The organism is Streptomyces sp. UF-297 (assembly GCF_058245575.1).
The window spans coordinates 1-111,341 of record NZ_JBSIBZ010000016.1 but is presented as its reverse complement, the minus strand read 5'-3'; the positions used below and the strand labels follow the sequence as shown (position 1 = coordinate 111,341).

Annotated in this window: 104 protein-coding genes, 2 tRNA genes, 1 other RNA gene, 2 pseudogenes and 2 riboswitches (1 of these 111 running past the window's edge); of the genes and pseudogenes, 38 read left to right on the top strand and 71 right to left on the bottom strand. The window is 71.9% G+C overall.

Going from position 1 to position 111,341, the window contains the following annotated elements:
* Positions 1-1,874, top strand: partial view of a transglycosylase domain-containing protein gene (locus AC4IJH_RS12605; protein WP_490851714.1) — the 3' portion only. The gene continues 460 nt to the left of window position 1, outside the view; the window shows 1,874 of its 2,334 coding nt (coding positions 461-2,334); the start codon falls outside the window, past its left edge; it ends in the stop codon at positions 1,872-1,874.
* Between the two features lie 15 nt (positions 1,875-1,889).
* Here AC4IJH_RS12605 and AC4IJH_RS12600 read toward each other — a convergent pair whose 3' ends face one another.
* The 3 genes from AC4IJH_RS12600 to AC4IJH_RS12590 form a co-directional block, all read right to left on the bottom strand.
* Positions 1,890-2,210, bottom strand: a complete 321-nt coding sequence (locus tag AC4IJH_RS12600) for a DMT family transporter (RefSeq protein ID WP_490851713.1) — start codon at positions 2,208-2,210, stop codon at positions 1,890-1,892.
* 34 nt (positions 2,211-2,244) lie between these two features.
* A riboswitch (guanidine-III (ykkC-III) riboswitch) is annotated at positions 2,245-2,304 on the bottom strand.
* Between the two features lie 84 nt (positions 2,305-2,388).
* Positions 2,389-2,691, bottom strand: coding sequence for a GroES family chaperonin (locus tag AC4IJH_RS12595; protein ID WP_490851736.1), 303 nt, complete (start codon positions 2,689-2,691; stop codon positions 2,389-2,391).
* A gap of 108 nt (positions 2,692-2,799) precedes the next feature.
* Positions 2,800-3,120: a DUF3618 domain-containing protein gene (locus AC4IJH_RS12590; protein WP_490851712.1), complete on the bottom strand. Its 321-nt coding sequence runs from the start codon at positions 3,118-3,120 to the stop codon at positions 2,800-2,802.
* A 223-nt stretch (positions 3,121-3,343) separates the two neighbouring features.
* On the opposite strand from AC4IJH_RS12590, the gene bcp reads away from it, so the two are divergent.
* The gene (gene bcp, locus AC4IJH_RS12585; protein WP_490851711.1) at positions 3,344-3,811 is read left to right on the top strand and encodes a thioredoxin-dependent thiol peroxidase; all 468 of its coding nucleotides are present in this window, start codon (positions 3,344-3,346) and stop codon (positions 3,809-3,811) included.
* Here the strand turns inward: bcp and AC4IJH_RS12580 are convergent.
* Together AC4IJH_RS12580 and AC4IJH_RS12575 are read right to left on the bottom strand one after the other, a co-directional pair.
* Complete coding sequence (locus tag AC4IJH_RS12580) at positions 3,792-5,087, bottom strand: sensor histidine kinase (protein WP_490851710.1); 1,296 nt, start codon at positions 5,085-5,087, stop codon at positions 3,792-3,794. The two genes, bcp and AC4IJH_RS12580, sit on opposite strands and share 20 nt — an antisense overlap.
* Positions 5,087-5,593 carry a hypothetical protein gene (locus tag AC4IJH_RS12575; protein ID WP_490851709.1) on the bottom strand — a complete coding sequence of 169 codons (507 nt, stop codon included), beginning with the start codon at positions 5,591-5,593 and terminating at the stop codon, positions 5,087-5,089. Before AC4IJH_RS12575 ends, AC4IJH_RS12580 begins: the two co-directional genes overlap by 1 nt.
* Positions 5,594-5,989: 396 nt before the next feature.
* On the opposite strand from AC4IJH_RS12575, the gene proP reads away from it, so the two are divergent.
* From proP to AC4IJH_RS12560, 3 genes and pseudogenes are all read left to right on the top strand, one after another.
* Positions 5,990-7,528 (top strand): glycine betaine/L-proline transporter ProP, encoded by a 1,539-nt coding sequence (gene proP / locus AC4IJH_RS12570; RefSeq protein ID WP_490851708.1) that lies wholly within the window; start codon positions 5,990-5,992, stop codon positions 7,526-7,528.
* 241 nt (positions 7,529-7,769) lie between these two features.
* Positions 7,770-7,901, top strand: a pseudogene (locus AC4IJH_RS12565) (HNH endonuclease); the annotation flags it as partial.
* 45 nt (positions 7,902-7,946) lie between these two features.
* Positions 7,947-8,030, top strand: a tRNA-Leu gene (locus AC4IJH_RS12560).
* A gap of 69 nt (positions 8,031-8,099) precedes the next feature.
* Here the strand turns inward: AC4IJH_RS12560 and rdgB are convergent.
* The 7 genes from rdgB to AC4IJH_RS12525 form a co-directional block, all read right to left on the bottom strand.
* Positions 8,100-8,702: an RdgB/HAM1 family non-canonical purine NTP pyrophosphatase gene (gene rdgB / locus AC4IJH_RS12555; protein ID WP_490851707.1), complete on the bottom strand. Its 603-nt coding sequence runs from the start codon at positions 8,700-8,702 to the stop codon at positions 8,100-8,102.
* 46 nt (positions 8,703-8,748) lie between these two features.
* A complete protein-coding gene (locus AC4IJH_RS12550; protein WP_490851706.1) occupies positions 8,749-9,141 on the bottom strand; it encodes a hypothetical protein in 393 nt (130 codons plus the stop codon).
* A gap of 191 nt (positions 9,142-9,332) precedes the next feature.
* Positions 9,333-9,518 carry an SCO1431 family membrane protein gene (locus AC4IJH_RS12545; RefSeq protein WP_490851705.1) on the bottom strand — a complete coding sequence of 62 codons (186 nt, stop codon included), beginning with the start codon at positions 9,516-9,518 and terminating at the stop codon, positions 9,333-9,335.
* Between the two features lie 74 nt (positions 9,519-9,592).
* The gene (gene rph, locus AC4IJH_RS12540; protein WP_490851704.1) at positions 9,593-10,324 is read right to left on the bottom strand and encodes a ribonuclease PH; all 732 of its coding nucleotides are present in this window, start codon (positions 10,322-10,324) and stop codon (positions 9,593-9,595) included.
* Positions 10,325-10,406: 82 nt separating this feature from the next.
* Positions 10,407-11,588: a glycosyltransferase family 4 protein gene (locus tag AC4IJH_RS12535; protein WP_490851703.1), complete on the bottom strand. Its 1,182-nt coding sequence runs from the start codon at positions 11,586-11,588 to the stop codon at positions 10,407-10,409.
* A 98-nt stretch (positions 11,589-11,686) separates the two neighbouring features.
* On the bottom strand, positions 11,687-11,836 hold the full coding sequence (locus AC4IJH_RS12530; RefSeq protein WP_490851702.1) for a hypothetical protein: 150 nt from the start codon (positions 11,834-11,836) through the stop codon (positions 11,687-11,689).
* Between the two features lie 270 nt (positions 11,837-12,106).
* Positions 12,107-12,340, bottom strand: a complete 234-nt coding sequence (locus AC4IJH_RS12525) for a PTS sugar transporter subunit IIB (protein ID WP_030250235.1) — start codon at positions 12,338-12,340, stop codon at positions 12,107-12,109.
* 224 nt (positions 12,341-12,564) lie between these two features.
* On the opposite strand from AC4IJH_RS12525, the gene AC4IJH_RS12520 reads away from it, so the two are divergent.
* A complete protein-coding gene (locus tag AC4IJH_RS12520; RefSeq protein ID WP_490851701.1) occupies positions 12,565-13,875 on the top strand; it encodes a PTS transporter subunit EIIC in 1,311 nt (436 codons plus the stop codon).
* Positions 13,876-14,087: 212 nt separating this feature from the next.
* Positions 14,088-15,476 carry a PTS transporter subunit EIIC gene (locus AC4IJH_RS12515; protein ID WP_490851700.1) on the top strand — a complete coding sequence of 463 codons (1,389 nt, stop codon included), beginning with the start codon at positions 14,088-14,090 and terminating at the stop codon, positions 15,474-15,476.
* A 166-nt stretch (positions 15,477-15,642) separates the two neighbouring features.
* On the opposite strand, the gene AC4IJH_RS12510 is transcribed toward AC4IJH_RS12515, so the two are convergent.
* Positions 15,643-16,395 carry an MBL fold metallo-hydrolase gene (locus tag AC4IJH_RS12510; protein ID WP_490851699.1) on the bottom strand — a complete coding sequence of 251 codons (753 nt, stop codon included), beginning with the start codon at positions 16,393-16,395 and terminating at the stop codon, positions 15,643-15,645.
* A gap of 404 nt (positions 16,396-16,799) precedes the next feature.
* Here AC4IJH_RS12510 and AC4IJH_RS12505 point away from each other — a divergent pair, with 404 nt between their 5' ends.
* Complete coding sequence (locus tag AC4IJH_RS12505) at positions 16,800-17,291, top strand: type II toxin-antitoxin system PemK/MazF family toxin (RefSeq protein WP_490851698.1); 492 nt, start codon at positions 16,800-16,802, stop codon at positions 17,289-17,291.
* Between the two features lie 49 nt (positions 17,292-17,340).
* Here AC4IJH_RS12505 and AC4IJH_RS12500 read toward each other — a convergent pair whose 3' ends face one another.
* From AC4IJH_RS12500 to clpS, 11 genes are all read right to left on the bottom strand, one after another.
* Complete coding sequence (locus AC4IJH_RS12500; RefSeq protein WP_490851697.1) at positions 17,341-18,291, bottom strand: PLP-dependent cysteine synthase family protein; 951 nt, start codon at positions 18,289-18,291, stop codon at positions 17,341-17,343.
* On the bottom strand, positions 18,291-18,569 hold the full coding sequence (locus AC4IJH_RS12495; RefSeq protein ID WP_490851696.1) for a MoaD/ThiS family protein: 279 nt from the start codon (positions 18,567-18,569) through the stop codon (positions 18,291-18,293). Before AC4IJH_RS12495 ends, AC4IJH_RS12500 begins: the two co-directional genes overlap by 1 nt.
* Before the next feature lie 100 nt (positions 18,570-18,669).
* Positions 18,670-18,789: a putative leader peptide gene (locus tag AC4IJH_RS12490; protein ID WP_490851695.1), complete on the bottom strand. Its 120-nt coding sequence runs from the start codon at positions 18,787-18,789 to the stop codon at positions 18,670-18,672.
* 69 nt (positions 18,790-18,858) lie between these two features.
* Positions 18,859-19,647 carry a (2Fe-2S)-binding protein gene (locus tag AC4IJH_RS12485; RefSeq protein WP_490851694.1) on the bottom strand — a complete coding sequence of 263 codons (789 nt, stop codon included), beginning with the start codon at positions 19,645-19,647 and terminating at the stop codon, positions 18,859-18,861.
* The gene (locus tag AC4IJH_RS12480; RefSeq protein WP_490851693.1) at positions 19,644-20,450 is read right to left on the bottom strand and encodes an ABC transporter ATP-binding protein; all 807 of its coding nucleotides are present in this window, start codon (positions 20,448-20,450) and stop codon (positions 19,644-19,646) included. The genes AC4IJH_RS12485 and AC4IJH_RS12480 overlap by 4 nt, the downstream gene beginning before the upstream one ends.
* Positions 20,447-21,493: a FecCD family ABC transporter permease gene (locus AC4IJH_RS12475; protein WP_490851692.1), complete on the bottom strand. Its 1,047-nt coding sequence runs from the start codon at positions 21,491-21,493 to the stop codon at positions 20,447-20,449. The genes AC4IJH_RS12480 and AC4IJH_RS12475 overlap by 4 nt, the downstream gene beginning before the upstream one ends.
* Positions 21,494-21,496: 3 nt before the next feature.
* Entirely contained in the window at positions 21,497-22,477 is a 981-nt protein-coding gene (locus tag AC4IJH_RS12470) for an ABC transporter substrate-binding protein (protein WP_490851691.1), read from the bottom strand.
* Between the two features lie 53 nt (positions 22,478-22,530).
* Positions 22,531-22,633: riboswitch (cobalamin riboswitch) on the bottom strand.
* A 60-nt stretch (positions 22,634-22,693) separates the two neighbouring features.
* Positions 22,694-23,116: a M67 family metallopeptidase gene (locus AC4IJH_RS12465; protein ID WP_490851690.1), complete on the bottom strand. Its 423-nt coding sequence runs from the start codon at positions 23,114-23,116 to the stop codon at positions 22,694-22,696.
* Between the two features lie 88 nt (positions 23,117-23,204).
* Positions 23,205-24,668, bottom strand: coding sequence for an amino acid permease (locus AC4IJH_RS12460; protein ID WP_490851689.1), 1,464 nt, complete (start codon positions 24,666-24,668; stop codon positions 23,205-23,207).
* Between the two features lie 375 nt (positions 24,669-25,043).
* Positions 25,044-25,634, bottom strand: coding sequence for a DUF2017 domain-containing protein (locus tag AC4IJH_RS12455; protein ID WP_490851688.1), 591 nt, complete (start codon positions 25,632-25,634; stop codon positions 25,044-25,046).
* Positions 25,634-25,933 (bottom strand): ATP-dependent Clp protease adapter ClpS, encoded by a 300-nt coding sequence (gene clpS / locus AC4IJH_RS12450; RefSeq protein WP_490851735.1) that lies wholly within the window; start codon positions 25,931-25,933, stop codon positions 25,634-25,636. The genes AC4IJH_RS12455 and clpS overlap by 1 nt, the downstream gene beginning before the upstream one ends.
* A 152-nt stretch (positions 25,934-26,085) precedes the next feature.
* On the opposite strand from clpS, the gene AC4IJH_RS12445 reads away from it, so the two are divergent.
* Complete coding sequence (locus AC4IJH_RS12445; RefSeq protein WP_490851687.1) at positions 26,086-27,414, top strand: nicotinate phosphoribosyltransferase; 1,329 nt, start codon at positions 26,086-26,088, stop codon at positions 27,412-27,414.
* A 226-nt stretch (positions 27,415-27,640) separates the two neighbouring features.
* Complete coding sequence (locus AC4IJH_RS12440; RefSeq protein WP_490851686.1) at positions 27,641-28,237, top strand: isochorismatase family protein; 597 nt, start codon at positions 27,641-27,643, stop codon at positions 28,235-28,237.
* Between the two features lie 273 nt (positions 28,238-28,510).
* Here AC4IJH_RS12440 and AC4IJH_RS12435 read toward each other — a convergent pair whose 3' ends face one another.
* Positions 28,511-28,825 (bottom strand): hypothetical protein, encoded by a 315-nt coding sequence (locus tag AC4IJH_RS12435; RefSeq protein WP_490851734.1) that lies wholly within the window; start codon positions 28,823-28,825, stop codon positions 28,511-28,513.
* 122 nt (positions 28,826-28,947) lie between these two features.
* Positions 28,948-31,344 carry an immune inhibitor A domain-containing protein gene (locus AC4IJH_RS12430; protein WP_490851685.1) on the bottom strand — a complete coding sequence of 799 codons (2,397 nt, stop codon included), beginning with the start codon at positions 31,342-31,344 and terminating at the stop codon, positions 28,948-28,950.
* 366 nt (positions 31,345-31,710) lie between these two features.
* Between AC4IJH_RS12430 and AC4IJH_RS12425 the strand changes: the two genes are divergently transcribed.
* Positions 31,711-32,058: a hypothetical protein gene (locus AC4IJH_RS12425; RefSeq protein WP_490851684.1), complete on the top strand. Its 348-nt coding sequence runs from the start codon at positions 31,711-31,713 to the stop codon at positions 32,056-32,058.
* A 275-nt stretch (positions 32,059-32,333) separates the two neighbouring features.
* Here the strand turns inward: AC4IJH_RS12425 and AC4IJH_RS12420 are convergent, their stop codons facing one another.
* The 3 genes from AC4IJH_RS12420 to AC4IJH_RS12410 form a co-directional block, all read right to left on the bottom strand.
* Positions 32,334-32,861, bottom strand: coding sequence for an RDD family protein (locus AC4IJH_RS12420; protein WP_490851683.1), 528 nt, complete (start codon positions 32,859-32,861; stop codon positions 32,334-32,336).
* 159 nt (positions 32,862-33,020) lie between these two features.
* Positions 33,021-33,740, bottom strand: coding sequence for an RDD family protein (locus AC4IJH_RS12415; protein ID WP_490851682.1), 720 nt, complete (start codon positions 33,738-33,740; stop codon positions 33,021-33,023).
* A gap of 174 nt (positions 33,741-33,914) precedes the next feature.
* A complete protein-coding gene (locus tag AC4IJH_RS12410) occupies positions 33,915-35,732 on the bottom strand; it encodes an RDD family protein (RefSeq protein WP_490851681.1) in 1,818 nt (605 codons plus the stop codon).
* Positions 35,733-36,018: 286 nt separating this feature from the next.
* Here AC4IJH_RS12410 and AC4IJH_RS12405 point away from each other — a divergent pair, with 286 nt between their 5' ends.
* Positions 36,019-36,498 (top strand): SsgA family sporulation/cell division regulator, encoded by a 480-nt coding sequence (locus AC4IJH_RS12405; RefSeq protein WP_490851680.1) that lies wholly within the window; start codon positions 36,019-36,021, stop codon positions 36,496-36,498.
* Between the two features lie 20 nt (positions 36,499-36,518).
* Here AC4IJH_RS12405 and AC4IJH_RS12400 read toward each other — a convergent pair whose 3' ends face one another.
* Positions 36,519-36,932, bottom strand: coding sequence for a VOC family protein (locus AC4IJH_RS12400; RefSeq protein WP_490851679.1), 414 nt, complete (start codon positions 36,930-36,932; stop codon positions 36,519-36,521).
* A gap of 260 nt (positions 36,933-37,192) precedes the next feature.
* Between AC4IJH_RS12400 and AC4IJH_RS12395 the strand changes: the two genes are divergently transcribed.
* Positions 37,193-37,543 carry a tetratricopeptide repeat protein gene (locus tag AC4IJH_RS12395; protein ID WP_490851678.1) on the top strand — a complete coding sequence of 117 codons (351 nt, stop codon included), beginning with the start codon at positions 37,193-37,195 and terminating at the stop codon, positions 37,541-37,543.
* Between the two features lie 34 nt (positions 37,544-37,577).
* Here AC4IJH_RS12395 and AC4IJH_RS12390 read toward each other — a convergent pair whose 3' ends face one another.
* The 3 genes from AC4IJH_RS12390 to AC4IJH_RS12380 form a co-directional block, all read right to left on the bottom strand.
* Positions 37,578-39,017, bottom strand: a complete 1,440-nt coding sequence (locus AC4IJH_RS12390; protein WP_490851677.1) for a dihydrolipoyl dehydrogenase family protein — start codon at positions 39,015-39,017, stop codon at positions 37,578-37,580.
* 160 nt (positions 39,018-39,177) lie between these two features.
* Positions 39,178-39,477 (bottom strand): ribosomal protein L7/L12, encoded by a 300-nt coding sequence (locus AC4IJH_RS12385; RefSeq protein ID WP_490851676.1) that lies wholly within the window; start codon positions 39,475-39,477, stop codon positions 39,178-39,180.
* A 55-nt stretch (positions 39,478-39,532) separates the two neighbouring features.
* Positions 39,533-40,897 (bottom strand): FAD-binding oxidoreductase, encoded by a 1,365-nt coding sequence (locus AC4IJH_RS12380; protein ID WP_490851675.1) that lies wholly within the window; start codon positions 40,895-40,897, stop codon positions 39,533-39,535.
* Between the two features lie 187 nt (positions 40,898-41,084).
* On the opposite strand from AC4IJH_RS12380, the gene surE reads away from it, so the two are divergent.
* Complete coding sequence (gene surE, locus AC4IJH_RS12375; RefSeq protein ID WP_490851674.1) at positions 41,085-42,053, top strand: 5'/3'-nucleotidase SurE; 969 nt, start codon at positions 41,085-41,087, stop codon at positions 42,051-42,053.
* Positions 42,054-42,074: 21 nt separating this feature from the next.
* Here surE and AC4IJH_RS12370 read toward each other — a convergent pair whose 3' ends face one another.
* The gene (locus tag AC4IJH_RS12370; protein WP_490851673.1) at positions 42,075-42,566 is read right to left on the bottom strand and encodes a hypothetical protein; all 492 of its coding nucleotides are present in this window, start codon (positions 42,564-42,566) and stop codon (positions 42,075-42,077) included.
* Between the two features lie 297 nt (positions 42,567-42,863).
* Complete coding sequence (gene hppD, locus AC4IJH_RS12365) at positions 42,864-44,009, bottom strand: 4-hydroxyphenylpyruvate dioxygenase (RefSeq protein ID WP_490851672.1); 1,146 nt, start codon at positions 44,007-44,009, stop codon at positions 42,864-42,866.
* A 129-nt stretch (positions 44,010-44,138) separates the two neighbouring features.
* Between hppD and AC4IJH_RS12360 the strand changes: the two genes are divergently transcribed.
* The 5 genes from AC4IJH_RS12360 to AC4IJH_RS12340 are packed head-to-tail and all read left to right on the top strand — an operon-like array spanning position 44,139 to position 48,483.
* The gene (locus tag AC4IJH_RS12360; protein ID WP_490851671.1) at positions 44,139-44,606 is read left to right on the top strand and encodes an Lrp/AsnC family transcriptional regulator; all 468 of its coding nucleotides are present in this window, start codon (positions 44,139-44,141) and stop codon (positions 44,604-44,606) included.
* 17 nt (positions 44,607-44,623) lie between these two features.
* The gene (locus tag AC4IJH_RS12355) at positions 44,624-45,271 is read left to right on the top strand and encodes an ABC transporter permease (RefSeq protein ID WP_490851670.1); all 648 of its coding nucleotides are present in this window, start codon (positions 44,624-44,626) and stop codon (positions 45,269-45,271) included.
* Between the two features lie 19 nt (positions 45,272-45,290).
* On the top strand, positions 45,291-46,574 hold the full coding sequence (locus AC4IJH_RS12350) for a betaine/proline/choline family ABC transporter ATP-binding protein (RefSeq protein WP_490851733.1): 1,284 nt from the start codon (positions 45,291-45,293) through the stop codon (positions 46,572-46,574).
* Entirely contained in the window at positions 46,571-47,482 is a 912-nt protein-coding gene (locus AC4IJH_RS12345; RefSeq protein ID WP_490851669.1) for an ABC transporter permease, read from the top strand. Before AC4IJH_RS12350 ends, AC4IJH_RS12345 begins: the two co-directional genes overlap by 4 nt.
* Positions 47,482-48,483 carry a glycine betaine ABC transporter substrate-binding protein gene (locus tag AC4IJH_RS12340; protein ID WP_490851732.1) on the top strand — a complete coding sequence of 334 codons (1,002 nt, stop codon included), beginning with the start codon at positions 47,482-47,484 and terminating at the stop codon, positions 48,481-48,483. Before AC4IJH_RS12345 ends, AC4IJH_RS12340 begins: the two co-directional genes overlap by 1 nt.
* A gap of 43 nt (positions 48,484-48,526) precedes the next feature.
* Here the strand turns inward: AC4IJH_RS12340 and AC4IJH_RS12335 are convergent, their stop codons facing one another.
* The 4 genes from AC4IJH_RS12335 to AC4IJH_RS12320 all read right to left on the bottom strand — a co-directional run bounded on the left by AC4IJH_RS12335 (position 48,527) and on the right by AC4IJH_RS12320 (position 54,679).
* The gene (locus AC4IJH_RS12335; protein WP_490851668.1) at positions 48,527-49,306 is read right to left on the bottom strand and encodes a S16 family serine protease; all 780 of its coding nucleotides are present in this window, start codon (positions 49,304-49,306) and stop codon (positions 48,527-48,529) included.
* 190 nt (positions 49,307-49,496) lie between these two features.
* Positions 49,497-50,138, bottom strand: coding sequence for an IclR family transcriptional regulator (locus AC4IJH_RS12330; RefSeq protein ID WP_490851667.1), 642 nt, complete (start codon positions 50,136-50,138; stop codon positions 49,497-49,499).
* Positions 50,139-50,526: 388 nt separating this feature from the next.
* Positions 50,527-52,323 carry a DEAD/DEAH box helicase gene (locus AC4IJH_RS12325; RefSeq protein WP_490851666.1) on the bottom strand — a complete coding sequence of 599 codons (1,797 nt, stop codon included), beginning with the start codon at positions 52,321-52,323 and terminating at the stop codon, positions 50,527-50,529.
* An 889-nt stretch (positions 52,324-53,212) separates the two neighbouring features.
* Positions 53,213-54,679, bottom strand: coding sequence for an MFS transporter (locus AC4IJH_RS12320; RefSeq protein ID WP_490851665.1), 1,467 nt, complete (start codon positions 54,677-54,679; stop codon positions 53,213-53,215).
* Between the two features lie 116 nt (positions 54,680-54,795).
* On the opposite strand from AC4IJH_RS12320, the gene AC4IJH_RS12315 reads away from it, so the two are divergent.
* From AC4IJH_RS12315 to AC4IJH_RS12305, 3 genes are all read left to right on the top strand, one after another.
* Complete coding sequence (locus tag AC4IJH_RS12315) at positions 54,796-55,662, top strand: alpha/beta fold hydrolase (protein ID WP_490851664.1); 867 nt, start codon at positions 54,796-54,798, stop codon at positions 55,660-55,662.
* A 187-nt stretch (positions 55,663-55,849) separates the two neighbouring features.
* Positions 55,850-57,457 carry a hypothetical protein gene (locus AC4IJH_RS12310; RefSeq protein WP_490851663.1) on the top strand — a complete coding sequence of 536 codons (1,608 nt, stop codon included), beginning with the start codon at positions 55,850-55,852 and terminating at the stop codon, positions 57,455-57,457.
* A gap of 88 nt (positions 57,458-57,545) precedes the next feature.
* A tRNA-Cys gene (locus tag AC4IJH_RS12305) sits at positions 57,546-57,617 on the top strand.
* 150 nt (positions 57,618-57,767) lie between these two features.
* On the opposite strand, the gene AC4IJH_RS12300 is transcribed toward AC4IJH_RS12305, so the two are convergent.
* The 8 genes from AC4IJH_RS12300 to AC4IJH_RS12265 form a co-directional block, all read right to left on the bottom strand.
* Positions 57,768-58,883, bottom strand: a complete 1,116-nt coding sequence (locus tag AC4IJH_RS12300) for an SUKH-4 family immunity protein (RefSeq protein ID WP_490851662.1) — start codon at positions 58,881-58,883, stop codon at positions 57,768-57,770.
* A 126-nt stretch (positions 58,884-59,009) separates the two neighbouring features.
* Positions 59,010-61,331: a xanthine dehydrogenase family protein molybdopterin-binding subunit gene (locus tag AC4IJH_RS12295; protein WP_490851661.1), complete on the bottom strand. Its 2,322-nt coding sequence runs from the start codon at positions 61,329-61,331 to the stop codon at positions 59,010-59,012.
* Positions 61,328-63,682, bottom strand: a complete 2,355-nt coding sequence (locus AC4IJH_RS12290) for a 2Fe-2S iron-sulfur cluster-binding protein (RefSeq protein WP_490851660.1) — start codon at positions 63,680-63,682, stop codon at positions 61,328-61,330. The genes AC4IJH_RS12295 and AC4IJH_RS12290 overlap by 4 nt, the downstream gene beginning before the upstream one ends.
* Positions 63,679-64,575 carry an FAD binding domain-containing protein gene (locus tag AC4IJH_RS12285; RefSeq protein WP_490851659.1) on the bottom strand — a complete coding sequence of 299 codons (897 nt, stop codon included), beginning with the start codon at positions 64,573-64,575 and terminating at the stop codon, positions 63,679-63,681. The genes AC4IJH_RS12290 and AC4IJH_RS12285 overlap by 4 nt, the downstream gene beginning before the upstream one ends.
* Positions 64,576-64,944: 369 nt before the next feature.
* Positions 64,945-66,570 (bottom strand): beta-N-acetylhexosaminidase, encoded by a 1,626-nt coding sequence (locus tag AC4IJH_RS12280; RefSeq protein WP_490851731.1) that lies wholly within the window; start codon positions 66,568-66,570, stop codon positions 64,945-64,947.
* Between the two features lie 18 nt (positions 66,571-66,588).
* Positions 66,589-67,449 carry a carbohydrate ABC transporter permease gene (locus tag AC4IJH_RS12275; protein WP_490851730.1) on the bottom strand — a complete coding sequence of 287 codons (861 nt, stop codon included), beginning with the start codon at positions 67,447-67,449 and terminating at the stop codon, positions 66,589-66,591.
* A gap of 5 nt (positions 67,450-67,454) precedes the next feature.
* On the bottom strand, positions 67,455-68,447 hold the full coding sequence (locus AC4IJH_RS12270; RefSeq protein ID WP_490851658.1) for a carbohydrate ABC transporter permease: 993 nt from the start codon (positions 68,445-68,447) through the stop codon (positions 67,455-67,457).
* Positions 68,444-69,742, bottom strand: coding sequence for an extracellular solute-binding protein (locus AC4IJH_RS12265; protein WP_490851657.1), 1,299 nt, complete (start codon positions 69,740-69,742; stop codon positions 68,444-68,446). Before AC4IJH_RS12265 ends, AC4IJH_RS12270 begins: the two co-directional genes overlap by 4 nt.
* A gap of 375 nt (positions 69,743-70,117) precedes the next feature.
* On the opposite strand from AC4IJH_RS12265, the gene AC4IJH_RS12260 reads away from it, so the two are divergent.
* A complete protein-coding gene (locus AC4IJH_RS12260; protein WP_490851656.1) occupies positions 70,118-70,561 on the top strand; it encodes an SSI family serine proteinase inhibitor in 444 nt (147 codons plus the stop codon).
* 212 nt (positions 70,562-70,773) lie between these two features.
* Here AC4IJH_RS12260 and AC4IJH_RS12255 read toward each other — a convergent pair whose 3' ends face one another.
* The gene (locus tag AC4IJH_RS12255) at positions 70,774-71,067 is read right to left on the bottom strand and encodes a DUF3039 domain-containing protein (protein ID WP_490851655.1); all 294 of its coding nucleotides are present in this window, start codon (positions 71,065-71,067) and stop codon (positions 70,774-70,776) included.
* The gene (locus AC4IJH_RS12250) at positions 71,054-72,235 is read right to left on the bottom strand and encodes an MFS transporter (protein ID WP_490851729.1); all 1,182 of its coding nucleotides are present in this window, start codon (positions 72,233-72,235) and stop codon (positions 71,054-71,056) included. Before AC4IJH_RS12250 ends, AC4IJH_RS12255 begins: the two co-directional genes overlap by 14 nt.
* Before the next feature lie 200 nt (positions 72,236-72,435).
* Here AC4IJH_RS12250 and AC4IJH_RS12245 point away from each other — a divergent pair, with 200 nt between their 5' ends.
* Positions 72,436-73,386: a LysR family transcriptional regulator gene (locus AC4IJH_RS12245; RefSeq protein WP_490851654.1), complete on the top strand. Its 951-nt coding sequence runs from the start codon at positions 72,436-72,438 to the stop codon at positions 73,384-73,386.
* Positions 73,387-73,496: 110 nt separating this feature from the next.
* Entirely contained in the window at positions 73,497-73,859 is a 363-nt protein-coding gene (locus AC4IJH_RS12240) for a tyrosinase family oxidase copper chaperone (RefSeq protein WP_490851653.1), read from the top strand.
* Positions 73,860-74,421: 562 nt separating this feature from the next.
* Here AC4IJH_RS12240 and AC4IJH_RS12235 read toward each other — a convergent pair.
* Entirely contained in the window at positions 74,422-75,030 is a 609-nt protein-coding gene (locus tag AC4IJH_RS12235) for a YqgE/AlgH family protein (RefSeq protein WP_490851652.1), read from the bottom strand.
* A 270-nt stretch (positions 75,031-75,300) separates the two neighbouring features.
* Between AC4IJH_RS12235 and murA the strand changes: the two genes are divergently transcribed.
* Complete coding sequence (gene murA / locus AC4IJH_RS12230; protein WP_490851651.1) at positions 75,301-76,638, top strand: UDP-N-acetylglucosamine 1-carboxyvinyltransferase; 1,338 nt, start codon at positions 75,301-75,303, stop codon at positions 76,636-76,638.
* Positions 76,639-76,784: 146 nt separating this feature from the next.
* On the opposite strand, the gene AC4IJH_RS12225 is transcribed toward murA, so the two are convergent.
* Both AC4IJH_RS12225 and AC4IJH_RS12220 read right to left on the bottom strand, forming a co-directional pair.
* Positions 76,785-77,741: an endonuclease/exonuclease/phosphatase family protein gene (locus AC4IJH_RS12225; protein WP_490851650.1), complete on the bottom strand. Its 957-nt coding sequence runs from the start codon at positions 77,739-77,741 to the stop codon at positions 76,785-76,787.
* A gap of 14 nt (positions 77,742-77,755) precedes the next feature.
* Positions 77,756-79,168, bottom strand: a complete 1,413-nt coding sequence (locus tag AC4IJH_RS12220; protein ID WP_490851728.1) for an extracellular solute-binding protein — start codon at positions 79,166-79,168, stop codon at positions 77,756-77,758.
* 514 nt (positions 79,169-79,682) lie between these two features.
* Between AC4IJH_RS12220 and AC4IJH_RS12215 the strand changes: the two genes are divergently transcribed.
* Together AC4IJH_RS12215 and AC4IJH_RS12210 are read left to right on the top strand one after the other, a co-directional pair.
* The gene (locus AC4IJH_RS12215; protein WP_490851649.1) at positions 79,683-80,447 is read left to right on the top strand and encodes a GntR family transcriptional regulator; all 765 of its coding nucleotides are present in this window, start codon (positions 79,683-79,685) and stop codon (positions 80,445-80,447) included.
* Between the two features lie 45 nt (positions 80,448-80,492).
* Positions 80,493-81,161, top strand: a complete 669-nt coding sequence (locus AC4IJH_RS12210; RefSeq protein ID WP_490851648.1) for an HAD family hydrolase — start codon at positions 80,493-80,495, stop codon at positions 81,159-81,161.
* Between the two features lie 52 nt (positions 81,162-81,213).
* On the opposite strand, the gene AC4IJH_RS12205 is transcribed toward AC4IJH_RS12210, so the two are convergent.
* From AC4IJH_RS12205 to AC4IJH_RS12185, 5 genes are all read right to left on the bottom strand, one after another.
* Positions 81,214-81,495, bottom strand: coding sequence for an HU family DNA-binding protein (locus AC4IJH_RS12205; RefSeq protein WP_016645140.1), 282 nt, complete (start codon positions 81,493-81,495; stop codon positions 81,214-81,216).
* A 323-nt stretch (positions 81,496-81,818) separates the two neighbouring features.
* Entirely contained in the window at positions 81,819-83,252 is a 1,434-nt protein-coding gene (locus AC4IJH_RS12200) for an NAD-dependent malic enzyme (protein ID WP_490851647.1), read from the bottom strand.
* 468 nt (positions 83,253-83,720) lie between these two features.
* Positions 83,721-86,144 carry a HelD family protein gene (locus AC4IJH_RS12195; RefSeq protein WP_490851646.1) on the bottom strand — a complete coding sequence of 808 codons (2,424 nt, stop codon included), beginning with the start codon at positions 86,142-86,144 and terminating at the stop codon, positions 83,721-83,723.
* A gap of 129 nt (positions 86,145-86,273) precedes the next feature.
* The gene (locus tag AC4IJH_RS12190; RefSeq protein WP_490851645.1) at positions 86,274-87,029 is read right to left on the bottom strand and encodes an anti-sigma factor family protein; all 756 of its coding nucleotides are present in this window, start codon (positions 87,027-87,029) and stop codon (positions 86,274-86,276) included.
* The gene (locus AC4IJH_RS12185) at positions 87,026-87,547 is read right to left on the bottom strand and encodes a sigma-70 family RNA polymerase sigma factor (RefSeq protein WP_490851644.1); all 522 of its coding nucleotides are present in this window, start codon (positions 87,545-87,547) and stop codon (positions 87,026-87,028) included. Before AC4IJH_RS12185 ends, AC4IJH_RS12190 begins: the two co-directional genes overlap by 4 nt.
* A gap of 325 nt (positions 87,548-87,872) precedes the next feature.
* Here AC4IJH_RS12185 and AC4IJH_RS12180 point away from each other — a divergent pair, with 325 nt between their 5' ends.
* Complete coding sequence (locus tag AC4IJH_RS12180; RefSeq protein ID WP_490851643.1) at positions 87,873-88,892, top strand: CHRD domain-containing protein; 1,020 nt, start codon at positions 87,873-87,875, stop codon at positions 88,890-88,892.
* A gap of 161 nt (positions 88,893-89,053) precedes the next feature.
* Here the strand turns inward: AC4IJH_RS12180 and AC4IJH_RS12175 are convergent, their stop codons facing one another.
* Positions 89,054-89,665: a CGNR zinc finger domain-containing protein gene (locus AC4IJH_RS12175; protein ID WP_490851642.1), complete on the bottom strand. Its 612-nt coding sequence runs from the start codon at positions 89,663-89,665 to the stop codon at positions 89,054-89,056.
* Between the two features lie 296 nt (positions 89,666-89,961).
* Here AC4IJH_RS12175 and AC4IJH_RS12170 point away from each other — a divergent pair, with 296 nt between their 5' ends.
* The gene (locus AC4IJH_RS12170; protein ID WP_490851641.1) at positions 89,962-90,738 is read left to right on the top strand and encodes a class I SAM-dependent methyltransferase; all 777 of its coding nucleotides are present in this window, start codon (positions 89,962-89,964) and stop codon (positions 90,736-90,738) included.
* A gap of 14 nt (positions 90,739-90,752) precedes the next feature.
* On the opposite strand, the gene AC4IJH_RS12165 is transcribed toward AC4IJH_RS12170, so the two are convergent.
* The 4 genes from AC4IJH_RS12165 to AC4IJH_RS12150 all read right to left on the bottom strand — a co-directional run bounded on the left by AC4IJH_RS12165 (position 90,753) and on the right by AC4IJH_RS12150 (position 95,196).
* Complete coding sequence (locus AC4IJH_RS12165; protein ID WP_490851640.1) at positions 90,753-91,919, bottom strand: uroporphyrinogen-III synthase; 1,167 nt, start codon at positions 91,917-91,919, stop codon at positions 90,753-90,755.
* A 111-nt stretch (positions 91,920-92,030) separates the two neighbouring features.
* Entirely contained in the window at positions 92,031-93,407 is a 1,377-nt protein-coding gene (locus tag AC4IJH_RS12160) for a nitrate/nitrite transporter (RefSeq protein ID WP_490851639.1), read from the bottom strand.
* A 160-nt stretch (positions 93,408-93,567) separates the two neighbouring features.
* On the bottom strand, positions 93,568-94,095 hold the full coding sequence (locus tag AC4IJH_RS12155) for a DUF4232 domain-containing protein (protein ID WP_490851638.1): 528 nt from the start codon (positions 94,093-94,095) through the stop codon (positions 93,568-93,570).
* A 129-nt stretch (positions 94,096-94,224) separates the two neighbouring features.
* On the bottom strand, positions 94,225-95,196 hold the full coding sequence (locus AC4IJH_RS12150; protein ID WP_490851637.1) for a LysR family transcriptional regulator: 972 nt from the start codon (positions 95,194-95,196) through the stop codon (positions 94,225-94,227).
* Between the two features lie 84 nt (positions 95,197-95,280).
* On the opposite strand from AC4IJH_RS12150, the gene AC4IJH_RS12145 reads away from it, so the two are divergent.
* From AC4IJH_RS12145 to AC4IJH_RS12120, 6 genes and pseudogenes are all read left to right on the top strand, one after another.
* A complete protein-coding gene (locus tag AC4IJH_RS12145) occupies positions 95,281-96,564 on the top strand; it encodes an MFS transporter (RefSeq protein ID WP_490851636.1) in 1,284 nt (427 codons plus the stop codon).
* Between the two features lie 122 nt (positions 96,565-96,686).
* Positions 96,687-96,854: pseudogene (locus tag AC4IJH_RS12140) on the top strand (epoxide hydrolase N-terminal domain-containing protein); the annotation flags it as partial.
* The gene (locus AC4IJH_RS12135) at positions 96,805-97,317 is read left to right on the top strand and encodes an epoxide hydrolase N-terminal domain-containing protein (RefSeq protein ID WP_490851635.1); all 513 of its coding nucleotides are present in this window, start codon (positions 96,805-96,807) and stop codon (positions 97,315-97,317) included. The pseudogene AC4IJH_RS12140 and the gene AC4IJH_RS12135, both read left to right, overlap by 50 nt.
* 34 nt (positions 97,318-97,351) lie before the next feature.
* Positions 97,352-97,558, top strand: coding sequence for a hypothetical protein (locus tag AC4IJH_RS12130; protein WP_490851634.1), 207 nt, complete (start codon positions 97,352-97,354; stop codon positions 97,556-97,558).
* A gap of 116 nt (positions 97,559-97,674) precedes the next feature.
* The gene (locus tag AC4IJH_RS12125; RefSeq protein ID WP_490851633.1) at positions 97,675-97,947 is read left to right on the top strand and encodes a hypothetical protein; all 273 of its coding nucleotides are present in this window, start codon (positions 97,675-97,677) and stop codon (positions 97,945-97,947) included.
* Positions 97,944-98,726, top strand: a complete 783-nt coding sequence (locus tag AC4IJH_RS12120) for a collagen-like domain-containing protein (protein WP_490851632.1) — start codon at positions 97,944-97,946, stop codon at positions 98,724-98,726. The genes AC4IJH_RS12125 and AC4IJH_RS12120 overlap by 4 nt, the downstream gene beginning before the upstream one ends.
* A 181-nt stretch (positions 98,727-98,907) precedes the next feature.
* Here the strand turns inward: AC4IJH_RS12120 and ssrA are convergent.
* The 5 genes from ssrA to ftsE form a co-directional block, all read right to left on the bottom strand.
* Positions 98,908-99,278, bottom strand: a transfer-messenger RNA (tmRNA) gene (gene ssrA / locus AC4IJH_RS12115).
* Between the two features lie 108 nt (positions 99,279-99,386).
* The gene (smpB, locus tag AC4IJH_RS12110) at positions 99,387-99,905 is read right to left on the bottom strand and encodes an SsrA-binding protein SmpB (protein ID WP_490851631.1); all 519 of its coding nucleotides are present in this window, start codon (positions 99,903-99,905) and stop codon (positions 99,387-99,389) included.
* Positions 99,906-99,923: 18 nt separating this feature from the next.
* Positions 99,924-101,183: a S41 family peptidase gene (locus AC4IJH_RS12105; protein WP_490851630.1), complete on the bottom strand. Its 1,260-nt coding sequence runs from the start codon at positions 101,181-101,183 to the stop codon at positions 99,924-99,926.
* 67 nt (positions 101,184-101,250) lie between these two features.
* Entirely contained in the window at positions 101,251-102,162 is a 912-nt protein-coding gene (ftsX, locus tag AC4IJH_RS12100; protein ID WP_490851629.1) for a permease-like cell division protein FtsX, read from the bottom strand.
* A gap of 9 nt (positions 102,163-102,171) precedes the next feature.
* A complete protein-coding gene (ftsE, locus tag AC4IJH_RS12095) occupies positions 102,172-102,861 on the bottom strand; it encodes a cell division ATP-binding protein FtsE (RefSeq protein ID WP_490851628.1) in 690 nt (229 codons plus the stop codon).
* A 274-nt stretch (positions 102,862-103,135) separates the two neighbouring features.
* Here ftsE and AC4IJH_RS12090 point away from each other — a divergent pair, with 274 nt between their 5' ends.
* On the top strand, positions 103,136-103,330 hold the full coding sequence (locus tag AC4IJH_RS12090) for a hypothetical protein (protein ID WP_490851627.1): 195 nt from the start codon (positions 103,136-103,138) through the stop codon (positions 103,328-103,330).
* A 173-nt stretch (positions 103,331-103,503) separates the two neighbouring features.
* On the opposite strand, the gene AC4IJH_RS12085 is transcribed toward AC4IJH_RS12090, so the two are convergent.
* The 4 genes from AC4IJH_RS12085 to AC4IJH_RS12070 all read right to left on the bottom strand — a co-directional run bounded on the left by AC4IJH_RS12085 (position 103,504) and on the right by AC4IJH_RS12070 (position 109,369).
* Positions 103,504-104,502, bottom strand: a complete 999-nt coding sequence (locus AC4IJH_RS12085; RefSeq protein WP_490851626.1) for a hypothetical protein — start codon at positions 104,500-104,502, stop codon at positions 103,504-103,506.
* A 346-nt stretch (positions 104,503-104,848) separates the two neighbouring features.
* A complete protein-coding gene (prfB, locus tag AC4IJH_RS12080; RefSeq protein ID WP_490851625.1) occupies positions 104,849-105,955 on the bottom strand; it encodes a peptide chain release factor 2 in 1,107 nt (368 codons plus the stop codon).
* Positions 105,956-106,069: 114 nt separating this feature from the next.
* A complete protein-coding gene (locus AC4IJH_RS12075) occupies positions 106,070-107,353 on the bottom strand; it encodes a serine/threonine-protein kinase (RefSeq protein ID WP_490851624.1) in 1,284 nt (427 codons plus the stop codon).
* 261 nt (positions 107,354-107,614) lie between these two features.
* A complete protein-coding gene (locus AC4IJH_RS12070; RefSeq protein ID WP_490851623.1) occupies positions 107,615-109,369 on the bottom strand; it encodes a serine/threonine-protein kinase in 1,755 nt (584 codons plus the stop codon).
* A 522-nt stretch (positions 109,370-109,891) separates the two neighbouring features.
* On the opposite strand from AC4IJH_RS12070, the gene AC4IJH_RS12065 reads away from it, so the two are divergent.
* Positions 109,892-111,341, top strand: a 1,450-nt coding sequence (locus AC4IJH_RS12065) for an FHA domain-containing protein (protein ID WP_490851727.1), incomplete at its 3' end; no start/stop codon positions are given.

Below are 111,341 nucleotides of genomic sequence, written 5' to 3'. Positions count from 1 at the left end.
CCATGCTGCGGGCCGCCTGGAACACCGTCACCGGCAAGGGCAAGCAGTCCGGCTCCACCATCACCCAGCAGTACGTCAAGAACTACTACCTGGGCCAGGAGCAGACCCTCACCCGCAAGGCGCGGGAGTTCTTCATCGCCATCAAGCTGGACCGGGAGGTGAGCAAGGACGACATCCTGGAGGGCTACCTCAACACCAGCTTCTACGGGCGCAACGCCTACGGCATCCAGGCCGCGGCGCAGGCGTACTACAGCAAGGACGTCGACAAGCTCACCACCGCCGAGGGCGCCTACCTGGCCACCCTCCTGAACTCCCCCAGCGCCTTCGACGTCGTCGCCCACCCCGAGAACCGCGCCCGCGCCGAGGGCCGCTGGGCCTACGTCCTGAACGGCATGGTCAAGCAGAAGTGGCTCAGCCAGGCCGAGCGGGACAAGATGACCTTCCCCGTGCCCGGCAAGGTCAAGCCGCAGACCGGCCTGTCGGGCCAGCGCGGCTACCTCGTCCAGGCCGTCAACGACTACCTGACCGGCAACAAGATCATTGACGAGCAGGACCTGGCGGGCGGCGGCTACCGCATCACCACCACCATCGACAAGGACCGCCAGGACGCCTTCGTCGAGGCCGTCCAGGACAACCTGATGGACCGCCTCAGCGACAGCCGCAAGGTCGACTCCTACGTCCGGGCCGGCGGCGCCTCCATCGACCCGGAGAGCGGCAAGGTCGTGGCGATGTACGGCGGCATCGACTACGTCAAGCAGTACACCAACAACGCCACCCGCCGTGACTACCAGGTCGGTTCGACCTTCAAGCCGTTCGTCTTCACCTCGGCCGTGGAGAACGAATCCACCACCCAGGACGGCCGGAAGATCACCCCGAACACGGTGTACGACGGCACCGACCGGCGCCGCGTCGTCGGCTGGAAGGGCAAGCCCTTCGCCCCGGAGAACGAGGACGGGCGCTCCTACGGCCAGATCAGCGTCACCACCGCCACCGACAGGTCCGTCAACGCCGTCTACGCCCAGATGGCACAGGACGTCGGCCCCTCCAACGTCAGGGACACCGCCGTCGCGCTCGGCATCCCCAAGGACACCCCCGACATGCCCGACGGCCCGGCCATCGCACTGGGCACCGCCACCGCCAGCGTCCTGGACATGACCCACGCGTACGCCACGCTCGCCAACCACGGCAAGCACGGCACGTACTCCATGGTCGAGAAGGTCTCCAAGAGCGGCGAGGACCTCAAGCTGCCCGGCACCGACACCAAGCAGGCCGTCTCCCGCCAGGCCGCCGACACCACCACCTCGATCCTCAAGAGCGTGGTCGACAACGGCACCGGCCGCCAGGCCCAGGCCGCCGGGCGGCCCGCCGCGGGCAAGACCGGTACGGCCGAGAAGGACAAGGCCGCCTGGTTCGCCGGCTACACCCCGCAACTGGCCACCGTCGTCGCGATCATGGGCCAGCACCCCGAGACCGCCAAGCAGGAGCCGCTGTACGGCGCCGCCGGGTACGCCCGTATCGACGGCGGTGTGATCCCCACCCAGATCTGGGCCGACTACACCAGGGCCGCCCTGGAGGGCGAGCCCGTCAAGAGCTTCGACCTGGACATGGAGAGCGGCGCGTCCATGCCGCCGCCCCCGCCGGCCACCTCCGGCGCGCCGCCGTCCTCCGCCCCGCCGACCACTCCGTCGACCCGGCCCACGACACCGCCGACCACGCCCCCGACCACCGCGCCGACGTCCACCCCGCCGACCGTCCCGCCGACCACGCCCCCGACGACCTCGCCCACGACTCCGCCGACCGTCGCGCCCACCGAGGACTTCCCCACGGTGGGCCCGCCGCGCGGCGACGACGGGCCCGACGGGCCGCCCCGCTAGGCAGCGGCCCTCCGGTCAGTGACCGGACGTCGCCTTGAGACCCACCACCGCCACCAGCAGCAGGCAAATGAAGAAGATCCGGGCGGCGGTGGTGGGTTCGCCCAGGACCAGCATGCCGACGATGGCCGCGCCCGCGGCGCCGATGCCCACCCACACGCCGTACGCGGTGCCGATCGGCAGGGTCTTGGCGGCGTAGGACAGCAGCACCATGCTCGCGACGATGCCCGCGCCGGTGAACACGCTGGGCCACAGCCGGGTGAATCCCTCGGTGAACTTCATGCCGATCGACCAGCCGACCTCCAGCAGGCCGGCGATGACGAGCAGAATCCATGCCATGACGGCACCTCCGTGGAAAAGGAACTCCTACAGGGGTGCGTCGTCTTGTCGTGACCCGGTACGGCGCGTCTCGTCGGGATGTCTCCGACCCTAGCAAAAGGCAGGCAAAACGGGCGGTGACCTCGGTCACCGCCCGTCCGCACACCAGCGTCGCGCCCTGCGCGCTACAGATACCGCGCTACAGATAAAGCCCCGTGGAGTCCTCCGCACCCTCCAGCCGCTCAGCGGCCACCGCGTGCAGATCGCGCTCGCGCATCAGGATGTAGGCGACCCCGCGCACCTCCACCTCGGCCCGGTCCTCCGGGTCGTACAGCACCCGGTCCCCCGGCTCCACCGTCCGTACGTTCTGCCCGACGGCGACCACCTCCGCCCAGGCCAGGCGGCGGCCGACCGCCGCGGTCGCCGGGATGACGATGCCGCCGGTCGACCGGCGCTCGCCCTCGGCGGTGTCGGTCCGGACCAGCACACGGTCGTGCAGCATCCGGATGGGCAGCTTGTCGTGGGTGTCCTTGGCGTTATTCGGGCTCACGGCACGACCGTACCTGTCCCGGAGCCCTCATAGCGCCCCAGCCCGAGAACGCCTTGGACGCTAGGAGCGCTTCCTTCGCGAGCCCGACACCAGGAGCCCCACCACGGCGATGCCGATCAGGGCCACCGGAACGATCCGCTCCAGCCGTGGCGCCCCGTCCTCCGTCGTCAGCTGCGCGCGGACGTCGGAGATCGCACGGTTGGCGGCCACATAGGCCCGCCCCGCCGTCCGGTCCACCGTCTCGGCCGCCTTCGCCTTGGCGTCGCCGATGATCGTCTTCGGGTGCAGCCGTACGCCGATCTCGTCGAGCGTCACGGCGAGCTCCTGCCGCCTGCGGGCGATATCCGCCTCGATCTGCGCAGGGGTCCTGGCTTCCGACACCGCGCTGCCTCCGTCGTCAGTACTGCCTGTCCGTAGTTGTCGTGCACAGTCTGTCAGCTCGTCCTCCCCCGCGCCCCACAGCACCCCCGTTTAGCGCTCTGGCTACGCTCGGGGGCAGCACCAAACCACCCATGAGGAGAGACATGAGCGAGCGAAGCGAGCGAATCAAAAAGAGGTGCGCGCATCGCGCATGCGTGCCCGCCGAGCGCAGCGAGGCTGGCGCATGAGCGAGCGTTTGCAGCCCGGCGACACCGCCCCGGCCTTCACCCTGCCCGACGCGGACGGCAACGAGGTCTCGCTCGCCGACCACAAGGGCCGCAAGACGATCGTCTACTTCTACCCGGCCGCGCTGACCCCCGGCTGCACCAAGCAGGCCTGCGACTTCACCGACAACCTCGACTTCCTGGCCGGCCACGGCTACGACGTCATCGGCATCTCCCCCGACAAGCCGGAGAAGCTCGCCAAGTTCCGCGAGAAGGAGGAGCTGAAGGTCACCCTGCTCGGCGACCCCGACAAGAAGGTCCTCGAGGCCTACGGCGCCTTCGGCGAGAAGAAGCTGTACGGCAAGATCGTCACCGGCGTGATCCGCTCCACCGTGATCGTGGACGAGAACGGCAAGGTCGAGCGGGCCCTTTACAACGTGAAGGCCACCGGCCACGTCGCCAAGATCATCAAGGACCTGGGTCTGTAGCCGGCACCGGCTCCCGCACCGCCGCGACCACCCGGTCCGGCAGCTCCAGCACGGCCTCGGCGCCGCCCGACTCGGCGGCGCCGAAGTCCAGGCGGGCCCCCAGCACCGCCGCCTGACCCGCCGCGATCGTCAGCCCCAGACCGTGCCCGGTGCCCCGCTCGGGAGCCGCCGTACGGAACCGCCGCGGCCCCTCCTCGCGCAGCTCCGCCGGATAGCCGGGACCGTGGTCCCGTACCGCGATCCGCGCCCCCGAGACCCGTACCTCGATCGGCGGCTTGCCGTGCTTGGCCGCATTGGCCAGCAGATTGACCAGCACCCGCTCCACCCGGCGCCGGTCGGTCTCCACCACCTGCGGCTCGCCCTCCACCACGATCTCCACACCCGTGATCCCGCGCACCCGCTCGGCGCGCCCCACGATCCCGTGCACCAGCGACGGCAGATCCACCGGGTCCAGCTGCGCGCACTCCACGCCCGCGTCCAGCCGGGACACCTCCAGCAGGTCCTCCACCAGATTGCGCATCGTCTGCGCGCGGTCCTTGACCAGCTCCACCGCCCGCTCGTGCGGCAGCAGCTCGGCCGCCGCCACCAGCCCGGCCACCGGCGTCCGCAGCTCGTGCGCCACATCGGCGGTGAACTCCCGCTCCGCCTGCACCCGGGCGGCCAGCGAGGTCGCCATGTGGTGGACCGAGCGGCCCAGTTCGGCCACCTCGTCCCGCCCGTTGCTGGCCAGCGCGTCCGCGTCCGGCGGGGCGCCCGCCGCGATCCGCCGGGCCGCGGCCGCGCTGAGCCGCAGCCGGCGCGACAGGCGCTGCGAGACGAACCACGACACCACCGCCATCAGCATGACCGTGCCGATCCCCGCGATCACCAGGGCCCGGTCCAGCGCCATCATCGAGGGGTCGTCGGCGGGATAGGCCGCCGAGACCGACAGGGTGCGCACCGGAGCGCTCACGCTCCCGCCCTCCGCGCCCCCGACGCCGGTGGCGGCCCACACCCGCGGGTCCTCACCGCTGTTGATGTAGGTACCGGACTTGTTCTGGTAGACGGCCTCGCGCAGCGGCTGCGGCAGCGCGGCATCGTCGATCTTCGCGCCCAGCGCGAGGGTGCCGTCCCGCTCGTAGATCTGCAGCGCCGAGGAGAGCCGGTCGTCCTGATAGGAGCGCGCCGCCCGCTCGCGCTCCGCGTCGGAGATGTGGTGCACGGCGAAGCCGAGCACGACCACGGCCAGCGCGGTCACACAGGAGATGGCCAGGGCGATACGGCCTCGGATCCCCATCACGCGAGGGGGTACGTCTCCGCCGTACTGCCGAGGGGAGTGGAGCCCTCGTAGTTGACCACCAGCGTGGTGAAGACCCGCGCCCCCTCGACCTGCTTGGCGCTGTCCAGATGGAAGGTGGCGGGGAAGACGGCGTTGGAGCCCGCGCCGGCCGCGGTCTTCTCCACCTGCACCACGCCCTTGCCCTCGGCCTCCTTGGGGCCGTACCGGTCCCACTTGATCTGGGTGGCCACCATGCCCGCGTCCGCGCAGGTCAGCGTGATCACCTTCGGCTCGACGACCGGCTCGCCGATCCCGCAGTCGCGCACCCCCGGCAGGCCGCCCGCGGGCTTGCCCGCCGTCTTGACCTCCTGCGCCGCCGACGTCTTGGGCGCGTCGGCGACCGCGGGCGTGCGCTGGGTGGCCTGGCTGAACCACACGCCGCCGGCGGCGAGCACGGTGACCGCGACGAAGGTCACCAGAGCGGACCGCCCGTTGACCCATCGGGAGCGTGCGCGGTCGGTCATCAACTTCTCCTCCCGGGGCGAGGGCCCCGTACCGGGGTGCCCGGGCGGGCACAGGCATCGGCGGACAGCCCGGTGGGGCTGGAGCGTGCGGATACGGCAGATCAGCGGACAGGGGTGGTTTTGATACCCACACTCTCCCCGGTCCGGCACACAGGCTGATTGCCCGAACACTGCGAAGAGCACGCGGCTGTGTACCAGTCGTGTAACAGCCGCTGGTGGGGCATGCCCCCGGACGGCCGCTGCCGAGTGACGTAGATCGCCTTCTGTGACCAGAGTGGTTTGATCCGCGCGTTTGCGCGCAGACGCCTCTTTCGTACGCCGCATACGCCGCAGCGCCGCCCGCCCAGCACGCGCACCGCGCGCCGTCCGAGCAAGACGAGCAAGAGGAGCCCACCCGTGCCGACCGGCCAGACCGACGCCGACCTCACCGCCGAGCAGGATCCGGCGGCGCTCAGACGCCACCGGACCCTCTTCCGGGCCGTCGCCCGCCGCAAGAACCCCCGACTGCGGCGCACCGACATCACGGTCACGGACGAGCGGGTGGTCAAGCGGGCCGTGAAGGCAGCCGCCCTGGGCAACGCCATGGAGTGGTTCGACTTCGGCATCTACTCCTACCTGGCCGTCACCATCGGCAAGGTCTTCTTCCCCGGCGGCAGCGACACCACCAGTCTGCTGTCCTCGTTCGCGACCTTCGCCGTGGCCTTCCTCGTACGGCCCCTGGGCGGCGCGTTCTTCGGGCCGCTGGGCGACCGCGTGGGCCGCAAGAAGATCCTGGCGCTGACCATGATGATGATGGCCGCCGGCACCCTGTGCATCGGCCTGATCCCCTCGTACGCCTCCATCGGCATCTGGGCGCCGATCCTGCTCATCGTCTTCCGCATGATCCAGGGCTTCTCCACCGGCGGTGAGTACGGCGGCGCCTCCACCTTCATCGCCGAGTACGCGCCCGACAAGAAGCGCGGCTACTTCGGCAGCTTCCTGGAGATGGGCACCCTGGCCGGCTACACCGGCGCGGCCGGACTGGTCCTGATCCTCAACACCACGCTCGGCTCGGCGGCCATGCACGACTGGGGCTGGCGCATCCCGTTCCTGATCGCGGGCCCGCTCGGCCTGGTCGGCCTCTACCTCCGCCTCAAGCTCGACGAGACGCCCGCCTTCCAGAAGCTGGAGGCCGCCAAGACGCACAGCGGCGAGGCGAGTGCCGCCGAGACCGAGGCGGACTTCTCGCACCTGTCCGAGAACGCCCCCAAGCGCAAGCTCGGCGAGATCTTCGCCCAGCAGTGGCCGGCCCTGATCCTGTGCATCGCGCTGGTCGGCGCGTACAACATCTGCCACTACATGCTGCTGTCGTACATGCCGACCTACCTCACCGACACCCTCCACTACGACGAGGCGCACGGCCTGCTGGTCGTGATCGGCACCATGGTCGTCCTGATGTGCGTCATCAGCACCGTCGGCCGCCTGAACGACCGCTTCGGCCGCAAGCCGCTGCTCATGGCGGGCATGCTCGGCTTCTTCCTGCTCTCCGTCCCCGCCTTCCTCCTGGTCAAGCAGGGCAGCCTGGTGGCGATCATCCCCGGCATGCTGATCCTGGGCCTGTCCCTGGTCTGCCTCCTGGGCACCATGTCCGCCGCCCTCCCCGCCCTCTTCCCCACCAGCGTGCGCTACGGCTCGCTGTCCATCGGCTACAACCTCGCCGTCTCCCTCTTCGGCGGCACCACCCCCCTGGTCATCACCGCCCTGATGGACACCTTCAACAAGAACGACATGGTCCCCGCCTACTACGCCATGGGCGCCGCCCTCGTCGGCGTCATCGCCGTCCTGTGCATGAAGGAAACCGCCCAACAGCCCCTCGACGGCTCCCCTCCCTCCGTCTCCACCAAGGAAGAAGCCATCGAACTCTGCACCGCCCAAACCCAGGACCCCCGCTTCTGAGAACGGCAGTTGGCTTGGCCGTTCCCCGTGCGGCGGCCCCCCTTCCCCATTCGTCGAGGAGTTCGAAAGGGGAACGCACGAGGGGGAATCCATGCCGGGCAGTCCGTACACCCGCGAACGCCTCACCGAGGCAGCGACGTCACTTCGAACGCGAGGGGTGCGGTGGACGCGGGAGGTCCTTGAACCGGCCGTCGCCGCATCGACGAGCGTCCACGGCGTACCGCGTCACCTCGGGCTGGAGCTGGAGGCGGACCACATCGACGGCGACTGGAGCGACGACCGCCCGGACGATCTGCGGCTGCTCTGCCCCAACTGTCACGCAGTGACGATCACTTGGCGCCGAGGGGGTGCCCGCTCCTCCCACTGCCGTTAAGTGCGTGGATCATACGGCCATGCCGCCAGTACCATGTCTGTGCAGGCGGCCGTGGCGGAACTGGCCTACGCGCAGCACTTAGGATGCTGTGGGAGAAATCCCTTGAGGGTTCGAGTCCCTCCGGCCGCACACATTCGATTCGAAGGCCCGGCCCCGCGGAAGCGTGGGGCCGGGCCTTCGGTGTTTCTCGGTGCGGCGTCAGCCCAGGAGTTCGCGGACTACAGGCGTCAGGGCGCGGAATGCCTTGCCTCGGTGGCTGATGGCGTTTTTCTCCGCGGGGGTGAGTTCGGCGCAGGTTCGGGTGTCGCCGAGGGGCTGGAGGATGGGGTCGTAGCCGAAGCCGCCCGTGCCGGTGGGGGCGTGGCGGAGGGTGCCCTCCAGGCGGCCTTCGACGACGCGTTCGGTGCCGTCGGGGAGGGCGAGGGCGGCGGCGCAGGCGAAGTGGGCGGCGCGGTGTTCGTCGGAGATGTCGCAGAGCTGGGCGAGGAGGAGGCAGAGGTTGGCCTCGTCGTCGCCGTGCCGGCCCGACCAGCGGGCGGAGAAGATGCCGGGGGCGCCGTTCAGGACGTCCACGCACAGGCCGGAGTCGTCGGCGACGGCCGGGTGGCCGGTGGCCTGCGCCAGGGCGTGGGCCTTGAGGAGGGCGTTCTCGGCGAAGGTGACGCCGGTCTCCTTGACGTCCGGGATGTCCGGGTAGGCATCGGCGCCGACGAGTTCGACGTCGAGGTCGGCGGCGGCCAGGATCGCGCGGAGTTCGGTGATCTTTCCGGCGTTGCGGGTGGCGAGGATCAGGCGCTTCATGGGCGCGATTATCCAGGGGCGCAGTCGGCCAGGAGGCAGCCAGGGGTTATCCAGGGGTGCAGACCTTGGTCAGCTCGGAGGTGGCGTCCTTCAGGCCGGTGAGGTCGGGGGTCTTGCCGTCCCGTACGGCGTCGTCGATCGCGTCGACGGCCTTGGTCAGGTCGCCGATCGCCTTCTCGACGTCGGCGTTGTCGGTCTGCTTCTTGAGCTTGCCGAGGTCCTTGTTGAGCTGGTCCACGGCGTTCTGGGCGTCCTGCGGGCTGTCGGCGTTGCCCAGGGAGCGCTGGAGGGTGTCCACGTTGCCCGCGAAGGTGGCGGCGGTGTTGGCGCAGTCCAGCGTCTTCTGTACCGCGCCGCAGGCGGACAGGAGCGGTACGGCCACGGCTGCCGCCGCGAGGACGGCGACGGTGGTGGCGGTCGAACGGCGGCGTGTGGCCATGATCGGGTCCCTCCCTGAGCTGTGCGCTGGCACAGGAAGAAACGCGGTGCGGCGGGAATTGGTTGCCGGGACAGCGGAGTTGCTCCGTCAGGCCGCGCGGGCCGTACCCGCCGGGCCGCGTGAACGGCGGGCGTCAGGCCGTGCGGGCTGTGTCTGTCAGGCCACGTCGGTGTGCGATCAGGCCGGGCGGGTCACATGAGGCCGGTCTGGGTCAGGAACATGGCCAGGACAACGACGAAGGTCCAGCCCAGGACGTGTTCCAGGATCTTGGGGCCGTCGTCCTTGGGGCCGCCGGTACGGGTGCGGTCGCGGAGGCCGGCGTGCGGGCCCGTAGGGGACGTACGGAAGCGGGGCGCGGTGGCAGCGGAGGTGGGCATGGTTCCCACAGTGCGCGCACCGGCGCCCCGTTCCTAGAGACGGATCTCCCACGAGGGAAACCTCACAGCGGAGGTCACAGTGTGCGGGCGAGGGCCTCGCGCTGGGCGGCGTCCAGCGTGGCGCAGCCCGCGACGGCCAGGTCGAGCAGGGCGTTGAGCTCCTCGCGGGCGAAGGGCTCGGCCTCGGCGGTGCCCTGGACCTCCACGAAGCGGCCGTCGCCGGTGCAGACGACGTTCATGTCGGTCTCGGCGCGGACGTCCTCCTCGTAGCAGAGGTCCAGGAGGGGGACGGAGCCGACGATGCCGACGGAGACGGCGGAGACGGTGCCGGTCAGGGGCTGGCGGCCGTGCTTGATGAGCTTCTTGCCCTGGGCCCAGGTGATGGCGTCGGCGAGGGCCACGTACGCGCCGGTGATGGCGGCGGTGCGGGTGCCTCCGTCGGCCTGGAGGACGTCGCAGTCCAGGACGACGGTGTTCTCGCCGAGGGCCTTGAAGTCGATGACGGCGCGCAGCGAGCGGCCGATGAGGCGGGAGATCTCGTGCGTACGGCCGCCGATCTTGCCGCGTACGGACTCGCGGTCGCCTCGGGTGTTGGTGGAGCGCGGAAGCATGGAGTACTCGGCGGTGACCCAGCCCTCACCGCTGCCCTTGCGCCAGCGCGGGACGCCTTCGGTCACCGAGGCGGTGCAGAAGACCTTGGTGTCACCGAAGGAGATGAGGACGGAGCCCTCGGCGTGCTTGCTCCATCCGCGTTCGATGGTGACGGGGCGGAGCTGATCGGGGGTGCGGCCGTCGATACGAGACATGCGCCCGAGCGTAGCCGTTGGCGCGGGCCTGCCTGTCCCCGGCCGGTGGGCCGGGGCAGGGAGGGGCGCGGGAAAGCGGGGGTCAGACCATGGAGAGCGAGGCGAGGTCGGACAGTTCGCCCCAGGCGCTGAGCAGGTCGGTGCGGAAGGCGTCGTCGGAGACCTGTTCGCCGATGTGGCGGCGCAGTGCTTCGCCGCGGCCTCGCATGCCCTGGTCGTGGCAGCGCTGGAGGAGGGCGGCGAGGTCGCCGGCGTCGGCGCGGAAGCGGTAGTGGGGCGGGAAGAAGTGGGCGGCCTCGACCTGCGGGGAGTCGGTGATGACGGTGGTGACGCCGCTGAGGGCGGCTTCCAGCGGGGTGATGCCGAGGGTTTCGTAGCGGGAGGGGCAGACGAAGATCCCATTGTCGCGGGCGGCGTCGAAGAGGGCGTAGAGCTCGTCCTTGGGCAGCTTCGCGACGACGCGGACGTGGTCGGTGTCTGCGGCGGGGACCCTGGCCAGCAGTTTTTCGCGCCGTGCGAGGTCGAGGGATTCGTCGCCCGCTATGAGGACGTCGACGGGGAGGCCGCGCCGCAGGAGCTGGATTCCGGCGTCGAGGAGCAGTTCGACGTTCTTGAAGTAATCGAGGCGGGCGACCGCGGTGAACAGCAGCAGGCGGTCGGGGCGTATGAATTCCTCAAGGGCTGATCCGATGCGGTTGCCGGGGCGGTGCCGGGGCTGGATCGGCGGGCTGAGCGGGCGGATCCTGGCCGGGTCGACGCCGCGCTGTACGAGGTATTCGCGCTGGAGCCGCGAGTGTTGCAGGACGTAGGCGCGGGGCAGTCGGCGCAGGTGGTGGATTCCGGACTCCTGCTGCCGTTGCAGATGGCGTGCCTTTTCGTGGCTGCCGAAGGCGAGCGCGGCCAATTCGGCGGAGAAGTGCTCGGAGAAGTCTCCGTGGAACGGGCCGTGGTGGGTGACGCAGCACGGCAGCCGCTCGGGGTGGTAGTCGAGCAGGGTGTCGGTCTGGTAGTAGAGCATCGGCTCGTGCGGGGAGCCGGTCTCGGTGGCGAGTTTTTCGGCCGCCGCGGCGATGGCGTCCTGGACGTCGGCGGCGCGCATGCCGAAGTTGAAGGTCAGCGTGGCGCAGGGAACGGAGTTGCGGACCTCCAGGGTGACGGAGGGGGTGCTGATGCCCTCCTGGCGCCTGTAGAGGATCATGCCGGCGAAGGTGCCGGCCTCGCGCAGTGCCTCGACCACGGACAGGGCGAACGAGGTCGCGCCCACTTTCGCCGCGGATACTTCGGAATCGGGAAAATACTTTGCGTTGAGTACGACAACGGCAGGCAGCATCCGGTTACCCGAGAACATTTCACTCCAGGATTTCAGAAATCGACCGGCGCAATACCTGGAGAGTCCCCCTTGACCCCCGCGCCGACCGTTTGAGCGACAGGTTGATCCTGCGCCATCGATATCCGGCCGGTCAAGTCCTTAAAAGTGAAACTGTCAGGTTGTTGATACTCGAAAAAGGGCATGCGAAAATCACCTTCGAGCATTTCGCGCGAAGGCTTGTCACGGCATTAAAGAAACGCCCACCCCACTCTCGCCATCCATGCCCCCACAATGGCGGAGAATTAAATACAGCAGGAAATACCGAGTGAATTGGTGAAGAATTCTCGGAATGTCACCGGGCGGCGTCGGAGCGCGGCCCGGCAGGCAGCGAGCGCCGCGTGGGCGGCCCCGTTACGGGCCCGCTCGCACGGCGCTCCCTGATGTGATGTCTCAGCAGACCTGGTGGCCGGTGCTCACATCATGTCTTCGATGTCGGCGGCGATCGGGTCGGCGTCGGTGCCGATGACGACCTGGATCGCGGTGCCCATCTTCACGACGCCGTGCGCGCCGGCGGCCTTGAGAGCGGCCTCGTCGACCAGGGAGGGGTCCACGACCTCGGTGCGGAGGCGGGTGATGCAGCCCTCGACCTCTTCGATGTTGTCGAGTCCGCCGAGCCCGGCGACGATCTTCTCAGCCTTGCTGGCCATGTCCACTCCTGATTTTCTCGGCCGTCGGCGGTTCCGCCGCTCGATTCCTCACCGTAACGCACGTATGGCCCAGCTATCCGGGCATATGTCCGCTATCTGGCGAAAGATAGCGACCACCCGGCAGCACGTTCCGGGGTCCGAATCGCGCCGCGAATGGTCTACACCACCAGTATGCGGCACGCACTGAGGCGACCGTCGACGGGCCGACGGCCGGGAGGACGCAGATGAGTTCCAGCGCAGCGGCGGCGCCCAAGAAGAAGTGGACCGCCAACCTCTTCCAGAGCCTGCAGAAGATGGGCCGCAGCCTCCAGCTGCCCATCGCCGTCCTGCCCGCGGCCGGCATCCTCAACCGGCTCGGCCAGCCGGACGTCTTCGGCGCGGACGGCCTGGGCTGGAACGACGTGGCCAAGGTCTTCGCGGGCGCGGGCGGCGCGCTGCTCAACCCGGAGCTGGGCCTGCCGCTGCTGTTCTGCATCGGTGTCGCCATCGGCATGGCCAAGAAGGCGGACGGCTCGACCGCGCTGGCCGCGACGGTCGGCTTCCTCGTCTACTACGGCGTGCTGCGCCAGTTCCCGACGGACTGCCCCACCGGCGCCGCGTACACCCAGCTGGGACAGTGGAGCGGCACCTGCGTCGACGGCGACGGCAAGGCCTCGCAGGCCGCCTTCCAGAACCCGGGTGTCTTCGGCGGCATCCTCATGGGCTTCATGGCCGCCTGGTTCTGGCAGCGCTACCACCGCGTGAAGCTGGTGGACTGGCTGGGCTTCTTCAACGGCCGCCGGCTCGTACCGATCATCATGTCCTTCGTCGGGCTGGGCTTCGCGGTGGTCTGCCTGTGGATCTGGCCGCCGATCGGCGATGCGCTGACCAGCTTCAGCAAGTGGATGGTCGACCTCGGCTCGACCGGCTCCGGCATCTTCGGCGTGGCCAACCGCGCCCTGCTGGTGATCGGGATGCACCAGTTCCTCAATGCCTTCATGTGGTTCCAGTTCGGTGACTTCACCAAGGCGGACGGCACGGTCGTGCACGGCGACATCCCCCGCTTCCTGGCGGGCGACCCGACCGCCGGGCAGTTCACCACCGGCTTCTTCCCGATCATGATGTTCGCGCTGCCGGCCGCGGCGCTGGCGATCACGCACTGCGCCCGGCCGGACCGCCGCAAGGTGGTCGGCGGCATGATGCTCTCGGTCGGCCTGACCTCGTTCGTCACCGGCGTCACCGAGCCGATCGAGTACTCCTTCCTGTTCATCGCCCCCGTGCTGTACGCCATCCACGCCCTGCTGACCGGTGTGTCGATGGCGGTGTGCTGGGCGCTGGGCATCAAGGACGGCTTCAGCTTCTCGGCCGGGCTGATCGACTACGTCATCAACTGGGGCCTGGCGACCAAGCCATGGATGATCATTCCGATCGGCCTGGGCTTCGCGGTCGTCTACTACGCGCTCTTCCGCTTCGTGATCACCAAGTTCAACCTCCCGACCCCGGGCCGGGAGCCGGAGGAACTGGCCGAGGAGCTGGAGAAGGAGAACCTCAAGTAGCACGCCCCCGCGGCCCTCCCCCATCGGCCCTCCCCGGCGCCCTCAAGTGCGTCGCCGGGAGGGCCGATTGGCGTGGGGACGGAGGTAACAGGAATGATGGATTCCTTTATGCCGTGGCTACGTGCTAAGAATGGTCTAAACCACTAGTGGTGTAGACCATAAGAGCGGGCCGTCCCCCTTCCCCGAGTGCCCGCCTCACCAGGAGGAATCCGATGAGTACGGCCACCGCCTCGGCGGCCCCCGCAAAGAAGCGGGGACAGGGCGTCATCAAGGGCATGCAGAAGATCGGGCGCAGTCTCCAGCTCCCGGTCGCCGCCCTTCCCGCAGCCGGCATCCTGAACCGCCTCGGCCAGGATGACGTCTTCGGCAAGACCGGCCTCGGCTGGAACAAGGTCGCCGAGATCTTCGCCCACGCCGGTGGCGCGCTCTTCGACAACCTCGCGCTGCTGTTCTGCATCGGTGTCGCCATCGGCTTCGCCAAGAAGGCGGACGGCACCACCGCCTTCGCGGCCGTGGTCGGCTTCCTGGTCTACAAGAACGTACTCAGCGGCTTCGTCAGCGACGTGACCGGCAAGCCGCAGGACCCGGGCGTCCTCGGCGGCATCGTCGTCGGTATCACCGCCGCCGTGCTGTGGGAGAAGTACCACCGCACCCGGCTCCCCGACTGGCTGGGCTTCTTCTCCGGCCGCCGCTTCATCCCGATCCTGATGTCGTTCGCGGGCCTGGTCTACGGTGTCGTCTTCGGCTACCTGTGGGCCCCGGTCGGCGACGGCCTGAACAGCTTCGCCGAGTGGCTCTCGGACAACGGCGCGGTGGGCTCGGGCATCTTCGGCCTCATCAACCGCCTGCTGATCCCCATCGGCATGCACATGCTGCTGAACTCCTTCGGCTGGTTCCAGTTCGGCAGCTTCACCAAGCCGGACGGCACCGAGGTGCACGGCGACATCGCCCGCTACTTCGCCGGTGACGGCTCCGCCGGAATGTTCATGACCGGCTTCTTCCCGATCTTCATGTTCGCGCTGCCGGCCGCCGCCCTGGCCATCGCGCACTGCGCCCGCCCCGAGCGCCGCAAGGCCGTCTCCGGCATGATGCTCTCCCTGGGTCTGACCGCCTTCGTCACCGGCGTCACCGAGCCCATCGAGTTCTCGTTCATGTTCATCGCCCCGGTCCTGTACGGCATCCACGCCGTCCTCACCGGCCTGTCGATGTTCATCACCTGGGCGCTGGACATCCACACCGGCTTCACCTTCTCCGGTGGCCTCTTCGACTACCTGCTGGGCTGGAGCCACGCGAGCAAGCCGTGGCTGATCATCCCGATCGGTCTGGCCTTCGCGGTGATCTACTACGTGGTCTTCCGCTTCGCGATCACCAAGTTCAACCTGCCGACCCCGGGCCGGGAGGCGGACGACACCCTCGACGAGGCCGCCGCCGAGGCCGAGGCCGCGGAGAAGAAGGCCGCGGCGCGCAAGGCGAAGAAGGCCGCCGTACCGGCGCAGGGGGGCGCCGACGGGGACAAGGAGGCCGCGAAGGCCGACACCGAGAAGGCCGCCGCCTCGGGCAAGGCCTCCGGTAAGACCTCGGGCAAGTCGTCGGGCAAGTGATGCCGCGGCATCGCCGCTGACGCCGAAGGGCCCTGGAACCTGGTTGGTTCCAGGGCCCTTCGCGTACGAGGGGACACCCGAGCGGTCCTGGCACCCGCGGGCCGGCGGGGGCTAGTCGCGCGGTTCCCCGCGCCCCTAGCGGTTCCCCGCGCCCCTATCAGGGCGCTCAGATCTCGTAGACCGCGCCCGCCTTGGCGACCTCGACCGGGCCCTGGAAGACCTCCTGGGCGTCGCGGAGGTTGACGCCGGGGTCGGTCCACGGCGGGATGTGGGTCAGTACGAGGCGGCCGGCCCGGGCGCGCTCGGCGTGCTCGCCCGCCTCGCGGCCGTTGAGGTGCAGGTCGGGGATGTCTTCCTTGCCGTGCGTGAAGGACGCCTCGCACAGGAAGAAGTCGGTGTCCCGGGCCAGTTCGTCCAGCGCCCGGCAGACGCCGGTGTCGCCGGAGTACGTCAGGGACTTGCCCCCGTGCTCGATGCGGAAGGCGAAGGCCTCCACCGGGTGGCTGACCAGGTCCGTACGGATGGTGAAGGGGCCGATGGTGAACGTGCCGGGCGTCAGGGTGCGGAAGTCGAAGACCTCGCTCATCGCGCCCTCGGTGGGCAGGTCGGCGTGGGCCGCGGTCAGCCGGCGCTCGGTGCCGGCCGGTCCGTAGACCGGCATCGGGGCGCAGCGACCGCCGTCGGGGCGGTAGTAGCGCACGACGAAGTAGCCGCACAGGTCGATGCAGTGGTCGGCGTGCAGGTGCGAGAGGAGTACGGCGTCCAGGTCGTACAGGCCGCAGTGGCGCTGCAGCTCGCCCAGGGCACCGTTGCCCATGTCCAGCAGCAGCCTGAAGCCGTCGGCCTCCAGGAGGTAGCTCGAACAGGCCGATTCCGTGGAGGGGAACGACCCCGAGCATCCGACGACGGTGAGCTTCATGCGGGCGTGAACCTCCGTGGGCGGGGACGGTGCGGCGGGGTGCGCTGCGGCGGGGAGCAGTGCGGGGTCAGGCGGACCGGGGGAGGTCCTTGCCGTGTCCGTGCCGTGTCTTCGCGGTGCCCATGAGCGTAAGGCGCAAAAGAGCTGGTGGCCCCTCCAGCGGGGCGAGCTGTGGGCGGAATCACCAGTCCGGGTGGCCGGGTCGCGGGCCCTGTTCCCATCCGCCTTCCGTGCCGCTCGCTCACCCATTCCCCCTCCGTTCCCGCGCGGTGTTTCCCGCCGCCGCCCGCCTTCTTCCGCTGCGCTGCTTGCTCTCTTCCCGTCCGGTGGCCCTCCGTCCCATATGCCGGGTGGGGCGGTGGCCGGTACGGTCGCAGTGAGCGGGGATCTTGGAGGGAGCGGCCGTGGATACCTCGTGGTGGCCGGCGCTGGGGGCGGTTCTCGCGCTGGCGCTTCTCGCGGCGATCGCCGACGGGCGGCTGCGCGGACGCCGTGGCGCGCGCGGGCGCGGGCGGCCGCCGGGCCGGGCGGCAGGGCGCGTACGGGCGGAGGGGCCCACCGCCTGGGGGCGCAAGCGGCCCCGGCCCGGCGAGATCTGGTGGGCCCTGGTTCCGTACGAGAGCGGGTCCGGCGCGGGCGGTACGGCCAAGGACCGGCCGTGCCTGGTGCTCGCGGTGCACGGGGACCGCGCCCGGATCGCCAAGATCACCAGCCGCTACCGGGACGAGCGGCCGGGGGTGATCCCGCTCCCGCCCGGCTCGGTCGGCGACAACCAGGGCCGGGGGAGCTTCCTGGAGACCGACGCGCTGCGCGAGGTGCCGCTGGGCGCGTTCCGGCGCCGGTCGGGGGTGGCGGACCCGGCCGTGTGGGACCAGGTCCGGCATCTGGCGTACTGAGGGCCGGTGCCCCGGAGCCCGTGCGGCGCCGGGGTGGGGAGGCGGCCTCTCAGGCCCAGAGCTGGCCGTGCAGGGTCTCGACGGCGGCCTCGGTCGACTCGGCGGTGTAGACGCCGGTGGAGAGGTACTTCCAGCCGCCGTCGGCGACGACGAAGACGATGTCGGCGCTCTCGCCGGCGCGCTCGGCCTTGCGGGCGACGCCGAGGGCGGCGTGCAGGGCGGCGCCGGTGGAGATGCCCGCGAAGATGCCTTCCTGGGCGAGCAGTTCGCGGGTACGGCGCACCGCGTCCTCGGAGCCGACGGAGAAGCGCGTGGTCAGGACCGACTCGTCGTACAGCTCGGGGACGAAGCCCTCGTCCAGGTTGCGCAGCCCGTAGACGACGTCGTCGTAGCGCGGCTCGGCGGCCACGATGCGGACGCCGGGGACGTGCTCGCGCAGATAGCGGCCCACGCCCATGAGGGTGCCGGTGGTGCCCAGGCCCGCCACGAAGTGGGTGATGGAGGGGAGGTCGGCGAGGATCTCGGGGCCGGTGGTGGCGTAGTGGGCACCGGCGTTGTCGGGGTTGCCGTACTGGTAGAGCATCACCCAGTCCGGGTGCTCGGCCGCCAGCTCCTTGGCCACGCGCACCGCGGTGTTGGAGCCCCCGGCCGCCGGGGAGGAGATGATCTCGGCGCCCCACATGGCGAGCAGGTCGCGCCGCTCCTGGGAGGTGTTCTCCGGCATGACGCACACGATGCGGTAGCCCTTGAGCTTGGCCGCCATGGCGAGCGAGATGCCGGTGTTGCCGCTGGTCGGCTCCAGGATCGTGCAGCCGGGCGCCAACCGGCCGTCCTTCTCGGCCTGTTCGACCATGTGGAGGGCGGGGCGGTCCTTGACGGAGCCGGTGGGGTTGCGGTCCTCCAGCTTGGCCCAGATGCGGACCTCGTCGGAGGGGGACAGGCGCGGGAGGCGGACGAGAGGGGTGTTCCCGACCGCCGCCAGCGGGGAGTCGTACCGCATCAGCTGGAGCCCCCGGCGACGGCCGGCAGGATCGTGACGTTGTCGCCGTCGGCCAGCTCGGTGGAGATGCCGTCGAGGAAGCGCACGTCCTCGTCGTTGAGGTAGACGTTGACGAAGCGGCGCAGCTGCTCGCCGTCGACCAGGCGCTCCTTGATGCCCGCGTGCCGGGTCTCCAGGTCGGCGAAGAGGTCGGCGATGGTCTGCCCGCTGCCCTGGACGGCCTTGGCGCCGTCGGTGTAGGTGCGCAGGATGGTCGGGATACGGACCTCGATGGCCATGTGAGAGCTCCTGTGGGAGTGCGGTGGCTGGGCAGCCCCGGGGGCGCGCTGCGGCGCGAGGGCAAGGTGGTGCGAACGTACGGCGATCGCCGCGGGCTGCTCAGGCAGCGGCGGCCGTGCAGCGCGGACAGATCGCGCTGGCCAGACGGCACAGGTCGACGTGCAGCCGCGCAACGAGCAGTGCGCCCGGCGTCTTCTCGCTCACGTCGTGGAAAACCATGCGGTCATCGTATCGATTCCCGGTCCGGGTATTGGAACCTCGTCTCGCCCTGCGGACGCGAGGAGCACATCAGGTGGGACGCGGGCCCGCCCGGTACGCGGCCAGCCGCTCGTCGGTGCTGGTCAGGCAGCAGCTGGCGCAGCGTACGGCCTCGGCGCTCGTGTAGAAGAGGCAGCAGGTGCGGCGGAGGTAGACCAGGCGGGAGCGGCCGTCGGCGCGCGTGACGGTCCTCACATCCCCCAGGGCGGCGAGGCCGCCGGGGGCGCCGCGGGTGAAGTCGGCCCAGCGGCGGGCCATCCGCCGCGGGTCGGGAGCGGGGTCGGCCAGGGAGGCACCGAGTGCGGTGGCGCAGCCGTGGGCCACGCCGCCGCGCAGCTGCCGCAGGCCGGCCCGGGTGCGCCGGTGCAGCGCCGCGGCCAGCGGCAGCAAGTGCTCCTCCAGTACGGCCTGTTGGACGCCGGTGTCCGCGGGCAGCAGGCGCGGGGCGCGCAGGCGGACCTCGGCGATGCCGTGTCCGGGGTCGGGCCGCAGCACGAGGTTGTGCGGCGCCACGTCCAGGACCTGGCCGGTCAGGCCCCAGTGCAGGACGGCGGCGGCGGTGACCCGGCCCGCGTAGACGGCGATGAGGGTGAGCGCGGCGGCGTGCTCGGTGCGGTGGCCGCTGCCGTGGTACTCGGTGTCCAGCAGTCGGGACAGCTCGGGGCTCGCGGGGTCCAGGAGGCGGTCGGCGGGCAGCCATTCCGCCGCGCCCGCGGGCGGCTCGCCCGCCTCGATGCGGTAGCGGCGGCCGTGCGCGGCCAGGCTCCGCAGCGCGGACAGTGCCGCGTCCGGGGCAAGCTCCCCCGTCCCGCCCGTCACGCCGGCGCGCCTTCCCCGAGGGCGGACCGGCCCAGCTTCGCCGGCAGGTACACCACCGTCGGCGCCCCGGTCACCGGGTGGACGGTGACCTCGGCGGCGACGCCGTAGACCTCGGCGAGCAGGTCGGCCGTGAGGACGTCGGCGGGCGCTCCGTGGGCGACGACGCGTCCGGCGCGCAGGACGTAGAGGCGGTCGCAGTAGTACGCGGCGAGGTTGAGGTCGTGCAGCGCCAGCAGGTTGGTCGTCCCCAACTCCCGTACGAGGGAGAGGACTTCGAGCTGGTAGCGGATGTCGAGGTGGTTGGTCGGCTCGTCCAGGACGACCAGTGAGGGCTCCTGGACCAGGGCGCGGGCGACCAGGGCGCGCTGGCGCTCGCCGCCGGACAGCGACGGGAAGGGGCGGGCGGCCAGCTCCCCGATGCCGACCCGCGCCAGGGCCTCGCCCACGAGCGCGTCGTCGGCCGCGGTGTCCGCCTCCCAGAACTTCTTGTGCGGGGAGCGGCCCATCGCGACGATCTCGCGGACGGTCAGCTCGAAGACCGCCTGGCCGTCCTGCGGGACGGTGGCGATGCGCTTTGAGCGCGCCTTGGGGCCCATCGCGTGCAGGTCCTCGCCGTCCAGGAGGGCGCGGCCGTGGGTGGGGCGCAGGGTCCCGTACACGCAGCGCAGCAGGGTCGTCTTGCCGCTGCCGTTGGGGCCGACGACCCCGACGGTCTCGCCGTCGGCGGCCGTGAGGTCGACGCCGTCGACGAGGTGGCGGCCGTCGACGCCGTACGAGAGTCCTTCGGTGCGCAGCGCGCTCACGCGGGGGCTCCTTCGGGGCGGCGGCGCAGCAGCCACAGGAAGAACGGGCCGCCGGTCAGGGCGGTGAGGATGCCGACGGGCACGTCCTGGGGGACGGCGACCAGGCGCGCGGCCAGGTCCGCGAGGACCAGGAACGCGGCGCCGGCGAGCGCCACGACCGGCAGCAGGGTGCGGTGGCTCGCGCCGACCACCATCCGGGCGGCGTGCGGCACGAGCAGCCCGACGAAGCCGACGGCGCCGCTGACGGCGACGAGGACGCCGGTGACCAGCGAGGCCAGGACGAAGACGGCGGCCCGGAAGCGCGAGGTGTCCAGCCCGAGGACGGTGGCGCCCTCCTCCCCCACCAGCATCAGGTCGAGCGGCCGGGCCAGCGCGATGAGCAGGGCGGTGCCGAGGACGAGGACGGCGGCGGGCAGCAGCAGCATGTCCCAGCGGGCGGCGCCGAGCCCGCCCAGCGTCCAGTACATGGCCTCCTTGAAGTGCTCGGCGCGCGGCGACATGACCAGGACCAGGCTGGTCAGGGCGGAGAAGATGTACGCGACGGCGACGCCGGACAGGACCAGGCGGGAGCCGGTCAGCTGCCCGCCGCGCCGGGCCAGCGCGTAGACCAGGACCAGGGCGAGCAGCGAGCCCGCGAAGGCCCCGGCGGGCAGGGTGACGGTGGTGGCCAGGCCCAGCCCGCTGCCGATGCCGAAGACGATGACCAGGGCGACCCCGGCGGAGGCGCCGGAGGAGATCCCCAGCAGGTACGGGTCGGCGAGCGGGTTGCGCACCAGGGCCTGCAGGACGGTGCCGACGACGGCCAGGCCCGCCCCGACGACCGCGCCGAGCAGCACGCGCGGCAGGCGTACGTCGAGCACGATCGTGCTGAAGGGGCTGGGGTCGGCGCCGCCGGTGACGATGTCCAGGACCTGGGCGGGCGGGATGCTCACCTGCCCGAGGGCGAGCCCGGCGAGAGCCGCCGCCGCGAGCGCGGCGCCGAGGACGGCCAGGACGAGGGTGTAGCGCAGCGGGCCCCGGGCGGGCGGGGTCGTGCAGGCCACGGGCTACTTCTTCAGCTCGGGGTGGAGCTGGGCCGCGAGCTTGTCGATGGCGGCCGGGGCCCGGACGCCGAGCACGACGTCGGAGAGCGGCATCACCGCGAAGCGCTGGTTCTTGACGGCGGGGACGTCTTTGAGGGCCGGGTCGTCCAGGAGGCGCTTCTTCTTCTGTTCGACCGTCGTCGAGCCGTAGTCGTAGATCACGATGACCTCGGGCTTGCGGGCGACGACCTGTTCCCAGCTCGCGTCGGCGAAGGGCTTGGCGATGTCGGCGAAGACGTTGCGGCCGCCGGCCCGGGTGATCATCTCGTTGCCGATGCCCTGGCCGCCCGCGGTCGAGGCGGTCTTGTCACCGCCGTCGTACACGAAGACCGGCAGCGGCTCGATGCCCTTGAGCCGCTTCGCGGTGGCGGCGGTGGCTGCGCGGGCCCCCTCGATCCAGCTCTTGGCGCGGTCGGCGACGCCGAAGGTGCGGCCGACCTCGTCGATCTCGCGGTAGAGGTCGTCGAGGGAGGTGCTCTTCTTGGCGCAGTACTCCAGGTTGAGGCGGGTCTGGATGCCGGACTCGGCCAGGCTGTCCCGGTCGCGCCCGTCCTTGGCGTTGAAGGCGGTCGCGTAGCCGCCGTAGACGAAGTCGGGGTTGGCGGCGAGGAGCTTTTCCTTGGAGGGGTATTCCTTGGCCAGTACGGGGATCGAGGCGTACGCCCCGGCGTACTTCGGCAGCACCTTGTCGTCGAGATAGGCCGTCCCGATCAGGGACTTCTTCAGGCCGAGCTCCAGCATGACCTCGGTGACGTGCTGGTTCATGGTGACCACGCGCTTGGGGGGCGCCTTGAAGGTGGTCTTCACGCCGCAGTTGTCGACGGTGTACGGGAAGCCCTGCGCCTTCGCGGCGATCTGGGCGTCCTGCTTCTGGCCGGTGCCGCCGCAGGCGGTGAGCGGGAGGAGCAGAGCGGCTGCGGCTATGAGCGCACGGCGCCGGAACATGGCAGGGGCCTCCTGGGGATCCGCGTCCCCTGGTCGGTGCTGAAGGCGGCGGTCCAGTTCCTGACTCCCGGGCGCGCTCGCGCCCGGTCACAGTGGCGGGACCGTGCCGGATTTCCACCGGCTTCCTGGCTTCCGCCGCCTTTGATGACGCGGTGATTGTGCCATGCGCCGCCCCGCGGGTGATCACTCGGTGAGCGACGCCTCAGGGCCGCGTTCTCAGTACGCCTCGACGACCTCGACGTCCTCCTCGGTGACCTGGCCGTCCACGATGCGGAAGGAGCGGAACTGGAAGGGTCCGGCGTCGTCGGTGTCGGCGGTGGAGACCAGGACGTAGTGGGCGCCCGGCTCGTTCGCGTAGGTGATGTCCGTACGGGAGGGGTGGGCCTCGGTCGCGGTGTGCGAGTGGTAGATGATCACGGGCTCCTCGTCCCGGTCGTCCATCTCGCGGTAGAGCCTCAGCAGATCCTGCGAGTCGAACTCGTAGAAGGTGGGCGAGCGGGCCGCGTTCAGCATGGGGATGAACCGCTCGGGGCGGCCGCTGCCGGCCGGACCCGCGACCACGCCGCACGCCTCGTCGGGGTGGTCCTTGCGCGCGTGGTCCACGATCTGGTCGTACAGGGCCTTGGTAAGGGTCAGCATGCGGCCAGGATAAGCAGCGGGGCCCGTACGTACCGAGGGGTGGTACGCACGGGCCCGCATGCTGGACAGGGCTCCATCAGGGCCTGGTTCAGGGCTTCTTGGCTCCGGCCCCGGCGTCCTTGCGGGCGCCGGCCTTGCCCCCGAAGACGTCGGGGTTGCGGCTCTTGATCACCAGGTAGCCGACGACCAGGACGAGCGCCCAGACCGGGGCCGCGTACAGCGAGACCCGGGCGTCCGGGTCGACGCCCATCATCACGATGACCATGCCGATGAAGGCCAGCGCGAAGATCGAGGTGTACGGGGCGCCGGGCGCCTTGAAGTCGGACTGCGGCAGCTCGCCGCGGTTGGCCTTGGCCCGGTAGCGCAGCTGCGAGATCAGGATGACGATCCAGGCCCACATGCCGGAGATGGTCGCGAAGGAGACGACGTAGTTGAACGCCTCGCCCGGCCACTGGTAGTTGATCCACACGCCGATGAGCATCATCGCGACCGAGATCCCGGTGCCCCAGGTCGGCAGGCCGTTCTTGCTCAGGCGGGTGAAGACCTTCGGGCCCTGGCCGTTGAGCGCGAGGTCGCGCAGCATCCGGCCGGTGGAGTACATCCCGGAGTTGGCGGAGGAGAGCGCGGCGGTCAGCACGACGAAGTTGACGATGCCCGCGCCGGCCGGCAGGCCGATCTTGGCGAAGGCGGCGACGAAGGGGCTCACGCCCGGCTCGAAGTACTGCCAGCTCACCACGGACAGGATGATGACGAGCGCGCCGATGTAGAACAGGCCGATCCGCCACGGCACGGTGTTGATGGCCTTGGGCAGGACCTTCTTGGGGTTGGTGGCCTCGCCCGCGGTGACGCCGACCAGCTCGACGGCGAGGAAGGCGAACATCACGATCTGCAGCGTCATCAGCGTGCCGCCGATGCCCTTGGGGAAGAAGCCGCCGTCGGACCACAGCAGGGAGAAGGAGGCGGTGTCACCGGCGTCGGAGAAGCCCAGCAGAATCACGCCGAGGCCGATCAGGATCATGCCGATGATCGCGGTGACCTTGACCATGGAGAACCAGAACTCCAGCTCGCCGAAGAGCTTCACGGAGATCAGGTTGATGCCGAAGAGCGCGACGGTGAAGACCAGCGCGGAGAGCCATTGCGGTATGTCCGCGTTCCAGTAATGGATGTAGGTGGCCGCCGCCGTCACTTCCGTGATGCCGGTGACGACCCAGAAGAGCCAGTACGTCCAGCCGGTGACGAATCCGATGAAGGGGCCGAGGAATTCACGGCCGTACTCCGAGAAGGAGCCCGACACCGGGCGGTACATGAGCAGCTCGCCCAGGGCCCGCATGATGAAAAAGATGACGAGACCGACGATGGCGTAGGCGAGGATGATGCTCGGCCCGGCCTTGGAGATCGCCTTGCCCGCTCCCAGGAACAGGCCCGTGCCGATGGCACCACCAATGGCGATCATCTGGATCTGCCGGTTTCCCAGCCCCCGCTGGTAGCCCTCTTCGGAAGATCCTGCGGCCTCGCTGCTGTCGTGTTGCTTGCCGACCTGCACTGAGGTCATGAGTGGTGTGCCCTTCTCCATTCCGACCCGGTCTGTCCGGATCGGGTTCCGATCCCCCCGGATGGAGTTCCTGCACGCCGACGGTCGGTCGGCTAAGCGCTCTGTCGCGGCAACAGGGGTGGCGTCACTCGCGGCAGGTCGTGAACATCTATCACGGCCTCTTGGGCATCGACCAGCGATGTCTTGGGGGAGGCCGTGAAAAAAATAGGATAAATGCTGAAAGACCCTGCGGCGTACCAGGGGTCGGTGACGGGATCGTTATCCGGATTTGAGGGTCCGTTGAGCGGACACTCATGATCGGGACAGCGTGCCGTCAGGATCGGGACACCGGTCCGGGGCCGCGCCTGGTCACCTGGGGTGCCCGGAGCGCTCCGTTCAGGGCATCAGCGTCTCGACCAGCGTCTCCTGCAGCCCGCCCAGCCAGAAGTACGCCATCACCATCGGCTTGCGCGGATCGGAGTCCGGCAGCCGCAGCAGCTCGCCGCCGTCGTCCTCGTCGGTGACCTCCAGACGGGTGCCGATGGCCAGCCGCAGGTCGTTGAGCGCACCGAGCCACTGGCGGCACTCCTCGGGGTTCAGGCGCAGCACGGCGCCCTTGTCGTCACCCGGGCCCAGCGCGTCCAGGGCGCGGACGACCGCGAGCGCGTCCTCGCGCTTGCGGGCCCGCAGGTCGTTCTCCGTATAGCGGCGGAACTCCGCGGAGGCGGCGTGCACATCGTCGTCCGGGACCACGTCGGGGCCGCCGTAGGCGTCCGGGAACAGGCGCGCCAGGGCCGGGTCGGCGGGCGGCTCGCTGGGGCCCTCGGCGAAGAGCGCGGCGAGCGGGTCCTCGCCCTCCTTGGGCTCCTGGCCCGGGCCGATCAGCTCCATGAGCTGGACGGCGAGGCTGCGCAGGATGGAGATCTCGACCTCGTCCAGCGGGACGGCCGCGCCGCCGTCGGGCAGGGGCTCGAAGTGGCCGGCCATCAGCGCTCCTGCTGGAGGGTCGCCCACAGGCCGTAGCCGTGCATCGCCTGCACGTCACGCTCCATTTCCTCGCGGCTGCCGCTGGAGACGATCGCGCGGCCCTTGTGGTGTACGTCGAGCATGAGCCGGTTGGCCTTGTCCTTGGAGTAGCCGAAGTAGGTCTGGAAGACGTAGGTCACATAGCTCATGAGGTTGACGGGGTCGTTGTGGACGACGGTCACCCAGGGCACGTCCGGCTCGGGCACCGCGAAGGGTGCCTCACTGGATTCGGGACGTTCGATCTCGGTGGGAATGCTCATCGTGCAGCGATTCCACTGGAGGGTGGGGGTGGGTGACGGGTGGGCGCTCACGGTGTCCATGCTGCCACTCAGGATGGGGCATCGCACAAACGCCCCCGAAGATCGTCACAGAAATCGTCAAAGTGACGAGTATCGGGGGTAGCATCCTGAGCATGAACACCGCAGACCTGGGGCTGCCGGTCGCCGTGCCGTCGACTGCGCTCTTCACCGACCAGTACGAACTCACCATGCTGCAGGCCGCGCTGCGCTCGGGCACCGCCGACCGCCGCTCGGTCTTCGAGGTCTTCACCCGCCGCCTGCCCGAGGGCCGCCGCTACGGCGTGGTGGCCGGCACCGGCCGGGTGCTGGACGCGGTGGAGAACTTCCGCTTCGACGAAACGATTCTCGGCTTCCTGAGCGAGCGCGGCATCCTGGACGAGCCGACCGCCCAATGGCTGGCCGACTACCGCTTCCGCGGCGACATCTGGGGCTATCCGGAGGGCGAGGTCTACTTCCCCGGCTCCCCGATCATGCGGGTGGAGGGCACCTTCGCCGAGGCCGTGCTGCTGGAGACGGTCATCCTCTCGATCCTCAACCACGACTCGGCCGTCGCCGCCGCCGCGTCCCGGATGGCGGTCGCCGCCGGTGACCGGCCGCTGATCGAGATGGGCGCGCGGCGCACCCACGAGCTGGCGGCCGTCGCCTCGGCCCGGGCCGCGTACGTGGGCGGCTTCGCCTCCACCTCCGACCTCGCGGCCGGGTTCCGCTACAACATCCCCACCGTCGGCACCAGCGCACACGCCTTCACCCTGCTCCACGACAGCGAGCGGGACGCCTTCAGCGCCCAGGTCGCCTCGCTGGGCAGCTCTACGACGCTGCTGGTGGACACCTACGACGTGGCCGAGGCGGTCCGTACGGCCGTGGAGGTCGCGGGCCCCGGCCTGGGCGCGGTGCGCATCGACTCCGGCGACCTGCTGCTGCTCGCACACCGGGTGCGCCAGCAGCTGGACGAGCTGGGCGCCAAGGACACCCGGATCGTGGTGACCAGCGACCTGGACGAGTACGCCATCGCCTCGCTGGCCGCCGCCCCGGTGGACGCGTACGGCGTCGGTACGCAGCTGGTGACCGGCAGCGGGCACCCGACCTGCTCGATGGTCTACAAGCTGGTGGCGCGCGCCGACAGCGGCGATCCGCGGGCCGAGCTGCGCTCTGTGGCCAAGAAGTCGATGGGCGCCAAGTCCTCGGTCGGCGGCCGCAAGTGGGCGGCGCGGCGGCCCGACGAGGACGGGGTCGCCGAGGCCGAGGTGATCGGCACCGGCGAGGTCCCGGCCGCGCTGCGTGACCACCAGCTGCAGGTGCCGCTGGTACGCGAGGGACAGGTGGTGGCCCGTGAGCCGCTGGAGGCCGCCCGCGCGCGGCACATCGCGGCGCGCGCCGGGCTGCCGATGTCGGCCAACCAGCTCTCGCGGGGCGAGGCCGTACTGCCGACGGAGTACGTGTGAGCGCGGGGCGGAAGTAGCCGCCGTGACGGCTGCGCCGCCCCTGTGCTCACCCTGTGGTCACACCTGAGCGAGGGTGACCGAGGGTGTGCCCCCAAAGGCCCCAAGTGCCCACTCCCGCAATGCCGGTGAAGTGGCTACCCTCGGTCACACCACCGCGCGCCGCTCCCCTTCGCGCCGTTTTCCTCAGCGCCCCTCCCCACCGATTCCCAGCCGGAAGGCACGCACCATGCACCGGGCATTGATCGTCGTAGACGTGCAGAACGATTTCTGCGAGGGCGGCAGCCTCGCGGTGGCCGGCGGAGCCGATGTGGCGGCCGCCATCACGGACCTGGTGGGGCAGACGGCGGGGGCCTGCTACCAGCACGTCGTGGCCACCCGTGACCACCACATCGACCCCGGTGACCACTTCTCCGAGCACCCGGACTTCGAGCACAGCTGGCCGCCGCACTGCGTCGCGGGCACCGAGGGCAGCGGCTTCCACCCCAATTTCGCGCCCGCCATCGCCTCCGGCGCCATCGACACGGTCTTCGACAAGGGCGCGCACTCCGCCGCCTACAGCGGCTTCGAGGGCGTCGACGAGAACGGCACCCCGCTCGCCGAGTGGCTGCGCGCCCGCCGCGTCACCGAGGTCGACATCGTCGGCATCGCCACCGACCACTGCGTACGCGCCACCGCCCTGGACGCCCTCCGCGCGGGCTTCGCCACCCAGGTCCTCCTCGACCTCACCGCAGGCGTGGCCCCCCACACGACCGAGCGCGCCCTGGAAGACCTCCGCACCGCCGGCGCCGAACTCACCGGCAAGCCCATCGTCCAGACCGCCTAGCCGCCCACTCGGGAAGGCCCCCGGACCCCTTTTCCCGCCACGGCCCGGACGGCTCGGCACCGCCGGAATGCGCCATCGGGCGCCCCGCCGTCGCGGCGGAAAAGATGGCCGCGGCAGGATGGCCCCCGTAAGGGGCGCGGGGAACTGCGCGACCGGCCCCCACCGGGCCGCGGCGGAATGGCCACGTCCCAGGCAGACGCCGGGTGGGCCCGGGGCCCGTAAGGGGCGCGGGGAACTGCGCGACCGGCCCCCCATCGGGCCGGGGTGGGGTGCTCATGTGTGGGCCGCGGGCCGCAGGAGCGTGGCTATGGGGTGCCAGGACTCCGTGTCGTCGTCGGGGGTCTGGCGCCAGACGAGGCCGTCGGGGTGGTGCAGGACGGCGGTGATCTCGTCGGGCGTGGGCGGCTCCATGTTGCCGCGCAGGTAGACGGCGCGCAGACCCAGGTTGCGCAGCCTGGTCAGGGCGCGCTGGCGGTTCACCGCGTGTACGAGGACGCGTACTCTGCGTCCGCCGCTGCCCGGTCTGGGCAGGGACAGGGCGACGACCACGCTCCCGCCGGGGAGCCGGACAAAACCTCCGCCGTGCATGCTCATACCTCCCCCGTGAGACCTCGTGTCAACAAGAAACCGGCAAGACGCATCTAAACGCGAACGGCCGCCGCCCGCTAGAGGGCGACGGCCGATTCGCTTCTGACCTGCGGTTTTACCGACTACCGGGTGGATGGCCCGATCTTGAGGGTCATCGTGGACCCGTCATGGGCCTCTTTGTCGATCTTGATGCGGGTGTTGGTGTCAGTAACGATCACGCCACCGGTCGGGTTGGCCTCGTCGTAGTAGTCACCCTTGCGGTCGTCGAAGACCGACACCCCCGGCTTCGACTTGATCTTGGCGGGCACGCCGTCCTTGTGGACGGTCAGCGCGTCCGTGCGGTGCTTGGTGAAGGTCGAGTCGTAGGACTGGAAGCGGTTGCGCATCAGCTTGCCGTCGGACCAGCGCTCGGCCTTCGGGTGGGCGTCGACGGGCAGGATCTGCCCGGAACCAGGGTGCAGGCCCACGTTGTTGTCCAGCTGCGAGGTGTCCCACTTCCAGATCAGCAGACCGTTCTGGTACGGGAAGTGCTCCACCCAGTCCGGCCGCTTGGTGGCCCAACCGTAGTTGTACGGGCCGGACTTGAGGGTCCGGTCGTAGGAGACGTACTGGCGGTTCTCGGCGATGTAGTACTGCGCGTAGTCCTTGGTGAAGGAGTCACCGATGCGCGAAAAGCCCTGCGCCGCCCAGCCGTTGTCGCCGCTCTCGGCGTTGTCGGTGAACAGCGCGGCGCCGTCGGCGACCACGCCGATCGCGTCGGCCGTGAAGCCGCGCTGGATCGCGCCGCCGTCGGTCTGGTAGCGCAAGCGCAGCTCGATCTTCTTGCCCGCGTAGGCGTCCAGCGGGTAGACGAGGTCCTGGTAGTCCTTGACCGCGTCGGTCAGCGCGGGCCTGCCGCCGGTGTCGCGCGGGATGGCCTTGCCGTTCGCGGTGCCCTCCAGCGGCGTCCAGTTGGCGCCGTTGTCGGTGGAGGCCTCGGCGTACAGGAAGTCGTAGTCCTTCTCGATGTCCCACCAGCCCTTGAGGTTCAGGGAGGCCTTGGACTTGCCGGTGAGGTCGACGGAGCGCGTCAGGGTGTTCTTCAGGTCGTTGCCCATGCCGCTCCACCACTGGTGGGAGCCTTCGGCGGGCTTGACGATGTCGGTCTTGACCGCCTTGGCGGGCAGTTCGACGACCACGGCCTGCTTGTTCTTGGTGTTGTACTCCGCCACGCCCAGCTTGTGGGTGGACTTGGTGGCGGCCTTGGCCTTGTCGTAGTTGAGCCAGCCCAGCTGGAGCTTGTCCCAGGCGCTCATGTCGCCGGGGAGGTCGCCGATGGAGTCCTTGCCGCGGCCGAGCCAGGAGCCGGCCGACATCAGCGACCAGAAGTCGACGGAGGACTCGCCCTGGCCGGTGGTGTCGTACTCGTCCGGCAGGCCCAGGTCGTGGCCGAACTCGTGGGCGAAGACGCCCAGTCCGCCGTTCTCGGGCTGCATCGTGTAGTCACCGACCCACAGGCCGGTGCTGCCTATCTGGGTGCCGCCGGCCTTGTTGCCCTCGGGGCCGGTGCGGCCGTTGTCGCTGCCGTACGCGTACCAGCGGTGCGCCCAGATGGCGTTGGTGCCCTCGGCGCCGCCGCCGGCCGACTCGTCCTCGCCGGCGTGCACGATCTGGAAGTGGTCGATGTAGCCGTCGGGCTCGTTGAAGTTGCCGTCGCCGTCGTGGTCGTAGCGGTCCCACTGGTCGTACTGGGCGAGGTCGGCCTTGATCTGGGCGTCGGTACGGCCCTTGGCCTTCTGGTCCTTGGCCCACTGGTTGACGCCGTCGCGGATCAGGTCCCAGGCGTTGGCGCAGTTGGTCTGGCCGCACCAGTTGGAGCCGTAACGGGCCTCGTTCCACTCGACCTTGACCCAGTCGGAGACCTCGCCCTCGACCGAGTAGCGGCCCGAGGACTGCCGCTCGTAGTACTTCGCCAGGGACTCCTTGTTCTTGTCCTTGGAGAAGTAGAGGTCCTGGAAGTGCCGGCGGTTGTAGTCCTTCTGCCAGGCGGTGCTGTTGTTGTCCTTGCGGTCCGGCTCGGCTATCCGGTTGTGCGCGGGCCCCGGCTTGCCGCCGTACTTCTTGACCGGGTCCTGGCCACCGGGGCCGTCCGGGTCGTGCGTGGTGGTGTCGTCGACCTTGTCGCCGAACTCGACCAGGATCGTGAAGATCTTGTCGGTCTTCTTGCGGGCCAGCTCGACGTACTTGCCCTTGTCGAGCTTGACGACCTCCGAGCCGCCGCGCCGCGTCGGTGCGGCGTCGCCGGATATGACCTGCTGGATCGCTTCCTTGCGCTGAGCCGCTTGACGATCGCTGAAAGGACCCTTGAGGTCGTGGTCAACGGTTCGTTGGGCGGGAGCGGGGTCACTGCTGCGCCCGGCGGGCGCCCCCCGACCGCCGGTCTCCGCCTGCGCGACCCCCGATGTCACCGCGGCCGCCCCCAGCGCCGTCACGGCGGTGGCCAGGACGGCCGATCTGAACACCCTTCTCCGGTCTCTCACTTGACGCAGTCCTCCCCTTAAACGGTCGTTAATGGAGGGCATTCGACCGGATAGGGAGAAGAAAAGACAGATCTTGACTTGGTCACGACAGGGAAGTACGTTACGCGGTTTACGTTGTGCGGCTATCGGACGCCTTTGTGCGGACCCATACGCCAGCCCGGCGGGCGCATCCAACGGATGTCAACAGGCGCGCCGATCCGGTTCGTTCAAACTCGACATGATTCCGTGCGCCCCCTATGCACCGAGACCGTGGGTTAGGTCACGCTTACTGCCAGTTCCCTTCGGGAAGTAAGGACCGTAGAGTCACTTGACGGCGCGCCCAAGTCGACCGACACCCCTGCCGACGCCCCGAGGACGGATCCCGCCATGCCTCGTCCGACTGCCGCACAGCTCGCCTACGGTTCGGCCACCGTCATATGCTCCACCCTCGTCATGCTGCTGCTTTCGCGCACGCAGAGCGGGGTCGGAGTCGCCGTCATCGCCATCGCCGGGCTCGGCCTCGGCGTTCTGGTGTCCCTGACCTTCCCAATCCGCCGTGGTGCGCGGGCGGTTCATACCCGCACGGCCCGCATGCCCTATATGACCGCGCGACCCGCGGCCGCCCGTACGGCGGTCTCCGCGCAGGTCGCGCCCGTATCCGCGGAGAGCGTCCCGCACCAGCGGGCGCACGCCGCCAGCAGCTCCGAGGCCCGGGTCAGCGAGCACTCCGGCTGATCACGCCGGGGCCGTACCGGCACCACACCGGCCCCACCCGTCACGCCGGGCCTCACCGGAACCGACACGATCCGACATCGCCGGACCGTGCGGGGTCGCGCGAGGCCGCACAGCACCACGCACGACCGCACACGCCGGATGGTGGGGCGTGTCGCCTGCGGGCACATCGTGGCCGGTCGCGCAGTTCCCCGCGCCCCTGCACAGGGCACGGCCGCACCCCGCTGCGCCGCGGGGGCCGCCGGTATCCTCCGGCGGGCAGCTCGCCGCCCCGGTCGTCAACTCACCTGTACCACCACGGTCTTGGCCGCCTTGTCGTGCAGGCACTGCCGGTTGGGGCGGTCCCACAGGCACCACAGCGAGTTGACGATCCAGAAGAGCGGGCCCACGAAGTAGAAGGTGGCGAGACCGGGCAGGGCGTACACCGCCGCCCGCGCCCAGCCGCGGCCGCCGGGGGCGGACCCGTCGGCCAGTACGGCGACCCGGATACGGGCCAGCTTCTTGCCCAGCGTCTGACCGCTGCGGGCCAGCAGGGCGCCTTCGTAGAGGAAATACAGCAGGTAGGTGAGCACGGCGGCCAGCAGGTCGCGGGTGATGCTCCGCTCACCGGGGTGGTCGATGCTGTAGCGCGCGGCGCCGGTCGCGATGAGCATCGCCGTCCAGATGACGGCAAGAACGACCGAGTCGACCAGGCGGGCCAGGAAGCGCTGCCCGATCGTGGCGAACGGCGGCGCCCCCTCGACGGGGCCCGAGGGGCCGGCTCCGTGGGAGCCCGGACCGGGCGCGGGCGGCCGGTAACTGCTCATACGAGGAGTTAACCAGCCGCCCGGCGGACCGTGAAGGTCACCAGCTGTACGGGAATCACCTTGCGAGGCAAGGGAGTTGGGGCGGACCAGGGAATTGGGGGAGGAGAAACAGGGCCCGGGAGCCGGAGGGAAGGGAGGTGTCCGCAGACGTGCGGGCGGTCAGGCCGTGGAGACGACCACGGTCTTGGCCGCCTTGTCGTGCAGGCACTGCTGGTACGGCTTGTCCCAGGTGCACCACAGGACGTTGAGCACCCAGAAGATGAAGCCGCAGCAGGGCACGATGCTCGGCAGGCTGTAGACGGCGGCGCGGGTCCAGCCGACGTTTCCGGCCGGGATCGAGCCGTTCTCCAGCACGGCGACGCGGATCTTCAGCGCCATCTTGCCGAGGGTCTGGCCACGGGTGGTCAGCATCAGGCCCTCGTAGAGGAAGTACACCACCGCGGAGACGACCGAGACGGCGAACTGCTTGCCGGCGTCCTCATTGACGCTGAAGTCGCCGTTGGAGGCGGTGTAGCGCACGCCGAGGACCAGCGTCGCCAGCACGCTGACCGATACGTACACCAGCAGGCCGTCGATGATGCGGGCGACCAGGCGGCGGCCCCGGTTGGCCAGCGGGGGCATCCCGGCGAGCGGGTCGGTGGCGCCGTACTGCCCGCCGTAGGGGTTGTCGGCGTACGGGCCGGGGCCCGCGCCGCCGTAGGGATCGCCGCCGTACGAAGGAGGCGGGGGCGGGGGCGCGCCACCCGGGGGCGGCGGGGGCGGCGGCGCACCGCCGTCGCCATAGGGAGAGCCGCCCGCCGGCGGCTCCTGCGGCTTCTTCAGGAACGGGTCGTCCTCCGGCGGCTCACCGGATCCCGGCCTCGGCTGGTCGCTACTCATAGCCCGAGTCGACCCCTTCCCCCGCCCCACCGCATCCGGCAAGCGCCGTTCGGAGTACGGGGGCGCCGTCCGGCGGGGCCTTCCGTGGTCGCCGACGGGGGCCTTGCACCGCGCCGTCGCGCCTGCGGCGGGCTGTGGTCCGCTGCGCGGGACTGTCGGGTGCTGGGGCGGGGGTCAGGAGGTGGCTACGAAGGTGTGGGCGAATTTGTCGTGCCAGCATTGGCGCCAGGGGCGGTCGATGAGGCACCAGGCGGCGTTGAGGATGCCGATCGCCAGGGCGCCCAGGAGGCCGTAGAGGAGCCAGCGCTTGAGGGCGGCGGTGAAGGTCGGGGTGCCGTGGTCCTCGATGTCCAGGACGCGGATGCCGCAGACCTTCTTGCCGAGCGTGCGGCCCCACTTGGCGACCGGCAGCGCCTCGTACAGGATGCCGACGGCCAGGAGGACACCGACGACGATGGCGAGGTAGGGGATGGTCGTGCCGTCGAGCAGGTAGACCGTGACCTGGCGGCCGGAGTCCTTCGCCGCCTGCACCTTCGCCTCGATGTGGTCGACCGCCTTGCCCCACAAGGGAATTGCGGCCGCGCTGACCACCGCGCCCAGGACCACGCCGTCGATGAGGCGGGCGGCCAGGCGGCGGCCGAGTCCGGCGGGGCGGCCCTGTTCCTGCGCGGCCTGGAGGAAGGGGTCGGAGGCCGGCGGCTTCCAGGGGATGACGCCCTCGGGAGCGCCGTCCTGCGCACCGGCCTGCGGCGGCGGGAAGCCGGGCGTGGCGCCTTGGGGTACGGAGGAGGGCAGCCCGGCGGGCTGGTGGAACGGGGGCTGCTGGGCAGCGGGCGGCTGGTGAACCGGCGGCTGGGCAACGGGAGTCGGCTGGGCCGGTACGGAGTGCGGGGGCGTGCCGCCGGACGGGAGGGGCTGCGGGGCGCCCTGGCCCGGTTCCTGGGTGGTGGCGGGACCGCCCGGATGAGCGACGCGGATCGCCATCGTCTCGCCGCCCCGCTTGCCGGGCTGCCCGGCAGCGGCCTCCGGTCCGGCTCCGGGGCGTACGGCGCGGAACACGGCCGTGCCCTCGTCGCCGACCGCCCCCGGCGCGGGTTCGCGGCGCGCGGCGGACGCCGGGCCCACGGCGCGGATGGTGACCGTGCCCTCGGACCGCACGGAGTCGGAGGAGGGGCCGCAGGGCCCGGAGGACGGAGAGGTCGTGGAGCTTGGGGTGGTGGGGTCGGTGGGGGGCGTCGGCTCGGGACGTCCGGCGGGCTGCTCCTCGCGGCGCGCCTGCGGAACCACTCCCCCGCCCCAGGCCGCCTGCTGCCGGCCCTGCGCGGGCGACTGTCCCTGGCCCTGCGCGGGCGACTGTCCGTGTCCGGCGGGCTGGCCCTGCCCGGCGGCCTGCCCCGCTGCCCCGAACCCCGGACCGGCAGCGGACTGCCCCGGCCCGGCGGGCTGGCCCTGCCCGGCCCCGTCCTGCGGGCCCTGGCCCGGTGAGCCCCAGGACACCCGGCGGTCCTGCTCGCCGCCGAAGCCGCTCTGGCGGGAGGCGTCGGCCTGCCAGGCGGAGGCGGACTGGGCGCCGGCCGCCTGGGCCTGGGCCTGCGCCTGGCGCGGGTCCTCCCAGGGTCCGGCGGCAGGCAGCGCGCCTGCGGCCCCGCCCTCGGCGCCAGGACCAGAGCCCGTGCCGGCACCAGCCGTCGCCGCCGTCGCGCCGCCCGTGGTCACCTCGGGCTCGCCGTCCTCGTCCAGGAAGACGGGGCCGGTCTCCTCCGCGGTGGCGGGGGTGGCGGCGCGCTCGGGGAGTGCGGGGGCGGCGGGGGCGGCAGGGACCGCGCCCGGTGGGGGTGCGGGCATGGCCTCGCCCTCGGCCGGCGCGGGGCGGCTCGTACCGGGCACCCACGCGGCACCGTTCCAGTACCGGATATATCCCGGAATGGACGGGTCCGGATAGAAGCCCGGCGTGGGGCTGCCGTCGGCGGATCCTGAGGTAGGGGCGCTCATGTCCGAAGTCCCGTATCTGTTCTCGGCCGGTTGTGGAGGGTGGGGCAGGTGCAGTCTGCCGTAACGAGGCGTCCACATCTATCAGACGGGGGTGGGGCCCGGGACCGGCCCCGTCCACGACCACCTGGAAGAGACCCGCGAAAAAAGTTGTACGAAGTCGCGTAATGGTCCGGCGGCTGCGGCCTCTATCCAGGTGCGGGCCTCTTCCACAGCGGCCCGCCCCCGGAAGAGACGACCGCGGTCCGGCCGCGGCCAGAGCGCGGGAGACCGCGAGAGAAGAGGCGTCATGCACACCGTGGTGGAACGAGAGCTGGAGCTGGGCCTGGTGCTGTCCCCGGAGCGCAGCGTCCCCGTCCCGGCCCGGCTGACCTACCGTACGGACGACCCGTACGCCGTCCACGTCACCTTCCACGTCGGCTCCGACTCGCCCGTCAACTGGACCTTCGCGCGCGAGCTGCTGGTGGAGGGGGTGTTCCGGCCGTGCGGTCACGGCGATGTGCGGGTGTGGCCCACGAAGGTGGACTCGCGCAGCGTGGTCTGCATGGCGCTCAGCTCCCCGGACGGGGACGCGCTGCTGGAGGCCCCGGCGGCGGCGGTGTCGGCCTGGCTGGAGCGCACGCTGCGGGTGGTGCCGCCGGGCTCGGAGCAGGAGCACCTGGGCATCGACAAAGGGCTGAGCGAGCTGCTGGCCATGTCGCCGCGCCGGGACGACCTGTGGCTGAGCGACCCGTGGCCCTCGGACGAGTCCCCGGAGCCCGGGGCGTAGCGGGTATGGGGCCGATGGCCTCAGCCGGCGGAGCCGTCGGACAGCTCGGCGGGACCGTCGTAATAGGTGAGGAATTCGATGGAGTGGCCGTCGGGGTCGTCGACATAGAGCCCGCGGCCGCCCCTTCGGTGGTTGATCCGCTGCGGCTCCTTGTGCGACGGGTCGGCCCAGTAGGGCAGCTCGCGCTCGGTGACCCGGGCGAAGATCTTGTCGAATTCCTCCTCGCTCACGCGCAGCGCGAGGTGCTGGTAGGTGATCTCCTCCGGCTTGACGATGAAGTCGGCGTAGTCGAGCGTCAGCCCGTCCTCCAGGGGGATGGCGGCGAAGGGGCCGTTGGGGACCGGGGCCGGCGCTCCGAGGAGTTCGGTGACGAAGCGCGCGGACGCGAAGCGGTCGGTGGCGTGGATGATCGTGTGGTCGAGGTGTACGGGCACGGCAGCCTCCCGGGGAGTCGGGACCCTCGGCGCCCGCGGCCCGTGCGGTGTCCGTGACATGCGCGGGTCCCGCGGAGTCCGTCAGGTCCGTGGCACGTTGCACTACTGAACGTACAAATGCGGTGACCGATCCGGTATCGGGATTTGGGCCTACATCGCCAGACCGGCGCCGAACGGGCCGGTGGCAGCCCCCGGCACCCTTCCGACCTGCGCCTCAGCACTTGTGGAATGTTCAACCAAAAGCTTGCGTTGACGCAGCCATGACCGACACGTACTACACGCACGGGACCGCCGCCGAGCGCTGGGACCGTGCCCGGCTGTTCTTCGACGCCAAGGACTACACGACCGCGGCGCACATCCTGCACGGCCTCGTCGCCGAGGCCCCCGGCCTCCTCGCGCCCCGTCTGCTGCTCGCCCGCGCCTACTACCACTCCGCCCAACTGTGGCGCGCGGAAGAGGAGTTGCGCACGGTGCTGGAGCGCGACCCGTCGGAGGAGTACGCCCACCTGATGCTGGGCCGCACCCTCCAGCGCCAGGGCCGCGACGCGGAGGCCGTCCCCTACCTGCGCCTGGCGGCAGCCCTGGCAGGGGACTTCGGGGATCTCGCGTAGGCAGCGGGAGCGTCCGTACCGGCCCGGCACACCCTCAGCCCCGGTACGCCTCCAGCAGCCGCAGCCAGATCTCGCTGATGGTCGGGTAGGCGGGGACGGCGTGCCACAGGCGCTCGACGGGGACCTCGGCGGCCACCGCGATGGTTGCGGAGTGCAGGAGTTCGGCGGTGCCGGGGCCGACGAAGGTGACGCCGAGGAGGACCTCGCGGTCCAGGTCGACGACCATGCGGGCGCGGCCGTGGTAGCCCTCGGCGTACAGCGAGGCACCCGCGACCGCGCCCAGATCGTGGTCGACGACGCGGATGCGGTGGCCGGCCCGCTCGGCCTCGGCCGCCGTCAGCCCGACCGAGGCCGCCTCGGGGTCGGTGAAGACGACCTGGGGTACGGCGGCGAGGTCGGCGGTGGCGCTGTGCGCGCCCCAGCGGTCGGTCTCCAGGATCGGTACGCCACGGGCGCGCGCGGCGATGGCGGCGCCCGCGATCCGGGCCTGGTACTTGCCCTGATGGGTCAGCAGCGCCCGGTGGTTGACGTCGCCGACGCCGTACAGCCAGCCGCCCTGCACTCCCGTGACCCGGCAGCTCTCGTCGACCTCCAGCCAGGAGCCGGGGGTCAGGCCCACCGTCTCCAGGCCGAGGTCCTCGGTGCGCGGGGCGCGGCCGGTGGCGAAGAGGATCTCGTCGGCGACGATCTCCTCGCCGGTGTCCAGCTCGACGGTGGCCGGGCCCTCCAGCGCCGGGCGGCGCACTCCGGCCACCGAGACGCCCGTGCGCAGCAGCACACCGGCCTCGGCCAGGGAGCCCGCGACCAGTTCGCCGGCGAAGGGCTCCATCCTGGGCAGCAGCCCGGCGCCCCGCACCAGCAGCGTGACCTGCGAGCCCAGCGCCTGCCAGGCGGTGGCCATCTCCACGCCCACCACACCGCCGCCGACGATCACCAGGCGCGGCGGGACGGACTGGGCGCTGGTGGCCTCGCGGCTGGTCCACGGGCGGGCCTCCAGCAGGCCCGGCAGGTCGGGCAGCACGGCCCGGCTGCCGGTGCAGACGGCGACGGCGTGCCGGGCGGTCAGCTCGCGCCCGTCGACCACGACCGTGCGGGGACCGGCGATCCGGCCCTTTCCGCGTACGAGCTCGATGCCGGCCGAGTCCAGCCACTGGACCTGGCCGTCGTCCTTCCAGTGCGAGGCGAACGCGTCGCGGTGGGCGAGGACGGCGGGGGCGTCCAGCGGGCCGGACGCCGCCTCGGGCAGCCCGGGGACGCGCCGGGCGTCCGCGCGGGCGGCGACCGGCCGCAGCAGCGCCTTGCTGGGCATGCACGCCCAGTACGAGCACTCGCCGCCCACCAGCTCGCTCTCCACGATCACCGTGCTCAGCCCGTGGGCGTGCGCGCGGTCGGCGAGGTTCTCGCCGGTCGGCCCGGCGCCCAGCACCACGACGTCGTAGGTGTCCGGGCCCGCGGTCTGTGAGGTACCTGCCATCGCTGCATCGCTCCCTGGTGTCCGTACACGGCGCGTGCCGGGGGCTGTCGTCACCGCCCCGTCGTCCGCCCGCCGGGCAGGCGGGACGGTGACGACAGACCCTGGGGCCATCCTCTGCCCCGGCGCCCCGCCCGGCCACACGGCAGGGGTGTCGCAGCGGCTACAACGCGCCACCCGTGCGCCGCTCGACGGCCTCCTTGGCCTCGGCCAGGCCGTCGCCGGTTATCTCGCGGTAGCGCTTGATGGCCTGGACCTTCTTGCCCTGGTGCCACAGCGCGTCGACTTCGCGCAGGGCGGGGTCCTGCGCCTCCTCGATGCCCAGGTGTTCCAGGATCAGGTCGACCTTGTGCTCCATGCGCTTCAGGCGGCGTTCGACGTTCTTCTTGTGGCCGTCGACGGACAGGGACAAGAAGATCACGGCCATCAGGACGACGGCGGCGATCGGCAGTGCTGCTTCCATGGTCAGCGACCCTAACCGGGCCGCCGCCGCCCCCGGAACCGCCCGCCGTCGCCGGTCAGAACAGCTTGCCGGGGTTGAGCAGCCCCTGCGGGTCGAAGACCCGCTTGATCTCGCGGTGCAACTGGAGCCCGACCGGGCCCAGTTCGCGGGCCAGCCACTCCTTCTTCAGTACGCCGACGCCGTGTTCGCCGGTGATGGTGCCGCCCAGCTCCAGCCCGAGGGCCATGATCTCGTCGAAGGACTCGCGGGCCCTGCGGGACTCGTCCGGATCCGAGGCGTCGAAGCAGACCGTGGGGTGGGTGTTGCCGTCGCCGGCGTGGGCGCAGACCCCGATGGTCAGGCCGTACTTCTCGGCGATGGCGGCGGTGCCCTCCAGCATGGCGGCCAGCCGCGAGCGGGGTACGCACACATCGTCGATCATCGTCGTGCCCTTGACCCGCTCCAGGGCGGTGAGGGTGAGCCGGCGGGCCTGGAGCAGCAGATCGGACTCGGCGGCGGTCTCGGCGGGGACGACCTGGGTCGCGCCGGCCGCCTCGCACAGGGCGCCCAGGGCCGCGAGGTCGGCGGCCGGGTCGGGGGTGTCGAAGGCCGCCAGCAGCAGCGCCTCGGTGGTCTCGGGCAGGCCCATGTGGGCCATGTCGTTGACGGCGCGGACGCTCGTACGGTCCATCAGCTCCAGCAGGGCGGGGGCGTGGCCGCGCGCCATGATCTCGCAGACCGCCTCGCAGGCGGCGGCGGTGGAGGGGAACTCGGCGGCCAGCGCGAGCTGTTGGGGCGGCTCGGGCTTGAGGGCGAGGACGGCGCGTACGACGATGCCGAGGCTGCCCTCGGAGCCGACGAACAGGCGGGTGAGGTCGTAGCCGGCCACGCCCTTGGCGGTGCGGCGGCCGGTGGTCAGCAGCCGCCCGTCGGCCAGGACGACGTCCAGGCCGAGGACGTACTCGGCCGTCACGCCGTACTTGACGCAGCACAGGCCGCCGGAGGCGGTGCCGATGTTGCCGCCGATGGAGCACTCCTCCCAACTGGAGGGATCCGGCGGGTAGTACAGGCCGTGCTCGCCCACCGCGCGGGACAGCACGGCGTTGATGACGCCCGGCTCGACCACCGCGATGCGGTCCACGGGGTTGATCTCAAGGATCCGGTCCATCTTGACCAGGGAGAGCACGATGCAGCCGTCGGAGGCGTTGGCGGCGCCCGACAGGCCCGTACGGGAGCCCTGGGGGACGACGGGCACGCCGAGTTCGGTGGCGGTGCGCATCACGTGCTGGACCTGCTCGACGGTGCGCGCCAGCACGACCACCGCGGGCGTGCCGGCCGCGCAGAAGCTCGCCATGTCGTGGGCGTAGGCGCTGGTGACATCGGGGTCGGTGAGCAGCGCGTCCTCGGGGATTGCGTCGCGCAGACGTGCGATGAGGTCCATGGCCCCAGCCTCGCACCCGCAGGCCCGGCACGGAAGATCTCCGGGAACCGTCTCCTCCCCTTGCGCGGGGTTTGTGGCGGGAGGGCGAGGAGGACTTGTACGCCTTCCCATCGCGGTATGTCAGCTCTACGGTGCGCGGGCTCTCGTCCGGTTTCCGTGTCACTGATCCGCACCAGGAAGGTGACCCATGTCGAATCCCGTACGCACAAGAGCAGTCGCACTGGCCGGGGCCGTCGCGGCGACGGGCGCGCTGGTGGCTGGGGCGGGGCCCACGGCGCTGGGGCAGCCCGCCGCACCCGAGGAGCGCGCCGCGCCCGGCCTGCGCATCCTGGTCAGCAACGACGACGGCTACCAGCACCCCTATCTCCGTGGGCTGCAGGCCGCGTTGCGCAAGGCCGGGCACGACGCGGTGATCGTGGCGCCCAGCGAGAACATGTCCGGGCGCGGCACCGGCATGACCTTCACCCCCAACGCCTCGCTGCGCGCGCAGGAGGTGGAGCCGGACATCTGGTCGGTGGGCGGCTCCCCCGGCGACGCCGTCGCCTTCGGCGTCCAGCACGCCTTCGCCGGCCGGCCCGGCGGCCGCCCCGACCTGGTGGTCTCCGGCGTCAACCCCGGCGCGAACGCCGGGCCCGCCGCCAACCACTCCGGGACGGTGGGCGCGACGGTCGCCGCGGGGGACGGGGACGTACCGGCGCTGGCGGTGAGCGTGGACTACGACCCGCGCGATCCGCAGAACCCGTTCCCCTCCGTCGGTCGGGCCACCGACTTCGCGGTGCGCGTGGTCGACCGGCTCGCCGCGACGGCGCGCGGCGGCCAACTCCTGCCGACCGGCACGGCGTTGAACATCAACTATCCGGTGCGCCCGGACGGCGGGGTGGCCTTCGCCAATGTGGGCCGGGCCCGGAACGTGACGCTGTCCTACGTACCGGATCCGGCCACCTGCGCCACGTGCTACAAGGTGCGGCTGGGGCTGGACCCGAACGCGCCGGAGAGCGTCCCGGCCGCCGACACCACGGCGCTGGCCAGGAACGATGTGGCGCTCTCGCTGCTCACCGGCGACTGGGGCGCCCGCGGCTTCGCCCCGGCCCCGCGGCCGCCCTCGGAGGAGGACGTGAAGCGGACCAGGGCGCGCCTGTACGGGCTGGAGCCATAGGCCCGTTCGGCTTCCGGGCCTTCAGAAGGTGAACGGCCCCGGCGACTGGAGCGAGGTGGCGTCGCAGGTCACCGTGACGCCCAGGACGGAGATCGTCAGCGAGTCCTGGCCGGGGCCCGGCAGGAAGGAGTCCAGGCTGTCGCCCGGCGCGACGGTGCCCTTCAGGGGGCCGACGGCGATGTCGTCGCCGACCGCCATCGCGGGGTTGGCGGTGCCGGTGAAGTCGGTGGTGCCGGCGCCGCTCCTGGCGAGGGTGAGCCGGGAGGTGATGGAGTTCTCGGCGAGCTCGACCGGCGCCTTGATGGCCGAGGTGGACAGGGTGATGCTCGCGTCCGTACCGCTGCTGGTGGCGGTCAGGGTGGCCTGGCCGCTGCCGAAGGAGCCGCAGTCGTACGAGGCGGTCGCGGTGGCGGCGGCGCCACTGGCCGCGGCCGCCGGGGCCAGGGCGAGGGCGCCGGCGGCCAGGGCCACCGCCGCCGCGGCGATACCGATGCCGAGCTGCTCACGTCTCATCGCATGCCTTTCCCTTGCGCCGGGGGCCCGACTGTCGTGCCGGGCACGGTTTCTGACGGTCAGTCGGGTGCGGTGCTGCCCATTGACGCAACAGGGGCGTGCGACGGCAAGAGAGACCGGCCAAGAATCTTCCGGCGGCGGGGATACGACGCGAATGCGACCGCGGGCCGCGGGAAAACCGCCGTGCGCTCCCCGCGCAGACACCGCGGCCCCGCCGGGTCAGGGTCCGGCGGGGCCGCGGTGCCGTGCGGCGGGGGTGACGGCGCTCGGGGCGTCAGAGGCTGTCGCCTCAGGGCATCAGAGGTTGCCGCGCTTCTCCTGCTCCCGCTCGATCGCCTCGAACAGGGCCTTGAAGTTGCCCTTGCCGAAGCCCTGCGAGCCGTGCCGCTCGATCATCTCGAAGAAGACGGTGGGGCGGTCCTGGACCGGCTTGGTGAAGATCTGCAGCAGATAGCCGTCCTCGTCGCGGTCGACCAGGATCTTCAGCTCGCGCAGCGTCTCGACCGGCACCCGGGTCTCGCCCGCCCACTCGCCCAGGGTGTCGTAGTAGGAGTCGGGGGTGTCCAGGAACTCCACCCCGGCCGCCCGCATGGCCCGTACCGAGGAGACGATGTCGTTGGTGGCCAGCGCGATGTGCTGGACGCCGGGGCCGCCGTAGAACTCCAGGTACTCGTCGATCTGCGACTTCTTCTTGGCGATGGCCGGCTCGTTGAGCGGGAACTTCACCTTGCGCTTGCCGTCGGCGACGACCTTGGACATCAGCGCCGAGTACTCCGTGGCGATGTCGTCGCCGACGAACTCCTTCATGTTGGTGAAGCCCATGACGTTGTTGTAGAACGCCACCCACTCGTCCATCTTGCCCAGTTCGACATTGCCCACGCAGTGGTCGATGGCCTGGAAGAAGCGCTTGGCCGGCGGCTCGACCAGCGGGGCGGCGGCCACGAAGCCGGGCAGGTAGGGGCCGTCGTATCCGGAGCGCTCGACGAGGGTGTGCCGGGTCTTGCCGTAGGTGGCGATCACCGCGCGCACGACCGTGCCGTGCTCGTCCTTGGCCTCGTAGGGCTCCTGAAGGCCGGTGGCGCCGTGCTCGATGGCGTAGGCGTACGCGGCACGGGCGTCCGGCACCTCGATCGCCAGGTCGACCACTCCATCGCCGTGGGCGGCGACGTGGTCGGCCAGGAAGCGGCCCCACTCGGTGGTGGGCTTGATGACGGAGGTGAACACGAAGCGGCCGGCGCCGGACTCCAGTACGTAACTGGCCGTCTCGCGGCTGCCGTTCTCCGGTCCGGAGTAGGCGACCCGCTTCATGCCGAAGGCCGTCGAGTAGTAGTGGGCCGCCTGCTTGGCATTGCCGACGGCGAAGACGACCGCGTCCATCCCCTTCACCGGGAAGGGGTCTGCCTGCCGCGCGGTACCGGGGGTGCCATCAAGGGTCTCAGTCATGGCGGCAGGCTCCCTCCGATCCACAAGGTGCGCAATAGTTTGCGTTTCGAGTGGGCATTATGCATAGCGATCCGGCAGTATCGCCGGGCGTTGTGTACAGGATGCCCACCGTTTTCGGGGAGACAGCCCATGGCGATCGATCATTTGGACGGCCGGCTCATCGCACTGCTCGCGCACGAACCCCGCATCGGTGTCCTGGAGGCCTCCCGCCGCCTGGGCGTGGCCCGCGGGACCGTACAGGCGCGCCTGGAACGGCTTCAGTCGAATGGAGTGATTCGCGGATTCGGCCCGGAGGTGGACCCCGCGGCGCTCGGGTACCCCGTCACCGCCTTCGCCACCCTGGAGATCAAACAGGGCCAAGGAGCCGATGTCCGCACCCACTTGAGGTCCGTGCCCGAGGTGCTGGAACTGCACACCACCACCGGGCACGGCGACATGCTGTGCCGCCTGGTCGCCCGCTCCAACGCCGATCTGCAGCGTGTGATCGACCGGGTTGTGGGCTTTGATGGCATCGTGCGGGCCTCCACGGCGATCGTCATGGAGAATCCGGTTCCGCTGCGGATCATCCCGCTGGTCAAGCAGGCTTCGGGCGACTGACCGAGGAGATGCATCAGGTGAGCTTCTGGGAGTACGTCGGCAACCGGCACGCCCAGCTGCTGACGGACACGTACCAGCACGCCAGCGCCGTCTTCCAGTGCATGGTGATCGCCACCGTGCTCGGCGTGCTGATCGGCGTGCTGACCTACCGCAGCGAATGGGCGGGCAACCTCGCCACCACCACGACCGCCACGATCCTGACCATCCCCTCGCTGGCCATGATCGGTCTGCTGATCCCGGTCGTGGGACTGGGCGTCGCGCCCACGGTGATCGCACTGACCCTGTACGGGCTGCTGCCCATCGTGCGCAACGCCATCGTCGGCCTGCGCGGGGTGGACCCGTCCCTGGTCGACGCCGCCAAGGGCATCGGGATGTCCCGTATCGCCCGCCTCGTCAAGGTCGAACTGCCGCTGGCCTGGCCGCCGATCCTCACCGGCATCCGGGTCGCCACCCAGATGCTGATGGGCATCGCGGCGATCGCCGCCTACGCCTCGGGCCCCGGGCTCGGCAACGAGATCTTCCGCGGCATCGCCTCCCTTGGCAGCGCCAACGCGCTCAACCAGGTCCTGTCGGGAACGCTGGGGATCGTGGTCCTGGCCCTGCTCTTCGACGCCGCGTACGTGCTCATCGGACGCCTGACCATCCCGAGGGGGATCCGTGCCTGAGACGGCCGACACGACCGAAGTGACCGAGCCCGCCGCCGCGTCCGCCGCATCCACGACGTCTGGCGCCAGTATCCAGCTGGAGAACCTCACCAAGCGCTACCCGGGCAACCCCAGCCCCGCGGTGGACGACGTCAACATGGAGATCAAAGCGGGCGAGCTGGTCGTCTTCGTGGGGCCCTCCGGCTGCGGGAAGTCCACCACCCTGAAGATGATCAACCGGCTGATCGAGCCCACCTCGGGCCGTATCCGCATCGACGACGAGGACGTCACCGACATCGACCCCGTCCGGCTGCGGCGCAAGATCGGCTATGCGATCCAGTCCTCCGGGCTCTTCCCGCACATGACGGTCGCTCAGAACATCGCGCTCGTACCGAAGATGACCGGCTGGTCCAAGTCCCGTATCACCGCCCGGGTCGAGGAGATGCTCGACCTGGTCGGGCTGGACCCGGGCGAGTTCCGCGGCCGCTATCCGCGCCAGCTCTCCGGCGGCCAGCAGCAGCGCGTCGGAGTGGCCCGCGCGCTGGCCGCCGACCCGCCCGTGCTGCTGATGGACGAGCCCTTCGGCGCGGTCGACCCCATCACCCGCGACCACCTCCAGGACGAACTGATCCGCCTCCAGCACGAGCTGCACAAGACCATCGTCTTCGTCACCCACGACTTCGACGAGGCCATCAAGCTGGGCGACCGCATCGCGGTGCTGCGCGAGCGCTCGCACATCGCCCAGTTCGACACCCCCGAGGCCATCCTCACCAACCCCACCGACGACTTCGTCTCCGGGTTCGTGGGCGCGGGGGCCGCGCTCAAGCGCCTGAACCTGACGCGCGTACGGGACGTGGGCGTGGTCGACTTCCCCACCGCCCAGGTGGACGACCCGCTGCAGAACATCTTCGACCTGCTGCGCTCCGGCTCCACCAACGAGGTGCTGCTGCTGGACCGGCACCGGCGCCCGTACAAGTGGCTGCGGCGCGGCGATCTGATGCGCGCCAAGGGGTCCCTGGCGCGCGCCGGCACCCTCGTGCACGACACGGTCACCCGCGACGCGACGCTGCGCGACGCCCTGGAGGCGGTGCTCACCGACAACGCGGGCCGGGTCGCGGTCACCGGGCGGCGCGGCGAGTACATCGGCGTGGTCGACATGGAGACGCTGATGAACAACGTCCACGAACTGCTGGAGGCGGACCGGCTGGAGGCCGTGGAGCACCAGCACCAGCTGGAGGAACAGCGCGCGCACCACACGCACATGGAGCAGGAGGGCGTGGCGGGCACCGACGGCGCGGGCACGGCGCAAGGAGGCCCGGCATGAGTCCGCGCGGCCGGGGCACGCCGCAGCCCGGCGAGCGGCCGCCGGGCGAGCACGAGGTGCGCGGGCTGGCCTTCCGCGACGAGCCGGACCCGGAGCTGGAATACGGCGACGAGGCCGCCGAGGCAGCCGGAGCCCACGAGGCGGCCGCGGCCCCCTCCGCCAGGCTCCCCCGCCGTATCACCTGGCAGAAGGCCGTCGTGCTGCCCGCGGTGCTGGCGGCCGCGCTGCTCGCCACCTGGCTGTGGTTCCGCGGCGCCCACCTGGACTCCATCGCCCACCAGGCGGTCGACGACGGCAAGGTGTGGATCGCGCTGCGCCAGCACGTCCAGCTCACCGCGATCTCCACCGTCCTGGTCCTGGTCATCGCCATCCCGCTCGGCATCGCGCTGACCCGCAGCAAGCTCCGCAAGGCCACGCCGATCGCGATGGCCTTCGCCAACCTCGGCCAGGCCATCCCGGCCCTGGGTCTGCTGGTGCTGCTGGTCATCTGGCTCGGCATCGGCGAGAAGGCCGCCGTCATCGGCATGGTCATCTACGCCGTACTGCCGGTGCTGGCCAATACCATCGCCGGTCTGAACGCCATCGACCCGACCCTGACCGAGGCCGCCCGCGGTATCGGCATGTCGCCGCTGGGCGTGCTGGCCAAGGTCGAACTCCCGCTGGCCGTACCGCTGATCCTGGCGGGCGTACGCAACGCGCTGGTCCTGAACGTCGGCACCGCGACACTAGCCACCTTCGGCGGCGGCGGGGGCCTGGGCGATCTGATCTCGGCCGGCATCATCACCCAGCGGATGCCGGTGCTGGTCCTGGGGTCCGTACTGACCGTGGCGCTCGCCCTGCTGGTGGACTGGCTGGCCTCGCTGGCCGAACTCATGCTGCGGCCAAGGGGATTGGAGGGTACGGCATGATGCGCTCGCGCAACCGCGCCCACCGGGCGGTCGCCGCCGCCACCGGCGTCCTGCTGGCGCTGGCGCCCCTGGCCCTGAGCGGCTGCGGGCTGGTCAGCGGCAGCCCGATGACCGACGACGTCGAGCCGGGACGGGCCGGGGCCCAGGGAAAGCCGCTGGAGGGCGCCGAACTGACCGTCACCTCCAAGGAGTTCACCGAGAACATCATCCTCGGCCAGATGATGGGCCTGGTCTTCAAGGCGGCCGGCGCCACCGTCATCGACAAGACCAACATCCAGGGCACCATCGGCGCCCGCGAGGCGGTCAAGTCCGGTACGGCGGACGGGATGTACGAGTACACCGGCACCGGCTGGATCACCCACCTCGGCCACACCGAGCCGATCACCGACCCGCAGAAGCAGTGGCAGGCGGTCAAGGACGCCGACGCCAGGAACGGCATCGTCTGGCTGCCGCCCTCCTCGCTCAACAACACCTACGCGCTGGCCCTGAACGACGCCAACCAGCGCAAGTACGGCGTCAAGACCCTCTCCGACGTCGCCGAGCTCTCGCGCAAGAACCCCGGCGCGGTCACCCTGTGCGTGGAGAACGAGTTCGCCGCGCGCAACGACGGGCTGCCGGGCATGGCCAAGGCGTACGGCATGAAGATCCCCTCCTCCCACATCAAGAAGATGACCGGCGGCGTCGTCTACACCGAGACCTCCCAGGGCGGCGCCTGCACCTTCGGCGAGGTCTTCACCACCGACGGCCGCATCAAGGCCATGGGGCTGAACGTGCTCGCCGACGACAAGCACTTCTTCCCCAACTACAACGCGGCACCCGAGATGAACGCCGCGACCATGAAGAAGTACCCCCGCATCGCCGCCGTCCTCGACCCTGTCACCAAGGCGCTCGACAACGACGTCGCCCAGAGCCTCAACGCCAAGGTGGATGTGGACGGGCAGGACCCGCACGAGGTGGCGAAGGAGTGGCTGGTCAAGGAGGGGTTCATCCGGGAAGGGTGAGGAGGTCCCGGGTGAGGAGGTCCGGGCGGGGCCCAGGTACGGGTCAGCAGGTGGGGACCTGGCCGCCCGACTTGAGGGCCTTGAGGGAGTCCACCGCGCCGGAGAGCGTGGTGACGGGGATCAGGCGTACGCCGGAGGGGAGTTCGGCCTGGGCGTCGGAGCACTCGTTCTTGGGGACGAGGAAGACGCTGGCACCGTCGCGCCCGGCCGCCTGGACCTTCAGGGGGACGCCGCCGACCGCGCCGACCTTGCCGTCGGGGCTGATGGTGCCGGTGCCCGCGATCGTACGGCCGCCGGTCAGGTCGCCGCCCTTGCCGTCGCCCGCCAGCTTGTCGATGATGCCCAGCGAGAACAGCAGGCCCGCGCTGGGGCCGCCCACGGTCCCCAGGCTGAGGTCGATCTTGAGGTCCTTGCCGGACTTGTTCAGGTAGCCCAGCGCGGCCTGGACCGCGGTGTTCTGGGACTGCTTCATCTGGTCGGCGTTGTGCTCCGCGATCTCCTCGGAGTTGTCGCCGACGGGGTAGACGGAGTCGCGCGGCATCACCGCCTGGTCGGTGGCGAACCACGCCCGGGCGACGTCCGGAAAGCGGACGGTGGCGTCCGGCCCGGTGGCCACGATCGCCACCATGCGCAGCTGCCCGCTGGCCTTACGGGTCGGGGCACCGCTGATCGTGATCACCTGCTTGCCCTTGTCGGCCCCCAGGACATTCGCCGTCAGCCCGGGGTAGGCGACCGAGAACGGCAGCGGCGCGAAGGCCGCGGTGGCGAGGAGCGCGATGACGAGGGCGGAGCAGACCGCCAGGGCGCGGGCGCGAGAAGACACCCCGCCACCCTAAATGACCTGCTCCGGTTTACCACCCGTCCCAGGGGGCTCGGGGGGCTCGGGGGGGGATCGGGGGGATCGAGGGGATCGAGGGGTTCGGGGCGCAGGGGTTCGGGGGCCCGGGGGCCCGGGGGTTCGGGGAGCGCTCGGAGGCGTACGGCTGGGGGCCGTACGCCGCGGAGCCCGCCGTTCAGCGCAGGGCGTCGGCCACCTCTCTGGCCGCCTCGACCACCCGCGGGCCGACGCGCTCGGGCACCGAGTCCGCGAGCATGACCACGCCCACACTCCCCTCGATGCCGCTCACCCCGAGCAGCGGCGCGGCGGCCCCGCTGGCCCCCGCCTCCAACTCCCCGTGCGTCAGGGCCAGTCCGGCGTCCTCGACCCGGCCCTGGCGGGCCTTGAGGATCGCCCGGCCCGCCGCGCCCCGGTCCAGCGGGTGGCGGAAGCCGGCGCGGTAGGCGACGTGGTAGTCGGTCCAGGTCGGCTCGACGACGGCGACGGCGAGCGCCTCCGTACCGTCGACGAGCGTGAGATGGGCGGTGGCCCCTATGTCCTCGGCCAGCGAGCGCAGCGCGGGCAGCGCCGCCTCCCGCACCAGGGGGTGCACCTGGCGGCCCAGGCGCAGCACGCCCAGGCCCACCCGCGCCCGGCCGCCGATGTCGCGGCGTACCAGCGCGTGCTGCTCCAGGGTCGCGAGCAGACGGTAGACCACGGTCCGGTTGACGCCGAGCTTGTTGGACAGCTCGGTGACGGTCAGGCCGTGGTCGGTGTCGGCGAGCAGCTTGAGGACGCGCAGTCCTCGGTCGAGCGTCTGGGAGGTCTCCGCGGTCACGACGCCCCCTCCTCGGGTGAGTGGCGGCTTCTGTGACGCGTGTGGCGCTGCTGGTCCCAGAGCAGCGCGCGCAAGAGGCCGCCGGCCGTTTGGCACCGGCTGCGCTCCGCGGCGGCGCTGCCACGGGGCGTGTGCGTGACCGGGACAGTAGCGAGCCAGTCCGGTGAGCGGAAGACTCCGTCCAGAATCCGGGCCATCGAAGTCCGTTCTGCCATGAAACGGGGGCTAGGTCCCCGGGGTGTGGGGCGGAGTTCCGCCAGGCGTGACGAAGGGCAGCACCTCGTGAGGAGGTGCTGCCCTTCGCGGGAGCGTCAGCGGTGGGCCGGAGTCCGGTGGGCCGGTGCCGCCGGTTCTGTTGGTTCTGTTGGTTCTGTTGGTGCCGCCGGTGTCAGCGCATCCGTGTCGCCCACTCCTGGACCTTCTTGATCCGCTCGCGCAGCTGTCCGGCGGTCGCCTCCGCACTCGGCGGGCCGCCGCACACCCGGCGCAGCTCGGTGTGGATCACGCCGTGCGGCTTGCCGCTCTGGTGGACGTACGCACCCACCAGCGTATTCAGCTGCTTGCGCAGCTCCAGCAGCTCCTTGTGCGTGACCACCGGGCGGCGCTCGGCCGGCAGCTCCAGCAGATCGGCCTCGGAGTCCGGCCTCTTCTTGCTGTGCGCTATCTGGCGGGCCTGCCGCTTCTGCAGCAGCAGCTGCACCTGGTCCGGCTCCAGCAGCCCGGGGATGCCGAGGTAGTCCTGCTCCTCCTCGCTGCCGGGGTGGGCCTGCATACCGAACTCGGCGCTGTTGAACAGCACCCGGTCGAAGACCGCCTCGGACTCCAGCGCCTCGAAGGAGAACTGCTCCTGCTCGCCGGTGTCCTCGTCCTGCTGCTTGTTGGCCTCGTCCATCTCCTTCTCGGACTCGGCGTAGGGATCTTCCTCGGTGTCCTTCTTCGGCTTGTCCAGGACGTGGTCGCGCTCGACCTCCATCTCGTTGGCGAAGCCGAGCAGCATCGGGACGGTGGGCAGGAAGACCGAGGCCGTCTCGCCGCGCTTGCGCGAGCGTACGAAACGGCCGACGGCCTGGGCGAAGAAGAGGGGGGTGGAGATGGTGGTGGCATAGACGCCGACCGCCAGGCGCGGGACGTCGACGCCCTCGGACACCATCCGGACCGCGACCATCCAGCGGTCGTCGGAGCTGGAGAAGTCGTCGATGCGCTGGGAGGCGCCGCTGTCGTCGGACAGCACCAGGGTGGCGCCCTGGCCGGTGATCTCGCGGATCAACTTCGCGTACGCACGGGCCTGTTCCTGATCGGAGGCGATCACCAGCGCGCCCGCGTCCGGTATCGCCTTGCGGACCTCGGTCAGGCGCTGGTCGGCGGCGCGCAGCACGTTCGGCATCCAGTCGCCGCGCGGGTCCAGGGCGGTACGCCAGGCCTGCGAGACCGCGTCCTTGGTCATCGGCTCGCCCAGGCGCGCGGCGATCTCGTCGCCGGCCTTGGTGCGCCAGCGCATGTTGCCGCTGTACGAGAGGAAGATCACCGGGCGGACGACGCCGTCGCTCAGGGCGTTCCCGTAGCCGTAGGTGTAGTCGGCGGCACTGCGGCGGATGCCGTCGTTGCCCTCTTCGTAGGTGACGAAGGGGATGGGGTTGGTGTCGGAGCGGAAGGGAGTGCCGGTCAGCGCGAGGCGGCGGGTGGCCGGCTCGAACGCCTCCAGGCACGCCTCGCCCCAGGACTTGGAGTCACCGGCGTGGTGGATCTCGTCGAGGATGACCAGCGTCTTGCGCTGCTCGATACGGTTGCGGTGCAGCATGGGGCGTACGCCGACGCCCGCGTACGTCACGGCTACGCCGTGGTACTCCTTGCCCAGCGGGCCCGCGCTGTACTCCGGGTCCAGCTTGATCCCTATCCGGGCGGCGGCCTCGGCCCACTGCTTCTTCAGGTGCTCGGTCGGTGCGACCACGGTCACCTGCTGGACGACGTGGTGGTGCAGCAGCCATGAGGCGAGGGTCAGTGCGAAGGTCGTCTTGCCCGCGCCGGGCGTCGCGACGGCCAGGAAGTCGCGGGGCTGGCTCTGGATGTATCTGTCCATCGCCGCCTGCTGCCAGGCGCGCAGCTTGTTCGCGGTACCCCACGGGGCCCGTCCGGGGAAGGCGGGGGACAGGTGGTGGTTGTTGGTGGCGCTGGTGGTGGTAGTCACGGTCTCCGTCGGGCTGGCTCGGCGATCGGCAACCGCGCAAGCCTACCCCTGGCGGGGGCCTTGTGACCGACGATGCCCATCGCGACGCTGTGGCCTCGGGTTTCGCGGCGGGGGTCGTGTTGCGAGTGCGCTGCGGCCGACCGGGGAAGGTTTCGGCGCTGCGTACCGCGTCGCCGCCGTACCCATGGGTTTCGGCGCTGCGTACCGCGTCGCCGCCGTACCCGTGGGTTTCGGCGCTGAGTGCCGCGTCGCCGCCGTACCCGTGGGTTTCGGCGCTGAGTGCCGCGCTGCCCACCGTGGCCGAGTTGTTGCCCGTGCTGGGCTGCGCACGCCCTGTGTACGGGGTCGGGGCCGCACCGGGGGGTGTCTCCTCGGTCGGCGCGCTCACCTCTCAGGCAAGGTGAGCCGGGAGTCGCGCCTGAATCTCTGCGGGGACACCCCCCGGTACGTCCCCTTCCGCCGGTCCAGCGTCTGCGGGCGGCATCTTCCATCCCGACACCCCGACACCCCGACACCCCGAGGCCGGCACCATTCACAGCCCGTCCGGCGCTTGAGGACGAACGAGCGGAGCGACCACCGGCGGGCGCGGGCATCAGGGGCGAGACCCGCACCTTCCAGCCCGTCCGGCGCTTGAGGACGAGCGAAGCGACCACCGGCCGGCGCTGGCTCCGGGGCGAGACCCGCACCCCCAGCCCGTCCGGCGCTTGAGGACGAGCGAAGCGACCACCGGCCGACGCTGACTCCGGGGCAAGACCCGCACCCCCAGCCCGTCCGGCGTTTGAGGACGAGCGGAGCGATATTTAGCCCGTCCGGCGATTGAGGACGAGGGGGCGGAGCCGCCGAGATTCCCGGCTGGGCCGGGGGGGCGGGCGCGCGGCGGCGGGGGGGGTTACGCGGCGTCGGCCGGGCGCGGGGCGAGGCGTGTGGATGCGGCGGCGCCGGACAGGGCCGTGAGGGCCATGGCCGTGAAGACGGCGAGGAAGGCGGGGGTGTGGGCCGCACCGGAGGCCGCGGCGCCGAGGGCGACCGAGCCGCCGCCGAAGGCGGTGAACAGGACGCCCGAGGCGCTCACGAAGGCGATGTTGCCGAGCGCGTCGGAGACCTGGAGGGACGCGGAGTTGATCCCCGCCTCCTCCGGGCGGGACAGCTTCAGCAGGAGCACGCTGCCGCTGGAGATCGTCAGACCCATGCCGTACCCCCCGATCGCCCAGGCGAGGGCGACGATCCAGGCCGGCATCGCGTCGATCAGCGCCAGCGGCGCCATGAGGATCGCGAGGGCGATGCAGAGCATGCCCAGGCCCATGATCCGCTCGCGGTACGGCTCCAGGCGGGGCCTGCTCTGGGTGTACGAGCCAAGGGCCCACGTCAGCCCGCCCGCGGTGAGCGAGAGCCCGGCCATCGTGGCCGACAGGCCGCGGTCGCTGACCAGGAGGAGCGGGATGAAGCTCTCCGCCGCGAGGAAGGAGCCGGCCGCCAGGCCGCGGACGAGGACGACGCAGGGCAGTCCGCGGGCCGCGCGGAAGGTGCCCCTGGGCAGCAGGCGCAGGATGGCCGGCACCAGGAGGGCCAGCCCGGCGGCGGCCGGGATCAGGGCGGCCCAGCTGCGGTCCTGGCCCGCGTACTGCAGCAGCCCGGCCCCGGCGGCCGCGGCGAGCGCGAGCAGGATGCGGCGCCGGTTCAGCGCCGTGGCGCCCGTCGGGCGCGGCAGCTTGCGCAGGGCGGGCAGCATCACGGCCAGCGGGAGCAGGACCAGGACCGGGATGGAGAGGAAGACCCAGCGCCAGCCCAGGTTCTCGGTCACCGATCCGGCGACGAGCGGACCGACGATGACGGGCAGCACCCACGCCGCGGAGAAGGCGGCCATGATCGAAGGGCGCAGCCGCTCGGGGTAGGCGCGGCCGACGACGACGTACAGGGAGACGATCACCAGGCCGCCGCCCAGCCCCTGTACGCCGCGGCCCGCCACGAACATCCACATCTGCTGGGCCGAGCCCGCGATCACCAGGCCCGCGCCGAAGGTGGCGATGCCGGTGAACAGCGGCGCGAGCGGGCCGCTGCGGTCGCTCCACTCCCCCGACAGCGCCATGGCGAACAGGCTCGCCGTGAAGTAGGCGGAGAAGGCGAAGGCGTACAGCTCGATGCCGTTGAGGGCGTCGGCGGCGATCGGCATGGAGGTGTTGACCGCGCTCGCCTCGAAGGCGATGAGGGAGACGACGGAGATGATCCCGAAGGTCAGCGCCCGGTGGCTGCGGCCCAGCACGCCCTCGTGCGGTTGGGGCGCGGTGTCCCGTTGCCCGGGCAGGGTGGGCGCGAGGGATATCGGGGCGGCTGTGTCGGCGCGGTCGTCGGCGGTCATGACGGCCAGCGTAAGAGCCGATACGGCGTTACGCGCCTGTCGTGCGACGGGTCCGCGCTCGGCCGTTGGGCCTACGTCCGGAGGCCTTGCGCGGGCGGTGGGGCAAGCTGGCGGGTATGCCGCACTATCGCTCGTACGACGACAGCGAACTCCACTACCGCACGCTGGGCCCCGAAGGCTCCGGGCTGCCACCGCTGGTGTGCCTGGCCGGAGGGCCGGGGCGGGACGCCGCGTACCTGGGGGATCTGGGCGGGATGTCCCGCGAGCGGGAGCTGATCGTCCCGGACAGCCGGGGTACGGGCGACTCCCCCGCCGCGCAGGACCCGGCGCAGTACGCCTTCCCGCGGCTGGCCGAGGACCTGGAGGCGCTGCGGGCGCATCTGGGTCTTGAGCGGTTCGCGCTGCTGGCGCACGACGCGGCGGCGGCCACCGCGCAGGCGTACGCGGCGATGTATCCGCAGCGGCTGACCCGGCTCGTGCTGGTGTGCCCGGGCTCCCGGCTCCAGGGCGAACTGCCCGACGACGCCCGGCAGATCTTCGAGTCGCGGATGCACGAGCAGTGGTGGCCCGAGGCCTCGGTGGCGGTGCAGCGGCTGGTGGAGAGCGACGACATGGAGGAGGTGCGGGAGCAGTTGCTGCGCGCGGCGCCGCTCGCGTACGCCCGGTGGGATGAGCCGCAGCAGGCCCATGCGGCGGCCGAGGGCGGGCAGTTGGGGCCCGTGCCGCGGGCCGGGTTCTGGCAGGGCGTGGACGAACAGGCGCGGCGTGCGCTGCTGGCGGGACTGGCACAAGTGGACTGCCCGGTGCTGGTGGTGACCGGGGACCGGGACGCGGTGACCGGCATGCGGGCGGGCGAGCTGGTCGCCGCGTCCTTCCCGGCGGGCAGGGTACGGCCGCTGCACGAGGTGGGGCACTACCCGTGGGTGGATGAACCGCTGCTGTTCGGCCCTGTGGTGGAGGAGTTCCTGCGGTCGGTGGAGTGAGGGGGTCAGCCTGTAAGGGGCGTGGGGAGCTGCGCGACCGGCCCCCACGGGCCCGCGGAGCACTGGGGTGGCCGAAAGGCGCGGGGTGGGTGGATGAACTCCGCGTGGCGGGGTGCGAGCGGGCATGGACTCCTGTACGGCCCCGGCCTAGCCTCGTCGGCCGTCACCGACGGATGAGGTAACTCCCATGTCGTACCGGAGAGTTGGCGGGCGGGCGAGAGCGGCGATCGCGGCGGGGGCACTCGCGCTGCTGGCGGTCCTCGGGCCCGCGCAGGGCGCCCGGGCGGATTCCATCCCCAAGACGCCGGGGCATCGGCTGGTGCCGCAGTACGAGGGCGCCGCGGGTACGGCCCGGCCCCTGCCCGGGGATCAGGCGCCGCCGCAGCACCCGTACCTGGCACCCAACGGCCGGGCCGGGATGCACGGCGACGGCGCGAGCAGCGACACGCACCCCTATCCCGGGCCGCTGGGCGCCGGGCCCGCGGTGCGCAGCGAGCGGATGGCGGTGCTGGGCGGCGAGTGCGCCACGGTCACCTTCGACGCGGGCGGGCGGCTGCTGACGGTCTGCGGCACCTTCGAGGGGTTCCGGCTCAAGCTGCTGGATCCGCGCTCGCTGGCCACGCTCGCCGAGTACCGGCTGCCGCAGCGGCCCTCCAGCGTCGAGGCGATCACCCGGCTGGACTTCTCCAAGATCTTCAAGGACACCTCCGGCGGGGCGTACTTCTACCTCGACGACCAGGACCGGGTCGTCCTGGCCGACTCCCGCCAGCATGTGCTGCGCCTGGCGCACTCCCGTACGGCGGAGGGCAGTTGGCGGTTCACGGTCGTGGACGACTGGGATCTGACGCCGTACGTGCCGCACGACTGCGTCGGCTGGACCAACCTGTACCCCAAGGGCGACTGCGACCCGGTCACCTCCGTGCAGCCTGATTGGGACGGCCGGGTGTGGTGGGTGACCCGCAAGGGCCGGATCGGCACCATCGCGCCCGGCACCGGTGCGGTGCGCTCGGTGCGGCTGCCCGGCGAGGAGATCCAGAACAGCTTCTCCGCCGCCCGCGACGGCGTCTCGGTCGTCTCCGACCACGCCCTGTACAGCCTGCGCGCCGACGCGGACGGCACCCCGCGCGTCCAGTGGCGCGAGAGCTACGACCGCGGTACGGGCGGCAAGCCGGGCTCGGTCAGCCAGGGCTCGGGGACCACCCCGACCCTGCTGGGCACGGGCGGGCGGGAGTACGTCGCCATCACCGACAACGCGGACGACCGCATGCACGTCCTGGTCTACGACCGCGCGCCGTCCGCCGCCGACCGCCGCCTGGTGTGCAAGATCCCCGTCTTCGGCCCGGGCGCCTCCACGACGGACAACTCGCTGATCGGCTACGGCAACAGCCTGGTGGTCGAGAACAATTACGGCTACGAGAACGTCACCTCCCTGCTGGCCGGGAGGTCGGTGGCCGGCGGCGTCACCCGGATCGACATCCGCGCGGACGGCAGCGGCTGCGACGTGGTGTGGCAGAGCGCGGAACGCTCCCCCTCCACCGTCGCCAAACTCTCCACCGCCAACGGCCTGTTGTACTTCTACACCAAGGAGCCGAACCGCCTGGGCATCGACGCCTGGTACCTCACCGCCGTCGACTTCCGCACCGGCCGCACCCAGTTCAAGCAGCTCACCGGCACCGGTCCCGGCTACGACAACAGCTGGGCGCCGATCACCCTGGGCCCCGACGGCACGGCGTACGTCGGCGTCTTCAACGGCCTGCTCGCCGTACGCGACACCCCCCACTCCCCCGGACATTAACCCCGCATTGCAACCACATGGCAGCCCCGCACGCCCCCTTGCCACACCCCCCGCCCCGCGGCCTAAGGTCAGGACAACACCTCAACACGGCCGTGTGCCCGAGTGGCTCAGGGGCTCGCCTGCAAAGCGAGTTACGTCGGTTCGATTCCGATCACGGCCTCTGGCAAGCATCGTCCGGCGCGCCCCCGGCTGGGGGTTCGGGGGTTACCCCCCGGGAAAACACAGCGTCGGTTCGATTCCGATCACGGCCTCTGTGTGGGCTCCGTGAAGGCGGTCCCCACTTTCGTGGGGGCCGCCTTCGTGTTGGGGTCTACGGGGCTTCCAGTACGCCGGCCGACTCGTCGGCGAAGGTTTCCGGCCAGTAGCGCCAACTGGGGGTGGAGGCCGGGGTGGTGGTGACTTCGCAGGCGGTGGGGTCGGCGGTGCGCAGGACCTCGGTGGCGGTGGCGGCGAGGATGGGGTAGGTGGTGGCGCTGAGGGCGTAGTGGTCGTCCAGGGTCTGGACGGTGTGTATCAGCCACTGGGTGAAGGCGAGGGTGGAGACGTCGGTGTTGACCGGTTCCAGTTCCTCCTCGACGGCGAACCAGCCCAGTACGCGGCCGGTGGCGCCCTCCACGACCAGGTCGGCGTCCTCGACGAGGTAGCCCAGGCGCACCAGGCCCTCGGCGCCCTCCGGGAGGCGGCTGCCCTCGCCGTGGCGGGGGTCCTCGTCGTAGGCGTAGTACTCGGCCAGCGGGCGCAGCGGCTCGGCGCGGTCCAGGCGGAACATGCCGTCGTCCTCGGGCAGTCCGTGTTCCAGCAGGAAGCGGCGGGTGGGCGCGTGCGTGAGGGCGTCGGGGAGGTCCTTCTCCTCGAAGCGCACCACCGCGTCAGTGCCGAACGCGCGCTCCAGCATGCCGTCCGGCAGCGCGAGGCGCAGGCCGTCCTTGCCGGGCCCCGCGGCGTGGCTCAGCGGGCGCACCCGCGCCGCCACGCTCCAGAACGCCGAGACCCCGTCGGCGACCTCCAGCAGCTCGGGGTCGCACTCGGCCACCCTCTCCACCAGCAGAGCGGTCAGCCGGGACACCGCCTCGGGGCCGTAACGCCCCTTCAGAGGCGCGAACTCCCCCTCGCCCAGCCGGAACTCCTCCAGCGCCCCGCCGAGCGCGACCAGGGCGTCCAGGTCGGGCGCCAGCAGCTCCAACTCGCCGATTTCGGTGGGGTTCTCGTAGAACGTCGCCGTATGGACCAGTCCGGTGTCCCGGTCCAGCAGGACCTTCTCCTCCTCGTACCCCTCGACCCACACCCCGCCGATGATCACCATCGCCCCGACGCCGTCGGGCACCGCGCCGGGGTGCTCGGCGAAGCACTCCGCGACCGTCCGCAGCGGCCCCCGCACCGCCTCGTCGAACCGAATCAGCCCGCCGATGTCCTTCGGCAACCTCATGACGCATCCTCCCCGTTCCGGCACAACCTCCACCGATCAAGGACCCTACGCCCGACCACTGACAACGGAAGCGGCAAGGGGTAATTCCGGTCGGGGAGAGAGTGCGGCGCCCGGCCGGCGGCTTCCTTACGGCTGTGCCACCGCGGCCTGCGGACGGATCGGCAGGCGGCCCACCGGGCGGCCCGTGGCGGCGCGTACGGCCGAGGCGACCGCGGCCGGGGAGGTGACCACCGGGACCGCGCTGGCGGGTTTGGCGCCGAAGGGGGCGACCACGTCCCGTTCCTCGACCAGCTTGACGATGCGGATGTCGGGGGCGTCCAGGGCGGTGGGCAGGGCGTAGCCCGTCAGGTTGGGGTGGCGGACCACGCCGCGGGTGGTGCGCAGGTTCTCCATCAGGGCGGCGCCCAGGCCCTGGGTGACCCCGGCCTCGATACGGGCGCGCAGCTGGCGGGGGTTGAGGACGCGGCCCACGTCCTGGGCGACGCACATCTCCACGACCCGTACGGTGCCCAGCTCGATGTCGACGTCGGCGACGCAGCGCACCGCGCAGAAGGCCAGGCCCACGAAGGCGTCGCCCTGACCGGACTCGTCCAGCGGCTCGGTGGGGTGCGGGCGGCACTGGGCGGTGGCCCACAGCTCCTTGCCGTCCAGGGCCTCGGCGACCGTGGTGCTCAGCACGCCGTCGTAGGAGGTGATCTTGCCGTCGGCGATCTGGAGCAGCTCGGTGGACATGCCGAACTTGTGCGCCAGCGGCTGCAGGAGCTGCGTGCGGACCATCTTGGCGGCGCGTTCGACGGCGCCTCCGGAGACCCAGGTGTGGCGGCCGTGGCAGGCGGGGCCCGCGGGCGGCTGGTCGGTGTCGACGCCGGCCACATGGACCTCGTCGATACCCAGGGTCTCCTGGACGATCTGCCGGGCCAGGGTGGAGAAGCCCGCGCCGGTCTCGACCGCGGCGCAGATGACCGTGGCCACCGAGCCGTTGACCTTGACGGTGGCGGTGGAGACCTCGTCGGCGCCCTCCGCGCCGAGCATGTGCACCATGCCGAGCGCGTAGCCGACGCCGCGCCGTACCGCGCCCGGCTCGCCCGCGCCTTCCGGGCCGCCGGGCAGCAGCCACTCCTCCTCGGGGGTGTCCTTGGGGAGTTCGGGCAGCGGCTCGTCCCGGACGGCGCGCAGGAGTTCGGCGACGGGCGCGGGGCAGGTGACGGTCTGGCCGGTGGGCAGCAGGTCGCCGGTGGCCATCACGTTGCGCATCCGGAGCTCGGCGGGCTCCAGTCCCAACTGGGCGGCCAGCTTGTCCATTTGCCCCTCGTAGGCCGCGCAGACCTGGAGGGCGCCCTCGCCGCGCACATGGCCGGAGGGCGGGTTGTTGGTGCGCACCGCCCAGCCCTCGATGAAGGCGTGCGGGACGACGTACGGGCCGCAGGCGAAGGAGACCGCGGCGGCCAGGGCGTCGCTGGAGGTGTCCGCGTACGCGCCCGCGTCCATCAGGATCTGCGCCTCGACCTTGACCAACTTGCCCTCGGAGTCCGCGTGGTGACGGTATCTCAGCAGGGTGGGGTGGCGGTGGGTGTGCGAGAGGAAGGACTCCTCGCGGGTGGCGGCCAGCTTGACGGGGCAGCCGGTGCGCAACGCCAGCAGGCCGAGCGGGAGTTGGACGCCCGGGTCCTCGCGGTCGGCGGTGGCGCCGGGCACTCCGGTGACCACGACCTTGACCTGCTCGGGGGCCAGCCCGAAACAGGCGGCGGCCAGGTCGCGGTCGGTGTGCGGGTCGGTGGAGGCGGTGTAGATCTCCACGCCGCCGTCGGGGCGCGGCACGGCGAGCCCGGCCTCGGCGCCGATGGGGGCGGGGTCCTGGCGGCCGATGCGGTACAGGCCCTCCACGACGACCTCGCCGGTGGCCTCGGGGTCGCCGAAGCGCAGCGGGATGTGCCGGATCAGATTGCCGTCCGGGTGCAACGGCGCCGCCTCGAAGGCGAGTTGGGGGTCGGTGACCGGTTCGAGGACCTCGTACTCGACGGCGATGGCGGCGGCGGCGAGGCGGGCCGTGTCGGGGTGGTCGGCGGCGACCGCGGCGATCGGCTCGCCGTGGTGGCGGATGAGGTCCTTGGCGAAGACGGGGCGATCCGCGGTGCCGCGGCCGTGCCCGGCGTCCCCCGGTACGTCCTCGTGGGTGACGATGACCCGTACGCCCGGCATCTCCGCGGCGTGCTTGGTGTCGATGGACAGGATGCGGGCGTGCGGGTGCGGGGAGCGCAGGATCGCGGCCCACAGCAGGCCCTCGGCCCACAGGTCGGCGGCGTACGGGAAGGTGCCCTCGGCCTTCGCCGCCACGTCGACGGAGGGGAGCGAGGCGCCCAGGCCGTGCGGGGGCGGCTCCACCGGGGTCGGGGTCCCCGCTGCGGGGGTCGCGGTGACGGCTCCGGCGCCGTCGGACGTGCCGGTCATGCGGGACCTCCCGGCTGCGGATCGTCGGCCGGGCCGTGCGGGTGGTGGCCGTGGGGATGGGAGCCACGGCCGGGGGGGCCGTGGGGGCCGTCCAGGTCGGCGGGGCCGGCCTGGTGGGGGATGCGGGCGCCCTCGCGCGCCTCGGGGCCGGCCGGCTGGCCGGTCGCTTCGGACCCGGCGGCGGCTTCGGCCGCGGCGGCCCGGGACTGTACGACGTCGCGGACCGCGTCCAGCACACCTCGATAGCCGGAGCAGCGGCAGAGGTTGCCGCACAGGGCCTGCCGGGTCTCCAGCTCCGTGGGGGCGTGGTTGCCCTCCAGCAGGTCGTGGACGGTCATGGCCATGCCGGGTACGCAGAATCCGCACTGCACGGCGCCGGAGGCGGCCAGCGCGCACTGCACGTCGGAGGGCGCGCCGCCCTCGGCCAGGCCCTCGACCGTACGGACCTCGCTGCCCGCCGCGGTGGCGGCCGGCACCAGGCAGGAGGCGACCAGCCGCCCGTCGACCTGTACGGAGCAGGCCCCGCACTCGCCCTGCGAGCAGCCGTCCTTGGCCCCGGCCAGGCCGAGCCGCTCGCGCAGCACGTACAGCAGGGACTCGCCGATCCAGGCGTCGGTGACGGGGCGGTCGATGCCGTTGACGCGCAGGACGTAGGAGGCGTGGGGGCGTTCGGTGTACGGGTCCGGGGGCTCGACCGGTTCGACTGGCTCGATGGACTCGGCGCAATCGACCGGCTCGGCCGGGGTGGTCGGGGGTGCCGGTGCGGCGGGGGGTGCGAGGTCGGTGGGTGCGGCGGCTTCCAGGGACGCCGCTGCGGGGACGGCCGGGGCGCCCTCGGCCGTGACTGTGGGGGTTGCCGGGGCGTCCGGGGTGGCGGGGGCTTCTTCCGGGGTGGCGGCTTCCGGGACGCCAGGCGTGTCCGGGACGGCCGGTGCGGACGGGATGTCCACCCCGTCCGCGACAGCCGGATCATCCGGAACGGCCGGAGTGCCCGGTACATCCGCGGCGTCCGTGACCTCCGGCGCATCGGGCGCCTCGGGCGTCAGCCCGTCAGGCCCCTGAACATCCCCAGTTCCCGCCTGCGCAACGGGAGTTGCGGCATCGGCGTGATCAGCGTGGTCGACGCCGTGCGCCGCGCCCTCACCTTCGTCGGCGACGGGCGGCGGCGCCACGTCCGTGCCCGCAGCCGTATCCGTACCCACCGCGAAGGGGTCCCCGGCGAAGCGGTCTCCCGCGAGGGGGTCGCCCGGCGGATCGCCGACGCCGCCGAGCACGAACTCCCCGGAGTGGTCGGCGAGCTCATCGCCCGCCACGGGGATGCGCCACTGCCCCGTCGCGGCCGACGGGTCCCCGGCCGGCTGCGGCGGCGGCACGTCGGACGGCGGGGCCTGCTCGGTGGGCAGCGTCCACTGCCCGGTGGCCTCGAAGGGCAGCGACCAGTGGCCGGTCGCACCCGGCTGCGGCGCCTGCTCGGCGGGGGCCTCGCTCTGCGCGCCCGCGGTGCCGTGCGGCGCGGTCTGCTCGGGGCCGGGGCTCAACAGGCCATGGGCGTGGGAGAGTTCGGCCGCGCTGACCGTGCCGCGGCCCGGTTCCTCGTACGGGGGCGCCGGGTGGCCGGTGGCGGCGTGCGACTCGGCCGGGAAGGTCCACTGTCCGGTCAGGGCGGGGTCGGGAGCGGCAGGCGTGCCCGCGGCGCTGCCGTACGCGCCCGGGTGGCCGCCTGCCGGCGCGCCCGTACGGCCGTCGCCGACCAGGTACTCCCCCGACTCCTCCAGGGCCTCGTCGGGGACGGCGGGGATCGACCACTGTCCCGTGCCGCCGTCGCCGCTGCCGGGCGCGGGCCACTGGCCCGTACCGCCGTCGGTGCTCGCGGGCCACGCGGCGTCCGCGCCCACGGGGGGCCGGTCGGCCAAGGGCGCGGCGCCCTGCGGCGCCTGGCCGGACTGCGCGAAGGGCATGGTCCACTGCCCGGCCGCCGACGGGTCCGCGCCCGCCCCGGGGGCGGCGTAGGACGCCGGGTCCGGGAAGGAGGACGGCGGGGTGTAGCCGTGGCCGGGGGCCGCGAGCGGGTCGCCGCCCGGGCCGTCCAGGGGGTCGCCGGAGGGGTTCAACGGGCCGCCGTAGCCCGTCATCAGGCCCTCGGGGAGCTGGACGAAGGCCGTGGCGTCGGCGTCGTACTCGCCGCCCTGCGGCAGCGGCTCCCACCCCTGCCCGGGCTGCTGCGGCTGCTGGTGCTGCCGCGGCCGCCGGGGGGAGTCCAGCTGCGTCAGCCGCAGCGGCTGGGTCTCCTCCGCCGAGCGCGGCTGCGCAGCGGGAGGCTGCTGGGGGTTTGCGTTGTCGGCGTCACTCACGAGAGCGCCCTCCCAAGTGCTCGGCGGGCCAGGGCTGCCACCGTACGACGCAGGTGCCGGGCGGCCGGCGGCAGGGCGGCCGGCTCGGCGCCGTCCAGCGGCGGCTCCGGGTCCGGGATGCAGGCGGCGGCCACGTACTCGCCGAAGGCCGTCAGTGCCTCGGGCACCACGACGCGCTCGCCGTCCCAGTCGATCAGCGCGGAGACCCACTGCTCGGCCTCCAGGGGCCGCAGCGGCATGGTGGCCACCGCGCCGACCGCGCAGCGCACCTCGCGCCGCGCCGGGTCCAGGACGAGGGCCACCGAGGCCATCGCGCGGCCGGGGCCGGTGCGCCCGGTGGCCTTCAGAAAGGTCTGCGGGGCGTGCAGCAGCGGCACCCGTACGTAGCCGACGAGTTCGGCGGGGCGCAGCATCTCGCGCCCGGCCAGCAGGTGGCTCACCGGGATCTCGCGCCTGGCTCCCGCGGGGCCCGCGATGACCAGCGTCGCCTCCAGGGCGGCCAGCACGGGCAGGGTGTCGCCGGTGGGCGCGGAGGTGACGATGTTGCCGCCGAGCGTCCCGGCGTTGCGGATCTGCGGGGGGCCCGCGGCGCGGGCGGCGGCGGCCAGGCCCGGGATGAGGGCCGCGAAGTCGGGCCGTCCCATACGGGCGAGGGTCAGGCCCGCGCCGAGCAGCGCGTGGCCGTCCTGGTACTGCCAGCCGCGGATCTCGCTGATCCGGCCGAGGCCGACCAGGCCCGCGGGTCTGAGGAGTCCGGAGTTGACTGCGGCCATCAGGTCGGTGCCGCCGGCGACGGGCACGGCGGCGGGCATGGCGGAAAGTGCCGCCACTGCCTCGTCGAGCGAGGCCGGCAACGTCACCGAATGCGACGCCTGCGGTGCGTGCGTGGTCAACCCAGCTGCCCCTTCCCCGGTGTCCCGGCTGTTCCGCTCCGCCGTACGGTACGTGCTCACGGCCCGGACGTGGCAACTCTGGCACATCTTCGCAGGCCTGCGGCGAGAGGGTGCGCGAACCGACGATCCATCCCCGACCTGATGGATGGTGCGCATTCGCGCGCCGACTCCCAAGAGCGGCGATTGCCACCCTTGGGAGCCCTTGGGCACACCCGGCGCGACTGGCCGTATTCGCGGTGGCTCGTGCCATTTATGGCACTTGGGCCGCTATGACCCCTGCCCCGCTCACGGCGGTGCCGCGCTCACGGCTCGGCGTGGGGAACACCGTCCCAGGCCCGCGGCGGGCGGACGGTCACCTTCCGCCTCGGCTCACACGTTTGGGGGCGCCCCCTCGATCGGGCGTCCGAGCAAGCCGGGGCGCTGCTGCCACGGACGGGGGCCGCCCGGCGGACGGTAGGCGACGCCCAGGGCGTCCAGCCGGGCGTAGTGGGCGCCCATCCGCCGGTCGAAGTCCGCGTAGTCGCGCTCCTGGGGCGCCGGCAGCGTGGACCAGGCGACCTCGGCGAAGGCCACCAGCCGGGGGAAGGCCTGGTAGTCCACCCGCTGCTGGCTCTCCATGACCTCGGTCCAGATGTTGGCCTGGGTGCCCAGGACGCGCGCGGCCTGTTCGTCCGTCAGCTGCGGGGGTACGGGCTCGAAGCGGTAGACGTCCTCCAGGGTCCGTACGAAGCCGATCGGCACCGGCTCGTCCTCGCCGGGGGCCTGACGGTGGTCCAGATACACCTGCTGCTCGGGGCACATGATGACGTCGTGGCCCGACTGGGCCGCCGCGATGCCGCCCGCGTAGCCGCGCCAGGAGGAGACCGTGGCGCCCGGTGCCAGCCCGCCCTCCAGGATCTCGTCCCAGCCGATCAGGCGGCGCCCGCGCTCGGTCAGCCAGCTGTCGAAGTGCCGGATGAACCAGCTCTGCAGCCCGTCCTCGTCCCCCACCCCCAGCTCCTTGATGCGGGCCTGGGCGAGCGGCGAGGCCTTCCACTGGTCCTTGGGGCACTCGTCGCCGCCCATGTGGATGAAGCGCGACGGGAAGAGCTCCAGGACCTCCTCCAGTACGCCCTCGTAGAAGCGCAGGGCGTTGTCAGTGGGCGCGAGTACGTTGGGGTTGACGCCCCAGGTGTCCCAGACCTTCAGGGAGTTGGTGTCGATGACGTCGGTGTTGCCGAGCTCGGGGTATGCCGCGATGGCGGCCTGCGAGTGCCCGGGGATGTCGATCTCGGGGACGACGCTGATATGCCGGGCGTGGGCGTAGGCGACGATCTCGCGGATGTCGTCCTGGGTGTAGAAGCCGCCGTGCGGGCGGTCGTCCCACAGGGGCGAGGCGCGGTGGCCCAGCTTCGTGCGCTCCCGCCAGGCACCCACCTCGGTCAGCTTCGGGTAGCGCTTGATCTCGATGCGCCAGCCCTGGTCGTCGGTGAGGTGGAAGTGCAGCACGTTCAGCTTGTGGGCGGCGAGCAGGTCGATGTAGCGCAGCACGCCGTCCTTGGGCATGAAGTGCCGTGAGACGTCCAGCATCGTGCCGCGCCAGCCGAAGCGGGGCGCGTCCTGGACGGTGACCGCCGGCACGACGGCCGCGGCTCCGGGCAGCGGCGCCCGCCGGTAGGCCTCGGCGCCCAGCAGCTGACGCAGCGTCTGCGCCCCCCAGAAGACGCCGGGCGCGGCGCCGCCGGTGATCCGTACGCCGCTCCCCGGGGAGACGAAGAGCCGGTAGCCCTCGGCGGGCAGCGTCTCGTCGAGGGCCAGCGCGATGACCTCGCCGCCGCCCGTGTCCGTACCCGGCGGCAGCTGGAGTCCGTACGCCGCGCCGACCGTGGCCCGCAGCCAGCTCGCCACCCCTTCGGTGCCGGGGGCGGCGGCCAGCGCGGTGTCCACTGCCAGGGTCACCCCGGAGCCCGAGCGCCGCTCGAACTGGCGCGGCGCGGGTATCAGGTCCGTGTCCATCACTGTCATGGCGTCAGATCAGTCCTTCACCGCGCCGCCGAGCCCCGAGACGAGGCGGCGCTGTACGAGTACGAAGAAGACCAGTACGGGGATGGTCATTACGGTCGATGCTGCCATGATCCCGCCCCAGTCGTTCTCGTCCGGCTTGAAGAAGACCAGCAGGGCCATGGGGAGGGTGGAGTTCTCGGTGGCGCTGATGATGAACGACTTCGCGAACAGGAAGTCGTTCCAGGTGGAGATGAAGGAGAAGACGCTGGTGGCGACGAGGCCGGGGAAGACCAGCGGGAAGAGGATCTGCCACAGGAAGCGGGTGCGGGAGGCGCCGTCGATATAGGCGGCCTCCTCCAGCGCCTCGGGCACCGCCTTGACGAAGCCGCGCAGCATCCAGATCGCGAAGGGCAGCGAGAAGGCCAGGTGCGGCAGGATCAGGGAGCCGAGGGTGTTCAGGCCGATGCCGGGGACGGCGTCGCCCACGTCCCGCATCAGGAAGAACAGCGGGATGGTCAGGGCCTCCACCGGCACCATCTGGGCGACCAGGAACATCACCAGCAGCGTCGTGCGGAAGCGGAAGTTGAAGCGGGTCACGGCGGTGGCCGCCAGGAAGGCGATCAGCGCGGAGGCGATGACGACGACGGCCGCGACGAAGAGGCTGTTGAGGAAGTAGCGCCCGAAGTCCTGCTGGTCGAAGACGCGGCGGAAGGCGTCCAGGGACGGATTGAGGGTCCAGGGGCGCGGGGAGGTGGACTGGACCTCGCCGGCCGGTTTGAAGGCGGAGAGGACCATCCAGTACAGCGGGAAGGCGACGGCGGCGGCGATCAGGAACGCCCCGGCCTCGGCGGCCAGCCGCCAGGGTCGGCGCACGCGCAGCCTGGTGCTGATGAAGCTCACAGTTTCTCCCCCTGGCGGCGCAGCAGTCGCAGATAGACCAGGGTCACCACGAGCAGGATCAGCAGCATCACGACGCCGATCGCGGACCCGAGGCTGTACTGGGAGGACGCGAACGCCTTTTGGTACGCATAGACATTGAGCGTGAGGTTCTGGCCGGCGATGCCGCCGCCGTTGGTCATCACGTAGATCTGGGTGAAGACCTTGAAGTCCCAGATGACGGACTGGATGGTGACCACGACCAGGATCGGGCGGAGCATCGGCGCCAGCACGCTGCGCCAGATCCGCCACTGCGAGGCGCCGTCCAGCGACGCGGCCTCCAGCACCTCGCCGGGGACGGCCTTGATGCCCGCGTACACGGTGACCATCACGAACGGGAAGGAGCACCAGACCACTTCGAACAGGACCAGGGCGAAGGCGCTGAAGCGGTCGTAGGTCCAGGAGAAGTCCTGGAAGCCGGACAGGCCCAGGAACGTCAGCACCTTGTTGACCGGGCCGAAGTCCGCGTCGAAGAGGAAGACCCAGACGGTGGAGCCGGTGATGGCGGGGGTGGCCCAGGCGCCCATCGCCGCGAGCATCAGCGCCAGGCGGGGCAGCGCCCGGATGCGGGTGAGCAGCACCGCCAGCGCGCAGCCGACGACGAGGGTGGAGATGACACAGGCCGCCGCGAACAGGACGGTGGCCAGCAGCACCTGCCAGAACTGCGCGTCGCCGAAGAGCGCGGCGTAGTTGCCAAGGCCCTGGAAGCTGGTGGGTTCGCCGCCGCTGACCTGTGCCTGGGTGTATTCGAGGAACGAGATCAGGCCGAGCTGGTAGATGGGGTAGATCAGCAGGCCGCCGAGGACCACGAGCGCGGGGAGCAGATAGAGCCAGGGCGTCCAGCCGCTCCCGCGCCGCGAGGGGCGGCGCCGGGAGCCGTTGGCGGGCGCGCTGTCCTTGCGTGCGCCCCCGCGCCGCGCCGGTGCCGGTGCGGCCGTCACGTCGTGTGTCACTTGCGGAAGGCCTCGTCCATCTTTTTCGCGGCGGCGTCGGCGGCGTCGTCGACGTTCTTACGGCCGCTGGCGATCTCCTGGAACATGGTGGGGAGCACGAGCGAGGCGTCGATGGACGCCCAGCCGGGCGTGGCGGGGACGAACTTGGCCCCGGCGTCCAGGGTCTTGACAAAGGGCTCGACGAACGGCTGCTTCTTGGCCGCCTCGGTGCGTACGTCGGTGAAGGTGGGCAGGAAGCCCATCGCCTCGAAGAGGCCGCGCTGGGTGTCCTTGCCGGCCAGCTGCTTCATCAGGTCGACGGCCAGCGTGCGGTGCGAACTGCTCTTGAGGACACCGATGTTGTTGCCGCCCGCGAAGGCCGGGGCGATCTCGTTCTTCTTCACGCCGGGCAGCGGGACCACCGCGTACTTGCCCTTGACCTTGCCGTCCTCCATGGCCTGGTGGCTGAAGTCGCCGCCGATGGCCATGCCGGCCTTGCCCGCGGCGAAGGCGGCGACGGTCTCGTTGCCGGTCATGTCCGCGCACTTGGCGGCCGGGCAGTTGTCGTCGCCGAACAGGCCGGTGTAGGCCTCGATGCCCTTCTTGGCCTTGGCGTCGTTGATGGCGGAGGTGTACGTTCCGCCCTTCTCGGTGGCCAGTTCGCCGCCGTTGGACCAGATGAAGGGCATCGCGCCGTAGGTGTACGCGCCGCCGACCGCGAGGCCGTACAGCTCGGGCTTCTCCTTGCGGATCTTCTTGGCGGCCGCGACGACCTCGTCCTGGGTGGTGGGGACCGCCAGGCCCAACTCCTTGAAGACATCGGTGCGGTAGTACAGCGCGCGCACGCCGACGAAGAGGGGGGCGCCGTAGACCTTGCCGTCCACCGTCACCGACTGCTTGGCGGTGGCGTCGGTGTTCTTGGCATCCGGCCAGGCGGCGAACTCCTTGCTCACATCGGCCAGTCCGCCGTCCTTGACGTATCCGGCGGTGTCGGTGTTCCCGTACTCGATCACATCGGGCGCGCTCTTGGGGTCGTTGAACGCGGCCTTGATCTTCTGGGCGCGGGTCTCGATCGGTATGTAGTCGACATTGACCGTGACGTCCTTGTGCTGGGCCTTGAAGGCCTCGACGGCCTTCTGGACCACCTTCTCCTTCGGCTTGTTGTTGACCTCCTGGAAGAGCCAGACGCGCAGCGTTCCGGTCTTGGCGTCCCCCTTTGCGCTGTTGTCGGAGGTGGACGGCGCACAGGCAGTGGCGGTGAGCCCGGCCAGCACAAGTGCCGCTGCCGAGGCGGCAATTCGGGCAGATCGCTGCATTGAGGGACCCCTCCGGTGTCGACGTTGCAGCATACGCAACGAACGTTTCGCGCTGCACAATTTCCAGGAGGCTATGGGGCGTTGCCCGTCGCCACAAGGGTCGACGAGAGGTCTCAACCACTCCGTGATCAGTGGGCGCATCCCGCGCAACGGCCGTCAGGTGGCGGCGTACAGCAAGAAACCCGGGGTGAGCTCGGTGCGCACCCCGGGGTGAGCCCGGTGCGTACTCGGGGTGCGTTCGGGGCACGCTCGGGGGTTTTCAGCCGGACATCGCACGACACGCCGCATATGCCCTGCATGCGGCTCTTCGGCGCCAAAGGTCGCTATCTATGGGGCAAGTTCCCGCTTTTCACGCCGAATCGAAGGAATTGCCCGATGCGTTCCAGATCGCTCCGAGCCACCCTGATCGCCGTCACCGCCCTGGGACTGCTCCCCCTCGCCGCCGCCCCGGCGTCCGCGACGCCCAAGCCCGAGGGCCCCCTGGGCAAGGTGACCATCACCGTCCACCAGGGCGAGGACTCCACCGGCAAGGTGCTGGACTCCGCCAAGCTCAACTGCTTCCCCATGCGCGGCAGCACCCACCCGCGCCCATACCTGAGCTGCTACAAGCTGATGCGGGCGGGCGGCGACTTCGCCAAGCTCAAGCCCGCGAGCCGGCCGTGCACGCTGGACTACCGGCCGGTGACCGTCGTCGCGCACGGCACCTGGAAGGGGCAGCTCACCGGGTTCGCGCGCACGTACGGCAACCGGTGTGCGGCGCACGCCGAGAGCGGCGATGTGTTCAACCTCAAGCCGTGGAAGAAGCGCTGGATGCACTGACGGTCCCCCCTCGCGCCGCGCCCACGCGAAAACGCCTGGCCCGCGCCCCTCGTTCGTGAGGGGTGCGGGCCAGGCGTTGTCGTGCGTGGCCGGGCGCTGCGGTTGCCGTACGCGGCCAGGCGCTGCCGTACGCGGTCGTACGGTGTGCTGCGCAGTCGTACGCGGAGGCCGGGTGCCGGGCGGTACCGACCGCCACCGGCTGGGCCGAGCGGCTACTTCTTGCCGCCGTCCTTGCCGCCCTTGTCCTTGTCGCCACCGGCGCCCATGGACTCGTAGATCTCCTTGCACATGGGACAGACCGGGTACTTCTTCGGGTCGCGTCCCGGGACCCAGACCTTGCCGCACAGCGCGACGACAGGCGTGCCGTCGAGCGCGCTCGCCATGATCTTGTCCTTCTGGACGTAGTGGGCGAAGCGCTCGTGGTCGCCGTCGCCGTTCGACACCTGCGGCGTCGGCTCTACGAGGGTCCCCGTACCTGCCCCGCGCTCGGGCTCAAGAGTGCTCATAACTGCCAAGGGTACTCACGCGCGGGGCGTGCCGGGACCGGTGGCCCGTGGCCAGGTGGAGCACCAGGCCCAGCGCCGCCACCCCGGCAGCCGCCCACGGCAGGGCGCGCGGCGCGATCCCCGCCGAGAGCGCCAGCCCGCCCAGCGCGGAGCCGATCGCGCTGCCCAGGTAGAGGGCGGAGTTGTTCAGCGCCAGGGCGACCGTGCCGCGGTCGCTGCGCAGCGCGAGCAGCCGGTGCTGCTGGGGCACCTGGAGGGCCCAGCCCGCCGCGCCCCACACCACCAGGGCCCCGGCCGCGGCGGGCAGCGCCGCGGCGGTGAGCGTGGGCAGCAGGGCCTGTGCGAGGACGATGGCCGCCAGTACGGCGCCGACCAGGGCCCGCGCCCTGCCCCAGCGGTCCACCAGGGGGCCCGCCGCGACGCTGCCCAGCACCCCGCCGATGCCCCAGGCCCACAGGTACGGGGCCACCTCGCCGACGCCGCCCGCCGATTCCAGGACCGGCGCGAGGTAGGTGTACAGGCCCAGGCTGGCCACCGCGGCGAGGAAGGAGACGCCGACGACCGGGGCCACCGCGCGGTCGGCGATCGCCGCCAGGCGGGCGCGTACGGGGACGGGCGGATCGGCGGGGACCTGCGGCAGCAGCGCCGCGAGCCCGGCCAGTGCGAGTGCGCCCAGCGCCGTGACCAGCCACATCGTGGAGCGCCAGCCGGTGTGCTCGGCCAGCAGCACGCCGAGTGGGACGCCCAGCACGGTGCCCGTGCTCATCCCGCCCATGATCAGCGCGAGTGCGCGGCCGCGGCGCTGCGGCGGTACGAGCGAGGAGGCCGCGGCCGTGGACAGCGCCGAGTAGACGCCGGCGCCGGCGCCCGCGAGCACCCGGGAGAGCAGCAGGGCCGTCAGGGTGGGGGCCAGTGCGGTGACGGCGTTGCCGAGGGTGAACAGGGCCAGCGCGGCAATGATCAGCAGCCTGGGGCGCAGGCCGGAGAGCAGGCCCGCCACCAGTGGCGCGGATATGGCGTACGCGAGGGTGAAGACGGTGACCATCTGTCCGGCCAGGGACACCGTCGTACCCAGGTCCGCGGCGACGACGGGCAGCAGTCCTGCCATCACGTACGCGTCCAGGCCCAGGGTGAACGCACCCAGGGCCAGCAGCCAGACGTTGCGCACTGTGCTCAACTCCCAAGATCTTTTGCGGTTGTCGGGGGGCTGCCGGGGTGGGGGCCTGGGGCGAGGGTCCGCGGGTGGTTACCCGGGTCCGGGTGCCGGAGGGCCGGGCGTCGATCGGCAGCGGGTGGAAACGTAGGGAGTCTCCGCATTGGCGGGAGGGGAGGGAAATGCCGGTGCGGGGGCATTTATGCTCGGGCGGCATGAGTGGTGTGGGTGGCATGAGTGGTGTGGGTGACGTGGGTGGTGGGTCCGGGGTGGTGCCGCTGGACGCGTTGGATGTGCTGGATGGGGTCGAGCTGCGTCATCTGCGGGGGTTTCTGGCTGTCGCCGAGGAGCGCAGCTTCACGCACGCCGCGGACCGGCTGCGCATCGGTCAGCCCGCACTGACGCGGACCGTACGCGCCCTGGAGGCGGCCCTGGGCACCCGCCTGCTGGACCGCACCACCCGGTACGTCGCTCTCACCGACGCCGGGCGGCGCCTGTACGAGGAGCTCGCGCCGCTGCTGCCCCGCCTGGCCGCCGCGCTGCGCTCACCCGCCGAACAGGCCGTACTGCGCCTGGGGTTCAGCGCTTTGCTGCCCGCCGCGTGCGCGCCGCTGACCGCGGCCTTCGAGGCGGCGACCGGGGCCGGGGTGCGGCTGGTCCGCAGTGATGCGCCGCTGGCGGGGCTGGACACCGGGGAGGCGGATATCGCCGTGCTGCGCGGCGACGTGCCGGCCGGTGCCACGCTGAGCACCGCGGTGCTGTTGCGGGAGCCGCGGGTGGCGGCGGTGGCGCGTACGGTTCCGGCCGCCCGTACGCAGGGCGACTTCGCCGGTGCGCTGGCCCGGCGGCGGGTGCTGGACTGGGACGAGCTGGCGGATCTGCCGCTGGTGGTCAACACCGTCACCGGTACGACCCGTCCGGAGCTGTGGCCGGAGGGCCGCCGGCCTCAACTGGCGTGCACCGCCGACAACTTCGACGAGTGGCTGGAGGCGGTGGCCGCCGGGCACGGGATCGGGGTGGCGCCGGCCTCGGTCGCCGAGCGCCACGCGCATGCGGGGATCCGCTACATCCGGCTGAAGAACGCGCCGCCGGTGACGGTGCGGCTGGCCGTTCCGGCGCGGGGGGCGCATCCGCTGGCCTCGCGCTTCATGGCGCTGTGCGGGTAGGAACCTTTACTTGAAAGTTCCAGTACGTTACGTTCGTCCGTGATCATTCGGCGGGCCCGCTGAACGCTGTTCATCGCACGTAACTCCACGCGAAACCAGGGGGATCGAGGATGTCCGACCTCAGCCACCGCCGTCCGGGCGGCCGCGTTGCCGCTGCCGTCGCGGCTGCCGCCGTCATCATGCTGGCGGCTCCGGCCGCGCAGGCGTTCGCGGCCGACGCCGCACCCGTCGCCGCCGAGCAGCGCAGCGGCGTACCGGCGGCCTTCGACGAGATCTACCAGAGCCGTCACATCGTGGGGCATCCCACTCAGGACGGCGGCTTCGTGGCCTTCATCGACGGCAGGCAGCTGCACTTGCAGCCGTTCGCCGACGGCTCGTGGACCACCAACCTCAGCGCCTACGAGCAGTTCGCCACCCCGCTTGAGGCGACCCGCGCGGCCGTCGAGTACCTGCGCGGCGCGGATCCGACCTGACCTGGCCCGGCCTGATGTCGTTGCGGGCGGGGTTTCGGCGCTGGGTGCCGCCTCGCCCGCCGTGGCCGAGTTGATGCCCGTGCTGGGCTGCGCTGTCTGCGGGTGGGTGGGGTCGGGGCCGCGCCGGGGGGTGTCTCCTCGGTCGGCGCGCTTACCTCTCAGGCGAAGTGAGCCGGGAGTCGCGCCTGAATCTCTGCGGGGACACCCCCCGGCACGTCCCCGACCGGCCGGATGGCGGCTCTCCCCCGGCGGTCCCCTCCGACGCACAAGGCCCTTGCCTCTTCGTCTTGTTGGTCACCTCGGCGCACAAGTCGCGCCCGGAGTGGGTGTCCTTCTTTCCCTTACCCCCACTCGGGGGGAGCCGCCTTACCGGCCTGGTCGGGGACGCACCGGGGGGTGTCCCCGCAAGGCTTCAGGCGCGATTTCCGGTGCTCTGTTCTGTGAGAGGTGCACGCGCCGACCGAGGAGACACCCCCCGGGGCGGCCCCGACCCCACGACGAAACCTCAGGCGACCACCCGAAATACCCCACGCCCCCGCCGAAGGCGGCGCCGCGGGGGCCGTCAGTTGAGGGACGGGTCGTCGGGGTACGTCGCGACCATCGCGAGCTCGTTGCGCTGGCGTCGCAGGACGGAGCGCCAGAGCTGTTCGGGGTCGGGCGAGGAGACGTCACCCGGCTCGGACTCGACGACGTACCACGCGCCGTCGACCAGCTCGTCCTCCAGCTGGCCGGGGCCCCACCCCGCGTACCCGGCGAAGATGCGCAGGCTGCCGAGGACCGTGGCCAGGAGTTCGGGCGGGGCCTCCAGGTCGACCAGGCCGATCGCGCCGTGGACCCGGCGCCAGCCGATGGGGTCGCCCCGGCTCGGGAGGCCGCCCTCCTCGGGCGCCTCCGGCAGGTCCTCGGGGCCGCCCGGGACCACCGCCACCCCCAGCGCGGAGTCCAGGGAGACGGGCCCGCCCTGGAAGACGACCCCGGGCTCTCCGGCCAGGGAGGCCCAGGGCTCGAGGATGTCCCCGACGACCACCGGGGTCGGGCGGTTGAGGATCACGCCGAGGGAGCCCTCCTCGTCGTGGTCGAGGAGCAGCACCACCGCGCGGTCGAAATTCGGGTCGGCGAGCGCCGGTGTCGCGACGAGCAGCCGGCCTGTGAGCGAGGACACCTCGGTCATGGCCACATGATCCCGCACTTCGGGCCGCCGCGGGGAGTCAATGGCCGTAACCGGGCCAGAGCAGGGCAGGGCGTACGACGGCAGCACCGGCGCACGGACCGGCCCGCCGGAACGCGCGCCGGATCGCTCACGCGGTGTTCCCGGGGGCAAACGGAGCGTGTTGTGACAAAGCCATTACGTGGCCGAAGCCCGCTCTGCCCTACGGGCACCCCCTTTCGCCCCCTTACCATTTCTCCTTGGCCCCTGCCCGTCTCCAGGAACGCGAGATCCATGACCGACGACGTTTTGCTTGTCCACGGCGGCACCCCGCTGGAGGGCGAGATCAAGGTCCGCGGCGCGAAGAACCTCGTGCCCAAGGCCATGGTCGCCGCGCTGCTCGGCAGCGAGCCGAGCCGGCTGCGCAATGTGCCCGACATCCGTGACGTGCGGGTCGTGCGCGGGCTGCTGCAATTGCACGGCGTGACCGTACGGCCCGGCGAGGAGGCGGGCGAGCTGGTGCTGGACCCCTCCCACGTGGAGAGCGCGAACGTCGCCGACATCGACGCGCACGCCGGGTCCTCGCGTATCCCGATCCTGTTCTGCGGCCCGCTGCTGCACCGCCTGGGCCACGCCTTCATCCCGGGCCTGGGCGGCTGCGACATCGGCGGCCGGCCCGTCGACTTCCACTTCGACGTGCTGCGCCAGTTCGGCGCCACGATCGAAAAGCGCGCCGACGGCCAGTACCTGGAGGCGCCGCAGCGCCTGCGCGGCTGCAAGATCCGGCTGCCCTACCCGTCGGTCGGCTCGACCGAGCAGGTGCTGCTGACCGCCGTACTGGCGGAGGGCGTCACCGAGCTGTCGAACGCCGCCGTGGAGCCGGAGATCGAGGACCTGATCTGCGTGCTGCAGAAGATGGGCGCGATCATCTCCATGGATACGGACCGCACGATCCGTATCACCGGTGTGGACAAGCTCGGCGGGTACAACCACCGGGCGCTGCCGGACCGGCTGGAGGCCGCGTCCTGGGCGTCGGCGGCGCTGGCCACCGAGGGTCAGGTCTATGTCCGCGGTGCCTCGCAGCGCGAGATGATGACCTTCCTGAACACCTACCGCAAGGTCGGCGGTGCCTTCGAGGTCGACGACGAGGGCATCCGCTTCTGGCACCCGGGCGGCGAGCTGAACGCCATCGCCCTGGAGACCGATGTACACCCCGGTTTCCAGACCGACTGGCAGCAGCCGCTGGTGGTCGCCCTGACGCAGGCCTCGGGTCTGTCCATCGTCCACGAGACGGTGTACGAGTCCCGGCTCGGCTTCACCTCCGCGCTCAACCAGATGGGCGCGCACATCCAGCTCTACCGCGAGTGCCTGGGCGGCTCCGCCTGCCGGTTCGGCCAGCGCAACTTCCTGCACTCGGCGGTGGTGAGCGGGCCGACCAAGCTCCAGGGCGCGGATCTGGTCATCCCCGACCTGCGCGGCGGCTTCTCGTACCTGATCGCGGCGCTGGCCGCCCAGGGCACCTCCCGTGTCCACGGCATCGACCTGATCAACCGCGGCTACGAGAACTTCATGACCAAGCTGGTGGACCTCGGGGCGAATGTCGAGCTGCCGAACGGGGCGCTGAACCCCTGATCGGGCGGCGTCGCACAAGGTGCACTCCGGGCCTGTAGGGGGCGTGGGGAACTGCGCGACCAGCCACGACGTGCCCGCAGCGGGGTGCCGGGGCTGATGATGAAAGGGCGGCCGTCTGTGACGGCCGCCCTTTCGTGTGGGGTGGGTCAGGCCACCGTGAAGGTGGTCAGGACCGCGGCGTGGTCGGTGGGCCAGGCGTTGTTCTTGTGGTCGGGGGCCGGCTCGACCGTGCCGTCGACGAAGGCCGTGGAGTCCTTGACCTTCAGGGACTTGCCGGCGTAGTTGATGAAGTCGATGCGGTCCTGGGGCTCGGGGGCGCCGGTGGAGCCGTTGTGGCGGGGGTAGACCGGGGACCAGGTGGCGCCGGGGGCGGCGGCGGGGTCGGGGTGGGCGACGCGGTAGGAGTCGGTGAGGCCCGCGTCCTCGACGGTCTTGGTGGCGGGCCACTGGACGGGGCCGTAGCCGCAGTGCGCGGACTTGGTGGCGGCCGTCCAGTCCAGGTGGGAGGGCGAGTTGAAGTCGCCGACCAGGAGGACGGGGGTGCGGTCGGCGTCGGCGATCTTGGGGGCCAGGGCCTTGGCCAGCTCCTGGGCCTGGGGAGTGCGGCCGGACTCCGCCTCGCGCTGCATGATCTTGTCGACGGGCATCTTGTCGAAGCAGGCGTCGTAGGGGCCGTACGGGTCGTAGCCCAGGTGCGCGGACCACAGCTCGACCTCCTGGCCCGTCTTCTCGTCGATCCGGATGCGGACGCCCGCCGCGGCGCTGGTCGTCTCGGGCTTGCTCGTGATCGGGAAGCGGCTGATGACACCGAGGTCGTAGCCGGACTGGTAGAAGTGCCAGCCGAGCTTTTCGGCCAGATCCTTGGCGGTGTGGCCGGCGGTCTCCTGGAGGCCGACGACGTCGGGCCGGTGCTTCTTGATGACAGCGAGCTGCTTGTCCAGGGCGCCGTCGACGTTCTTGCCGCCGACCCACATGTTCATGGTCATCACGCGCAGTTGGGCGATCTCGCGCTGGGCGGGGGAGGCGGTGGCGGTCGCGGTGGTCGTGGTGGCGGCGGCCACCGCCACGGCCAGTCCGACGGCCAGACGTCGCTTGGTGATCACTTGGTGCTCACTCCTCAGGTGTCGATGCGCTCGGCTACCAGTACGGGGTTGTCGTGCGGGGTGATCGTGCAGCGTGCTCCCGGCGTCAGCTCCGCGGCCTCCCAGCTGGGCAGGTCGGCCTTGAAGGGGACTCCGGAGTCGGTGGTCAGGTGCAGGCGGGTGGTGGCGCCGAGGAAGGTGGCCACGCGTACGGTCGCCGGGGCGCCGTCCCCGTCGGCTCCGGCGCGTACGGCCAGGCCCTCGGGGCGCAGCAGGACGTCGACCTCGCCGGTGCCCGGTGCGGTGCCGTGGATGGGCAGGCGGCGGCCGAAGAGCTCGACCAGGCCGCCCTCGCGCACCGTTCCGGGGAGCCGGTTCATGGTGCCGACGAACTCGGCGACGAAGGGGGTGGCGGGGCGGTCGTACAACTCGCCCGGCGCGGCGCGCTGTTCGAGCCTGCCGTCCATCATCACGGCGACGCGGTCGGCCATCGACAGCGCCTCCTCCTGGTCGTGGGTGACAAACAGGGTGGTGATGCCCAGTTCGAGCTGGATGCGGCGGATCTCCTCGCGCAGGGTGAGGCGCACCTTGGCGTCGAGGGCGGACAGCGGCTCGTCCAGGAGGAGGACGCGGGGGCGTACGGCGAGCGCGCGGGCCAGGGCGACGCGCTGCTGCTGGCCGCCGGAGAGCTGATGGGGGTAGTGACCTGCCCGGCCGGGCAGGCCGACCAGGTCCAGCAACTCCCGTGCGCGCTCGGTGCGTTCGGCACGGGAGGCCTTGCGTACCCGCAGGCCGTAGGCGACGTTGTCGGCGGCCCTCATGTTGGGGAAGAGGCTGTAGGACTGGAAGACCATGCCGATGTCGCGGCGGTGGGCAGGGAGGGCGGTGACGTCCTCGCCGCCCATCAGCAGCTCGCGGGTCTCGCCCTTGCGGATGATGGCGGGCGAGGACTCCACGGGGACGAAGTTGCCGCGCTGCTTGAGCTTCCTGAAGAAGTCCAGGCCGGGCTGGACGTCGTCGAAGCCGCCGCCGCTGGCGAGCGCCGCGGCGAAGATCGCGGAGAAGGCGGAGGAGGACTCCGTCGGATTCCCGTTGAGCGCGATCTTGTTCTTGTACTCCGGCTGGAGCAGGTCGGCGAAGGTCTTGGGGCACTTGCTGACGGCCTTGGCGTCGCAGCCGATGGAGACATAGCCGCCGTAGTTGTTCAGGTACGAGCCGTCCGCCTGCTTCTGCGCGGCGGGGATGTCGTCCCAGCCCCGCACCTTGTACGGGACCAGCAGCCGCTTGCCCTTGGCGTTCTGCATGAACGCGGCGCCCAGGTCCAGGGCGTCCACGGCGCGGTCCTGGCCGCGGCGTTTGTCGGCGGCGCCGAGCGCGAGCTGGCTGGTGCCGCCGGGGTTCTCGTTGTTGACCTCGATGCCGTACTTCTTCTCGAAGGCCTTGATCATCTCGCCGTAGTTGGCCCAGGTGGGGGCGAGCGCGTAGACGTTGAGCCGCCCCTCTTTCTTGGCCGCCGCGACGAGGGCGTCCATGCCGCCGAGGTCGGCCGCCGAGCGCGCCTTGGCCTCCTTGCTGGTGACGGAGGCGGGAGCCCGGCCGCACCCGGCCGCCGTCACCGCCACGACAACGGCGGCGGACAGGGCCAGGACCCGGCGCGAGAGAGGCAGTCGGGGTGCCTTCACGATGTGAACTCCTGGGTCTTCGGCCGTCCACCTGTCTGGACAAGCCGCTAGTCAGTAAGCCCGGGAAAGCTCACAGCAAGATGTCCGCTAAACAAAGTCCAGAAGACATTAAAATCGCAGATCAAAAGCGTTATAAAGGGGAAGGTTTAGGGGGCGCGAGAGCGGTTGGGCGCAATACCTCGCACCCTGCGAAGATGCAGGGGGATGCGCGCAGGTGCCATGATCTGCCGACCCGCGGAGGACCGCGCGGAAGCGGTCATGACCTGGTGAGGAGCCCCCGTTGACCCGACGGCACCAGCACATCGCCGAGGCGCTGCGGCGCGCGATCGCCGACGGCGACTACCCGGTGGGGTGCGTACTGCCCTCCGAGGCGGAGCTGGCCGCCGCGCACGGCGTCTCGCGCGGCACCGTACGCCAGGCCGTGAGCGCCCTTCAGGCCGAGGGGCTGGTCGGCTCCCGCCAGGGCGCCCGCCGCGTCGTCCTGTCCACCGCGCCCAGCCAGAGCTTCACCGAGCTGCGCAGCTTCGCCCAGTGGGCGCGGGCGGGCGGGCATGTGCCCGGCGGTCTGGTCCTTCGCTCCGCCCGCGGCCGGGCGGACGCCGAGGAGGCGGCGCTGCTGCATCTGGCGCCGCACCAGGAGGTGCTGCGGGTGCTGCGGGTGCGCACCCTGGACGGCGATCCGGTCCTGCTGGAGCGCACCGTGTACGCGGGGTGGGCGGCGCCCGCCGTCGAGCGGCTGCCGGCCGACTGCGAGTCGGTCACCCAGGCCCTGCTGGACGCCGAGGGGCTCGTCTTCGCGCACGGCGAGCACCATCTGGACGCCGTCGCCGCGGGCACCGTGGACGCCCGCGAATTGCAGGTGCGACGGGGTAGTCCGTTGCTGCGGGTGCGCCGTACGACCACCACCGCCAAAGGCCGGCCGGTGGAGACCGCCGACGACCGCTACCGTCCCGGCGCCGTCGTCTTCACGGTCCGCAACTCCACGGCGGCCAACGCACTGGCCCGAACCGGAACCGAAGGACACGGCCCCCGCCCGGCCCCGTGACCCCGCCGTCCGCCCCTGATCCCGCCCTACCGAACGCGAGCCGTCATGCCCTCCCCCATGCTCCCCGCCGCCTTGCTCTGCGACATGGACGGCACCCTCGTCGACACCGAGCGCCAGTGGCTGGCCGCCGTCGCCGACCTGCTGCGCGCCCACGGCGCCCCGGCCAATGAGGCCGCGCTGGCGCCCTACGCGGGTGCCGCGATCGCCGACGCCGCCGAGCGCCTCGTACGCGACCTGGGGCCCGCCGGGCCGCTCACCCGCGCCGAGGCCGCCGTCCGCCTGGACCGGGACTTCACCGCCCTGGTGGCGGCCGGTGTACGGGTCCAGCCGGGCGCGCTGCGGCTGCTGGACCAGGCGGCTGCCCTGGGCGTCCCGGTGGCCCTGGTGACCGCCTCCGAGCGCCATGTGGCCGATCTTGTCCTCGGCGCCCTGGGCGAGGGCCGCTTCGCCGCGTCCGTGACCTCGGGCGAGGCCCCGCGCGGCAAGCCCCACCCGGACCCCTACCTGACCGCGGCGGCGGCGCTGGGCGTGGACGCGGCCGGCTGCCTGGCGGTGGAGGACACCCCCACCGGCGCCGCTGCCGCCCTGGCCGCCGGCTGCCGCCTGCTGGCCGTCCCCACGGTCCGGGGCATCTCCCCCGGCCCCCGGACGACCCTGGTCCCGTCCCTGGAGGCGGTGGACCTGACGGCCTTCCCCTTCGGGCGCGCTGCCTAGACACGCCGAAGGGCGGCCACCCCGAGGGGTGGCCGCCCTTCGTACAAGGTCTTTACTTGCCCTTGGCGGCTTCCTTGAGCTTGGAGCCCGCGGAGACCTTCACGCTGTAACCGGCCGGGATGTTGATCGGCTCGCCGGTCTGCGGGTTACGAGCGGTGCGAGCGGCACGGTGGGTGCGCTCGAAGGTCAGGAAGCCGGGGATGGTGACCTTCTCGTCGCCCTTGGCGACGATCTCGCCGACGGTCTCGGCGAAGGCGGCCAGAACGGCGTCGGCGTCCTTGCGGGTCACCTCGGCGCGGTCGGCCAGAGCGGCCACCAGCTCACTGCGGTTCATGTTTGTACTCCCGTGTTCTTCTTGCCAATGAGGCGTGAGATCGAAGCCGATGCTGCCAGGGCCCTCGGACAGTCCCCGGACCCGGGTCTGCTGCCAGACCCTCGCGCCCGGGTACGCATCCTGCCCCCACCTGCGGCGGTAAAGCCAATCCGGCACCCTGGAGGGTCACACGAAAAGCGCCACTGCCTCGTCGTGGTGACGTCCGTGGAGACACTCCGCACCGCGTTGTTCGGGGCCTGACCCCGCCCCACAGGGCTGCGGCCGTTTGCTGCCCGCCACCCTATGGGGGCCTTGAGGGCCCGGTGTCACGCGACGCGCCGTACTCAGGCCGTCGTGGCGGCCGTCACAGCCGCACCGGCGGCCTTCGCGGCCTCGCGGACCGCACCGGCCACCGCACCCGCGACCTTCTCGTTGAAGACGCTGGGGACGATGTAGTTCGCGTTGAGCTCGTCGTCGTGCACGACGTCGGCCAGCGCGCCGGCCGCGGCCAGCATCATCTCGGTGTTGACCGTACGCGACTGGGCGTCCAGCAGGCCACGGAAGACGCCCGGGAAGACCAGCACGTTGTTGATCTGGTTGGGGAAGTCCGAGCGCCCGGTGGCCACCACGGCGGCGGTCTGGCGGGCGATCGCCGGGTCGACCTCGGGGTCGGGGTTGGCGAGTGCGAACACAATCGCGCCGTCGGCCATCTTGGCCACGTCCTCGCCGTCCAGGACGTTGGGGGCCGAGACGCCGATGAAGACGTCCGCGCCGACCACGGCCTCCTTGAGGGTGCCGGTGACGCCCTCGGGGTTGGTGTTGTCGGCGATCCAGCGCAGCGCCGAGTCGGGGTCGGCGTCCACCAGGTCGGGGCGCGCGCAGTGCACCACGCCGTGGATGTCGGCGACGACGGCGTGCTGGACGCCGGCCGCGATCAGCAGCTTGAGGATGGCCGTACCGGCGGCGCCCGCGCCGGACATCACGACCCGTACGTCCTCGATCTTCTTGCCCACCACGCGCAGCGCGTTGGTCAGCGCGGCGAGCACGACGATGGCGGTGCCGTGCTGGTCGTCGTGGAAGACGGGGATGTCCAGGGCCTCGCGCAGCCGGGCCTCGATCTCGAAGCAGCGCGGCGCGGAGATGTCCTCCAGGTTGATGCCCGCGAAGCCGGGGGCGATCGCCTTGACGATCTCCACGATCGCGTCGGAGTCCTGGGTGTCCAGGCAGATCGGCCAGGCGTCGATGCCCGCGAAGCGCTTGAAGAGGGCCGCCTTGCCCTCCATGACGGGCAGCGCGGCCTTGGGGCCGATGTTGCCGAGGCCCAGGACCGCGGAGCCGTCGGTGACCACGGCGACGCTGTTGCGCTTGATGGTCAGGCGGCGGGCGTCCTCGGGGTTGTCCGCGATGGCCTGGCACACGCGGGCCACGCCGGGGGTGTAGACCATGGAGAGGTCGTCACGGTTGCGGATGGGGTGCTTGGACGACATCTCGATCTTGCCGCCGAGGTGCATCAGGAACGTACGGTCGGAGACCTTGCCCAGCGAGATCCCCTCGATGCCGCGCAGCTTCTCGACGATCTCGTTGGCGTGCGCGGTGGAGGTCGCGGCGATGGTGACGTCGATACGGAGCTTTTCGTGGCCGGAGGCGGTCACGTCGAGGCCGGTGACGGACCCTCCGGAGGACTCCACGGCCGTGGTGAGCTGGCTGACCGCGGTACCGCTCGCGGGAACTTCCAGCCGCACCGTCATCGAGTACGAGACGCTAGGCGCCGTTGCCATGGCCGACTTCCTCTGCTTTCCCTTGTTCTTCTCTGCGCGGCTCCGGCCGCGGCCAAGGGACCGAAGCCCGGAGCACGTTGTCCGATCGTCCCACCTACCAGCCGGTACACGGTAACCAGCCCTGTTATTCGGAAAGACTCTTCCACCATACGAGAGGGAGTCGGCTCCTGGATAGCCCCCGCCCCTTCGCCGGAAACCCCATGAAAAGGGTTCAACTCCGAGAAGGGGTACGGATTCACCGCCCAGGGGCGCAGAGGGCCGCAAACGGAACAGGTCCGCGTCGTCAGCTGACGACGCGGACCTGTTCACGGTGCTTGAGGTGGCACCGACCCGCCATGCTCGCCTCGCGGCAAGTGGTCGCTCGTAGCGACGATGGTTGGGCCCGGGGGCTTGGATCGAGCCGGTGCCACCACCAAGGCTAACAAACCATCCCCCGAAGCGAATCCCGTCCCGCACAGTCCTGGAAGTTCAGTCCCGCAGCAGGTCGGGGACCCCCTCGCCGTCCGGCTCGTCGCGCTCGCCGGAGAGCACGGTCAGCTGCTGGGTGGCGCGGGTCAGCGCGACGTAGAGCACCCGCAGCCCGGCCGGGGACTCGTCGGCGATCTCGGCGGGCGAGACCACCAGCGTCGCGTCGTACTCCAGGCCCTTGGCCTCCAGGGAGCCCAGCGCCACCACCCGGTCGCCGAGCCCGGCCAGCCAGCGGCGGGCCTCCTCGCGGCGGTTCATCGCCACGACCACGCCGACCGTGCCGTCCACCTGGGCGAGCAGGTGCGCGGCCTCGGCGCGTACGGCGTCCGGCAGACCGCTCTTGTCCTCCACTACGGCGAACCTGGGCTCAAGTCCCGTGGAGCGGACCGCCTTGGGGGACTGCATGCCGGGCATGGCCAGGGCCAGCACCTTGGCGGCGAGGTCCGCGATCTCGGCGGGGTTGCGGTAGTTGACGGTGAGCGTGAAGCGGCGGCGCGGGCGGGTGCCCAGCGCCTCGTCGCGCGCGAGGGCGGCCTCGTCCGGGTCGGACCAGGAGGACTGCGCGGCGTCGCCCACCACCGTCCAGGTGGCGTGCCGGCCGCGGCGGCCGACCATGCGCCACTGCATGGGGGTCAGGTCCTGCGCCTCGTCCACGATGACGTGCGCGTAGTCGGTGCGCTCCTCCTCCAGGCGCTCGCGCCTGCTGCGGCCACCGGAGTTGCGGTCCGCGTACGTGGTCAGCTCCTCCAGGCCGGTGAGCTGGTCCAGCGGGTCGGCCTCGCGGCGGCGGGCCGGGCGCGGCGGGGCGCCCAGCACCAGCTGGAGCTCGTCCAGCAGGGCGACGTCGTGGACCGACAGGGGGCCCTGTCCGCCCTCGCCCAGCCGCCGCAGGGAGCGCGCCAGTTGGCGTACCTCGCGGGGGGTCAGGACCCGGCGTGCCCAGCGGCCCAGGCGGCGCTCGTCGGCCATGGCGGCCAGCACCCCGCGCGGGGTGAGCTCGGGCCACCAGGCGGCGAGGAAGGCGATGAAGTCGGGCTCGGTGGTGATGTCCTCGTCGAAGGCCTGGCGCGCCTCGGCGAGCAGCTCCGGGTCGGTGTAGCGGCGCCCCGCACCGGACTTGGACCACAGGGCGTCCAGGATCAGGCGGCGGGCGCGCGGGCGCAGGAGGTTGATGGGGGCCGTACCGCTGAGGGCGTTGTTGCGGATACGGCCCAGCTCCTGGGCGCTCAGCTCGACGCGGGCGCCGAAGGCCACCACGCGCAGCCGCTCGGGCGGGCCCGCGGGGGCGGCTTCCTCCTCGCCGAAGGCGAGTTGGCCCTCCGGCGCCGACGCGGCGGCGGGTGCGCTCGGCTCCGCCAGTTCCAGCGCGCCGCGGGCGGCCTTGCGCAGCAGCTTCTGCATGCGCGCCGAGCCCTTGATCCGGGCGACGGCGGGCGGGTCGTACGCGGTGGCCTCGGCGCCCTCCACCAGGGAACCCAGCGCCCGGATGGCGACCTGGCCCTCCTCGCCGAGCGAGGGCAGTACGCCCTCGGTGTAGGCGACCAGGAGGGGGGTCGGGGAGACGATGAGGATGCCGCCGGAGTAGCGGCGGCGGTCCTGGTAGAGGAGGTAGGCGGCGCGGTGCAGGGCGACCGCGGTCTTGCCGGTGCCGGGGCCGCCCTCGACCTCGGTGACGGAGGCGGCGGGGGCCCGGATGACCAGGTCCTGCTCGGCCTGGATGGAGGAGACGATGTCGCGCATGGAGTGGCTGCGGGCCCGGCCCAGCGCGGCCATCAGCGCGCCGTCGCCGATGGCGGGCAGCTCCTGGCCGTCGAGCGTCGCGGTGACCTCCGGGCGCATCAGGTCGTCCTCGACGCCGAGCACCTTGCGGCCCTTGGAGCGGATGACGCGGCGGCGTACGACCCGGCCCGGCGCCACGGGGGTGGCGCGGTAGAAGGGCGCGGCGGCGGGCGCGCGCCAGTCGATGACCAGCGGGCTGTAGTCGGCGTCCAGGACGCCCAGGCGCCCGATGTGCAGGGTCTCGGCGATCTCGGCGCGGTTGTCGACGACGACGCCTTCGGCCGGTTCGACGGAGGTGTACGCGCCGTCCGGGCCCCGCTCGCCGTCCTTGCCCAAAAGGAGGTCGATCCGGCCGAAGAGGAAGTCCTCGTACTCGGAATTGAGGCGGTTGAGATGGACACCGGCCTGGAAGACCTGGGCGTCGCGTTCGGCGAGCGCGCCGGGCGTGCCGACCTGGCCGCGCTTGGCGGCGTCGTCCATCAGGAACTCGGCCTCGTGGATCTTCTCCTCGAGTCGCCGGTAGACGCGGTCCAGGTGCGTCTGCTCGGCTCCGATCTCGCGCTCGCGTGTGCCGTGCGGCACGGCGTCGCCGCCGGAATCCGATGCGTGCTGCTCCGGCGCGTGCGTGGCGTTCTGCGCGGCCACCCAGGCCCCCTTCTGCTGTGCGTAGGGCAGCCGTCAACCGTACGCGAAGCAAGGCATCCGCGCACCTGTCGTGACGTGGGACATCAGGGACGCGAGCGGCGGGCGCGGCCCGGCGGGCGGCCCGGCGGGTCAGGTCTTGACGGTCGCCAGGCGCCTGCCGTCGAGCGTGCGGACCTCGAAGCGGTCGATGTCGCCGCGGTTCATGGCGGCGCCGCCGTGGGCGTACAGGGGCTCCCGGTTCCACTTGGAGGTGGCCGAGGCGCCGGTGATGCCGTACCCGGACGCGGGGACGGCCCAGGTGGTCACGGTCTGCTCGGCGCCGTTCTTGCCGACGGCGATCAGGTCGCAGGTCAGCGGGCCCTTGACGTTGCCGAGCCGCAGGGCGACATGGGTGCCCCAGGGCTTGGGCTCCAGGGAGACGTTGGCGGCGACCTCGGTGACGGGGTCGACGGTGCCGCGGAGCTTGTCGCCGTCCTCGTACATCTGCCGGGCCATCGACTCGAAGCTGCGGTGGTGGCCCTCGGGGGACGAGAGGAGCGCGGCGGTGGCCAGCGGGCCGCCGACGACGAGCGCGGCGGCCGCGGCGACGAGGTAGCGGCGGCGCCGGCGGCGGGTGCGCCGGGCGGTGTCCGCCTCTTCGAGCAGGCCGGCCAGGACCTGGGGCCGGGGCGCGGGGTCCGCGGTCAGCGTCTCCTGGTCGGGGGCGGAGTCCTTGAACTCGGCGAGGAGGGGGGCAAGGCCCATCAGGTCCTCCAGTTCGGCGGCGCACCGCTCGCACGCGAGGAGGTGGTCCTCGAAGCGGGTCGCTTCGTCGGCGTCCAGGACGCCGAGCGCGTAGGCGCCGACGTCGCTGTGCTGCATCGGCGGTGTTGGCTGCTGCGTCACGCCGTCACTCCTCGTTCCTCTAGCGAGAGCTTCATGGAGCGCAGTGCGTAAAAGACGCGGGACCGTACGGTCCCGGCCGGTACCCGCAGCGCTTGTGCCGCCTCGCTGACCGTACGTCCCTTGAAATAGGTCTCGATCAGAGCCTCTCGGTGGGCCTGGCTGAGATCGCCCAGCGCGTCGGAGATCGTCATCAGGCGCAGGGCCCGGTCGATCTCGTCGGAGGCGGGCATGGACTCCAAGGGTGCTGCGTCCACCTCCTGGGGTCTGGCCTGGCGGCTGCGGTGACTGTCGATGACGATGCGGCGGGCAACGGTCACCAGCCAGGGGCGTACGGATCCGGTCGCGTGCCGCAGCTGCTCGGCGTTGCGCCAGGCGCGCAGCAGGGTTTCCTGGACCACGTCCTCGGCCCGGTGGCGGTCCCCCGCCACCAGGCGCAGCACGAAAGCGAGCAGCGGGCCCGCGTGCTCGTCGTACAGGGCCCGCATCAGCTCCTCGTCGGGTGTCGTCCGTTCGGCCACGACGGCATCCTTGCGCACCCCAACTCCCCGGTCGATAGGGCGGATTGAACATCCAGGTCGGCTTTCTGATCGGTTTCCGGTCCGGGCTCGGGGCCCTTTGCCCTCTCTACGCACCGGGACCGCTCCGCGACTCAACGCCCGCCGGACTTTCCCCGGGGGCGGGCGGCGGGCGCGGGCGCCTTACGGATCCACCGGGCGCCGCGTTCAGCCCGGCCCCTGTGAGGCAGGCCTCATCCGGCGGCTGAACGGGGCGGGCGGCGGGCCGCGTACTGCTGCCCGACATAGCCGGTGCAGGGGGCACCGGCCGCACACCGGGAGGTCCGCGATGAACCGCACCGGCAAGACGATCACCACCGTCGCCGCGGCCACCGTCGCCGCCGCGGCCGCCGCCGCAGTGACCCTCGCGGTCCTGCCGGCCGGCGCCCTGAGCGGCGGCGCCGCGCACAGGGGTCACGGCGCCGCCTCCGGCGCGCCCGCCGCGGGCGATACGGGCCAGGCCGGCCAGGGTGACGCCTTCTTCGCGGGCAGCCTCAACGGCGCGAACGAGGTGGCCACGCCGGGCGGCGACGCCGTCGGCGACCGGGACGGCCGCGCCATCGTCTTCCTGCGCGTCCGGGGCGCGACGGTCTCCTTCGCGCTCTCCTTCCGCGGCGTCCAGGCCCCCACGGCGGCCCATGTGCACCAAGGCGCCAAGGGGGCGAACGGCGCCGTGCGGATACCGCTGTTCGCCCAGCGCCCGGCCCAGGGGCGCACCACGGTCAGCGGTACGGCCGAGATCGCGGACGGGCGACTGCTGCGGCAGCTGCGGGGGGACCCCGGCGGCTTCTACGTCAACCTGCACACCGCGCGGTTCCCCGGCGGGGCCGTGCGCGGGCAGCTGCACAGGGTGTCCGGCTCCCTGGACATGGACCGGGTGCTGGGGCGCAGCTTCCTGTCGTCGGTCTCCCAGGGGGCGCAGGTCTACGCCTGCACCCGTCAGCAGGACGGCACCTTCGCCTTCACCCAGCACGGTGTACGGGCCCGACTCGACGGCGGTATCTCGCACTTCTTCGCCCGGCCCGGCCCCAAGGGCCCGCCCGCCTGGGTGGCACCGGACCGCTCGGCGGTCACCGGCAAGCTGCTGGGCAAGACCGCCAACGGCGCCGCGAACATCCCCGAACTCGACCTGGCGGCCCGTCAGGCAGGCAGTGCGCAGGGGCTGTTCGCGAACAGTACGGAGATCCTGCGGCTGAACACACAGGGCGGCGCCGCACCGGCCGGGACGTGCGATCCGGCGCGGCAGGCCGAGGCCGAGGTCCCCTACCGCGCCGACTACCTCTTCATCGGCGGCGCGCGGCGCCCCTGAGGGCCCACCACGCCCCCCTGTCGCCCCAACTGCCCAGAGGCGCCCGTCGGTTCCCTTCCCGCGGTCACGGTGCGCCCTTTCGCGACACGGCCCCCGGCCCCCCGACCGGGGGCCGTGTCATGTCCCGTACGGCCGTGCCGGTACGCCTCGGGCACCGGCCCTCAGGCCCGCGCCGCCACCGTCCGGCGCCGGTGCCGGGCCACCCGCTCACGGTTGCCGCACACCTCGCTGGAGCACCAGCGGCGGCGCCGTCCGCGCGAGGTGTCCAGGTAGACCAGCGCGCACGCCTCGCCCTCGCACTGGCGCAGCTGGCCGCGCGCGGCGGCGTCCGTCAGCAGCCCGACCGCGTCGCGCGCCACCGCGGCCAGCAGGCTCGCGCACTGCGGCGCGTCGGGCAGGGCGCCGGTCAGGGTGCCGTCCTCGGCGCGTACGGCGCGCAGGGCGGGCGGCGCCGCGGCCTCGGCGGTGGCGTGCAGCAACTGCAGGTCGGCGTCCGCGGCGCGGCCGGTCAGCTCCTGGCGCACGGTGCGCCACAGCACCGCGCGCAGCGCCCGGAAGCGGGCGACCCAGCCGCCGTCGACGGCGTCCAGCGAGGCGGTGGCCGGCACCACCCCGGCGCCGACGAGCCAGGCCCGCAAGTGCTCGGGGGTCACCAGCCGTTCGGGCCCTGCGAACCGGACGGGCCGCTCACCGGCCTCGGGCGCACCGGTCGTGGCCATCAGGTCCAGGCAGATCCGCCCGCAGTCGAACCGCAGGTCGTAGGGGGCCGCCATGTTCCTGTCACTCCTTAGGCACCCTGGGGCGCCGCTAGCCCTGTTCGTGTCGTACGCTCGCGCGCTCCTCCCAGAGTGCCCCGCCCGGTCGCGGGCCGGAACCCTCGGCACCGGTCCATACCAGCGCCCCTGGAACACCGGGCACTGTGCACCCCGTCTATACATAGAACGTATACACCTGATGTAGAGTCGCCGTTACGCACATCGGCCCATAGCCGCGCCCCTCCGCACGCTCGCACGCTTGCCGGAGAGCGGGCGCTCTCACCCGTCCCCGTTCACTCCTGACGAAGGTCGCCATGTCGTCCAAACCGCTCCTGAAGAACCGCGCCAGCCTCACCCACAAGGTCCGTTACGCGGCGCAGAATCCGGCCCGTATCGCCCCGTACCTCAAGCGCACCGCCCGTGACACCTGGCTGCGCCTGAAGCACCCCGACCACGTGGACTACTACCGCGCGGTGATGGCCTCGGACACCGGCCGCAACCCGGAGGCGGCCGTCGGCAGCCGCAGCCACGAGAGGTGGCTGGCGCTGGGCAAGATGCAGTTCGACTACCTGAGCGAGCACGGCCTGTCCCCGCAGCACCGCATGCTGGACATCGGCTGCGGCAACCTGCGGGCCGGCTGGCGCTTCATCGCGCACCTGGACAGCGGCAACTACTACGGGATCGACATCTCCCCCGACATCCTGATAGCCGCCAAGAAGACCCTGAGCACCTACGAACTCCAGGACAAGCTCCCGCACCTGACGATCACTCAGGACCTGAAGCTGGAGTTCCTGCCCGAGAAGCATTTCGACGTGGTGCACGCGCACAGCGTCTTCTCCCACTCGCCGATCACCGTGATCGACGAGTGCCTGGCCAACGTCGGCCGCGTCCTGGCGCCGGGCGGCTTCTTCGACTTCACCTTCGACCGCACCGACGGCGCCGAGCACCAGGTGCTGCGCGAGGACTTCTACTACCGCACCGAGACCCTGCTGCAGCTGGCCCGCAAGCACGGCCTTCAGGCGCGCTTCATGGAGGACTGGGAGACCCGTCCGCACGGCCAGTCCAAGATCCGGGTCAACAACCCGGAATAGGGCCCCGAGGTCAGCTAGGGCCGGTCGTCCGCGTACTTGGCGTCGGCCCGCGGGTCCAGCGCCAGCCGGTACCCCCGTTTGACGACCGTCTGGATCAGCTTCGGCGCCCCCAGCGCCACCCGCAGCCGGGCCATCGCCGTCTCGACGGCGTGCTCGTCCCGGCCCGCCCCCGGCAGGGCCCGCAGCAGATCACCGCGGGAGACCACCCAGCCGGGCCGGCGGGCCAGGGCGCGCAGCAGGGACATCCCGGCCGGCGGTACGGGCCGCAACGCGCCGTCGACCAGGGCGGCATGACCGCGGATCTCCACCTGCCGCCCGGCCACCGGCAGCGTCCGCGCGCGGGCCGGCAGCTCCCGGCACAGCAGCTGTACGAGCGGGCCGAGCCGGAAGCGCTCGGGCTGCAGGGTGGGCACGTCGCGCGCCTCCAGCGGCTGCGCGGTGACCGGTCCCACACACACCGCGAGCACGTCGCGGCGCAGCGCCGCCAGCAATTCCCCCGCCATTCCCCGCTGTTCGGCCCGCTTCAGGAGCGAGGCGGCGGCGGGCGCGCTGGTGAAGGTCACCGCGTCCAGGGTGCGCGCCAGGGCCGCGTCCAGCAGCCGGTCCACCGGGCCGATGTCCTGCGGCGGCATCCAGCGGTAGACGGGGATGCCCACCACCTCGGCGCCCGCGGCGCGCAGCGACTCCACGAAGCCCGGCAGCGGCTCGCCGTGCAGCTGGATCACCACCCGGCAGCCGTGCACACCCCGCTCCAGCAGCCGCTCCAGCACCTCCGCCATCGACTCCGAGGCCGGTGACCAGCGTTCGGTCAGCCCGGCCGCCCGGATCGCGCCGCGTACCTTGGGCCCTCTGGCCAGCAGTTCGGCGCCGCCCAGGCGGGCCAGCAGCGCCTCGCCCAGGCCCCAGCCGTCGGCGGCCTCGACCCAGCCGCGGAAGCCGATGGCCGTGGTCGCCACCACGATGTCCGGCGCCCGCTCGATCACGTCCTCGGTGGCGGCCAGGAGTTCGGCGTCGTCCGGCAGCGGGACGATGCGCAGCGCGGGCGCGTGCACGACCTGGGCGCCGCGCCGCTGAAGCAGCGCGCCCAGCTCCTCGGCCCGGCGGGCCGCGGTCACCCCGACGGTGAATCCGTCCAGCGGCCGCACGACGGGGGCCGCGGTGTCCTGCTGCTGTGCGTCCATGGTCCGTTCCGCTCCGCCGCGTTCCCGAGTGGTCCTGCCGGGTCCCGAGCCTGCCAAGGGCACATGACGATCACGGTTCCCGCGTATTTCGCGGCCATTACGGTGCCCGGCTCACACCTTCGCGTACACCGGGCGCGGCGCCCGCTCCGGGGCCGGTGCCGCCGTACGGCCCGCCCCGCGCAGGTATACGGCCCAGGTCACCGTGACACACACCGCGTAGAAGGCGAGGAAGGAGACGAAGGCCCAGGTGCCCGAGCCCTGGGCGGCGAAGGACTGCCGGAAGGCGAGGTTGACGCCCAGCCCGCCGAGCGCGCCCACCGCGCCGATCAGCCCCATGGCCGCGCCGGAGAGCCTGCGCCCGTGGGCGTCCGCCGCCGCGCCCGTCAGGCCCCTGGCCCCGGCCCTGGCCCGGAAGACGCCGGGGATCATCTTGTACGTGGCGCCGTTGCCCAGCCCGGTCAGCGCGAACAGCGCGATGAATCCGGCCACGAACAGCGCGAGCGAGTGCCGCAGCGAGGCCAGCAGGACGACGCCGGTGGCCGCCGCCATCGCGGCGAAGCAGACCAGGGTGATCCGGGCGCCGCCCAGGCGGTCCGCCAGCCGACCGCCCAGCGGCCTGGCCAGCGACCCCAGCAGCGGCCCGATGAAGGTGAGCGCCGCCGCCTGGAGCGGGGTGCGCGCGTACTGGTGCTGGAGGACCAGCCCGAAGGCGAAGCCGTAGCCGATGAAGGACCCGAAGGTGCCGATGTAGAGCAGCGACAGGATCCAGGTGTGCACATCGCGCACCGCCTCCCTGACCGCGCCGGTGTCGTTGGCGGCGGTGGCGAGGTTGTCCATGCGCAGCGCGGCCAGCAGCGCGGCGAGCACGGCCAGCGGGATGTAGAGGCCGAGCACGATCCGGGGGTGCGCGGCGCCCGCCGTCCCGATGACCAGCAGGCCCAGCAGCTGGACGACGGGGACGCCGAGGTTGCCGCCGCCCGCGTTCAGGCCCAGCGCCCAGCCCTTCTCCCGCAGCGGGTAGAAGGAGTTGATGTTGGTCATGGAGGAGGCGAAGTTCCCGCCGCCGACGCCGGTCAGCGCCGCGACGGCCACGAACACGGCATAGGGGGTGCCCGGTTGCATGACGAGGGCCGCCGCGAGGGTGGGCACGAGCAGCAGCAGCGAGCTGATCACCGTCCAGTTGCGCCCGCCGAAGCGCGCGACGGCGAAGGTGTACGGGACCCTCAGCACGCCGCCCACCAGCGTCGGCAGTGCCACCAGGAAGAACTTCCCGGCCGCGTCGACGCCGTACTCGGGCCCCATGAACAGCACCATCACCGACCACAGGCTCCACACCGAGAAGCCGATGTGCTCGCTGAACACGGAGTACACGAGGTTGCGGCGGGCGACGCGGGCGCCCTCTCGGCGCCAGAAGTCCCCGTCCTCCGGGTCCCACCGCTCGATCCAGCGGCCGCCTTTGCGCTCGCGTGCCGGGGCCGTGGCTGTCATGGCGCCTCCAGGTGTCGGGCCGTACCGCATCCCGCAACCGGGACCTGTGGACCGACGCTAGGCAGGGCGCGTTTCCGCGCTGTGGCGGCAGGTGACCGTCAGGCAACCTTGCTCTCACCCGGCGGTGCGGGGCGCGGTGAGCACGCGCCCCGGCGGGCGGCTACTCCGAGGTGCGCTTGGCCGGGCTGATGCTGATCTTGCCGTCGCAGACGTCCATCCGGCTGCGCTTGCCGGACTCGTCGCGCACCGTCACCGTCTTGCTCTTGGTGTCACGCGGCGCCTTGACGATCGCCTCCTCGCTGCTGACCAGGCACGCGGGCGAGTCGGGGCCCTTCTCGGTGTCCTGGTAGCGCAGCGGGAAGGTCAGCCGGTTGCCCGGGTTCAGATTGAGCGACAGGTCGCCCTGGCGGGCCACCGCGCGGGTCTCGGGCCCCTTGCCGACCCGTACCTCCATGACCGGGTACCCGCGGAAGACACAGGCCGAGTCGCCCTTGTTGACGACCGTCAGCTTGGCGTCCCGCTGCAGCGTGCGCGGCTTCTTCTTCAGCACGGTGGCCTGCCATTTCAGGCCCTTGGTCGTGCAGTCGGGGTTGAGCGCGGCCACCCGCGGCGAATCGCAGGCCGTCAGGCCGATGGTCGTCACCGTGGTCGCGGCCAGCAGTACCGCGATGAATGGACGTCTGCGCACGACTCCCCCTGATCGTTCCTATGGTGTTCCTGTGCGGTTCCTGTCCGTTTGGCGCACAGTCCCCCAGTGGAGATGAGCTTCACGACGGTTGGGTTGCCTGCACGCCTGGGGTCATTTGCGTGGCGGGGATCACTGGGCGGGTGCCCGCATCACCTCGGCATCGGCCCGCGGCAGCCAGCTCCCGCCCGGCGGGCGGGCCGGCCAGCCCTCCTCCCGCGCCAGCGCGCCGGCCGCCGCGCACAGCGAGCCCAGCCCCGGGTGGCGCAGGCCCCGGCGCCAGACCATCGACACCGGCGAGAGCGGCACCGGATCGACCAGCGGCCGCAGCGTCATCCCCGGCACCTCGATGAACTCCACGCTCGCCAGCACCGACCAGCCCCGCTTGCGCACCACCCGGACGAACTCCGCGTCCCCCTCGATCTCCGGAAAGGGCTCGGCGACGCCGATGCCGCGCCCCGCGAACAGCCGCTCGGCCAGATCGGTCCACTCCGCGGTGTGCGCGTTGCCCGCCGCGGCGTAGAGTGTCTCGCCCGCCAGGGACGCCAGCGGCACCTCGGGCAGCGCCGCCAGGGGGTGGTCGTCGGGCAGCAGGACGGCGAGGGGCTCGTACCGTACGGGACGGTGGTCCAGGCAGGCCCGTACCGCCGGATCGAGCCCGGCCAGCCGGCCGAAGGAGACGTCCAGCCGCCCGGCGAGGATGCTCTGCGCGGCGCCGGTCAGCCCGCTGTGGAAGCGGGCCACGAACTCGGTGGCGGCGTCCTCGCGCCGGGCCCGCAGCAGCACCCGGTGGGCGGTGCCGACCGCCGCTCCGACGTCGACCAGCAGCGGCCGCCCGCCTCCCGCCGCCGCCTCGGCCAGGGCGTCCTGCGCCGCCAGCACCCGCCGGGCGTACGGCAGCAGCCGCTCGCCGTCCGGCGTCAGGGACACCTGGCGGGTGGTCCGCAGGAACAGATCGGCGCCCAACTCCCGCTCCAGGCGCCGGATGTCGCGGCTCAGCGCCTGCTGGGCGACATAGAGCCGGGCGGCGGCGCGGGTGAAGTGGAGCTCGTCGGCGGCGGTGACGAAGGCGCGGAGCAGCCGGGGTTCGATGTCGCGGGGCACCCGCACATATTGACAACACAGATGCGTCAATGGCCACCGATCAGGTGTTGGACGCCCAACACCCCCCGGCACGACCGTAGATGCATGATCCTCTTCCTCGCCTCCCGGCCGGTCACCGCCCCGCCCGTGCGCAGGGTCCGCCCGCCCAGGGGCCCGTACGGCCGTCTCTTCGCCGTCCCCGGCACCCGCGCCTTCACCGCGGCCAACCTGCTGGCCCGCCTGCCCATGGGCATGTTCGGCATCAGCGCGCTGCTGATGATCGCCGCGTCGCGCGGCTCGTACGCCCTGGCCGGCGCGGTCACCGCGACCGGTCTGGCGGCCACCGCGCTCCTCGCGCCGTGGACGGCGCGGCTGATCGACCGCTACGGACAGGCCCGGATCGCCGTCCCCGCGACCGCCCTCGCCGCCCTCGGCTCCCTCGCCCTGCTGCTGTGCGTACGCTTCGACGCCCCCGCCTGGACCCTGTTCGCCTCCTACATCTGCACCGCGACCACCCCCAACACCGGCGGCATGTCCCGGGCCCGCTGGGCCCACCTCTTCCGCGACGACGCCCGCTGTCTGCACACCGCCAACTCCTTCGAGCAGGCGGCGGACGAGGCGTGCTTCATGCTCGGCCCGGTGCTGGCGGCCTTCTTGTGCACGGCCGTCGCACCGGAGGCGGGCACGGCGGCGGGCGTCGTCCTGCTGCTGACGGGGGTACTCCTCTTCGCGGCCCAGCGCCGCACCGAGCCCCCCGTGGCGCCGCGCACCGCCCACCGCACCCGCTCCCCGCTCCGCCTGCCCGGCGTCCCTCCCCTCCTGCTCACCTTCCTGCTGACCGGCGCGGTCTTCGGCTCCCTGGAAGTGGTCACGGTCGCCTTCGCCGACGGCCACGGGGTGCGCGCCGCGGCGGGCGGCCTGCTCGCGCTGCAGGCCGCCGGGTCCTGCGCGGCGGGCCTGCTGTACGGGCTGCGCGCACCGGCGGGCCCGGACCGCCCGGACCCCTTCGCCCGCTGTGTCACGGCGATGGCGGCCCTGATGTCCCTCCCGCTGCTCGCCGCGCTCCTCACCGGCAGCCCGCCCGTACTGGCCGCCGCGCTGCTGCCGGCCGGAATGGCCACCGCCCCTGCCATGGTCACCGGCATGCGCCTGGTCCAGCACCGCACACCCGCAGCCCAGTTGAACGAGGGCATGACGCTGGCCGTGACCGCGCTCCTGGGCGGCATCGCGACCGGCTCGGCCCTCGGCGGCTGGAGCGCGGAACACCTGGGCGCCACCGCGGGCTACGGGGTCCCGCTGACCGCGGCGGCGCTGGCGGCCGTCGTCGCCACCACGGGCCGTACCGCCGCGGCTCCGAAGCTCAAGTGGCGGGCGAGGAGGGCAGGTTGACGCCTCACCACCCGCCCGAAGTCCGGCCCGGCGCGGCCGCCGACGTGCCGCCGGGCCGCCGTGGAGGCCTGGCCGAAACGACCCCCCCCCGCCCCGCGCCCGTACGCCCCTCTCGTCGGCGCATGGCCCACGACCGGACACCTGCTTCCGCCCCTGCCGCCATCACTCCGTTCCGTATCGAGACGCCCTCCGCCGCGCTGGAGGACCTGCACCAGCGGCTGGACCGTACGCGCCGGCCCGATGCGGCGCCCGGCGAGGGCTGGGAGCAGGGCGTCCCGCTCGACCACCGCAAGGACCTCGCCGCCCACTGGCGGCACGGCTACGACTGGCGCCGCCACCGAGGCCGAGCTCAACGCGCCGGCGCAGTTCACCACCGAGATCGACGGCACCACCGTCCACTTCGTCCACCTGCGTGCCACCGCCGCCCGCACCCCCGCTCCCCTCCCCCTCGTCCTCCTCAACGGCTGGCCCAGCTCCTTCGCCGAATTCCTGGACCTGACCGGCCCTTTGGCCGCCGACGGCTCCGACCTGGTCGTCCCCACCCTCCCCGGCTACGGCTACTCGGGCCCGGTCCGCGAACCCGGCTGGCGCCGACTCCCCCGCCGGCCAGCTCGCCTGGACAGCCGAGGAGTTCACTGCCTTCTCCGACTGCGGCGACGCCCCGCAGTCCGACGTCGACCGCGACCGCCTGCTGACCACCGCGACCCTGTACCGGCTCACCAACACCGCCACCTCCTCCGCCCGCCTGTATGACGAGACCCACCACTCCCCCGCCGCCCTCGCGGCCATGACCGCCCCCTCCACCACCCCCACCGCCGTCTCCGTCTTCCCCGGCGACCTCTTCTTGCCCGTATGCCATCTCGCCGAGCGCCTGGACGCCATCGCGCGCTGGACCGAGCACGACCGCGGCGGCCACTTCCCCGCGCTGGAGACCCCCGATCTCCCGCTGGCCGACCTCCGGGCCTTCCTCCTTGATCAACTAGCGCCGCAATAAGCCGAGTTGGCTGGATTTCACCCCTCGCGGGCACATCCTTTAGGCATACGCCTCGTTACTCACTGCGAAGTACCCAGGTCGCCGCCGCACGGCCGAGCCCGCAGGAGGCAGTCACGTTGGATGCCACCGTCACCCTCTTCGGCTCCTTCCTCGCCTGCTTAGGAGTGCTGGGCGCCTCCGTGGTGGCCTACCTCGGCAAGCGGGGCGAGAACGCCCTGACCGGATTCTCCAGCCTCACCGAGAAGCTGCAGGCCGAGCGCGACCGCCTGGAGCGCCAGATCGCCGAACGCGACTCCAAGCTGGCCGAGTTGAGCGCCCTGCACAGCGCGGACCAATCGGAGATCGCGCGCCTGCGGCTGGACAACCAACGTCTGGGAGGACCGCCATGACCCGGCTCGAGCGGCTCCTGGCGGCCCGCTGGCGCAGCGTCTTCCTCGTCTGTGTGCTCACCGCGCTCTGTGGCATCGCCGTGATCCTGTGGGCCCGTATCGACGCCGGTGACCGCCGCGCCGACCAGTTCGCCATAGAGGCCGACCGCCGCGGCGAGGCCCTGTCCACCCTCGCCCGCGACGTCCGTACGCTGCGCGCCCAGGTCACCTCCCAGGGCGCCACGCCCGCCGCGCCCGACCCCTCCGAGGCCATCGACGACCTCCTGGCCCGGGTGGAGGTGCCCACCGCGGTGCCGGGCCTGCCGGGCGCCGACGGAAAGCCCGGCGAGAGCGGCGAGCGGGGAGCCAGGGGCGGTACGGGGTCCCAGGGGTCGGCGGGCGAGCGCGGCGAGCCGGGCGAACCGGGGCCGTCGGGCGCCCCCGGCTCCCCCGGCCCGACGGGCGAACCGGGCGCACCGGGCAAGGACGGCCTGAGCGGCCGCGACGGCGCCAACGGCACGGACGGCGCACCGGGCCCGGCCGGCCCCGCGGGCCCCGAAGGGCCCCAGGGCCCGGCCGGCGCCCAAGGACCTCAGGGCCCCCAGGGCGACAAGGGAGCCCCGGGCGCACCGGGCGCTCCCTGCCCCGACGGCTACACCCTCCAGCCGCCCCCCGGCGACCCCGACGCCCTGGTCTGCCGCCGTACCCCCGCCCCGGCCCCCGCCGACCCGCCTCCCTCCGCCCCCGCCCCGGCCCTCTCCCTCCTGGCCGCCCTGCCGCCACCGCGCCGCCGCGCCTGACGGGCACCCGGACAGCCCGGCCGTCCGCAGGCACGAAAAAGCCCCCCCGACCGGCGACGGTGTCGCAAGCCGGGGGGCTTTCTCTCACATGGGATGAGGGGGTCTGGGGGGCATGCCCCCCAGAAACCCGACGAGACGGGATCTGCTCGCGCAGTTCGCGAGCAGAAAGCACCCACTCGTCTCGTGGAGATGGCGGGAATCGAACCCGCGTCCAACGGTGCGGAAACAGGGCTTCTCCGAGCGCAGTCCGCTGTGCTTTTCTCGGCCCCGGCAGTCACACGGACAAGCCGCCGACGGGCCCAGCCACTGTTTGATTTCCCACCAGGCCCCGTGGCCGAACCTGGTGGTTTAGTTCCCTAGCTGATGCCAGGATCCGGGTCGGGAACACCCCCGGGCTGACACTTCGCAGGTCGCTACTTAGGCAGCGAGGGCGAAGGAATCGCGCTTGGTGTTGGCGATTATTTTTTTGCGACACGTGGTTAACGAGATCATTGCCGCTTCCTCGGCTCGCTTCCCCTGCCTCGACATCCGCTGTCGAAACCGATCATCCCCATGTTGTGTTTTCAAAGCGCGCACCCGCTGTGAGGTGCAGTAGCCATCGTACGTGACCAACGCGCGACGGTGCCAGCGTATTCCTGGCCGGTGGGAGCCGCAGCGCCCTCACTGCCCCCGCTGACGCCGCCGGGCCGCCGAGATCGCCCGGTCCGCCTCGCGCCGGTCCTGCTGCTCACGCAGCGTCTGCCGCTTGTCGTACTCCTTCTTGCCCTTGGCCAGCGCGATCTCGACCTTGGCCCGGCCCTTGAGGAAGTACAGGGACAACGGCACGATCGTGTGACCCGTCTCCTGCGTCTTGGACGCCAGCTTGTCGATCTCCTCGCGGTGCAGCAGCAGCTTGCGCTTGCGGCGCGCGGCGTGGTTGGTCCAGGTCCCCTGGGCGTACTCGGGGATGTGCACGTTGTGCAGCCACGCCTCGCCGCCGTCGATCTGGACGAAGCCGTCCACCAGGGACGCCCGCCCCTGCCGCAGGGACTTCACCTCGGTGCCGCTGAGCACCAGACCGCACTCGTAGGTGTCCAGGATGAGGTAGTCGTGCCGTGCCTTCTTGTGCTGCGCAATGAGCTTGCGCCCGGCCTCCTCGGCCTTCTTCTTCGCCTTGGTGTTCGCGTTCGCCTTAGCCATAGTGCCGACATTTTCGCACTACGCCCCGCCCCCGAGGCCACTCAATACTGTGCGGGCCCGCCCCTCGGCGCCGTCCTCGGCGACGAGGTCGGGGGTGATGCCCCGGCCGTCCACGCCCCGGCCCGAGGGGGTGCGGTAGTGGCCGACGGTGAGTTCGGCGACCGAGCCGTCCGGCAGCTCGCTGGGCATCTGCACCGAGCCCTTGCCGAAGGTCTGCGAGCCGACCAGCACCGCACGGCCGCGGTCCTGGAGCGCGCCGGCCAGCAGCTCGGCGGCGCTCATCGTGCCGCCGTCGACGAGGACGACCAGCGGGATCTGGGTGTTGCCGCCGTCCTCGGCGTACAGGGCGCGCTGGCTGCCGTGGATGTCGTACGTGGCCACCAGCCCGCCGTCCAGGAAGGCGGAGGCGGCGCTGACGGCCTCGGTGACCAGGCCGCCGGTGTTGCCGCGCAGATCGAGGAGTACGCCGCTGTAGGAGCCGGAGCGGGCGCCCGCGCGGGCGGCGTCGCGCACCGCCCTGCGGACCTCGTGGCCCGTGCCCTTGGCGAAGGCGTCGATCTTGATCCGGGTCAGCCCGCGCTCGCCCTCGGGGCGGTCGACGGTGACGTTCTCCGTTCTGAGCCGGGCGCGGTGCAGCGTGGCCGTCCACGTGCGCTTCCCGCGCTCCAGGCCGAGGTCCACCGGGCTGCCGGCCCGGGCGCCGCGCGCCGCGGGGCCGCGCGCGTCGCCGCGCAGCCGGGAGACGATCTCGGTGACCGGGCTGCCCTGCGCCGCCTTGCCGTCGATGCTCCGCAGCCCGTCGCCGGCCCGGATGCCGGACCGCGCCGCGGGGCTGCCGGGCTGCACCCGGGCGACCTCCACCCGGCCGTCGGCGCCGCGCCGCACCCACAGGCCGACGCCGACGTACTCGCCGTCCAGCTCCCGCTGGAAGCCCTCGTACTCGCGGGCGGTGTAGACCGTGGACCAGCGGTCGCCGCTGCGGCTGACGACCTCGGCCGCCGCTTGGGAGCCGGACTTGCCGTCCTGGATGGCCTGGTCGGCGGCCGCTTCGACGGCGGCGCGGTCGGCGGGGGCCGGTGCGCCGCCCCTGGCCCTGACCTCCGCGCGGGCCTCGGCGACCGTACGGGCCGCTATGCGCCGGCCCGCGGTGCCCTGCTCCTGCTCCGCCTCCCAGGTGCCCGTTGCGGCACCGGTGGCCAGCACGCTCGCGAAGACCAGCGTCAGGGCCGCCCCGCGGCGGATGCGGCGCGGCCGGACGAACAACCACGGGCCCGACATGCCGGTGAGTCTAGGCCAGAAAGAAGCGCCGTACGGTGAGTTGACCGTACGGCGCCCTTGGCATACCTCACACCTTGAGGTACTTGCGCAGCGCGAAGAACGCGGCGAGCGCCGGCATCAACAGACCGATCAGCAGCACCAGCGGAAGCACCGCGACCACCGAATCCCAGCCAATGAAGTTGATCACCTGGATCTTCGCCGCGAGCCAGTTGTTGACCAGGACGTACTTGCCGCCGACGATCAGGACGCAGGCGAACACCGCGCCGATCAGGCCCGCGATCGCTGCCTCCAGGATGAACGGCATCTGGATGTAGAAGCTGGACGCTCCCACCAGCCGCATGATCCCCGTCTCGCGCCTTCGGCTGAACGCCGACACCCGTACGGTGTTGACGATCAAGAGCAGCGCAACGATCAGCATCAGCCCCATCACGCACAGCGCGGCGATGTTCATGCCGTTGAGGAGGTTGAACAGCGGCTCGACGGTGTCCCGTTGGTCCTGCACCTCCTGGACTCCGGGCCGCTCGCCGAACGCCGACTTGATCACCTGGAACTTGGTCGGGTTCTTGAGCTTGACCCGGAAGGACTCCGGGAGTTGGTCGGGGGTCACGAGCCCGGCGACCGGGGTGTCGCCGAACTGCTCCTTGTAGTGCTTGTACGCCTGGTCACTGGACTCGTACTGCACGCTCTCCACGAGCGGCAGCCGGTCCAGCTCGGCCTTGATGTCCTTCTTCTGCTGCTCGGTGGCGGCGCCCTTGGCACAGTTGGTGCCGTTTCCCGCGTCGTTCTTGTTGCAGAAGAAGATGGAGACGTTGACCTTGTCGTACCAGTAGCCCTTCATGTTGCTGACCTGGTCGCGCATCAGCAGCGAGGCGCCGAACAGGCCGAGCGAGAGGGCCACGGAGACGATGACGGCGAAGGTCATCGTGAGGTTTCGGCGGAGACCGACGCCGATCTCCGACAGGACGAACTGGGCGCGCATGGCGTCCTTTCAGTGCTGGTAGCCGTAGACGCCGCGCGACTGGTCGCGTACGAGCCGGCCCTTTTCTAGTTCCATGACCCGCTTGCGCATCTGGTCGACGATCTGCTGGTCGTGGGTGGCCATGACCACCGTCGTACCGGTCCGGTTGATCCGGTCCAGCAGCTTCATGATGCCGACGGAGGTCTGCGGGTCGAGGTTGCCCGTCGGCTCGTCCGCGATCAGCAGCATCGGGCGGTTGACGAACGCCCGGGCGATGGCCACGCGCTGCTGCTCGCCGCCGGACAACTCGCCCGGCATACGGTCCTCCTTGCCGCCCAGACCCACCAGGTCCAGGACCTCGGGGACGGTCTTGCGGATCTGCCCGCGCGGCTTGCCGATGACCTCCAGCGCGAAGGCGACGTTCTGCCCGACCGTCTTGTTGGGGAGCAGCCGGAAGTCCTGGAAGACCGTGCCCACCTGGCGCCGCATGTGCGGGACCTTCCAGTTGGACAGCTTCGCGAGGTCCTTCCCCAGTACGTGCACCGCGCCGTGGGAGGCGCGCTCCTCGCGCAGGAGCAGGCGCAGGAAGGTGGACTTGCCGGAGCCCGAGGAACCCACCAGGAAGACGAACTCACCGCGTTCGATCTCCAGCGAGACGTCTCGCAGAGCGGGGCGGTTCTGCTTCGGGTAGGTCTTGGAGACGTTGTCGAATCGGATCACAGATGCACCACGGTCGACCTGGGTAGGGGATACGGGCTGCCGAGTTGCGGCTCCCGTCGGTGTGCGTGACCATACGCGAACCACGCGTGGCGGCGCAGTCGCCGTGAGGTGTTGGTGCGTTTATTCACGGCATCTACGGGGACAAACCGAGCACATTCCGGCCGTGGAACGGCGGCTGAACGGTGGGGCGCGCCGATCGGTCGCGGAGCTGGCACAGTGGTAGAGGGAACCAATGCGCGTTCCGGTGCGTTGGCGCTTGTGAGAAGGAGGTCGCATGACGTACGACCGACTGGTGTGCGCCAACTGCGCGGCCCCTGTGAACGAGGGCCGCTGCCCGGTGTGCCGGGCCAGCAGGGAGCGGCTGCAGCACCAGGCAGGCGGCATCTTCGCCCAGCTGACGCCCGCGATGCTGGTGGCGCTGCTGGTGGCGCTCATCGCGGTGGCCCTGCTGGTGCACCAGGCCGCGTAGCGCCCGCCGGGCAGCCCTGAGGTCACCGACCGTGGCGCCCCGGACACCCTGACGTTTCGCTCTTTTGCTCTTCCGCCATTCCGTCCTTCCGCGCCTTTACGGCCCAGGGGCCCGGAGCGCTGGTGCGCTCCGGGCCCCTGGTCTGCCGCGATCGGCTCGCGTCAGGTGGTGGATCAGGCAGCGGCCGCGCCGCCACCGCCGCCCTTGATCAGGCGCGGCATCATGCGGAAGCCGACGCCGCCCGCGATCATCGTGGCGGCGCCGATCAGCAGGAAGGTGGTGCCGGAGGCACCGGTCTCGGCCAGCTCGCCGCCCTTGGCCTGCTGCTGGGTCTGCTGCTTGGCCTGGCCCGGAGTGTTGGCGATCTGCTCCTTGGACTGGCCCGGCTGCTCGATCGGCTTGCTGCCGGCGTTGTCCGTACCGGTGCCGGTGCCGTCGCCGGAGCCACCGGTGGTCAGGCCACCGGCGTTGCCGCCGCCGCTGTGGCTGCCGCCGGAGGTGCCGCCGGTGTTGTTGCCACCGTTGTCGCCGCCGGTGGAACCGCCGGAGTTGCCGCCCGTGGAGCCGCCGGTGCTGCCACCGGTGTTGCCGCCGCTCGTGGAGCCGCCGGTGCTGCCACCGGAGTTGCCGCCCGAGTTGCCGCCGCCGGTGGTGCTGCCGCCCGAGTTGCCGCCACCGGTGGTGCTGCCGCCGGTGTTGCCACCGGAGTTGCCGCCGTTCGAGGAGCCGCCGGTGGTGCCACCGTTGCCGCCGCCGGTCGTGGTGCCGCCGGTGGTGGGCTCGCCACCGGTGGTGCTGCCGCCCGTGGTGGTGGTGCCGCCGCTGGTGGTGGTGCCGCCCGTGGTCGGCTCGCCACCGGTGGTGCTGCCGCCGGTCGTGCTCGTACCGCCGGTGGTCTCCTCGCCGCCGGTGGAGCCGGAGGACACGCCGCCTATGGTCTCCGAGCCGCCGGTGGTGCCGCCGTTCTCCTCGCCACCGCTGGTGCCGCCGTCGCTGTCGCCGCCACCGAAGAGGCCGATGCCGCCGAGGAAGCCGCCGCCGCCCTTCGTGGTGGTCTGCTCCGCGTCCGTACCGACCGCGGAGGCCGCGCCCGCCGCCGTCAGCGACGCACCGGCCGCGATGACCGCGGCGGCCGCGACACGCGCTACGCGCAGCCGAGTCTTCTTCGTCATGTGCCTGCTACCCCCAGTAGCTGTACTCGTCAATGGAGCATCGCTGTACGGGGCCGCGGCCGGAGCGGGTGTGCGCGTACGCAGCCCCGCCGGGCGGGCAGTTCACACATCTCCCCGTTCACACGCGCCCCAGACATACGCATGCCGCGCCCCACCCTTCCCAGTTCTCACACCAACGTCAAGGTCGTTTAAAGGGGTGATGACCGAATTGGCATGAATTGCTGGGTGCATGGACGTATGACTGTGACCAAACCTCCACACGAAAAAACAACTGCCGCTCAAAAAGCGGCAGTTGTTTTCACGGTATGCAGAGGGACCAGGAAAATCCCGCCGTCCGCTGCGCCGGTTACTTCTCCTGCTGCTTGCGCCAGCGGATTCCGGCCTCCAGGAAGCCGTCGATGTCGCCGTCCAGCACGGCCTGCGGGTTGCCGACCTCGTGCTCGGTGCGCAGGTCCTTGACCATCTGGTACGGGTGCAGGACGTACGAGCGCATCTGGTTGCCCCAGGAATTGCCGCCGTCGCCCTTGAGCGCGTCCATCTTGGCCTGCTCCTCCTGGCGGCGGCGCTCCAAGAGCTTGGCCTGGAGGACGTTCATCGCGGTCGCCTTGTTCTGGATCTGCGAGCGCTCGTTCTGGCAGGAGACGACGATGCCGGTCGGGATGTGCGTCAGGCGCACCGCGGAGTCGGTGGTGTTCACGCCCTGGCCGCCGGGGCCGGAGGAGCGGTACACGTCCACCCGCAGATCCGATTCGTCGATCTCGATGTGGTCGGTCGTCTCGACCACCGGCAGCACCTCGACACCCGCGAAGGAGGTCTGGCGGCGGCCCTGGTTGTCGAACGGCGAGATGCGCACGAGGCGGTGCGTGCCCTGCTCCACCGAGAGCGTGCCGTAGGCGTAGGGGACCTGCACGGCGAAGGTGGTCGACTTGATGCCGGCCTCTTCCGCGTAGGAGGTCTCGTACACCTCGGTCTTGTAGCCGTGGCGCTCGGCCCAGCGCAGGTACATGCGCTGCAGCTTCTCGGCGAAGTCGGCGGCGTCCACGCCGCCGGCCTCCGCGCGGATGTTGACCAGCGCCTCGCGGGAGTCGTACTCGCCGGACAGCAGGGTGCGGACCTCCAGCTCGTCCACCGCCTTGCGGACGGCGGCCAGCTCGGCCTCGGCCTCGCCGCGCGCGTCCTCGTCGTCCTCGGCCTCGGCCAGCTCGAAGAGCACCTCGACGTCGTCGACCCGGCCGCGCAGCTCCTCGGCCCTGCGCAGCTGGCCCTGGAGGTAGGACAGCTGGCTGGTGATCTTCTGCGCGTTCTCCGGGTCGTCCCACAGGGACGGCGCCGCGGCCTGCTCCTCGAGCACGGCGATATCGGCCCTCATCTTGTCGAGGTCCAGGACGGCCTCGATCGACCCCATGGTCGAGGAGAGGGACTTCAGCTCTTCGGATACATCGACGACTGCCACGCACCCAGCCTAACGGCTGCCGCCGCCTCCATGTCCCGTACCTGCGAGCGGCCCCCGTTCCGCCCGGCCGCGGCGCGTCCGGCGGGGCCGTACGCGCCCGGCGCACCGGGCGGGTCAGGGCGTGCGCCGCTCCGGCTGGTGCACGCCGGGCCGGGAGTCCGGCTTGTCCTCGCCGCCGCCGACGGCCAGCCAGCCGCCCACGCCCGCGGCGACGAGGACCGCGGCGGCGGCAGCGCCGAGCTTGATGCGGCGGCGCCGCACCGCGTCGCGGCTGCGCGCCGAGCCCGCCCTGCGCTCGCCCGCCATCCGCGGGGAGCGGGCGGTGCCGTGCGCGCCGCCCGCCAGCTCGTCGGGGCCGGGGACGCGCATGCTGGTGTGCGTCTCGCGGTTGGAGTCCGGCACCGCGCCGTGCACCAGCGGGACGGCGCCGCGCGGCCGGGCCTCGCCGGGGGCCACCGGCGGGTAGAGGGTCTCCTCGTACGGGCCGGAGGCGCCCGCGGAGGCCGGGCTCTCGCCCGCGGCCTCGGCGTCGGCCTCCTCGTCGTCCGGCTCGTCGATGTCCAGCGGCGGAACCCCGGCCAGGCCGGGCAGCATCTCCCGCAGCCGGGCGGCCAGCTCGGGGGCGCGCAGCCGGGAGGCGGGCGCCTTGGCCAGGCACTGCAGGAGCAGCTGCCACAGCTCGTCGGGGATGCCGGGCAGCGGGGCGACGGTCTCGGTGACATGGCGGCGCAGTACGGCGCCGGGGTGGCCGCCGCCGAAGGGCGTGAAGCCGGCGAGCAGCTCGTACAGGACGGTCGCCAGGGCGTAGACGTCCACGGAGGCGCGCGGCGGCAGGCCCTCGATGATTTCGGGGGCGAGGTAGTCGGGGGTGCCGATGACCTTGGTGGAGCGGGTGCGGCGCGGGGAGTCGACCAGGCGCGCGATGCCGAAGTCGGTCAGCAGGGCCGGGTGCGCGCCGGCCGGGCCGAGCGGGCCCTGCATGTCCAGGAGGACGTTCTCGGGCTTGACGTCGCGGTGCACGATCCCGGCGGCGTGCGCGGCGGAGAGCGCGTCGGCGACGTCGGCGGTGATGGCGACGGCCGCCTCGGGGGCGAGGCGGCGCTCGCGGTCCAGGCGGGTGCGCAGGTCCGTCCCCCGTACGAGGTCCATCACCAGCGCGAGGTCGTTGCCGTCCACGACGAGGTCGCGCACGCCGACCACCCGGGGGTGGTCCAGGCTGAGCAGCGCGGTGCGCTCCTGCACGAAGCGGCCCACCAGCTCCTGGTCGGAGGCGAGGTCCTCGCGCAGCAGCTTGATGGCCACGGCCCCCTCGGGGCCCTCGCCCAGCCACACCGTGCCGGCGCTGCCGCGCCCCAGGATCTGGTGGGCGGTGTACCGGCTGCCGATCTTCCGTGCCAAGACTGCTCCGACGGGTCTTGTCCAACAGGTGCCCGGCCCCGGTGCGCTCGGGCAAGCGCCTCAGGGTCCGGTGTTGGCGACAAAACTACGCGGGCGGCGGGGGCTTGGGTGCCCCGGACGGCGCCAACGGTCGCTTCTGCGGCGGAAAACACCCTTCAGGTGTCGACAAATCTCCACAGTCGCGTGGCGCGGGTCCCTTCGAAAGACGCCCGCCCGGGGCGTGGAGCGGGTGCTCCGTACCCCGGGATGCCATATCCGCGGCTACGGTCCGCCCAGGCTGGAGACCCAGTCCTTGACGTCGGAGATCCACTGGCCGATCTGGTTCCAGAAGCTGCGGCCGTCCGCCACCCAGTCCTGCAGCGGCGTCAACTCCCAGATCAGCCAGGCGCCCACGACCAGCAGCACGATCATGAACAGGCAGCCCTTGAGGCAGCCCAGACCGGGGATGCGCATGCGGTTGGGGCTGCGCCGCCGCGGCTCGCGGGGCTCCCGGCGGGGCCGCGGCTCCGGCGCCGGCGGGCGCTGCGGCTCGTAGCGCTGCGGCGGCGGCTGCTGCGGGCGCTGCTGCGCCTGCGGCGGGGCGGCGTAGGGCGCCGGGGCCTGCTGCTGGCGGTAGAGCTGCTGCTGCGGGCGCTGCTGTTGCTGGTACGGAGGCTGCTGGGGCGCCTGCTGCGGCGGCTGCTGGGGGGCCGGGCGGCGCTGGGGGCGGCGGCGCAGCGGGTCCTGGCCGGGCTCCAGGTACTGCATCTGCGTCTGCTCGTTGCGGTCGCGGGCGGCCCGCAGCTGGGACTCCCAGGGGTGCGGGCCGTCCGGCTCCTGGGGCGCGCCGGCGGGCGGGCCCGGGAGTACGGGCGGCATCGCGCGCGTCGGGTCGGGGCCGCCCTGGCCGGACCCGTAGCCCTGGCCGCCGGGGCCGGAGCCGTGCTGCATCACCTGGGTCGGGTCGGCGTCGGGGCCGCCCTGCCCGCTGGTGGGCAGCACGCTGGTGGGCGCGGCCGGGTCGTAGGAACCGGCGTTGGAGGGCAGCACCTGGGTGGGGTCGGCGTCACCGGTGCCGCTGCCCAGGCCACCGCCGCCGGAGCCGGGGACCGGCGCGGGGGCCGGGTCGGGCGCGAGCAGCGCGGCGACGCCGAGCGCGGCCTCGGCCTGGGCGGGGGTGGCGTGCACCCCGACGCCCGCCGCGACGGTACGCAGCGCGCGGGCGAGGTTCTCGGCGCTGGGCCGCTCCTCGGGCTTCTTGCGCAGACAGCGCTCGATGACCGTCCACAGCGGTTCGGGGACGGTGCTGGGGCGGCGCGGCTCCTCGCTCAGGTGGCGGTGCAGCACCTCCAGGGCGGTCGCGCCGGCGAACGGCGGACGCCCGGTGACCAGCTCGTACAGCAGGATTCCGGCGCCGTAGATGTCCACGGCGGAGGTCTGCGGACGGCCCTCGGCGGACTCCGGCGCCACATAGGCGGGGGTGCCGACGAACTCGTGGGTGCGGGTCAGGCCCGGGGAGTCCGCGAGGCGGGCGATGCCGAAGTCGGTCAGCATCGGGTGCATCTCACCCTCGCCGTCCGAGCCGGCGAGCAGGACGTTGGCGGGCTTGAGGTCGCGGTGCACCACGCCGTCGGCGTGGCTGGCGGCCAGCGCGTCGGCGATCTGGGCGGTCAGCAAGGAGGCGGCGACCGGCGAGAAGGGGCCGTTGTCGCGCAGGTAGCGGTGCAGGTCAGGGCCGTCGACCAGGTCCATGACCAGCGCGAGCAGATCGCCCTCGACGACCAGGTCGCGGGTGCGGACGATGTTGGGGTGGGTCAGGCGCAGCAGGACGGAGCGCTCGCGCAGAAAGCGCATCACCACGTCCGCGTCGTGCGCCAGTTCCTCCTTGAGCACCTTGATCGCGACCGTCTCGCCGGGCTCTCCCGCGACGGCGGCCTCGGCACCCGCGGTCTCTCGCTGGCGGGCACGCCAGACGGTGCCCGTGGCGCCGCGTCCGAGCGGCTCCTCGAGCAGGTACTTGCTGCCTACCGGCCGCACGTCATGCGCTCCCTGATCGTGGTTCCTGCGCTGTCCAGCCCCCCGGGGCGGTGTCCGCCCGTCCGCCCCACTGTAGTGCCGCCGATAGAGCTACCGGCCGGGCACAACGGGCGGGGCTTGAGTGGAAGACGCGCGTTCCGGACAGATGGTTGCCGATCGTTGGCCACCGCTTGACGCAGACCGCTTCCGGCCCGGTTGACTGCCTCCTTTCTCACTTTTCCCCCTTGCTCCCCTGCACTCACATCCGCGCACACATCGCCAATGATCGAAAACAGGCCGTTTGCATGTCTCAAGCAGGCACTTTTGCATCCTCAGTCGACCAATCAAGATCATTGAGTGACGGTCGCCGGGCGCGTTGTCAGTGGCAGGTGCGAGGATGCATCCAGCACGGAAGCGGTGGGGTGGCAGGTCTCCGTCGCGACGTGGGACTAGGGACTTGTACGTGCCGACGTGCTCGGCTGCGGTGGGGGGCGAAACGGAACCCCTGCCGAACTCCCCGGGCAGAAGGGACCGTTGACGGCGATGCAGATCCGGCTGACCGTCCTCGGGCCGCGCAGCGGCCACTCCACACGCGCGTGCGACGTGCTCGTCACGGCCCCGGCCGGGACGGCCCTGGCTGCGGTCGCCAGCAGCCTCGCGGCGGCCGTGGCCGGCTCCGGTGCGGATGTCGGCGCCACCAGCAGCACCGGCAGCAGCACCTCGGGCGGCGCGGCCCCGGGCGGCACCAGCGGCCCCGTCGTGCTGTACGCCGGGTCGGAGCGGCTGGACACCCAGCGCGCGGCCATCGGCGAACCACCGCTGATCGACGGCGCGGTGCTGTCCCTGCACGGACCGGGCCCCGCCCCCGCCCACGGCCTGCCCCCGCAGGGCACGACCCGCCTCCAGGTGGTCTCGGGGCCCGACGCGGGCGGCGTCCACCTCCTGCACGGCGGCCAGATCCGCATCGGGCGCTCGGCGGACGCGGACGTCCCGCTGGACGACCCGGACGTCTCCCGGCTGCACTGCGCGGTCACCGTCGAGCAGGACGGCTCGATAACGGTCGCCGACCTCCGCTCGACCAACGGCACGGTCCTGGACGGCACCGAGGTCGACGAGGTCCCCGCCCCCATGCGGCCCGGCACCCTGCTGCGCATCGGCGAGTCCGCGCTGCGCCTGCACCCCTCCCCCACCGCGCCCGACCCCTGTCTTGAGTCCACCCCCGACGGCGAGGGCCATCTGCGCGTCTCCCCCGCCTCCGCCCCCGGCGTCCCCGGAATACGCCCCGCCACCCACGACACCGCCCCCGGCGGGCATGCCTCCGGCGCCCATGCCTCCGGTGGCACCCCTCCCGCGTACGACGCTCCCGGCCGTCCGGCCGCGGCCGAAGGGCGCATCCCGGCCCCCGCCGCGCCCGGCGCCCATGCCACGGCCGGTGCCCGCTCCGCGTCCGCGCAGCCCACCGCCCACGCCACCGGCCCGTACACCCCGCAGTCCGCCGCCCAGCCGGAGCGGGCCCCGCAGCCCGCGCCCGCCGAAGCGGCCGGTGCAGGGGCGGGCGCGGCGCCCCGGGAGGATCTCCACAGCGAGCCCGCCGCCCCCGCCGAGTGGCCCGTCCACCAAGGCTTCTCGGGCCCTGCGGCCCCGATGGACGGCCCTGCGCCCGGCTCCTGCGGCAGCGCCGCCCCCGCCGAGGCCCCGCCCGCCTGGGCCTCCTCCGCCCGCCGCGGCACCCCCGTGCGCGGCACCTCCACCGCCGACCTCGGCCCCGGCTTCCCCGACAGGTCCGCCGCCGAGCCCTCCGACGCCCCGGCCCCCGGGGCACCGGCCCCGTACGCCCCCGCCACGGACGACGAAACCCACGGCGGACAGCAGGACTTGAGCTCCGGCGCGGCGCCCCGCAAGGGCGGCAGGCGCGGCGGCCTGGGCGCCTGGGCCCGCCGGCTGGCGGGCGGCAGGCCCGCCGCCGAGCGCCCCGGCTCCGCCCCCGCCGACC

Excerpts from the sequence above, each read along its gene's own strand:
- AC4IJH_RS12600 (WP_490851713.1), bottom strand. The coding sequence starts at position 2,210 with ATGGCATGGATTCTGCTCGTCATCGCCGGCCTGCTGGAGGTCGGCTGG.
- AC4IJH_RS12595 (WP_490851736.1), bottom strand. The coding sequence starts at position 2,691 with ATGCTGCACGACCGTGTGCTGGTCCGGACCGACACCGCCGAGGGCGAG.
- bcp (WP_490851711.1), top strand. The coding sequence starts at position 3,344 with ATGAGCGAGCGTTTGCAGCCCGGCGACACCGCCCCGGCCTTCACCCTG.
- AC4IJH_RS12580 (WP_490851710.1), bottom strand. The coding sequence starts at position 5,087 with ATGGGGATCCGAGGCCGTATCGCCCTGGCCATCTCCTGTGTGACCGCG.
- AC4IJH_RS12575 (WP_490851709.1), bottom strand. The coding sequence starts at position 5,593 with ATGACCGACCGCGCACGCTCCCGATGGGTCAACGGGCGGTCCGCTCTG.
- rdgB (WP_490851707.1), bottom strand. The coding sequence starts at position 8,702 with ATGAAGCGCCTGATCCTCGCCACCCGCAACGCCGGAAAGATCACCGAA.
- AC4IJH_RS12550 (WP_490851706.1), bottom strand. The coding sequence starts at position 9,141 with ATGGCCACACGCCGCCGTTCGACCGCCACCACCGTCGCCGTCCTCGCG.
- AC4IJH_RS12545 (WP_490851705.1), bottom strand. The coding sequence starts at position 9,518 with ATGCCCACCTCCGCTGCCACCGCGCCCCGCTTCCGTACGTCCCCTACG.
- rph (WP_490851704.1), bottom strand. The coding sequence starts at position 10,324 with ATGTCTCGTATCGACGGCCGCACCCCCGATCAGCTCCGCCCCGTCACC.
- AC4IJH_RS12530 (WP_490851702.1), bottom strand. The coding sequence starts at position 11,836 with ATGCCCTTTTTCGAGTATCAACAACCTGACAGTTTCACTTTTAAGGAC.
- AC4IJH_RS12525 (WP_030250235.1), bottom strand. The coding sequence starts at position 12,340 with ATGGCCAGCAAGGCTGAGAAGATCGTCGCCGGGCTCGGCGGACTCGAC.
- AC4IJH_RS12520 (WP_490851701.1), top strand. The coding sequence starts at position 12,565 with ATGAGTTCCAGCGCAGCGGCGGCGCCCAAGAAGAAGTGGACCGCCAAC.
- AC4IJH_RS12515 (WP_490851700.1), top strand. The coding sequence starts at position 14,088 with ATGAGTACGGCCACCGCCTCGGCGGCCCCCGCAAAGAAGCGGGGACAG.
- AC4IJH_RS12510 (WP_490851699.1), bottom strand. The coding sequence starts at position 16,395 with ATGAAGCTCACCGTCGTCGGATGCTCGGGGTCGTTCCCCTCCACGGAA.
- AC4IJH_RS12500 (WP_490851697.1), bottom strand. The coding sequence starts at position 18,291 with ATGCGGTACGACTCCCCGCTGGCGGCGGTCGGGAACACCCCTCTCGTC.
- AC4IJH_RS12495 (WP_490851696.1), bottom strand. The coding sequence starts at position 18,569 with ATGGCCATCGAGGTCCGTATCCCGACCATCCTGCGCACCTACACCGAC.
- AC4IJH_RS12490 (WP_490851695.1), bottom strand. The coding sequence starts at position 18,789 with ATGGTTTTCCACGACGTGAGCGAGAAGACGCCGGGCGCACTGCTCGTT.
- AC4IJH_RS12470 (WP_490851691.1), bottom strand. The coding sequence starts at position 22,477 with ATGTTCCGGCGCCGTGCGCTCATAGCCGCAGCCGCTCTGCTCCTCCCG.
- AC4IJH_RS12465 (WP_490851690.1), bottom strand. The coding sequence starts at position 23,116 with ATGCTGACCCTTACCAAGGCCCTGTACGACCAGATCGTGGACCACGCG.
- AC4IJH_RS12460 (WP_490851689.1), bottom strand. The coding sequence starts at position 24,668 with ATGACCTCAGTGCAGGTCGGCAAGCAACACGACAGCAGCGAGGCCGCA.
- AC4IJH_RS12455 (WP_490851688.1), bottom strand. The coding sequence starts at position 25,634 with ATGGCCGGCCACTTCGAGCCCCTGCCCGACGGCGGCGCGGCCGTCCCG.
- clpS (WP_490851735.1), bottom strand. The coding sequence starts at position 25,933 with ATGAGCATTCCCACCGAGATCGAACGTCCCGAATCCAGTGAGGCACCC.
- AC4IJH_RS12445 (WP_490851687.1), top strand. The coding sequence starts at position 26,086 with ATGAACACCGCAGACCTGGGGCTGCCGGTCGCCGTGCCGTCGACTGCG.
- AC4IJH_RS12440 (WP_490851686.1), top strand. The coding sequence starts at position 27,641 with ATGCACCGGGCATTGATCGTCGTAGACGTGCAGAACGATTTCTGCGAG.
- AC4IJH_RS12435 (WP_490851734.1), bottom strand. The coding sequence starts at position 28,825 with ATGCACGGCGGAGGTTTTGTCCGGCTCCCCGGCGGGAGCGTGGTCGTC.
- AC4IJH_RS12425 (WP_490851684.1), top strand. The coding sequence starts at position 31,711 with ATGCCTCGTCCGACTGCCGCACAGCTCGCCTACGGTTCGGCCACCGTC.
- AC4IJH_RS12420 (WP_490851683.1), bottom strand. The coding sequence starts at position 32,861 with ATGAGCAGTTACCGGCCGCCCGCGCCCGGTCCGGGCTCCCACGGAGCC.
- AC4IJH_RS12415 (WP_490851682.1), bottom strand. The coding sequence starts at position 33,740 with ATGAGTAGCGACCAGCCGAGGCCGGGATCCGGTGAGCCGCCGGAGGAC.
- AC4IJH_RS12410 (WP_490851681.1), bottom strand. The coding sequence starts at position 35,732 with ATGAGCGCCCCTACCTCAGGATCCGCCGACGGCAGCCCCACGCCGGGC.
- AC4IJH_RS12405 (WP_490851680.1), top strand. The coding sequence starts at position 36,019 with ATGCACACCGTGGTGGAACGAGAGCTGGAGCTGGGCCTGGTGCTGTCC.
- AC4IJH_RS12395 (WP_490851678.1), top strand. The coding sequence starts at position 37,193 with ATGACCGACACGTACTACACGCACGGGACCGCCGCCGAGCGCTGGGAC.
- AC4IJH_RS12390 (WP_490851677.1), bottom strand. The coding sequence starts at position 39,017 with ATGGCAGGTACCTCACAGACCGCGGGCCCGGACACCTACGACGTCGTG.
- AC4IJH_RS12385 (WP_490851676.1), bottom strand. The coding sequence starts at position 39,477 with ATGGAAGCAGCACTGCCGATCGCCGCCGTCGTCCTGATGGCCGTGATC.
- AC4IJH_RS12380 (WP_490851675.1), bottom strand. The coding sequence starts at position 40,897 with ATGGACCTCATCGCACGTCTGCGCGACGCAATCCCCGAGGACGCGCTG.
- surE (WP_490851674.1), top strand. The coding sequence starts at position 41,085 with ATGTCGAATCCCGTACGCACAAGAGCAGTCGCACTGGCCGGGGCCGTC.
- AC4IJH_RS12370 (WP_490851673.1), bottom strand. The coding sequence starts at position 42,566 with ATGAGACGTGAGCAGCTCGGCATCGGTATCGCCGCGGCGGCGGTGGCC.
- hppD (WP_490851672.1), bottom strand. The coding sequence starts at position 44,009 with ATGACTGAGACCCTTGATGGCACCCCCGGTACCGCGCGGCAGGCAGAC.
- AC4IJH_RS12360 (WP_490851671.1), top strand. The coding sequence starts at position 44,139 with ATGGCGATCGATCATTTGGACGGCCGGCTCATCGCACTGCTCGCGCAC.
- AC4IJH_RS12345 (WP_490851669.1), top strand. The coding sequence starts at position 46,571 with ATGAGTCCGCGCGGCCGGGGCACGCCGCAGCCCGGCGAGCGGCCGCCG.
- AC4IJH_RS12340 (WP_490851732.1), top strand. The coding sequence starts at position 47,482 with ATGCGCTCGCGCAACCGCGCCCACCGGGCGGTCGCCGCCGCCACCGGC.
- AC4IJH_RS12320 (WP_490851665.1), bottom strand. The coding sequence starts at position 54,679 with ATGACCGCCGACGACCGCGCCGACACAGCCGCCCCGATATCCCTCGCG.
- AC4IJH_RS12315 (WP_490851664.1), top strand. The coding sequence starts at position 54,796 with ATGCCGCACTATCGCTCGTACGACGACAGCGAACTCCACTACCGCACG.
- AC4IJH_RS12310 (WP_490851663.1), top strand. The coding sequence starts at position 55,850 with ATGTCGTACCGGAGAGTTGGCGGGCGGGCGAGAGCGGCGATCGCGGCG.
- AC4IJH_RS12300 (WP_490851662.1), bottom strand. The coding sequence starts at position 58,883 with ATGAGGTTGCCGAAGGACATCGGCGGGCTGATTCGGTTCGACGAGGCG.
- AC4IJH_RS12295 (WP_490851661.1), bottom strand. The coding sequence starts at position 61,331 with ATGACCGGCACGTCCGACGGCGCCGGAGCCGTCACCGCGACCCCCGCA.
- AC4IJH_RS12280 (WP_490851731.1), bottom strand. The coding sequence starts at position 66,570 with ATGGACACGGACCTGATACCCGCGCCGCGCCAGTTCGAGCGGCGCTCG.
- AC4IJH_RS12265 (WP_490851657.1), bottom strand. The coding sequence starts at position 69,742 with ATGCAGCGATCTGCCCGAATTGCCGCCTCGGCAGCGGCACTTGTGCTG.
- AC4IJH_RS12260 (WP_490851656.1), top strand. The coding sequence starts at position 70,118 with ATGCGTTCCAGATCGCTCCGAGCCACCCTGATCGCCGTCACCGCCCTG.
- AC4IJH_RS12255 (WP_490851655.1), bottom strand. The coding sequence starts at position 71,067 with ATGAGCACTCTTGAGCCCGAGCGCGGGGCAGGTACGGGGACCCTCGTA.
- AC4IJH_RS12245 (WP_490851654.1), top strand. The coding sequence starts at position 72,436 with ATGAGTGGTGTGGGTGGCATGAGTGGTGTGGGTGACGTGGGTGGTGGG.
- AC4IJH_RS12240 (WP_490851653.1), top strand. The coding sequence starts at position 73,497 with ATGTCCGACCTCAGCCACCGCCGTCCGGGCGGCCGCGTTGCCGCTGCC.
- AC4IJH_RS12235 (WP_490851652.1), bottom strand. The coding sequence starts at position 75,030 with ATGACCGAGGTGTCCTCGCTCACAGGCCGGCTGCTCGTCGCGACACCG.
- murA (WP_490851651.1), top strand. The coding sequence starts at position 75,301 with ATGACCGACGACGTTTTGCTTGTCCACGGCGGCACCCCGCTGGAGGGC.
- AC4IJH_RS12220 (WP_490851728.1), bottom strand. The coding sequence starts at position 79,168 with ATGATCAAGGCCTTCGAGAAGAAGTACGGCATCGAGGTCAACAACGAG.
- AC4IJH_RS12210 (WP_490851648.1), top strand. The coding sequence starts at position 80,493 with ATGCCCTCCCCCATGCTCCCCGCCGCCTTGCTCTGCGACATGGACGGC.
- AC4IJH_RS12205 (WP_016645140.1), bottom strand. The coding sequence starts at position 81,495 with ATGAACCGCAGTGAGCTGGTGGCCGCTCTGGCCGACCGCGCCGAGGTG.
- AC4IJH_RS12200 (WP_490851647.1), bottom strand. The coding sequence starts at position 83,252 with ATGGCAACGGCGCCTAGCGTCTCGTACTCGATGACGGTGCGGCTGGAA.
- AC4IJH_RS12180 (WP_490851643.1), top strand. The coding sequence starts at position 87,873 with ATGAACCGCACCGGCAAGACGATCACCACCGTCGCCGCGGCCACCGTC.
- AC4IJH_RS12175 (WP_490851642.1), bottom strand. The coding sequence starts at position 89,665 with ATGGCGGCCCCCTACGACCTGCGGTTCGACTGCGGGCGGATCTGCCTG.
- AC4IJH_RS12170 (WP_490851641.1), top strand. The coding sequence starts at position 89,962 with ATGTCGTCCAAACCGCTCCTGAAGAACCGCGCCAGCCTCACCCACAAG.
- AC4IJH_RS12165 (WP_490851640.1), bottom strand. The coding sequence starts at position 91,919 with ATGGACGCACAGCAGCAGGACACCGCGGCCCCCGTCGTGCGGCCGCTG.
- AC4IJH_RS12160 (WP_490851639.1), bottom strand. The coding sequence starts at position 93,407 with ATGACAGCCACGGCCCCGGCACGCGAGCGCAAAGGCGGCCGCTGGATC.
- AC4IJH_RS12145 (WP_490851636.1), top strand. The coding sequence starts at position 95,281 with ATGATCCTCTTCCTCGCCTCCCGGCCGGTCACCGCCCCGCCCGTGCGC.
- AC4IJH_RS12135 (WP_490851635.1), top strand. The coding sequence starts at position 96,805 with ATGCGGCGCCCGGCGAGGGCTGGGAGCAGGGCGTCCCGCTCGACCACC.
- AC4IJH_RS12130 (WP_490851634.1), top strand. The coding sequence starts at position 97,352 with ATGACCGCCCCCTCCACCACCCCCACCGCCGTCTCCGTCTTCCCCGGC.
- AC4IJH_RS12120 (WP_490851632.1), top strand. The coding sequence starts at position 97,944 with ATGACCCGGCTCGAGCGGCTCCTGGCGGCCCGCTGGCGCAGCGTCTTC.
- smpB (WP_490851631.1), bottom strand. The coding sequence starts at position 99,905 with ATGGCTAAGGCGAACGCGAACACCAAGGCGAAGAAGAAGGCCGAGGAG.
- AC4IJH_RS12105 (WP_490851630.1), bottom strand. The coding sequence starts at position 101,183 with ATGTCGGGCCCGTGGTTGTTCGTCCGGCCGCGCCGCATCCGCCGCGGG.
- ftsX (WP_490851629.1), bottom strand. The coding sequence starts at position 102,162 with ATGCGCGCCCAGTTCGTCCTGTCGGAGATCGGCGTCGGTCTCCGCCGA.
- AC4IJH_RS12090 (WP_490851627.1), top strand. The coding sequence starts at position 103,136 with ATGACGTACGACCGACTGGTGTGCGCCAACTGCGCGGCCCCTGTGAAC.
- AC4IJH_RS12085 (WP_490851626.1), bottom strand. The coding sequence starts at position 104,502 with ATGACGAAGAAGACTCGGCTGCGCGTAGCGCGTGTCGCGGCCGCCGCG.